Here is a 112,040-nt window from a genome sequence, read left to right as displayed (position 1 = left end):
CGCTCGGCCAAGCCCCGGCCGCTGGCGCAACGGTATCATGCTCGACACCTTCGGGCTTGGCGACGCCCTGCGCGCGAAGCGGCTCACGGCGTGGCGCGACGAGCGTCGCCTTTCACACGATATCCTCTCGGCACCGCGCGACCCTCTACCCCCGCTCGGTGCCCTGCTGGATGCCGCCGGGTTCGGCCTGCGGGCTTTGGCATCAGGACACGGCCTTGCCGAGGCCATGACCGCCGATATCGAGTGGAACGGACAGCCGCTGACGCCTGCGCTATGGGAGAGGCCATGATACCTCTTCCCGCGAGCCTGAAATCCAGCTGGCAGATGGCGGCCCTGTCGCGCGAGGTGACGGCGAAGCCTCTGGCCCGGACCGTGTCGGGGGTGCCGCTGGTCCTGTTCAGAACCGCCGGAGGAGTCAGTGTCCTGATCGACCGCTGCCCCCATCGCAACTATCCGCTGTCGGAGGGGCGGCTGGTCGAGGGGGCGTTGCAATGCCCCTATCACGGCTGGCGGTTCGCGGGCGACGGAGCCTGCGTCGAGGTGCCGGGATGCGCTCTGACCGACGGTGAGTCGCAGCGGCTGGCGGCCACGCCGGTGGTGGTCATGGAGCAACATGGCGCGGTGCTGGTTCGGCTGGATGGCGACGCCACCGCGCCCCTGCCCGACCTGACCGACTGGGGTGCGGAGGGACACGATCACTTCTGGTGGTCGCAGGGGGTGTGGCGCGGACGGGCGCTGGATGCCCTGGAAAATGTGCTGGACCCCTTCCACACCAACTTCATCCACGACGGCATCATCCGGCGCAGCACGCGGCGGGTGCCGGTCAGGCTCAGCGTCGCCTCGGGCGAGGACTGGATCGAGTCCATCATTGAACAGCCCCAGCCGGACCTGGGCTGGATGTCGCGCCTGCTGGAGCCACCGCGCGATCGCAGCCGCACCCGCCTTCACGGCCCCACGACCGTCCAGGCGCGCTGGGAGGGTCCCAAGGGCCTGACTCTTTGCGTCACCGTCTTCTTTACCCCGGTCACCGAGACCAGCCTGATGCCCTTCGCCTGTTTCACGACGCCCAAGGGGCGCGGGCCAGGCTGGTTGAAGGAGCGGGCCATCCGCCTGTTTCTCGATCCCGTCGTGCGTCAGGACCGGCATGCCCTGGCCCGGCAACTGGACAATATCGAGCGGTTCGGCGCGCCGCGTTTCCAGCAAGGCCCCGGCGACCTGCTGGGCGCGCGCGTCGCACGATTGTTCAACGGCGAGCGGATCGAGCCCGGTTATGAGGGGCCGTTCGACCACCAGCTCTGAAATGTCACCGGTCTGTCATTAAGCAGTTGATTGCACACGGCCTCTCGACAGGCTCGTTTTCGCTTGGCAACGTGAACGGGCATGGGGCGTGTTGCGGGCATACAGCCAGCTGTCAAAGCTGACCCGGGCCCCGCCGCCACAGGCCAGGGGTTCGACGCCGCGCATCAGACGGTGGCCAACGACCGCTCGCTGCAGTTCAGCATGGAGCCGCGCGAAATACCGCCGCCCCCCGACCCGCCGCCCGACTGGCTGCGTGGCCTCTTCGAGTTTCTGGATGCTCTGGGTCCGCTGTTTCAAATCATCTTCTGGATCCTGATCGGCCTGGTCGTGGCCGGGATCGGCTGGTTCATCGTCCGCGAGCTGACGCGTATCCGCGCACCCGAGAAGCGCGGCAAGACCACCAAGCCCGTGCCGGAGCCCTGGCGACCCGAAGCGGCTGTCGCCCTGGCCCTTCTGTCCGACGCGGATGCTCTGGCTGCGCAGGGCCAGTATGCCGAGGCCGTGCACCTGCTGCTCCTCCGCAGCATCAACGACATCGAAGGTCGTCTGCCCAATGCGGTGCGCCCGGCCCTGACCTCGCGCGACATCGCCCGACTGGAGCGGTTGCCGGATGCGGCGCGTCCGACCTTCCTGAAGATCGCGCGGGCGGTGGAGACCAGTCTGTTCGGCGGCGGTGCCATCGACCGAGCGACATGGGACGACTGCCGCGCCGCCTATGAGGCCTTCGCCTTTCCGGAGACCTGGGCCCGATGACCGACGCTGTCGCCAGTTCAGCTGAGGCCGGTGCCGTGAACGAGGCGGGGGCCAGCCACAGCCCGTTCCGACCCGTCGTCGTCATCGCTTTGATACTGGCGGCGGTCTTTGCTCTGTCCGCCATGGCGGCGCTGGACGCCTTCTCACCCGAACTGAGCAGCGGCAATGACGGGCGGGAGCATGCCCTGTCGAAATCCGCCGTGGGTTATGCCGGGGTTGTCAGGCTGATGCGCGAAACGGGACGTCCCGTGCTGCTGAGCCGCGGGGCCTTGGGAGCCATCAGCGATGAGAACCTGCTGGTCCTGACCCCAGCCGTCGGTCAGGAAACCGACATGCTGGACGAGTTGCGCTGGTCCTCCCAGGCGACACTGCTGATCCTGCCGAAATGGCAAACGATTGGGCAACCGTTCAGGAAGGGCTGGGTCGAGCAGATGGGTCAGCTGACAGCCGGAGAGGCGCTGTCGGTTCTGCCCGACGACTTGCGGCCCGATCTGGCCATGGCATCGCGCTCGTCCAACCAGCCCGTAGTCTTGCTGGGTCCCGATGACGAGCCGATCGGCCCGCCCGTGACGATCCAGGGCCTGCGTACGCTCTCCGGTCCTGGCTGGTCGCCGCTGGTGACCGTGAGAGGCGGCGGCGCGGTCGTGCTGATGCATGACGATACCGGGGTCATGGTCGTGTCCGATCCCGACCTGCTGAACACGCTCGGCATGGACAAGCCTGCCAAGGCGCAGACGGCTCTAGGCCTCATCGACGCCGTCGCCATTCCCGATCAGGCGGTGGTCTTCGACCTGACCCTGCATGGCTTCGGGCGGCCGCGCAGTATTCTGCGCCTGTTGCTGGAGCCGCCGTTGCTGGGCTTCACCCTGTGTCTGCTGTTCGCCGCGGGGCTGGTCTTCTGGCAGGCGGCCAACCGGTTCGCGCCGCATCGCAAGGGCGATCGCGCCGTGGCCCTGGGCAAGAAAGCGCTGGCCGACAATACCGCCGCCCTGGTGCGACTGGCCCGGCGCGAACGCAGCATGGCCCGCCCCTATGCCGATCTGGTGCGCCGGCAGGCGGCCAAGGCGGTGGCGGCGCCGCCCAACCTGTCGCGCGATGGCCTGACACAGTTGCTGGATCGGCTGGCCCGGCGTCAGGGCGTGCAGACGGATTTCGAGACCCTGTCCACCGAGGCGGATCAGGCTCGCAACGCCGGGGACCTGATGGTTGTCGTGCGCAAACTGTTGAACTGGAAATCGGAGATGACCCGTGGACGTGGCTGAAGTCGGGGCGATCGCCGCCCGTATCCGCAGCGAGGTCGCCAAGGCTGTGATCGGCCAGACCGACACCGTCGACCTGATGCTGACCGCCCTGTTCAGCGGGGGGCACATCCTGCTGGAAGGACCGCCTGGCACGGCCAAGACCCTGCTGGCCCAGAGCTTCGCGCGTACCCTGTCGCTGGAGTTCGGGCGCATCCAGTTCACGCCGGACCTGATGCCGGGCGACATCCTGGGGTCCAATCTGTTCAACTTCCAGACCTCGACCTTCAGCCTGACGCGCGGGCCGGTCTTCTGCGACCTGCTGCTGGCCGACGAGATCAACCGTACCCCGCCCAAGACCCAGGCGGCGCTTCTGGAAGCCATGCAGGAGCGCTCGGTCACCATCGATGGTGAGACCCATGCGCTGAGCGACCGTTTCACCGTGATCGCCACCCAGAACCCGATCGAACAGCAGGGCGTCTATCCCCTGCCCGAGGCGCAGCTGGACCGGTTTCTTTTCAAACAGACGCTGGACTATCTGTCGCGCGAGGACGAGCTGAAGGTGGTCAAGGCCCACGGCTCGCAGGCCGGCATGCCTGACCCGGAAGGGCTGGGCGTCACCCCCATCGCTGATCAGGCCACCGTCGCGGCGGCCGTCGAGACCGTGTCGCGCGTGCGGCTCAGCGACGAGATCGCAGCCTATGTCGTCGATCTGATCCGATCGACGCGCGAGAATGCCGACCTGCAGACGGGGGCGTCGCCGCGGGCGGGTTCCATGCTGGCGGTGGCGGCGCGGGCGCGGGCAGTTCTGGACGGACGCGACTATGTCATCCCGGACGACGTCAAGGGTCTGGCCCTGCCGGCCCTGCGGCACAAGGTGGTGCTGTCCGCCGCCGCCGAGATCGAGGGCCGTCGCGTCGATCAGGTGGTCGCCAATCTGATCGATCAGGTCCCCGCCCCGCGATGATCTATCCGACCCGGCTCAGCATCCTGGCGGCCCTGGCGGGAGCGCCCATCGCGCTGCTGCTCGGCCTGGTGCAGCCGGGCCTGTGGCTGGTCGCGCCGGCTTGGCTGATGGGTCTGGGCCTGCTGATGCTGATCGATGCTCTGTTCGCAGCGGCCCCGCGCAGTGTCGGCATTGCCTTCGAGCCACCGGGATATCTGGCCGTCGCCGCGCCCGCGACCGCTCTGCTGCGCGCGGATTTCAGCCGGGGCGGCACGCGCAGACGTCTCGAGATCGCGCTGGATGCCGAGGCACGCACGGGTCTGGACAGCGCCATAGGGCGGACCGACCCGGCCCGGCGCGATGCCGTCCTGTTCGACATGACACCCGTGCGGCGCGGACTGGCCGTCTTCACCCAGGCGACCCTGCGCTGGCAGGGACCGCTGGGCCTGATCTGGCGACAGACGCGGCGGCCGCTGAACGAGGCCGTGCCCATCGGGGCCGACGTGCGACGCATAGAGGACGAGGCCGTGCGCTTCGTCTCGCGCGACGCCCTGCACGGGGCCAAGGCCCAGATCGACATCGGCGAAGGGGCCGAATTCCACGCCCTGCGCGACTTCCACTCCGGCATGGACCGGCGCACCATCGACTGGAAACAGTCGGCCCGGCACCATCACCTGCTGGCCAAGGAGTTCCGGGTCGAGCGCAATCACCAGATCATCATGGCCCTGGACTGCGGGCGGGTGATGAGCGAGCCGGTCGGCGGCGCGCCGCGCATCGACCGGGCCATCCACGGAGCCCTGATTCTGGCCTATGCCTGCCTGCGCGAGGGCGACCGGGCGGGACTGTTCGCCTTTGCCGAGCGGCCGAAGCTGACCACCGGCGCGGTCGCCAGCGTCGCCTCCTTCCCCCTGCTGGTACGCCAGGCCGCGACCATCGACTATGGGACCGCCGAGACCAACTATGCCTTGGGTCTGACCACCCTGTCGGCCAGTCTGAAGCGCCGGTCGATGGTCGTGGTCTTCACCGAATTCGCCGACATCACCGCTGCCGAACTGATGATCGAGACGGTGTCGCGCCTGATCAAACGGCATCTCGTCCTCTTCGTCGTGATGCGTGATGAGGAGCTGGAAACCCTGGTCTCGACCGTCCCCGAAACGCCGGAGGACGTGGCCCGCGCCGTCGTCGCCGCCAGCCTGCTGCAGGAGCGCGATCTCGTGCTGGCCCGTCTGCGTCGCCTGGGCGCCCATATCGTCGAGGCCGAGGCGCAGCACGTCGGCCCGGCCATCCTGAACGCCTATCTGGACCTCAAACGGCGAGACCTGCTGTGAGCGAGCTTCTACTCAAGAGCCAGCGGTTCCGCACCGAGCGCGAGCGCGACTGGCGACAGCTTGAAGCGCTCGTCACCAAGGCCGAGAAGCGCTCGGCCAGCGCCCTGAGCAATGCCGAAATCCTGGCCATGCCGGTGCTGTACCGTTCGACCCTGTCGGCCCTGTCGGTGGCGCGCGAGACCTCGCTTGACCAAGGGTTGATCGGCTACCTCGAGAACCTGTCGGCGCGGGCCTATTTCTTCGTCTACGGGGCGCGGTCGACACCGCTGGAGCAGCTGACGGCCTTCTTCTCGCGCGACTGGCCCAAAGGCGTTCAGTCGATCTGGCTGGAGACCTTGGTGGCCCTGTTCGTGACGGCGCTGGGGGCAGTGGTCGCCTATGTGCTGGTCGGGGCCGACAGCGACTGGTTCTTCACCTTCGTCGACCCTGGCCTGGCCCAGGGCCGCGATCCGACGGCGACGCAGGCGGCATTGCGCGCCACGCTTTATGACGGCGCGGATGCGGACGGTCTGTCGTTCTTTGCCACCTATCTGTTTACCCACAATGCCGAGGTCGCACTGCTGGCATTTGCGCTCGGCTTTGCCTTCGGGGTGCCGACCATCGTGGTCCTGCTCAGCAACGGAGCCATGCTGGGCGCCATGATCCACGTCTTCGTATCCAAGGGGCTGGGCTATGAGTTCGGGGGCTGGCTGCTGATCCACGGCGTGACCGAACTGTTCGCTATCGTATTGGCGGGGGCGGCAGGCCTGCGCATCGGCTGGGCCGTCGCCTTTCCCGGGCGTCAGAGCCGGCTGGAAGCCATGTCCGGGGCCGGCAAGGCGGCGGGTGCGGTCATGATGGGAGTGGTCATCATGCTGATGCTGGCGGGCGTGCTGGAAGGCTTCGGTCGCCAACTGATCACCAGCGACACCGTGCGCTATGCCATCGCGGCCGGCACCGCGATCCTGTGGGGCCTCTATTTCTACGCACCCCGCCCTGATCGGCTTCTGGCGGGGATCGGCCGATGACGATGGCCGCGCCCACGCCCGCCGAGCGCAAGCGGATGCGCGTTCTGGTCACGCCCGAAGGGGTGCCGCTGAACTTGGAACTGGCCACGGTGGGCCAGCGCTTCGGGGCGCTGGCGCTGGACCTGCTGATCATCGTCGGCAGCGTCGTCGCCGTCACCATCGCCCTGGCCATCGTGTTCGCACAGACGCGGGGCGGTTCTGCCGAGATCATCGGCATCGTCTGGCTGCTGGGCATGTTCCTGCTGCGCAATGCCTATTTCCTGGGCTTCGAAATGTCGGCCCGGGCGGCGACGCCGGGCAAGCGTGTCATGGGTCTGCGGGTCGCGGCGCGAAACGGCGGACGGCTGACGTTCGAGGCGATCTTCACCCGCAACGCGCTGCGAGAACTCGAGCTCTTCCTGCCGCTCAGCCTGATGATCGCCGGACCCATTATGGCACTGCAGAGCGACATGGGCGGGTGGATCTATCTGCTGGCCACGATCTGGTGCCTGGTCTTCGTGCTGCTGCCCTTCTTCAACGCCGACAAGCTGCGGGCCGGAGACATGGTGGCTGGAACCTGGGTGCTGCGCGCACCCCGCCAGAAGCTGATGCGCGACATGGCCGATGCGGGGGCCCGGCATCAGGCGGACCACAGCTTCACGCCGGCCCAGCTGGATGCCTATGGCGTCAAGGAGTTGCACGTTCTGGAAGAGGTGCTGCGCACCGGCGATCGAACCACCATTCGGGCCGTTGCCGACCGGATCGCGCGCAAGATCGTCTATGACCGGCGCGACGCCACCGACATCGAGTTTCTGCGCGCCTATTACCACGCGGTGCGCGGCCGAATGGAGCAGGAGCTGCTGATGGGTCGCCGTAGGAAGGACAAGTTCGACCGTTCCGTCTGACATTATCGCGGGACGGAATATGCGTGTGAAAGCACGCCTGATCGGTTTTCTGCACGATTATTGCTTTTGGGGATTGTGCAGCGCAGTGCGTCATGCCTACTGTGTGACACAACAGGGTTGTCACCGTGTCTCACACCATCCGCATCGCTGACCGCAAGAGCACCGCCAAGGCGGTAGCGCTGTCGCATGCGCATGAGGCCCAGACGGCCCTGACAACCCTTATTCTCGCTGTATCGATCGTCCTGCTCTTCGGAGCGGTGTGGATGCACGCAACCTGACTTAAGCCAAACTCAGGATCGCCCGCAGCCACCCGCTCCCGAAAGGAAGCGGGTTTTTTGTTGCGCGCGGTCCGGACACCTCCGGAATCAGCCCCGCTCATGACGCAAGATTTTACCTCAGACAGCCGACCCCCGAACGCGAGAAGTCGCGCGGTCACGGCGGGTCCCAGCCGGGCCGCAGCCCGCAGCTATCTGCGCGCGGCGGGAATGCAGGATGCCGACTTCGACAAGCCGATGATCGCCATCGTCAACACCTGGTCGTCGGTCACGCCCTGCAACATGCATCTGGACCGGCTGGCCAAGGATGTGCGCGCAGGCATCATCGCGGCGGGCGGCTATCCGGTCGACTTCAACACCATCGTCGTGACCGACGGCATCTCGATGGGCACCCCCGGCATGAAAGCGTCGCTGATCTCCAGAGAGGTCATCGCCGACAGTATCGAACTGGCCGTCGAAGGCCATCAACTGGACGGCGTCGTCTGCATCGTTGGCTGCGACAAGACCATTCCGGCCGCAGCCATGGCCCTGGCGCGGATGGATATCCCAGGCCTGGTCTATTACGGCGGCACCATCCTGCCGGGCCGGATGGGCGGCACCGACATCTCGATCCAGCAGGTGTTCGAGGCCATCGGAGCCCATGGCGCAGGCACGATCGACGACGATCAGCTGAAGACGGTTGAGACCGCGGCCTGTCCCGGCGCGGGGGCTTGCGGGGGTCAGTTCACCGCCAACACCATGGCCATGGCCCTGTCGGTCATGGGCCTGTCGCCCATGGGGGCCAATGATGTGCCCGCCGTCGATCCGGCCAAGGGTGCTGAGGGGATGCGTTGCGGCCGCCTGATCGTCGAGCGCGTCTTCGCCGGAGACACAGCGCGCAAATATATCACCCGCGCCAGCTTGAAGAATGCCGCCATCGCGGTCTCGGCTTCGGGCGGATCGACCAATGCGGTCATGCACCTGACCGCCATCGCCGCCGAGGCGGGGATCGATTTCGGCATTGAAGATTGCCACCAGGCCTGCGCTGAGGCCCCGGTCATCTGCGACCTGAAGCCGGGCGGTCGCTTCCTGGCCTCGCACCTGTACGCGGCGGGCGGCACGCGCCTGGTCACCCAGCGGATGGCCACCGCCGGCAAGATCGTGAACACCCCCACCGTCAGCGGCCGCAGTCTGTTCGCCGAAGCGGCCGAGGCCGAGGAAGCGCCCGGCCAGCAGGTCGTCACGACCTTCAGCGCCCCGGTCATGACGCGCGGCAGCTATGCCGTCATCTATGGCGACATCGCCCCCGAAGGTGCGGTCATCAAGCTGACCGGCCACAAGGTCGACCGGTTCGAAGGTCCCGCCTGCGTCTTCAACAGCGAGGAAGACGCCTTCAATGCGGTCCAAGACGGTGCGGTCGGCGAGGGCGACGTCATCGTCATCCGCTACGAAGGCCCGCGCGGCGGTCCCGGCATGCGCGAGATGCTGCAGGTCACGGCGGCGCTGAAGGGTCGGGGCATCCACGACGTCGCCCTGATCACCGACGGACGCTTTTCCGGGGCCAGCTACGGCTTCGTGGCCGGCCATGTGTCGCCCGAAGCGGCTGTCGGTGGCCCCATCGCCCTGATCCGCGATGGCGACCGTATCGCCATCGACGTCAGCAATCGCCGGATCGACATCGACGCCGATCTGGTGGCGCGCCGGGCGGACTTCGCGCACCCGCCGCTGCGCCCGGCGCGCGGTGTCTTCGCCAAGTACCGCGCCTCCGTGGCCTCCGCCGCCCAGGGTGCCGTCACCGTTCCCAACCCTCCGCCCGCGCAAGTCCGGGCCGACATCAAGACGCATGAGGACGCCTGACATGGCCATCACGATCTACACAGATGACGACATTCGCCCCGGGGCCATCGCAGGCCAGCGCATCGCCATCATCGGCTATGGCTCGCAGGGTCGCGCCCATGCCCTGAACCTGAGGGACAGCGACCACGATGTCGTCGCGGGCGTCCGTCATGGCGGCAAGGGCTGGAGGAACGCCACCGCTGACGGCATTCCCACCGCCGAACCCGCCGAGGCTGTCCGGGGCGCGGACATCATCGCCATCCTGACGCCCGACATGGCCCAGGCCGAGGTCTATCGCGAGGTCATCGAGCCCAACGCCAAACAGGGCGCGGCCATCCTGTTCGCCCACGGCTTTTCGATCATCTATGGCCGGATCACGCCGCGCGAGGACATGGACGTCATCCTGGTCGCGCCCAAGGGGCCGGGCGATCTGGTCCGCCGCGAATATCAGCGCGGACGCGGCGTCCCCAGCCTGTTCGCCATCGAAAAGGACGCGACCGGCAAGGCCCGTGATCGCGCCATGGGCTACGCAAAAGGCAATGGCGGCGCGACCGGCGGCCTGCTGGAAACCACCTTCCGCGAGGAGACCGAGACCGATCTGTTCGGCGAACAGGCGGTCCTGTGCGGCGGTGCCAAGGAACTGGTCATGAGCGGGTTCAACACCCTGGTCGAGGCCGGCTACCAGCCCGAGATCGCCTATTTCGAATGCATGCACGAGCTGAAGCTGATCGTGGACCTGTTCTACGAAGGCGGCATCACCAAGATGAACGAGTTCATCTCCGAGACGGCCAAATGGGGTTCGGTCAAGTCCGGCCCGCGCGTCATCACCGACGAGACCCGCGCCCGCATGAAGACGGTGCTGGACGAGATTCAGTCGGGTCAGTTCGCCCGCGAATGGATCGCCGAAAACGACGCCGGCAAGCCCCGCTACGACGCCTGGGTCAAGGCCGATGGCGAGCAAGCCATCGAGATCACTGGGGCCAAGCTGCGCGAGCGGATGGCCTGGCTGCACATGCCCAAATCCGAGGCGGCCTGAGACCATGACCGCTGCTGCCGCCATGACCGTCGCCCCCGACGCCGCCGCCCCGCGCAGCGGTGCCCGCCTGCTGATCTCCACCCTGGAGCGGCTGGGGGTGGAGGTCGTGTTCGGCTATCCGGGCGGCGCGATCATGCCGGTCTATGACGCCCTGACCGGTTCATCCCTGCGCCACATCCTGGTGCGGCACGAACAGGCCGCCGCCTTTGCCGCCGATGCCTATGCGCGGCGCAGCGGACGGGTCGGGGTCTGTCTGGCGACCTCCGGCCCCGGTGCGACCAATCTGATCACCGGCATCGCCAATGCCATGATGGATTCCATCCCGGTCGTCTGCATCACCGGCAATGTGCCCCAGGGCGTCATGGGCACCGATGCGTTTCAGGAGATCGACATCCTGGGCGTCACCCTGCCGATCGTGAAACACTCCATCCTGGTGCGCGACCCTGCCGATGTGCCCGCCGCCATCGAAGAGGCCTTCCAAATCGCCGCCTCGGGCCGCCCCGGTCCCGTTCTGGTCGATCTGCCCAAGGATGTGCAGGTCGGGACGACGACCCAGGACTTCGGCTTCCCATATCCCAATACGGTCGCCACGACGGATCACGACGCCATCGCCCGCGCCGCCGAGGCGATCCGTCAGGCCGAACGGCCGCTGATCTACGTCGGCGGCGGGGTCAAGATCGGGCGGGCCGTCGAGGAGCTGCGCGCCTTTGCCGAGGCTACGGGCATTCCGTCCGTCTCGACACTGAACGCCCTGGGCACCATCCCGACCGATGCACCCGGAGCCCTGGGCATGCTGGGCATGCACGGCACGCGCGGAGCCAATGAGGCGGTGCAGGAAGCCGATCTGCTGATCGTCTTCGGCGCACGGTTCGACGATCGCGCCACCGGCAAGCTGGCCGAGTTCGCGCCGCATGCGCGCGTCGTTCACTTCGACATCGACGCTTCCGAGATCGGCAAGCTGCGCCGGACCGAGGTCGCCGTCGCGGGTGAACTGCCCGCCGGGATCGCCGCCCTGACGGACCATCTGGCGACGACCCCGCTAAAGATCGACCCGTGGATGATGCGCTGCACGGCGCGGGCCGCGCGCACGGCCTTCCGCTACGATGCGCCGGGCGACGGCGTCTATGCCCCTGCCCTGCTGAAGGCCATTTCCGAGGCGGCCGGTGACGACTTCGTCGCCGCCTGCGACGTCGGCCAGCATCAGATGTGGGCCGCCCAACACTGTCGCTTTGCCAGGCCCGAGGCGCATCTGACGTCGGGCGGTCTGGGGGCCATGGGCTTCGGCCTGCCCGCAGGTATCGGAGCCAAGCTGGCCGATCCGGACGCGACCGTCGTCGTGCTCGCCGGCGACGGCGGCTTCATGATGAACATCCAGGAGCTGGCCACGCTGCGCCGCTACGGCATCCCGGTGAAAGTCCTGCTGCTGGACAACAGCTCGCTGGGCCTGGTCCGCCAGTGGCAGGAGCTGTTCTTCGAGCAGAACTATTCCGAGGTCGACCTGTCCGACAATCCGGACTTCGTGAAGGTCGCCGAAGCCTTTGGCGTCGAGGCTTTCCGAATTAGCCGGCGCGAGGAGGTTCAGGCCGGGATCGCCCGCCTGCTGGCCGCCGACGGCCCCTGCCTCGCGCATGTGATCATCGACCCCCGGGAGAATGTGTGGCCGCTGGTCCCGCCCGGAAAGAACAACGCCGAAATGATGGAAGGCGCCTGACATGACCGCTGATACCCTGCACCTGCATATCGACCGCGCCGACGGCTCGCTCCAGCGCCTGATCGGCCTGGTGGAGCGTCGCGGCTTTCACATCGACGGCTTGTCGCTGAGCGAGGACGGATCGGGGCGCCGGGTCGAGATGGCCGTGCGCGGCCGCGACGCTGCCCGCTGCACCCAGACCCTGGGTCGTCAGATCGACAAACTGTTTGGCGTCACCCGCATGCCCGTTCCCTCTCATTCAGCAGCCTTCGTACCAGAGAGGGTCGTATGAGCCGGATCGCCAAAGCCGTCGCCGCCGATCCGAACCGGGTCATCGTCTTCGACACCACGCTGCGAGACGGGGAACAGGCCCCCGGCTTTTCCATGTCGCCCGACGACAAGGTGCGCATGGCCCATATGCTGGCGGACCTGCGCGTCGATGTCATCGAGGCCGGCTTCGCCGCCGCCTCGCCCGGCGACGAAGAAGGCGTGCGCCGCGTCGTCGGCGAGGTCGGGCGTGATGCGGAAGGGCCGGTCTTCTGCTCACTGGCGCGCGCCAGTGAGGCCGACATCGATGCCGCCTGGCGAGGGCTGCGCGCGACGGAGGAGCGCCGCGTGCACATCTTCCTGGGCTCGAGCCCGATCCACCGCGCCGCCAAGCTGAAGATGACGACGGAGCAGGTTCTGGAGACCGCCGATCGGGCCGTCCGCTATGCCCGCACCCGCTTCGACGACGTGGAGTTCAGCCCTGAGGACGCGATCCGCACCGAGCCGGAGTTCCTGGCGGAAATCTGCGAAGTCGCTGCGGCCGCCGGGGCAACGACCCTGAACATCCCCGACACTGTCGGCTATGCGACGCCGACCGAAATCGGCGACCTGTTCCGCACCCTGATCGCCAGGGTCCGGGTGAGGTTCCCGCAGGTCGTCTTCTCGGCCCACTGCCATGACGACCTGGGCCTGGCCGTCGCCAACACCCTGTCCGCCGTCGAAGCAGGCGCGCGTCAGGTCGAGGGGGCGATCAACGGCATCGGCGAGCGGGCCGGCAATGCCTCGGTCGAGGAGATCATCATGGCCATCCGCACCCGCGCGGACCGCTATGGCCTGCACACCACCGCCGACAGCACCCAGCTGGTTCGGGCCAGCCGGATGCTGAGCGAGATCACCCACACCCCGACGCCACGCAACAAGGCCATCGTCGGCATGAACGCCTTCGCTCACGAGGCCGGCATCCACCAGCACGGCATGATGGCCGACGCCCGCACCTATGAGATCATGCGGCCCCAGGACGTCGGGTTTGACGGCACTAGCTTCGTGCTGGGCAAGCATTCTGGCCGCCATGCCGTGGCCAAGCGGGCAGCGGCCCTGGGCCATTCGGTCGAGGGGCAGCACCTGCTGGATGCCTTCGCCGGCTTCAAGCATCGCGCGGACCAGATCGGCGAGATCGACGACCGCGAACTGCTGGCCATCATCGAGGCGACCCGCCCGTTCGCCAATGGGGAGCGCACCCATGTCGCGGCCTAGCACCCTGTTCGACAAGGTCTGGGACCGGCACGTCGTCGCCGCCGAGACCGAGGACACCCCGGCGGTCCTGTATGTCGATCTGCATCTGGTCCACGAAGTTACCAGCCCCCAGGCCTTTGCCGAGATCGAGAGCCGGGGTCTGAAAGTGCGCCGCCCGGACCGGACCTTTGCGACCCTGGACCATTCGACCCCGACCCTGCCTGCGGGCCCAGATGGCGAGCGGCCGTATGATACGCCGGCGTCCAAGGCCCAGGTCCAGACACTGGAGGCCAACTGTGCGCGACATGGCGTATCGCTGGCCGGATGGGACAGCGCCGATCGCGGCGTCGTCCATGTCATGGGGCCGGAGCTGGGCCTGACCCAGCCGGGGATGACGGTCGTCTGTGGCGACAGCCATACGGCGACCCATGGCGCTTTCGGCACCCTGGCGTTCGGCATCGGGACGTCCGAGGTCGGCCATGTGCTGGCGACCCAGTGCCTGTTGCAGCGCAAGGCCAAGGCCATGCGGGTGACGGTCCACGGGCGGCTGCAGCCGGGCGTGTCGGGCAAGGACGTGGCCCTGGCCATCATCGCGCGTCTGGGTTTTGGCGGGGGTACAGGCTTCGTCATCGAATATGCGGGCGAGGCCATCCGTTCGCTGGACATGGAAGGCCGCATGACCGTCTGCAACATGTCCATCGAGGCGGGCGCGCGGGCCGGGATGATCGCGCCGGACGCCACCACCGTGGCCTGGCTGCAGGGTCGTAAACATGTGCCGCAGGGCGAGGCCTTCGGGCGGGCCGCAGCCGACTGGCTGACGTTGAAGTCGGATGTCGATGCGGTGTTCGATGCAGAGGTCCGGATCGACGGAAGCGCGATCCGGCCCATGGCGACCTGGGGCACGACGCCCGATGCGGGTTCGCCCATCGGCGAGGTCGTGCCCGTGCCGCACGACGCCTCGGGCGAGAAGGCCCTGGCCTATATGGGCTTCGCGGCCGGAGCGGCGACGACTGCCTATCCGGTCGATGTGGTCTTTATCGGCAGTTGTACCAACGGCCGTCTGCCCGATCTCCGCGCCGCCGCCGATGTACTACGTGGGCGCAAGGTCAAGCCGGGTCTGCGGGTTCTGGTCGTGCCGGGATCGGAGGCTGTGCGGCGCGAGGCGGAGGCGGAAGGGCTGGACCGGGTCTTCATCGACGCCGGGGCCGAATGGCGCATTCCGGGCTGCTCCATGTGCCTGGCCATGAACGGCGACAGGGTGGCACCGGGCCAGCTGGCCGTGTCCACCTCCAACCGCAACTTCGAAGGCCGCCAGGGGCCGGGGGCCCGCACCATCCTGGCCAGCCCGGCAACGGCGGCGGCGACGGCCATCATGGGCGTGCTGACCGACCCTCGCGTGTTCATGAAGGAGGGTGCCTCCCTCAAGCAGGCGAGCGCCGCGCGCGAGACGATAGGGGTCGAAAATGCCTGAGCCTCTGAAAACCCTGACGTCCAAGGCCGTGGTCCTGTCGCAGTCGAATATCGACACCGACCAGATCATTCCCGGACGGTTTCTCAGCACCACAACCCGCGAGGGTCTGGGGGCCCAGGCCTTCTATGACTGGCGCTACGAGGCCGATGGCACACCAAAGCCCGAGGCCGTGCTGAACCGCATCGATCCGACCGAGCATCGCATCCTTCTGGCGGGCCGGAACTTCGCCTGTGGCTCGTCGCGCGAGCATGCGCCCTGGGCCCTGTTGGACTACGGCTTTCGGGCCGTGGTCTCGACCGAGATCGCCGACATCTTCACCTCCAATGCCCTGAAGAACGGCCTGCTGCCCATCGTCGTGGACCAGGCGACCTGGGACGATCTGGCCGCCCATGCAGAGCAGCCGATCACCATCGACCTCGACGCCTCCACGATCCGGCGCGGCCATGCACAGCCTGTTACCTTCGAGGTGGAAAGGTTCGCCCGACGCTGCCTGCTGAACGGGGTCGACACCCTGGGCTGGCTGCAATCCCAACTGCCCGCCATCGAAGCCTTTGAACACCGAACGGAAACCGTCTTATGACCCACGCCAAATCCTTCGATATCGTCGTGCTGCCCGGAGACGGCGTGGGCCCGGAAGTCACGGCCGCCGCCACCGATGTGCTGCGGGTCATCGGCGACTTCTATGGTCACAGCTTCCGCTTTCATGAGCATCTGATCGGCGGCGCGGCCATCGACGCCACGGGCGATCCTCTGCCGCCAGAAACCGTCGAGGCCTGCAAGGCGTCCGACGCCGTCCTGCTGGGCGCGGTCGGCGGGCCGCAATGGGATGGCGGCCAGCGTCGGCCCGAAGAGGGCCTGCTGGGTCTGCGCAAGGCCCTGGGTCTGTTCGCCAACCTGCGGCCCTTGCAGGTCTCGCCCGTGCTTGCCTATCGCTCGCCGCTGAAAAAGGAGATCGTCGAGGGCGTGGACCTGATCGTGTTCCGCGAACTGACCGGCGGCATCTATTTCGGGGAGAAGACCCGCACCGCCGATCGCGCCACGGACCTGTGCGAATATACGGTGCCCGAGATCGAGCGCGTCGCCCGCGCCGCCTTCCAGACCGCCCAGCAGCGGCGCGGCAAAGTTACCTCGGTCGACAAAGCCAATGTCATGGAAACCAGCCGTCTGTGGCGCGAGGTCGTGACCCGCATCCATGCCGAGGAGTTTCCGCGTGTCGAGCTGGAACATGCCCTGGTCGATTCCATGGCCATGCATCTGATCCGCAAGCCGCGCGAATACGACGTCATCCTGACCGAGAACATGTTCGGGGACATCCTGTCGGACGAGATTTCGGTGCTGGGCGGGTCGATCGGCCTGTTGCCGTCGGCGTCACTGGGATCGGGGGGGCCAGGCATGTTCGAGCCGATCCATGGCTCGGCACCGGACATCGCCGGTCAGGACAAGGCCAATCCGGTCGGGACCATCCTGTCGGCCGCCCTGCTGCTGCGCCATAGCCTGGGGCTGGACGACGAGGCCAGCTCAATCGAGGCCGCCGTCGCCGCCGTCGTCTCGGCCGGTGCCGTCACCGCCGACCTGGGCGGGACGCTAGGCACGCGCGCGGCGGGCGAGGCGGTGATCGACGGCATCCGCGCCATCCACTGGGCCGCCGCCCATCGCGTCCAGATGCACTGGGCGTGAGCTTGAGGCTTGACGGATGGGCCGTTTGTCCGTCAGCCTGCCTTTGAACCTGACGAGTGATCGCTGTGATCCAGACTGTCGCCCTTTCCGTTTCGCCGATGACCGCACCTCGCGGCGGCGCGGACGTGCGCGGCATTTCGACCGGTATGACCATGACCACCACGCCCACGGCGGGGACAGGTTAGCGCGCACCGGATTTCAGGAACGCACAAACCCAACCCCGCCCGGACCCCCGGGCGGGGTTTTTCATGTCCCCCTCCCCTATTCACCGCCTCATCCGAAAGACCCCGCCATGTCAGACCTCGCCGTGCTCGAAAGACCCAAGCCCGAAAGCCTGCCCGGTGCCGCCACATCGCCCCAGATCGTCGTCATGAAGTTCGGCAGCTCGGTGCTCGTCTCGCCCGCCGATGCGCCCAAGGTCGCCTCCGACATCTACGCCGAGGTCCGCAGAGGTAGGCGCGTGGTCGCGGTGGTCTCGGCCTTTGCCGGAGAGACGGACCGTCTTCTGGCCGAAGCCCGTGCCTTGGGTCTGGTGCACGACAACTCCATTCTGCCGTCCTATGTCGTGCAGGGCGAGGAGCGATCCGCCGCCCTGGTGGCCCTGGCCTGCGACCGCGTAGGCTTGGGAGCCCAGACCCTGACCGTGCGCGAACTCGGTCTGGTGGCGCAAGGTGACAGCGAACACGCCCGGCCGATCCGTTTCGATCCCGCCCCCCTGCGACGCGCGCTGGAGCAGCACGAGGTCGTCGTCGTGCCGGGCTATGGGGCCCTGTCGCCCGAGGGCAAGGTCGTCCTGCTGGGTCGCGGAGGCTCGGACCTGTCGGCCCTGTTTCTGGCCGCCGAGCTGGGCCTGTCCAGCGTGCAACTGGTGAAAGATGTCGACGGACTCTACGACCGCGATCCCAACACCAACATCGACGCGCGCCGGTACGACTATGCCGGCTGGGCCGAGGCCAAGGCGCTGGGCGGCGGTCTGGTGCAGCCGGACGCCCTCGACCTGGCCCAGGCGCGCAACCTCAACGTCGAGGTTCGCAATTATCTGGACGGCCATCGCACGGTCATCGGGGCGCGCAGCGTTCCGCCTCGCGTTGCGCTGCCGCACCGCCCCCTGCGCGTCGCCGTCGCGGGCTGTGGCGTCGTGGGGGGTGGCACCCTGGCCCGGCTGCTGGAGGATCCGCGCATCGATGTCGTCGGTGTGCTGGTGCGCAACCCGGCCAAGCCGCGCGACGTGCCCGGAGCCTCGCCGCGCCAGATCCGCCCGCTGTTGGTCTCCGAACCCGCCGCCTTGATGGCGCGAGATCCCGATATCGTGCTGGAAGCCCTGTCGGAGGCGGACGCGGGCCACGCCGTGATCCGCGCCGCTCTGGAGCGCGGCATCGACGTCGCCAGCGCCAACAAACAGGCCGTCAGCCGCGATCCCGCCAGCCTCCTGGCCCTGGCTGAGCAGAATGGCGCGCGGCTGCTGTGGTCCGCCTCCATCGGCGGTGGCGTACCCATGGTGGAGACTCTGAGAGCCGCCCGCACCAAGGCACCGATCGCCGCCTTCGAGGCAATTCTGAACGGCACCGTCAACTTCATGCTGGAACGCATCGGTGACGGCGCGTCGTTCGACGCAGCCCTGTCCGAGGCCCGTGCGGCTGGCTTTGCCGAAGAGGATCCTTCGGCCGACCTGGAAGGACTGGACGCCGCGGCCAAGGTCCGTCTTCTCGCTTTCGAAGCCTTTGGACGCATGCCGGATCAGGAGGACATTCCCCGTGACGTCCTGAGCGCCGACCGGTCCGCCGCGGCCGGTGCACGTCAGCTCTGTCGCTGTCGGCTGGAAGAGGGCAAGCTGATCGCCGAGGTGCGGCTGGTCGCCGGTCCGATGGACGCGCTGTTCGCCACGCTGAAGGGAGAGGGCAACGCTTTGAAGGTTATTCGCAAGGACGGATCGGTCGTGCGCTGCAAGGGACGCGGGGCCGGACGATGGGCTACGGCCGAAAGCCTGCTGGCCGATCTGTCGGAGCTGGCAGGCCATCGCGCCGGTGAGCGCATCACCGGACACGCCTGACCCATGGCGGTGTTCACGCCCGTCGAGCCGGCAGACGCCGAGCCCTTCATTCGACGCTTCGGCGCGGGCAGGCTTCGCGAGCTGACGCCGATCGCCGAGGGAATCCAGAATACCAATTATCGCGTCGAGACCGATGAGGGGCGTTTTGTCCTGACCCTTTTCGAGGCCCGGACGCAGGTGGCGACCCTGCCCTTCTGCCTGGACCTGACCGATCATCTGGCGACCAGGGGTTTGCCCACGGCGCGCACATTGCGGGATGCGGACGGTAGGAACCTTGGCGAGCTGAACGACCGTCCCGCCGCCCTTCTGCAATGGCTGGAAGGGGGCTGGCAACGCGACCCTTCACTTGCGGACCACACCTGCGCGGGTGCGATGCTGGCCCGCCTCCACCTCGCGACGAATGCTTTCAACGCTGAGCGACCTAATCCCGTCGGACCGGCAGCGCGGCGGACACTGTTCGACGCCTGCGCGCTGCGAGCCACGGGCGCTGACCGCGCCATTCTCGACCGCTGCGCGCCCTGGGTCGAGGCCGACCCGGGCCGCGACCTGCCTCGGAGACCGATCCATGCCGACTATTTCCCGGACAACGTCCTGTTCAAGGGCGACGCCATCAGCGGAGTGATCGACTTCTACTACGCCTGCACCGACGCGCCGGCCTATGACCTGGCCATCGCCCTGTCGGCCTGGGGGTTCGATGCGGAGGGCGCGGCCCTGCCTGCGGCGCTTGAGGCCTTTCAGGCGGGATATGAGAGCCTGCGTCCGCTCGACGCCGCCGAGCGCGCGGCCCTGCCCGCCTTGGGTGCCGTCGCCGCGACGCGCTTCACCCTGACCCGGCTTTACGACCAAGTGTACCACGACCCGTCGGCGCTGGTAGCGCCCAAGGATCCCGCTCCCTTTGTGCGACGACTGGACTGGTGGACGCGGATGCCAGCCGCGGCCTAGATCCCCGAGCCTTCGCCTTCAACCGATGGCGGGGTCAGCAGCAGGAAAGCCCGGATCCAGGCGGTCATGATCGCCCGGTCGTTCGGCTGCTTCAGGGTCTCCAGCGCCTGGACCACTAGTGCTTCGGAAATAAGATGCCCGCGCCGGGTCTCGATCAGGGCGGCGGTGTACTCGGGCTGAAACTCCGGGTGACACTGGAAGCTGACGGCGTCGTCCCAGGCCAGGCCAGCAAAGGGGGTAAAGTCCGAGGTGGCGATGATGCGGGCATCCGGCGGTGGGGCGACCACCTGATCCTGATGCGAGACTGGGATCGCGACCGATGCGGCCCGCGGATGCATCCAGTCTTCAGTCGCCGTGACCTGATAACGATGCAGGCCGATGCCCCAGCCCTTGTCCGACTTCTCGACCCGACCGCCGAAAGCCTGGGCCATGATCTGGTGCCCGAAACAGATGCCGACCAGGCGGGTCTGTCCCCTGGCCGCTCTCAGCCAGTCGGTCAGCGGCGGTATCCAGGGTAGGTCGTCATAGACCCCCGCCGCCGAGCCGGTGACGATCGCGCCGGCGAAGGCCGACGGATCTTCTGGCAAATGCCCGGCCTGCACGTCGAACCGAGTCGTGGCCACGCCCTCACCCAGCAGGGCCCGGAAGCGGGCCGCATAGTCGTCGAAATCGTCCTTCAGCGCTTCTGGCGGGTGGCCGGTTTCGAGAATGGCGATACGGGTCATGGCGGCTCCGGCTGGCCCATCGATATGGGCGATCGCACAAGACGCGCCAAGCCCGATGCGCTAAGCCCCGCTTATGTCCGAGTCCGACCCCGTCGTTCTGATCAACGTCTATCGCTGCCAGCCGGACAAGCTGGACGCCCTGATGGAGCACCTGACCTCTCTCGTGCGGGCCCAGCGCGATCTTGAAGGCTATATCTCCGCGACCCTGCATCGCGGCCTGGGCGGCAAGGTCGCGGCGGTGCATTCGCTGTGGCGCTCTCGCGAAGACTGGAAGGCCATGTCGCGCCACCCCTCCATCGTCATCCGCATGGAACCCATCATGGCCATCGCGACCTTCGAGCCGCACCTCTACGAGCCCGGCGAAGTGATCGACTAAATCCGATCAGTCAGGCATCCAGATTTCGGCCCTCGCTCCCGTCTCGCCCAGGGTATCGACGACCCAGCCGCAGATTTCGCTAGCGGCCGCCTCGGCCCCGCCGGGCGGGTTGAGCACCACCATGGCACAGCCGTTCATCTTCATGGGATTGGTCAGGGGCCGCAGGCGCGCCTCGGCCACCAGCACGCGCCGCGCCCCGCCCTGATCCAGCCGACGCAGGAAGCCGTCGAAGGTCTCCAGGTCCTTGAGCGGGGTCCAGATCGCCACCGTCGCCCGCGCGTCGGCCCGCACGATGGCAGCTCCCGTATCTGCCGCCCGGTGATAGTCGTCGGGCTTCTCGAACGGCGGATCGATAAGGACCAGCGGGCCGGGCGTGCGCTTCGCCTCCGCCACCACCTGATCGAAACCGTCGCCACCGCGGGCCTCGGTCGCCCCGAACGGCGCGAGCGCCTCGGTCAGCATCTCCAGAACCGGCGGGTTCAGCTCATAGCCGATATAGCGGTCCTGCGGTCCCAGATGCCGCGCCATCAGCAGGGGCGAGCCGGGATAGAAGGTCACGCCGCCGTCCGGATTCATCGCGGCGACCTCGGCGGCCAGGGCCTCGATCAGCGGCGGACGCCCCTCGGTCGCCATCAGGCGCGCGATGCCGGCCTCGGCCTCGCGTGACCGCGCCGCATCGCCGGTCAGGTCATACAGGCCCGCGCCCGCATGGGTGTCCATGACCGTGACCGGCCCCGACGCCTGGCGCCGTTCCAGCAGCCACAGCACCAGGGCGTGCTTGACCAGATCCGCGAAATTCCCGGCGTGAAAGCTGTGGCGATAGTTCATCCGCCCTCGTCCGCCGCGCCGCACCTGACGTCAAGAGGAACCGGCGAGCCTGAGCGGACGTTGGCCGTATCCGACAGGGACACCACCATGCCATCTGCCAAGACCGAGCTGACCGAAAAACAGCGCACCCCGCCCGCCGCCGTCGCCAGGGAGGCCGACAAGGGGCTGAAGCTGCGCGAGGAACATGGACGCGGCGGCACCGACGTGGGCCGCAGGCGCGCCAACCAGCTGAAGAACCGCGAGGCCGTCAGCGTCCGCGACATCAAGTCGATGTACAGCTATTTCGCCCGGCACAACGTCGACAAGCGGGGCAAGAACTGGGCCGACAAGGACAAGCCCTCGGCCGGCTATATCGCCTGGCTGCTGTGGGGCGGCGATGCGGGTCGCAAATGGGTCGATGGCCTGCATGACCGCCTGGACAAGGCCGACTGATGGCCGACGGTTCGACAGGCTTCGTCGCGGCGGTCGAGGTTCCCAAGGGCCTGACCTGGTGCAGCGACGACCATGCGGGCCTGACCCGCGTCCGCTCGGGAAAGGGGTTCTCCTACCGCGACAAGGCCGGCAAGGTCATCAGGGATAAGGCGGTGCTGGACCGCATCCGCATGCTGGCCATCCCGCCGGCCTGGACCGACGTCTGGATCTGCCCCCAGGCGACCGGTCACATCCAGGCGACGGGCCGCGACGCCAAGGGTCGCAAGCAGTACCGCTATCACAACGACTGGAGCAGCCACGCCTCCCAGACCAAGTTCGAACGCCTGCCCGCCTTCGCCCGCGCCCTGCCCCGGCTGCGCGAGCGGGTCGAGACGGATCTGAACAGGCGCGGCGTGTCGCGCGCCAAGGTGCTGGCCACGGCGGTGCGCCTGCTGGAAATCACCCTGATCCGCGTCGGCAATGCCCAATATGCCAAGGCCAACCGCTCCTACGGCCTGACCACGCTGAACAAGCGCCATCTGGAGGTGGACGGCACCCGACTGACATTCGCCTTCAAGGGCAAGAGCGGGGTCGAGCATGCGGTGCGGGTTCAGGATCGGCGACTGGCGACTGTGGTCCGCTCTCTGCGCGAACTGCCTGGCCAGCAGCTGTTCAAATATCGAGATGCCGACGGCAACCTGTGTCCCATCACCTCGGACGATGTGAACGCCTATATTCGCGAGGCCATGGGCGAGGACTTCTCCGCCAAGGACTTCCGCACCTGGGCCGGGACCGTCTCGGCCGCACGGGCCCTGCGCGACACGGAAGCCCCGACCTCGCCCACCGACGCCAAACGCAAGATCACGGTATGCGTGAAGGCGGTCGCGGGTCTGCTCGGCAACACCCCGACCGTCTGCCGCAGCTCCTATGTGCATCCGCAGGTGTTCGAACTGTTCGAAGCGGGCAAGCTGATGGACGTCCTGCCCGGGTCGGAGACCAAGGGGTTCGAGCCCGCACTGATGAAGCTGCTGAAGGCCTAGGCCGTCGTCCAGTAACGGCGACTGTCCACGCTGGCGGGTCGGTCCGCCGCCGCGTCGAGGGCCAGGATCATGGCGCGGAACTCATTGGCCTCATCGTCGCCGCGCAGCAGACGCAGCGACTTGATGATCCGTGTGATCCGCAGATGGTTGTGATCGTGCGGGACCAGCCAGTGCGTATTGTGGCTGTAGAAGGCGCTCATCCGGTCCGTCGCGGCGGCCAGGGCGACCTGGCACATGCCACAGGCCTGCACCTCCTCGACGTCCACCGCGCTCAGCACCGGCGCGCGGCGGTTGGCCCCGGACGGCTCGGCCAGCGGGAACAGCCACTGAATGAAGTCGTGCGTCCGTTCGATCGTCCGGTCGTCCATGGCCACCACATCGAAGACCGTGCGAGCGGCCCCATCGGTGCCCGCCCCCTTCAGAAAATCGACGATGGCGGCCATGCCTGTCGCGGACGGCGGGGCGTCAGGCCCTGGACCAGTCCAGGACCACCTTGCCCGACTGACCGGCCTTCATGACCTCGAAGCCCTTTTCGAAATCCTGGAACGGCATCTGGTGGGTGATCAGCGGCTGCAGATCCAGACCGGCCTTCAGCAGGCCCAGCATCTTGCGCCAGGTGGTGAACATCTCGCGGCCGTATACACCCTTGATGGTCAGGGCCTTCAGGATGATCGCGCCCCAGTCCGTCTCCATCGGCTTGGACGGAATGCCGAGGAGCGCCAGCCCGCCGCCCATGATCAGGGTGTCGACGCACTGTTTGAAGGCGATGGGCGAACCCGACATCTCCAGCGCGACGTCAAAGCCGACCTTAAGGCCCAGCTCATGCATGACGTCGTGCAGGTCTTCCTTGGTCGTGTTGACCGTCCGCACGCCCGGCGCGACCTTCTGGGCCAGTTCCAGGCGGAAGTCGTTGATGTCGGTCAGGACGACGGTCCGCGCCCCGGCGTGGCGCGCGACGGCGGCGGCCATCATGCCGATGGGCCCGGCCCCCGTGACCAGAACATCCTCGCCCAGCAGGTCGAACTGCTGTGCCGTATGCACGGCATTGCCGAAGGGGTCGAGGATCGAGCCGATCTCGTAAGGAACGTCGTCGGGCAGTTCGATCACGTTGAAGGCCGGGGCCACGACATATTCGGCGAAACAACCCTGACGGTTGACGCCGATGCCACGGGTGTCGGGATCCAGGTGGAAATGTCCGGCGCGGGCGGCTTCCGAATTCAGGTCGATCACGTGGCCCTCGGCCGAGACGCGCTGACCGACCTTCAGCCGACGATCAACATCCTTGCCGATCGCCACGATCTCGCCGGCGAACTCATGGCCGGTGATCATCGGGACCGGCACATTCTTCTGGGACCACTCGTCCCAGTTCCAGATGTGGATGTCGGTGCCACAGACAGCGGTCTTGTGGACCTTGATCAGCACGTCCTCATCGCCCGCAGCGGGGATCAGGGCCTCGATCAGCTCCAGCCCGACTTCAGGGCGGGTCTTGGCCAGGGCCTTCATTGTGTCGGTCATGCGTCTCGCTCCCATCGGTTCCGGCGCGCGGCCGGTCGTTTGCGGATGGCATAGCGCACTGCGGCCAGACCTCAAGCGTGACCTTGGGGTGAGCCGATGAACCGACACCGTCCCGAGGGATTTATCCCCCATGCACAGACTCTCCACGCGCCGCCTCATGCTCTTCCCCAGCGCCGTGTGTGCCGCACTGCTGCTGGCGGCCTGTGGAAGCGACACGGAGACTGCGCCCACGGAGCCGGAAGGACCGGCTGCTGAAGGCCCTGCGCTCGCCATTCCCGCGGCCCCGGACGAACCGTACGGCGGCGAATCCACGCCGCCGACGCCTGAGCCCTTGGCGATCACCCTGCCGCTGACCCCAGGAGTTTACGTGATGTCCGGCGAAAGCTGCGCGCGACCCTCGAATGCGGGTTTCCGTGTCTTCGACGGTCGGGGCATTAGCGGCTCCGCTACGCGCAACTGTCGGGCCACGGTGCGTGCGTCGTCGGGCGACGTCCATCAGGTAGATCAATCCTGCATCGACACCTATAGCGGCCAGCGGACGACGACGGTGCAGACGCTGACTATCCCTGACGCGCGCAGTTTCACCCAGACCGAGGACGGCGAAGCCGCAAGCTTCCGCCTATGTCCGGCCGGTGAGACACCGGGCTATCTGAAGGATCTCGTCAGCCCTTGATCACGCCCAGTTCCCGACCCGCCTGGATGAATGCCGCAACGACCTGATCGATCTGTTCGAAGGTATGCGCCGCCGACATCTGGGTACGGATGCGGGCCTGGCCACGCGGCACCACCGGGAACGAGAAGCCAATCACATAGACGCCCAGTTCCAGCAGACGGGCCGCCATGTCCTGGGCCAGCTTGGCGTCGCCCAGCATGACCGGGATGATCGGATGCTCGCCCGGTTGCAGCGTGAAACCGGCTTCCGTCATCGCGGCGCGATAGCGGGCGGCATTGGCCGTCAGTTGCTTACGCAGGGCGTCGCCCTCTTCGCCTGCGGCTATGCGGATGGCCTCCAGCGAGGACCCGCAGACGGCGGGGCTGAGGGCATTGGAAAACAGATAGGGCCGCGCCCGCTGTTTCAGCAGGGCCACGACGTTCGACTTGGCGCAGATAAAGCCGCCCATGGCCCCACCCAAGGCCTTACCGAAGGTGCCGGTGAGGAAGTCGACCTCGACCCCGTGATAGGCATAGGAGCCGCGACCCTGCGGACCCAGGAAGCCCGTGGCGTGGCAGTCGTCGACCATGATCAGGGCGTCATACGTGTCGGCCAGCGCCCGGATGTCCTTCAACTTCGCGATATAGCCGTCCATCGAGAAGGCGCCGTCGGTGGCGATGATGATGTTTCGCGCGCCGTCGGCCCGGGCCTGTTTGAGCTGGACCTCCAGATCGTCCATGTCGGAGGTGGCGAAGCGATAGCGTTTGGCCTTGCACAGCCGCACACCGTCGATGATCGAGGCGTGGTTCAGCGCGTCCGAGACGATCGCATCCTCGGCCCCGAACAGCGGCTCGAAGATGCCGCCATTGGCATCGAAGGCGGCGGCGAACAGGATGGTGTCCTCAAAGCCGAGGTAGTCGGCGATGGCCCGCTCCAGCTCCTTATGGATTTCCAGGGTGCCGCAGATGAAGCGGACCGAGGCCGTTCCCGCCCCCCATTTTTCCTGGGCCTTGATACCGGCCTGGGTGACGCGCTCGTCGCCGGCCAGACCCAGATAGTTGTTGGCGCAGAAGTTCAGGACATCGCGTCCCCCGACCTTGATCACCGGCCCCTGGCGTGAGGCGATGACGCGCTCGGGCTTGGTCAGCCCCTGCGCTTCGATATCGGCAAGCTCTGCGGAAACGCGGTCGTAAAAGGCGGCATTGGTCGTGTTGCTCATGCCGCTGTCGCTAGACGTTTTCGCGCGCGGTTTAAACCCTGCGGCTGTCCGCCCAGCGGATCAGGGCGGCGCGCGGCCAGGCGACGATCCAGGAGCGGGCGGTGTATTCGCCCTTTTCGATCAGGGCGGCGCGGGTCGGCGAACTGGTCGCGGCCCGCTGGGTGTGAATGTCACCCGGTCCCTGGTGCAGCAGAAAGGCCCCGTGCTTCAGCGGATTGACCCGCAGATAGGCCAGCCGCGGGCTGATCTGCTCCAGCGGCGGGTCGTAGAACCAGGACGAGCCCAGCATACCCGCCATCTGCGGTCGGCGCTTGCAGATTTCGGCGGCCGTCGCCCAGGCGCGATCCCAGCCCGCCTCGTTGAAGTCGGACAGTTCGCGGCTTTCGGTATGGACCTCCAGCCAAGGCTTCCAGCTCTGGGCGGCGACGTACGAAGGGATAACCGACCAGCCCCAGCCCTCGCGGGCGTGACGCAGCACCTGCCCCGGGCCCAGGGGCGAGGACAGGTCGATCATCTGGGTGCGCGCGCCCGGTACCGACAGCACAAGCGAAATCCGCACATCCTTGGCCCAGAAGTCGCGGTCATACGGATCGGCGGCAGCAGTCAGGAAATCGGCCAGTCTGCCGATCCATTCCGGATAGAGCTCCAGCGACGCCTCCGGCAGGTCGGCGGCGGCGATCCGGCCCGGCATCTCCAGCGCCCAGTGTGCGATCAGAGCGCGGCGGTGGTCGTCGGTCAGGGCAGGACCAAAGGCGGCGGCCAGCGCCTCCTCCGCCCGATGCCCCGGCTGGTCGAAATCCCAATGCGGCGCGCTGTCGGTCGCGGCCTCTGCGGTGCCGGGCGCGACGGTGGCGATCCGGGCGCGATCCTCGGCCGCGACTTTGTTCAGCACGGCCTCGAAGGCGGCGATCCAGGCGGGGCTCAGGCTGTTCATGCCTGGACCCTAGCGCACGCGGGTTTGCCGACGGTTAAGGGACAGCCAGCGTCGTCGGCATGATCCACCAATCGGGCTGCTCGCTCGCCAGTTGGCGGGCCGCGGCCTCCGCCGCTTCGCGCGTATCGAACAGGGCGAAGACCGTGGCCCCCGATCCCGACATCCGCGTCAACCGGGCTTCCGGCAGGGCAGCCACGGCCTGCAGCGCCGCACCGATCACGGGCTGAAGCGTGATGGCCGGAGCCTCCAGATCGTTTCGCTGCTCGGCCAGCCAGTCGATCACACCAGTGGCGCTCCAGTCTCCGGGCGGCGCGGGTCGTGACTCCAGCGGACGCGGTGCCGCGTCGTAGGTGCGATAGACCGCGCCCGTCGGCGAGGGCACGCCGGGATTGACCAACAGGGCAGGCAGCGGCGGCAGCTTCGGCTCGAACGTCAGCACCTCGCCCCGGCCCTCGGCCCAGGCCGAGCGCGCATGCAGACACATCGGTCCGTCGGCACCGACGACCTTGGCGATGTCGCCCAGGGCCGCATCGTCGATGTCCAGCCCCAGCAGGTCGCGCGCCAGCTTCAGCGCCGCCCCCGCATCCGACGAACCGCCACCCAGCCCGGCCGCGATCGGCAGGCGCTTGTCCAGATGAACCTGCACCGGCGGCTCGCCCGTGCCTGTCGCCTCGCCCAAGGCCCGGAGCGCGCGCAGGATCAGGTTGTCGGGATCAACGGTCAGGGCTGATCCGAACGGGCCCCCAACCGTCAACGACAGTCGGTCCGCAGGCGCGACCGAGATGCCGTCGCCGACATCGGCAAAGGCGACCAGGCTGGTCAGCGGGTGATAGCCCTCTCCGTCTACCGGCCCGACGTGCAGGAACAGGTTGATCTTGGCGGGCGCGATCGCCGTCACCGGCGTCACAACGTCAGCTGCCACCGACGACGACCGTCTGCGCAGGCGTGGAAGCGGGGCCGGTGGTCGGGTTCGCGGCTGACAGACCCTCGACCAGCTTGCGCTCGACTTCGGCCCGGCGTTCGGCATCGGGGTCCAGCGTCAAAACGCGCGTCCATTGCCATTGGGCCTCGCGCTGGCGGCCGACCTGCCAATAGGCGTCGCCCAGATGATCGTTGATCTCGGCGTTGCCGGGCTCTTTCTCGACCGCTTCCTGCAGGGTCGCGACCGCGGTCTCGTACTGGCCCTGGCGATACTGGGCCCAACCGAGCGAGTCCTGGATGTTGCCGTCCTCGGGTGCCGCGGCATGGGCGCGGGCCAACAGGGCCGCCCCTTCGTCTACCCGGCGGCCGGTATCAACCCACATATAGCCGAGGAAGTTCAGGATGGTGGCATTGTCGGGCGCGCCTTCGAGCGCGGCCAGAAGCTCGGTCTCCGCCTCATCGTGGCGGCCCAGACGTTCCAGCGCCGCCCCGCGCTGAAAACGAACGATGGGATGCTGGTCCGCCGTATTGATTGCCGGCCGGTTCAGGACGCCCAGCGCCTCTTCCGTAAAGCCCATGCCCAGCAACTGGCCCGACAGCGCCAGCGCCATTCGCGGCTGGCTTGGCGCGGCGGCATCGGCCCGGCGGAAGGCGGCCAGGGCTTCCTCCGGCATTTCGTCGCGCACGAAGCTCTCGCCGATCCCGTATTGCGCCTCGGCATAGATCAGCGGATCGGCGGGCGTCACCGCTGCAAAGGCCTCACGGGCCGGCAGTTCGCGTTCGGCCTTGGCCAGTGCCTCGCCCAGTTCATAAGCGGTCAGATTGTCCGGGCGCAGGCTTTGCGCCAGCCTCAGATAGATGATGGCCAGCTCGCTCGCCTCCGCCTGCCTGGCCCCGCCCGCGATGAAGTTCAGGGCGTCGGCCGCCAGATCGTTCAGACTGGCCAGCTCCGGTGCCCGGCCTCGCCCCGACGCGCGGGCATGGGCCGCCACGATGGCGGGGTCGGCCGGTCCGGCGGCCAGGGCCGCGTCATAGACGACGACGGCCTCGGCCTTGCGGCGGCGACGCTCCAGAAAGCCGCCATAGGCCTCGGCCGCGAACCGCGTGCCGACCGGCGTTTCCGATAGCGCCTTGTACTCCACTTCCGCCGCATCGAACTGGCGACGACGTTCCAGCAACTGCGCGCGATTCAGCCGCAGGATGAAGGCCGACGGATCCTGAGGTGCGACCACGACAGGGGCCAGGGCCGTCAGCCAGTCGCCCGCCCCCGCCGCGACGATCGGCGTCAGGAAGCGCACGCCCACACCGAAGAAGTCGGTGAATCCGCCCTGCTGGATGATGGCCTGCGCCCGTCTTGCATCGCCGCGCTGCAGCGACTGGACCACATCGGTGAACCGACCGGCCTCGGCCAGTTGCGGGGTCTGGCTGACCAGCGGGGTCAGGCGGGCCACCTCGTCCAGATCGCCCGCGAACAGGCCTTCGCGAAAGGCCTCATCAGCCAGGACAGGCTGCTCAGGGACGAGGGACTGCGCCTGGGCCAGCAGGGCCGCGCCGGTTGTGCGGTCGCCCCGGAAACTGGCCAGGCGACCCGTCAGATACAGCCCATAGGCCGACTGTCCGTCCGCCGTCGTTGGCACCGGCGACCATTCCGCGGGAATGGCGGGAGCGGTCGGGGTGTCGTCCCTGTCGATGGGTGGAGCCTCGACCACGATGGCGGGCGGCAGGACGGCGGGCTGGCCTTGCGTCGGCACTCCGGCACCGGGCGCCTCGGTCACCGGCGCGTCCTGGGCCACGACGGATGACGCCATCGTCAAGGCCACCAGGGCGCAACCGGTCGAGAGCAGGCGAAGAGAAGTCGAGATCATGGCCCGACCCTTCCCGGCTTATGCGGCAATGGCAAGGCCTCGAACCCTGCCCGTGTCACATATTCGGATAGTTCGGCCCGCCGCCGCCCTCCGGCGTCGTCCAGACGATGTTCTGGGAGGGGTCCTTGATGTCGCAGGTTTTGCAGTGGACGCAGTTCTGGGCGTTGATGACGAAGCGGGGATCGGCCTTGGCCGCCTCGTCGCCATAGACGACCTCGTAGACGCCCGCCGGGCAGTACAGCCGTGCAGGCTCGCCGTATTTGGGCAGGTTCACCCGGATCGGCACCGACGGGTCCAGCAGCTTCAGATGCGCGGGCTGTTCCTCGGCATGGTTGGTGTTGGAGATGAAGACACTCGACAGCTTGTCGAACGACAGCCTTCCGTCCGGCTTGGGATATGCGATCGGCTTGTGCTTCGAAGCCAGTTCGGTCGAGGCGGCGTCGGTCTTCTTGTGCTTCATCGTCCAGGGCATGTTCAGGCCGAAGGACGACAGCCACATCTCGGCCACGCCGAAGGCACCGCCCAGGGTGGTGCCGAACTTCGTCAGATAAGGCTTGGCGTTCCGGACCGCCTTCAGCTCCTTGTGGACCCAGCTCTTCTCATAGGCGGCCTGATACTCGACCAGGTGATCGCCCGCGCGCCCGGCCTGCACGGCGTCATAGGCGGCGTCCGCGGCCATCATGCCGGACTTCATCGCATTGTGGCTGCCCTTGATGCGCGGCACGTTCACGAAACCGGCGGAACAGCCGATCAGGGCACCGCCCGGGAATGACAATTTGGGCACCGACTGGAAGCCGCCCTCTGTGATCGCCCGCGCGCCGTAGGATATGCGGGTGCCGCCCTCCAGATGCTCGGCGATGGCCGGGTGATGCTTGAATCGCTGGAACTCGTCGAACGGCGACAGAAACGGGTTCTTGTAGTTCAGGTGCACCACATAGCCGATGGCCACGTAGCGGTCGCCGAAATGGTACATGAAGCTGCCGCCGCCGGTGAACTCGTCCAGCGGCCAGCCGGTGGTGTGCTGGGCCAGGCCCGGCTGGTGCTTCTCGGCCGGCACCTGCCACAGCTCTTTCAGGCCAATGCCGAACTTCTGGGGCTCGGCGGTGTCGCACAGGTTGTGGCGGGCCATGATGGTCTTAGCCAGAGAGCCGCGCACGCCCTCGGCGATGAAGACATATTTGCCATGCAGTTCGATGCCCGGCTGGAAGTCGTCGGTCGGTTTGCCCTCGCGATCGATGCCGAAGACGCCCGCGACGACGCCCTTCACCCGGCCCGACGGCTCGTCCCAGACCACGTGGCTGGCGGCCATGCCGGGATAGACCTCGACACCCAGGGCTTCGGCCTGCTCGCCCAGCCAGCGCGACACATTGCCCAGCGAAGCGATGTAGCAGCCGTCATTGTGCATCATCGGAGGCAACAGCATCATCGGCAGCGACGCCTGACCTGCCGGGCCCAGCACCATGAAGCGGTCCTCGGTGACCGGCGTCTCCAGCGGCGCGCCGCGTGCCTTCCAGTCGGGGAACAGTTCGTTCAGCGCCTTCGGGTCAATGACCGCGCCCGACAGGATGTGGCCGCCGATCTCGGCCGACTTCTCCAGAACGGCGACGGTGATTTCCTTGCCGTCCTTTTCCGCCCGCTGCTTCAGGCGGATAGCGGCGGACAGCCCGGCGGGGCCACCGCCGACGATGACAACGTCATACTCCATGACCTCGCGCTCGACGCCGGCCAGGGCCTCGTTGGCGGGCAGTTTGTCGATGATCGCGTCTTGCCAAGCGTTGGTGGCACCGCCTTCGATCACGTCTTCGGCCATGGGATTTCCTCGCGGTCGGTATGGTCTTGTCGTTTTCCGCTTATCGGAAGGTGACGCAAGGGTGGTCAAGGACTATCGCTAGGACCGAGCCCATGACACCCGCCGCCCTGGACATTGCCGCCACCGAAAGTCTGCTCGCCTTCTGGCGCGATGCAGGCGTGGACGCCTGCTATGAGGATGCGCCGGTCGACCGCACCCATGTGGAACTGCCGCCTGCCCGCAAGGCGGTGCTGAAGGCTACCGCGGCCGTCGTGGCCGCCCCCGACAGTGCCGAATGCGCCCAGCAGGCCCGGGCCCTGGCCGCCGAGGCCATGACGCTGGACGCCCTGGTCGCGGTCGCCGCCAGTTTCGACGGCTGTGGCCTGAAACGTCAGGGGGCCCGCCAGGCCGTGGTCGGTTCCGGGCCGAATGACGCCGACCTGCTTGTCATCGGCAATGCGCCGGGCGAGGCGGAGGACAGCTCGGGCGAGGTCTTCGCCGGGCGGGCGGGCCGGATGTTCGACCGCATGCTGATCGAATCGGGACTGGCCGAGCGGACGTGGAAGATGAACAGCGTCTTCTGGCGGCCGCCCGGCGACCGCGCCCCGGCACCGGAAGAGCAGGCCGCCTGCCTGCCGTTCCTAGAGCGGGCACTGGAAATCCTGAAGCCGCGCGCCGTTCTGCTGCTGGGGGCGGCCCCGGCCAAGGCCGTGCTGGGGGCAGGCGGCAATGTCATGGGTCTGCGCGGCACCTGGCAGGGCTGGCGGCTGCACGAGGGGGCAGTATCGGCTCCCACCCTGGTCACTCTGAGCCCGGCCTTTTTGCTGAAACAGCCCCAGGCCAAGGCACTGGCCTGGGCCGACATGCTGGCGCTGGCGGCGCGTCTGGACACAGCGGAGTGAACCGCTCGCCCGTCAGGCGACTCAAATCCGCCCGATTCTCGTAACAAGTTGACATCAGGCGTGAGGGCGAGTGTCCTCAGGCCCGACGACCGAACGAATAGCGTGCGCCCACCCCGGATCGAGACGGGTCGGGGATGCCGCTCCCAGGGGGGCCGCCTGTGCCAGTATCTTTGCGACGCGCTTTTCTTGCGCCGACGTTCGCCATTGCGCTTTTAGGCCTGACGGGGCTAGCGCATGCCCATGCCACCGGAGTGCCCTATGCCGCCGCCATTACCGTGTCGGTCGAGGGCGAGGGCGAAACCCGCCGTCCCTCCGCGCTCAGCGCCGCCGACCGCCTCAGCTACACAACCGCCTTCGATGCCCTGCGCCGCGGCGACATCAATCTGGCTCGCGCCTCGGCGCGCCAGGCCCAGGACCGCGTCCTGCTGGGCCAGGTCGAGTTCGAAAGCCTGTTCCACCGCGACCACGTGGCCACCTATGACGAGCTGGCGGCCTGGCTGGAAAGCTATTCGGACCTTTCGATGGCGGACCGGGTCTATAATCTGGCGATGCAGCGTCGCCCGGACGGTGCGCCCGAGCCGCGTCGCCCGGCCAGCGCGATGCGCACCTGGACCAGCCTGATCGCCGCTGGCGGCAACCGCGAGGCCGATCCCGCCCGCGCCGCCCGCGTCGCCCTGAACCGCGACGACCTGCAAGGGGCGGTGTCGCTGGGCAATCAGATCGGCGACTGGTGGACGGTCGGCCTGGCCCAGTATCGGCTGGGCGACTATGGCCCCGCCATCGAGGCGTTCGAGCGCGTCTATGACGACCCGACCGAGGATGCCTGGGTCCGCGCCGGGGCCGCCTTTTGGGCCGCCAAGTCGGCGGGCATGGCCGGTCGCCAGAACCGCATCCAGCCCAATCTGCGCAGAGCCGCCCAGTGGCCCGCCACCTTCTATGGCCAGATCGCCCTGCGCCAGTTGGGCGAGGAACCGGCCATCGAAAACATGGGCCCGGTCCCCTACTCCGCCGTCGCCAATGTGCGTCAGACTTCTTGGGCCGGGGACGACACCTCCGACATCGACAATGCCGAGATGGAGGCCTTCCTGCGGGAGGACGCCCAGGCGCGGCGCACCCTGGCCTGGCTGGAGGTCGGGCGGGGCTCCGAGGCGCGCGAGGAATTGCGCACCGGCCTGCGCGGCGCGATCACCGAGCGGGGCCGCAGGCTGTGGGGTGCCCTGGGCCGGATGATGGGTCCGCGTCTGGGTGGCCGCGACGACGAGGCCCGCCGCATCAATGCCGACCGTTTCCCCCAGCCGGTGATCGAACCCGCCGGTGGCTTCACCATCGAACGCTCGCTGGTCTATGCGATCGCGCGCAAGGAAACCGACTTCAACCCCCGCGCCAGATCAGCCGTCGGAGCCTACGGCCTGATGCAGGTCATGCCGGCGACGGCGGCGGAACTGTCGGGCGACCGGGGCCTGATCAGCAGCCCGGACCGCCTGTTCGACCCCAATCTAAATGCCCAGCTGGGTCAGGCCTATGTGAACAAGGTGCTGGCCATGCCGGCGATCAACGGCGACCTGCTGCGCGCCACGGCCTCCTACAATGCCGGGCCCGGGCCGATGGTGGCGGCGGTCCGCAAGCTGGGGCCCAATGCCGATCCCCTGCTGCTGATCGAGACGATCGACGTGCCCCAGGCCCGTGAATATGTCGAAAAGGTCGTGGCCGCCTACTGGATCTATCAGCGGATGAACGGGCGGCCGCTAAACACTCTGGATGCCGTGGCCTCGGGCGCGTCCCTGGTGCCGCTCAGCCTGGACTATGTGGCCCCGCCACCGATGCCGGCCCAGCCGGTCGACTATGCCCAGGCCCAGGTGCCTGCGGGCAGCCAGTAAGCCGGTTCTAGATCACGCTCGCCAGCAGAAGCGCCGGCAGGCAGCAGGCCACCACGATCAGCAGCCCATAGACCATCAGGCTGGGGCGACGGGCGGCGGGCTGAGGCACGGGGACGGTCATGATGACACCTGAACGCGGAAGCGTTGCGAAGGTGCCAGCCTAGCGTGACCCTCTTAAGGCGGGGTTTGTCGGTGGGGTTAATGCTTAGCTTGGGGCCAATGGTAGATTGGGAAGGCGAATGGGCATGGCTGCCGCCAAAGTTGTATTTGCGGCTAAGACTCACGACTCCTATCGCCCCATCGCGGACGTTACCGAAAAGCCGCTTTCAGTCCCAAGGTTTCGAGGAAAAGGCCTGAATGACCTCCGCCGATCGTCTGCGCAGTTCGGCCCAGACGGGATCATGATCGATCAGATCGGAAATGTTGGAGCGGTCATACTGGTCCAGAAAACTGCCTGCACCGTCCAACGTAGCGGTAAGGGCTGCAACAGCGTCCCGTTGGCGAGAAGTCGTAGGCAAATGCTTGGCATTCATCATCTCGCAGAAGCGATCGGCGTCGATGAGTAACTCCTCAGGGAGGAGATACTCATCCTCGCTGGCGTGAACGATCCATCGCTCCTGCGCATCCTTCGACGCAAGGTCTTCCAGTAGGGCGAGGGGCGGCTCAGACATGATGGGAGCGTAGTCTAGGTCCTCACAAGGTCAACGTCCGCTTTCCCCCATCTCAGACATAAACCGATCCCGCTTGCTGGCGTGGCCGCCGCTATCATCCCACCTCCGCCGCGCCCATCCGGCTCCATTCCAGAAAGTCCGGCTGAGCCAGCAGGGTCTCGCAGTACTCGGCCGCCGTCCCGTCATCCCCATGCGCCGCCAGGTCGATCTGGTAGTGCCGAAACCGCGTCGCCACCGGGGTGAAGAAGGCGTCGGGGATGGACCATTCGCCGAACAGGTATGGCCCGCCCTGGCCGAAGCGGGCGCGCATGGTGCGGAAGATCTCGACCAGGCGGCGCACGTCGGCGGCGACCGCTTCGCTGGTCGGGGTCGGGGCCCGGTCGGGGCCGACCATGGTGTGGATCACGCCCGCCGCGTCCGGCCCCATGCCGCATTCGCTGCGCAGGGCCATGAAGGATGAATGCATCTCGCACGCCACCGACCGCGCCAGCCAGCGGGCGTGGGCGTCCGCGGGCCATAGCTTGGCGTCCGGATACCGCTCGGCGCACCAGACGCTGATGGCCATGGAATCCCAGATCGTCTCGCCATCCACGACCAGCAACGGCACCTTGCCCGACGGCGACACCCGGTCCAGTTCCTCGCGATAGCCGGGGCCATACAGCGGCACCTCGCGCAGCGTGAACTCGGCCCCACACCGCTTCAGCACCAGCCAGGGCCGCAGCGACCAGGTGGAGAAGGCGATGTTTCCGACAATCAGTTCCATGGTTCGCTCCTCGATTCCTTGACAGGCTTGCTGCCGACAGCCTTTAGACGCCCCCATGATCACGCGCTATTCCCGCCCCGCCGCCGTCGCCATCTGGTCGCAGGAGACCAAATACCGGATCTGGTTCGAGATCGAGGCGCATGCGGCGACCAAGATGGCCCAGCTGGGCACCATCCCAGCCAGCGCGGCAGAGGCCATCTGGGCCAAGGGCAAGGACGTCACCTTCGACGCCGACCGCATCGACGAGATCGAGCGCACCACAAAGCATGACGTCATCGCCTTCCTGACCCATGTGGCCGAGATCGTGGGCGAAGAGGCCCGCTTCCTGCACCAGGGCATGACCTCGTCCGACGTGCTGGACACCTGTTTCGCTGTGCAGCTGGCGCGATCGTCGGACCTGCTGATCGAGGGCGTCGAGCGGGTTCTGGCCGCGCTGGAGACACGGGCCAAGGAGCACAAGTTCACGCCCTGCGTCGGTCGCAGCCACGGCATCCATGCCGAGCCGGTGACCTTCGGACTGAAACTGGCCGGCTATCACGCCGAGTTCCAGCGGGCCAAACGCCGCCTGCTGACGGCGAAAGAAGAGATCGCCACCTGCGCCATCTCCGGCGCGGTCGGCACCTTTGCCAATGTCGATCCGGCGGTGGAGCAATATGTGGCCGATCAGATGGGTCTGGCGGTGGAGCCCGTCTCGACCCAGGTCATCCCGCGCGATCGCCATGCCGCCTTCTTTGCGGCCCTGGGCGTCGTGGCCAGCTCGGTCGAGCGGCTGGCCATCGAGATCCGCCATCTGCAGCGCACCGAGGTCCTGGAGGCCGAGGAGTTCTTCGACAAGGGCCAGAAGGGCTCGTCGGCCATGCCGCACAAGCGCAACCCCATCCTGACCGAGAACCTGACCGGCCTGGCCCGTCTGGTCCGTTCGGCCGTGACGCCCGCGATGGAGAACGTCGCCCTTTGGCACGAGCGGGACATCAGCCACTCCTCGGTCGAGCGCGGTATCGGGCCGGACGCGACCATCCACCTGGACTTCGCCCTGCACCGCCTGGCCAGTGTGGTCGAGCGGCTGAACGTCTATCCCGAGAACATGCAGAAGAACCTCGACCTGCTGGGCGGGCTGGTTCACTCCCAGCGCGTCATGCTGGCCCTGACCCAGGCGGGTGTCAGCCGCGAGGACGCCTATGCCGCCGTACAGGAGAACGCCATGAAGGTCTGGCGCGGCGAGGGCCGGTTCCTGGACTTCCTGAAGGCCGACGCCCGCGTGACCCTGCCGACAGAACAGCTGGAGGCCCTGTTCGACGTCGGCTACCACACCAAACACGTCGACACCGTCTTCAATCGGGTCTTCGGCGCGGGCTGATGGGCAGTCCGCCGATTCGCCTCAATCCGAACCTGGATGTCGCGGCGGCGGCCGAAGCCTATCGCCGCGACGGCTGGGTGCAGGTCGCAGATGTGTTCGAGGCCGAGACGGCGGAGTATCTGGCAAAGATGTTGGAGACCGGCATCGACTGGGATCTGGCCTTTCAGGGCGACGATGGCCGGCCCGCTGTCCTGACCCGCCAGCAGGTCGTGGCCCAGGGTGATGCCGCGCTTCAACAGCAGCTGCGCGGAATGATGACGCGCGCGGGTACGGGATACGGCTTTCTGTACCTGACCTATCCCCTGATCACGGCCTATCTGACCCGGCGCGATCCGGGCCATCCGGTGCACGCCATCACAGAGTTTCTGAACGACGCCTTCGTGCAGTTGGGCATCGCGATCACAAAACGGGCCGGCATCGTCAAGGCGGACGGCCAGCTGACCCGCTACCGGCCCGGCGACTTCATCGGCCTGCACAACGATGTGGGGTCCGAGGCCAGCGACCGGCTGGTGGCCTATACACTGGGCCTGACCCGCCACTGGCGGGCCGACTGGGGCGGGCAGTTGCTGTTCCACGATGCGGCGGGTGATGTGATCCGGGGCCACGCCCCGCGCTGGAACACCCTGACGCTTTTTTCGGTGCCGCAGTATCATTCGGTCGCGCCGGTCGCGGCATATGCGCAAGCGCCGCGCCTGTCCGTCGTCGGCTGGTTGAGAAATGCCGGGCGCTGAGGCGTCCGCTCGCAAGCGCGCCTTCGATCCCGTCGTCGATGCGAACACCCGCCTGCTCATCCTGGGCAGCCTGCCGGGCGAAGCATCGCTGAAGGCCGGTCAGTATTACGCGCATCCACAGAATGGCTTCTGGCGGTTGATCGGCGGCATCATCGAGCAGCCGGATCTGGCGACCCAGCCTTACGCAGACCGGCTCGCCATCCTGAAAGCGCATGGCGTCGGCCTGTGGGACGTGATCGCCGAGGCCGAGCGGATCGGCAGTCTGGACATCGCAATCCGACTGCCGCGCCATGCCGATCTGAAGGGCCTGATCGCGGCCCTGCCCCGGCTCGAAGCCATCGCCTTCAATGGCGGCAAGGCGGCCCGCGAGGGCGCGCGGGTGCTGGGACCGGAGACCGGAAGCCCCATCCGACTGACCCTGCCATCGTCCAGCCCGGCCATGGCACGTCCTCTGGCGTGGAAGACGGAACGCTGGGCCATTCTCAGCCCCTTCGTCCGCCCGCCGGACGCCGCACGCGATCACATGTCGCACCCGAAAACGTGATCGATCGCGCATCCTTTTGATCGCTCGTTCGTCTCTCTGCCCGACGCCGTCATTCGAGCGGCGGATCAGGAGAGAACGCCGATGAATACCCGTATGATCGCCATGACCGTCGCCTCGGTTGCCGTAATGGGCCTGGCCGCCTGCAACAATGCCGAAACCACCGAGCCCGCCACCGACGCCATGTCGGCCGAAGGCGCGATGGCGCCCGCCACAGACGCTGCTGCACCCGCCGCCGCCACCGGCACCATCGTTGCCACCGCCCAGGGCAACAGCGACTTCAGCACCCTGGTCAGCGCTGTCCAGTCCGCCGAACTGGTCGACACCCTGAACGGTGCCGGCCCCTTCACCGTGTTCGCCCCGACCAACGCCGCTTTCGAGAAGGTTCCGGCCGCCACGCGTGAGACCCTGATGTCGCCGGCAGGCAAGGCCGATCTGACCAAGATCCTGACCTATCACGTCGTTCCCGGTAACGTGACGGCCGCTGCTCTGACGGAGCAGATCACGGCCGGTGGCGGTTCCGCCACCCTGACCACCGTTGAAGGCGGCACCCTGACGGCCCGCGCCGGTGCTGACGGCTCCGTCACCCTGACCGACGAGAAGGGCGGCACCGCCCGCGTCGTCCAGACGGATGTGGCCGCGACCAACGGTGTGATCCACGCCATCGATACGGTCGTGATGCCGAACTAAGTCCTCCCCGGACAGCAGAAAGGGCCGCCCCGGAAACGGAGCGGCCCTTTTTCATGTCTGCGATGTCGGCCTATTCGCCGCTGCGGATCTGCTCACGGGCGACAGACGACAGTTCGTCCATCTTGCGACGCACTTCGCCCTCGGTGACGGCGATGCCCGACCCTTCCAGGTCCTGGGCGATTTTGCGGAAGACGTCCTCCTCGCCCGGCTGGTCGAAGTCGGCCTTGACCACGGCACTGGCATATTGCTCGGCGCTGTCGGCGCTCAGGCCCATCTTTTCGGCGGCCCACAGACCCAACAGCTTGTTGCGACGGGCGACGGCCTTGAACTCCTGTTCGGCGTCCAGAGCATATTTGGCCTCAAAGCCTTTTTCGCGGTCGTCGAAGGTCGTCATGGGGGTCGTCAGGCTCCGGCAGGCGATCCTCAGAACTCGGACCGCATTCGAGGTGGTCTATAGCCGCCCCGCTTGCGAACGCAACCGGAACCGGTTTCACCGCAGCGGAAGCCGGCGAGGCGTGTCGTCGCGGACCCGTTTGTGTCGGGACCGGGGTTCCGCTAAAGGTGCGCGCGACAAATCCCCGCCCGCCGATTCCGGATCGCGCCGCTCAGACGATGGTTCTGGCCGCGCGATTTTCGTTTTGAGGCAGGCCCCGACGGACCCGGTGAATGAACGTCAAGCGCAAGAAGATCTACGAGGGCAAGGCCAAGATCCTTTACGAAGGACCCGAGCCCGGCACGCTGATCCAGTATTTCAAGGACGACGCCACCGCCTTCAACGGCGAGAAGAAGGCCCAGCTGGAGGGCAAGGGCGTCATCAACAACCGCATCAGCGAGTTCGTGATGAGCCGCCTGAACGGCATCGGCGTCACCAACCACTTCATCAAGCGACTGAACCTGCGCGAGCAGCTGATCCGCGAGGTCGAGATCATTCCGCTGGAGGTCGTCTGCCGCAACGTCGTGGCCGGCTCGATGAGCAAGCGGCTGGGCATCGACGAGGGAACGCCCCTGCCCCGCTCGATCATTGAATTCTATCTCAAGAAGGACGAGCTCAACGACCCGATGGTCACCGAAGAGCACATCACCGCCTTCAACTGGGCCTCGACGCAGGAACTGGACGACATCCTGGCCATGACGGTGCGGGTCAACGACTATCTGTCGGGCATGTTCGGGGCCGTCGGCATCACCCTGGTGGACTTCAAGATCGAGTTCGGCCGCATCTGGGAGAACGACTTCGCGCGCGTCATCCTGGCCGACGAGATCAGCCCCGACAGCTGCCGCCTGTGGGACACCACCACCGGTGAAAAACTGGACAAGGACCGCTTCCGCCGCGACCTGGGCGGCGTGATCGAAAGCTATACCGAGGTGGCGCGCCGCCTGGGGATCATGAAAGACATGCCGACCGTGATTCAGGGGGGACTGCACTGATGGCCAAGATCAAGGCTCACATCTTCCTCAAGCCCGGCGTGCTGGATGTTCAGGGCAAGGCCGTCGAAGGGGCCCTGCACGGCCTGGGCTGGACCGGCGTCTCTGGCGCCCGCGTCGGCAAGCTGATCGAGTTCGACCTGGACGGCGTCGAGGACCCCGCCGCCGAGGCGAAAAAGATGTGCGAGCAGTTGCTCGCCAACACCGTCATCGAAAGCTACCGCATCGAGGTGGCGTGAAGCGCGGCCTGAAACTGCTGGTCGCGCTCTTCGTCCTGGCCGGATGCCTGATCTTCGCAGGTGCTCTGGCGGGGGGGCTGATGGACGACCGCGCCTTTACTCAGGCGGCAAAAGACGCGGCACACTGAGGGCGTTGGTGCGTTAGGGTCGTTCCGAACACTTTCGCGAGGCCCTCATGACCTTCACCCTGACTTCGAAAGACATCACCGACGGCGGCGTCCTGCCCGACGCCCAGGTGCAGGCCAGGGGCAATACCTCGCCGCATCTGGCCTGGTCCGGTGCGCCAGAGGGCACCAAGTCCTATGCCGTCACCGTCTATGATCCGGACGCCCCGACCGGCTCGGGCTTCTGGCACTGGACGGTGGCCAACATCCCGGCGGATGTGACCGAGCTGGACACCGGTGCGGGTTCGCCGGGCGGTCGTTTGCCGATGCGTGCAATCCAGGGGCGCACCGACTTCGGTCAGGCCGGATTCGGCGGGGCCGCCCCGCCTCCCGGCCACGGCCCGCACCGCTACATCTTTACTGTCTTCGCAGTGGACACAGACTCGCTGGATGTGACTGCCGATGACTCCGGAGCCGTCTTCGGCTTCAACCTGCATTTCCACACCCTAGCCAAGGCGTCGATCACGGCGACCTACGAGAACAAGGGCTGACACCTGACAGGGGCTACGAAGCCTGCTAAACGCCCGCGCCATGAGCGCAGCCGTCATCGTCTTCCCCGGGTCCAACTGTGATCGCGACTGCAAGGTCGCAATCGAACGCTCCACGGGCGAGCGGGTCGAGATGGTCTGGCATCAGGACACGGAACTGCCCAAGGGGCTGGATCTGATCGTGCTGCCAGGCGGCTTTTCTTACGGTGACTATCTGCGCTGTGGGGCTATGGCGGCGCAATCGCCGGTGATGCAGGCGGTGAAGAAGGCGGCGGACGATGGTGTCGCTGTTCTGGGCATCTGCAACGGCTTTCAGATCCTGTGCGAGGCTGGGATGCTGCCGGGCGCCCTGCTGCGTAACAGCGGCCTGAAGTACGTCTGCAAGCCGATAAGCCTGACCGTGGCCAATGGCCAGACGCGCTTCACCGCGAGGTATCAGGGTCAGCGCGAGGTCGTCATGACCCAGGGCAACGGCGACGGGAACTACTTCGCCGAGCCGGAAACTCTGGCCCGCATCGAGGGCGAGGGCCAGGTTGTTTTCCGTTATGTCGACAACCCCAACGGCTCGATGGCCGATATCGCCGGCCTGCAGAACGCGCGGGGCAATGTGCTGGGCATGATGCCCCACCCGGACCGCGCCTTCGAGGAAGAGTTGGGTTCCGCCGATGGCGCGACCCTGTTCCGCAGCATCATGGATGCGGCTTAGGCCGGATCAGTCCGTAGCGCCGTCGGCATTGCTGCCGGCCGGACCGCGCACGCTGTCATAATCTTTGTCATCGGCCTCGGTGACCGCGTCCTCATCGTCGCGCGATTGCACGTCGCCGGGATCGCGCTGGGCCGCCAGTTCGCGCGCACCAACGCCCAGTCCCTGTTCACGGCCACGGGTGGCGGAGACTTCGTCGGTTTCGAATACGGGTTTCTCGTCGGCCATGGTGGTTCTCCTGTTCGGTGACCTAACCGTTCGCAATGGCCGGGGTTCCGACGCCCAATGAACCTTTGCCGTGCCCGAGCGTATTGGCGGCACGTCGATACGCCGCCGGAGCCCGCGCATGTCCATCCTTCGCCCCAGTTCGTCCCAGATGACGCGCCGCCTGATCGTGCTGGCGACGGTCATCTTCGCCATCGCCATCTCCCAGATCCAGATGTTCATGGGCTGGGGCCAGACGGCGGCCGAGTTTGCGGCGGACAGCGATACGACCCTGAAGGTCGCGGGCTATGCCTTCGCCATCTGGGGCGTGATCTATGCCGGGCTGCTGGTCTATGCGATCCGTCAGGCCCTGCCCAATACGGGCGAAAGCGAGATGATCAATCGTTTCGGCTGGCCCTCGATCCTGGCGTTTCTGGGCATCGGCTGGTGGATCGTCGCGGCGGCCTTCGACTGGGAAGTGGCCACCATCGTGTTGATCTTCGGCGCGCTAATCGTGCTGCTGATCCCCATGCTGACGGGCGCGCCCGCCATCCGCGCCCTCTCGCGGGCCGACCGCGATCGCTGGATGACCGTCTGGCCGCTCAGCCTTCTGGCCGGCTGGCTGACGGTGGCGGCGCCCGTCAATCTGATCACCGTGGCGACAGGCAATGGCGACCTGCCAACGATGCTGTCGCCGACGGTCTGGGCCATCCTGGCCATCGCCATCGTCGTGGCCGTGGCCCTGCTGGTGACGTGGCGCATACGAACCGTGGCCTATTCGCTGCCCATCGCCTGGGGCCTGCTTGGTGCCTTCGTGGCCGAGCAGGAACGCAACATGCCGCTGGCCATGATCGCCCTGGCGGCGGGCGTCGTGGTGCTGATCGGGGCGGTGCTGCTGGCCTTCCGGCTGAAGTCTGGCGTCGAGCGGGCCGTTTAGCCTAACGCGGCTGACAGCGAGGGCGACACCCGCTATGACGCCCGCCCATGAGCGCACCTGAAAAGACCCCCGCCCCGTCGATGGCCGATCTGGCCGCCGAATACGGCCTGGCCCCGAATGAGTATCAGGTCGTGCTCGACAGGCTGGGGCGCGAACCTAACCAGGTCGAACTGGGCGTGTTCTCGGTCATGTGGTCCGAGCACTGCTCCTACAAATCCTCGAAGACGCACCTGGGCAAATTCCCGACCACCGGTGAACGCGTCATCTGCGGCCCGGGCGAGAATGCGGGTGTCATCGACATCGACGACGGCGACGCCTGCATCTTCAAGATGGAGAGCCACAACCACCCCAGTTTCATCGAGCCCTATCAGGGCGCGGCGACGGGCGTGGGCGGCATCATGCGCGACGTCTTCACCATGGGCGCGCGTCCCGTGGCCCTGCTGAACGCTTTGCGCTTCGGCGATCCGTCGCATGAGAAGACCAAGCGGCTGGTCAAGGGGGTCGTCAGCGGCATCGGTGGCTACGGCAACTGCGTCGGCGTGCCGACCGTGGCGGGCGAGACCAACTTCCACAGCGGCTACAACGGCAACATCCTCGTCAATGCCATGTGCGTCGGCCTCGCCAAGGCGGATGCCCTGTTCTATTCGGCCGCGCCTGCGCCGGGTCTGTCAGTGGTCTATTTCGGCTCCAAAACCGGCCGGGACGGCATCCACGGGGCGACCATGTCCTCGGCCGAGTTCGACGACGAGTCGGATTCGAAACGCCCGACGGTCCAGGTCGGCGATCCCTTTGCCGAGAAGCTGCTGATCGAGGCGACGCTGGAACTGATGGCCTCGGGTGCTGTCGCAGCGATCCAAGACATGGGTGCCGCTGGCCTGACCTCGTCCTCAGTCGAAATGGCGGGCAAGGGCGGCGTCGGCATCGAACTGAACATGGATGCGGTCCCCCAACGCGAAGAAGGCATGACCGCCTATGAGATGATGCTGTCGGAAAGCCAGGAGCGGATGCTGGCCGTTCTGAAGCCAGGTCGCGAGGACGACGGCTATCGCATCTTCAAAAAATGGGGCCTGGATGCCGCCGTCATCGGCCAGACCACCGATACGGGCCGTCTGGTCCTGAAACATCATGGCGAGACGGTCTGTGACGTGCCCCTGGCTCCGCTGTTCGACGATGCGCCACTCTATGACCGTCCCTGGGTTCAGCCGGACCTGCAGCCGCGCCTGACGCCGGCCCAAGTCCCTGCGCCTGACAGCTGGGTCGATGCGGTGCTGTCGGTCGTGACGTGCCCGGACATGGCCTCCAAGCGCTGGATCTGGGAGCAGTACGACCGCCACGTCATGGCCGACACCCTGCACGATTCCGCCACAGCGGCCGATGCGGGCGTGGTGCGCGTGCATGGCACGGACAAGGGTCTGGCCGTCACATCCGACTGCACGCCGCGCTATGTCCAGGCCGATCCCTATGAAGGCGGCAAACAGGCCGTTGCCGAGGCCTGGCGCAACCTGACGGCCGTGGGTGCCCGGCCCATTGCCATCACCGACAATCTGAACTTCGGCAATCCGCAGCGGCCGGAAATCATGGGCCAGATCGTCCGTGCCATCGACGGTATGGCCGAGGCCTGCCGCGTGCTCGACTTCCCGGTCGTGAGCGGGAACGTGTCGCTCTATAACGAGACCAATGGCGTGGCCATTCCGCCGACCCCGACGGTCGGGGCCGTGGGTCTGCTGACCAACTACGACATCGTCACCGGCTTCGGCACCATGGCCGAAGGCGATGTGCTGGTGCTGATCGGCGAGACGCATGGAGAGCTGGGCTCGTCGATCTATCTGCGCGAGGTGCTGGGTCGCGAAGACGGCGCGCCGCCGCCGGTCGATCTGGCGCTGGAACGCAAGACCGGCGACTTCGTGCGCGGCCTGATCGAGGCCGGAGACCTGACCTGTGTCCACGACCTGTCGGACGGCGGTCTGATCGGCGCGGCGGCGGACATTGCCCTGGCCAGCGACTGCGGCGTGGAGCTGGACGCTTCCAGCCACGACCACGCCCACTTCCTGCTGTTTGGCGAGGACCAGGCCCGCTATCTGGTCGCCGTTACCGACCCGGTCGCCCTGATCGCCGGGGCCCAGGAAGCCGGATTGCACGCCTCCGTCGTCGGCCGCGCGCGCGGCACCGACTTCGCCTCCACCGGCAAGGGCGGCGACCTGTTCCGCCTGCCGCTGGCGCATCTTCGTGAAATGCACGAAGGCTGGATGCCGAACTGGATTGAGGGTTGATCATGCGCCTCCACACCATCTCCGCCCTGTCCATGGCCGCCTTGGCCCTAGCGGCCTGCGAGGGCGGCGGCGACCCGGTCCAGCAGGCCCTGCGCGACGCCTCCTCGGAGCGTCAGGCGGCGACCGTCGTCGATGGCGAAGTGTCCGGTCCCGCCCCGGTCGATCATGCGGCCATGGGCCACGGCTCTGCTGCGACACCCGGCAACCAGGCCTTCGCCGCTTCGGAAACCGAGATGCACCGTCTAATGGCCGAGGCGTCGGGCGAGACGGTAGATGAAGCCTATATCGCCAAGATGATCGCCCACCACGAAGGGGCCGTCGACATGGCCCAGGTGGCCCTGCGCGAAAGCCAGGATCCCGAGATCCGTCGCATGGCCCTGGCCGTGATCGACGCCCAGACGCGCGAGATCGCGGAAATGAAGGCGTGGCGTCCCGCCGAGTGACGACCGTCACATTTCCGGGCTAGGAGCAGACCTTCAGCCTGGAGTGCTCCGATGCGTTCGATCGATTCCCTGTCCCGCCGTGGCCTTTTGCTCGGCCTCGGTGCCGGCGGCGCCCTGGCCAGTGGCGGTGCCCTGGCCCAGGAAAACACCCGCCGCATGGCCGGGCCGGTATTCGCCGAATATCCCTTCCAGCTGGGCGTCGCCTCGGGCGATCCGTTGCCGGACGGGTTCGTGATCTGGACCCGCCTGGCCCCCCGCCCGCTGGAGATCGGCCACGGCATGCCCAGCCAGCCCATGCTGGTGAACTGGGAGGTCGCCTCCGACCGCGGCTTCAACACCGTGGTCCGCAGCGGCGAGGCGGTGGCCCGCCCCGAACTGGCACATTCTGTCCATGTCGAGGTCGGGGGGCTGGAGCCCGGTCGCGACTATTTCTATCGCTTCTCGGCCGGGCGCGAACGCTCGCCCTCGGGCCGGGCGAAGACGTCCCCGGCGACGGGTGCCCAAGTTGCCCAGGCCCGCTTCGGCATCGTCGGCTGTCAGGCCTATGAGCAGGGCTTCTATACCGCCCATCGCAAGATCGCCGACGAGAACCTGGATTTCGTCTTCTGCTACGGCGACTACATCTACGAGGGGCGCGGCAACCGCACCTACACCGGCTCTGGCGGCACCATGGACAATCCGCGCCAGCATCTGGGCGGGGAGATCTATTCGCTGGACGACTACCGACGCCGCTACGCCCAGTACAAGATGGACAGCGACCTGCAGGCCAGCCACGCCGCCACCTCGTGGTTCTGCACCTGGGACGACCACGAGATCGACAACAACTGGACAGACGCTCTGGATCAGGACGGCACCCCGCCTGAAGTGTTCCTGCTGCGCCGTCAGGCGGCAGCCCAGGCCTATTACGAAAACATGCCTCTAAGGCGTTCGTCCTTCCCGACGGGCGCGACGATCCAGCTTTACCGCCACGCAACCTGGGGCAATCTGCTGGATCTGAATTTCCTCGACACCCGCCAGTTCAGGACCGCCATTCCCTGCGACGGCACCTGGGCCTCGACCTGCGACGCGGTGCGCGACCCGGCGGCCCAGGTCATGGGCGAGGCGCAGGAGCAGTGGCTGTATCGCAACCTGGACCGCACCCGGGCGCACTGGAAGGTCCTGGCTCAGCAGGTCATGGTCATGGATCTGGACCGCAAGGAAGGGCCCGAGACCGGCTACAACCTGGACACCTGGGCTGGCTATGCCATCCCGCGTCAGCGGCTGCTGGATCGCCTGCGCGAGCGTCGCATCGGAAACACCGTCATCCTGACCGGCGACGAGCATCAGAACTACGCCGGTGAGCTGTACCGCGACAGCCGCAATCCGGAGGGGGCTCCCATCGCCTCGGAGTTCGTCACCACCTCGATCAGTTCTTCCGGCGACGGCCAGGACCAGCGCGCCGACGGCCGCCGCTATTTGGCCGACAACCCCTTCCTGAAGTTCAACAACGCCCAGCGCGGCTATGTCGTCTGCGACATCACCCCGGAGCGCTGGCAGACCGAGTTCAAGGTGCTGGACAAGGTGTCGGACAAGACCGGCACCCTGACCACGCGCGCCAAGTTCGCGGTGGCCAGCGGCGATGCACGGGTTGTGGCGGCCTGACGCTTACGCGACGAGCGGCACGGCCTGGCTCAATCGACCACCGACCCGGATCGGCTCGATGCGCGTCGCCAGGCCAGTCTTGTCGTCGGTCTCGACATAGACGCCGCAGATGGTCGCCGGGCCGTGTGCCGGCGTATAGCGGCCACCGGAGATGCGGGTCGTGAAGCGCCGCAGGGGCTCTTCCTTCTCGTTGCCGATGACGCTGTCATAGTCGCAGCAACCGCCGGCGTCGGTCTGATAGGCCGTGCCACCGGGCAGGATCTGGGCATCAGCGGTGGGCACATGGGTGTGGGTACCGACCACCAGGCTGGCGCGGCCATCGCAGAAGTGACCCATGGCCATCTTTTCGCTGGTCGCCTCGCAATGCATGTCCACGATGATGGCGTCGGCGGCCATGCCCAGCGGACAGGCGGCCAGTTCCTTTTCGACCGCGCTGAACGGGCAGTCCATCGGGTCCATGTGGATGCGGCCCAGCACATTCATGACCAGGACCGTCTTGCCGGAGTGGGTCTCGAACAGATTGGCCCCGGCTCCCGGTGCATCCATCAGCCTGGGATAGTTGGCCGGACGGATCAGGCGCGGCTCACGCACGATATAGGTCAGGGCCTCGCGCTGGTCCCAGCTGTGGTTGCCGAGCGTCAGGCAGTCGGCCCCGGCCATGAACAGCTCGCGCGCCGTGTTTTCGGTGATGCCGAAACCGCCCGCCGCGTTCTCGGCATTGACCACCACGAAGTCGAGTTTCAGGTCGCGCTTCAACCCCGGCAGATGATCGCTCAGACCATCCCGCCCGGACTTGCCGACCACATCACCAAAGAACGCCAGACGCATTGAGCTCAAACCTTTCGCGCCGGGGTATAGCCGACCTCGGTCAGAACGCCATGCAGCCGAATGTCATGCGGCTCCAGCTCCAGCATGCCGACCTGTTGTCCGGCATAGGCCAGACCTATGCGGATCGCGTCGGGCAGCGCGGCAAACGTCCGGTCATAGTGGCCGCCGCCCTGCCCCAACCGACCGCCCCAGGTGTCGAAAGCCAGAAGCGGTGTCAGGATCAGATCAGGCACCACGGTCTCAGCCAGCGGAAACGGCGCGGGCACGCCTGCAGCGTCAAGGTCCAGCGGATCGCCGGGCGACCAGCGGCGGAAGATCATGGGCGCGTCCATCGCGATCACTACGGGCAGGCACAGGACTCGACCTTCGGCGCCCAGCACCCGCGCAATCGGCTCCGCCCCCAACTCCGATCCTATCGCGCAGTACAAGGCAATCGTGTCGGCTGGCGGCAACTGCATGACATGGTGCGACACGCGATCCGCAGCCGTGGCGTCCAGCCCCGCCAACCGCTTGCGCTCGGCCCGCATCGCCGATCGAAGCTCGCGCTTGTCTGTCATGGTAGGACACTCAACCGCGCGGATCACGCGCAGGAGCCGTAACGCGGAGATCATCCGCGCTCAAGCAGCTAGGCTCCGCGAGCCGCGACGTTAGCGCACAAACACGCGCTCAAGCAGCGGGCGACCGCGTCGCGAGCGTTAGCGCACTAAAAAGAAGAAGGGTGGCGGCGCCGTAAGAGCCGTGAAGGACGGTTTAAATCCTCTCGAGCCTGGGTAGCCAGGTGGGCTCCGTGTGCTCAACCCCACGAGGTCAAACAGGGACAGATCCCTTCGAGTGAATTAAGGCCGCGAGGATATGTTGCCTTCGACGAGAGCCACAGCATGACCCGCCGTGAAGCAAGATAGTCCCTCGCGCCGTCTTTCGCCAGAGGGCGTCGAAGCGTCTTCAGTTCGTCGCGCCGGAGCATTATCGATGGCGCAACACGGAGATGCGTCATGAGCCTGCTGAACGCCCTGATGGGCAATGCCAATACCGTCGACCCCAGGAGCATCGCGGGCGAGATGGCCAATATCCTGATCCCCGGCGAGCGGATCGAACATGCCTACAAACTGGTGCGCGACCTGATCGTCTTCACCGACAAGCGGCTGCTCTTCGTCGACAAACAGGGGATGACCGGCAAGAAGACGACCTTCCAGTCCCTGCCCTATTCGAAGATCACCCATTTCAGCGTCGAAACGGCGGGTACGCTGGATATGGAGGCCGAAATGAAGATCGGCGTCTCGGGCGGCGCATTGTTCGGCAAAACCTTCGGGCGCGGCGTCGACATCACCGAGGTGCAGCGTGTGCTGGCGACCTACGTACTAGTCTGATCGGCCTCAAAGCCCCTGAACAATCTTTTCCAGCCGCGCGGCGACGGCGTTCAGGGCTTCGGCCACACCGTCATGGCTGGGCGCACCCGGCACCTCGACCACCGGCAGGCCCTGGCGAGCCTCGTGCAGTTCGTCGGCCAGCATCAGCCCAGCCATGAGGAACAGGCGGATGTCGCCGACATGACCGACCTCGCCCGCCACCTGACGCACATGGGTATCGAAAAGGCTGGCCAGCATCTGGACCCGCTGTTCCTGACCATCGGCGCAACCGACGGCGTAGGGGCGGCCATTGACCTCTACGGTGACGGTCGCCATCAGCGCCCCTCCCATTCGGCCAGGGCCTCGTCGGCCAGCACGTCGCGGATCGCCTCGGCGGCGCGGTCCAGAACCTCCGCCGCGTCACGACCAGCGGCCTCCAGTTCATAGATGCGGGCGCGGTCGGTTTCGCTGGACGGCGTGGGCGCAAACAGGTCGTCGTCGGGCACACGGCTGGTACCCGCCGCGCGACCCTTCAGGTCCATCAGACGGCGCTCCAGCAGTGCCAAAGCGCGATCGACACGGTCTTTTGCGGCCGAGGCAGCATCCATTCGGGTCATATCCTCCAGAATCCGTATAGAACCCGCCCGCGCGCCGGGGTAAAGCGGCGCGCCTCCCTTTTTCCGCCTTCCGACGAAAGGTCCCGCCGTGACCGACGCCAAGATCACATCCAAAAACGTTCCCGAAAAGCCGTCCCTGAACAAGATGGCCGACGCCATCCGGGTGCTGTCGATGGATGCGGTGGAAAAGGCCAAGAGCGGCCACCCCGGCATGCCAATGGGCATGGCCGACGTCGCGACCGTGCTGTTCTCGAAGTTTCTGAAGTTCGATGCCTCGCGTCCCGACTGGGCCGACCGCGACCGCTTCATCCTGTCGGCGGGCCACGGCTCGATGCTGATCTACTCGCTGCTGCACCTGACCGGCTACAAGGCCGCGACGCGCGAGGAGCTGTCCAACTTCCGCCAGTGGGGATCCAAGACCGCCGGCCACCCCGAGTTCGGCCACATGCCGGGCGTCGAGGTCACAACCGGTCCCTTGGGCCAAGGGCTGGCCACCTCCGTCGGCTTCGCCATGGCCGAGCGGCATCTGGCGGCCAAGTATGGCGACGATCTGGTCGATCACCGCACCTGGGTCATCGCGGGTGACGGCTGCCTGATGGAGGGGGTATCCCAGGAGGCCATCGCCCTGGCCGGTCGCTATCGGCTGAACAGGCTGACGGTGCTGTGGGACGACAACGAGATCACCATCGACGGCAAGGTGTCCCTGTCGGACACCACCGACCAGAAAGCGCGCTTCAAGGCGGCGGGCTGGGCGGTCAAGGCGATCGACGGCCACGACACCAAGGCCATCAAGTCCGCCCTGCAATGGGCGACGCGTCAGGACAAGCCTACCCTGATCGCCTGCAAGACCCAGATCGGTCGCGGCGCCGCCACCATGGCCGGCAGCCACAAGACCCACGGCGCGGCTCTGGGTGCCGCCGAGATCGCGGCCACGCGGCTCGGCCTGGCTTGGGAGCACGAGCCGTTCGACCTGCCCGAAGCCGTCGACAAGGCCTGGAAGAAGGTCGGCCGTCGCGGGGCCAAGGAGCGCAAGGCCTGGGAGTCTCGCCTGGCCGCATCGTCACAAGCTGCGGACTTCACCCGCGCCATGGAGGGTGACCTGCCCGCCGGGGCCTTCGACAAGCTTCAGGCGAAGATCGCCGAACTGGTCGAGACCAAGCCGGCTCAAGCCACGCGCCAGTCGTCGGGTGCTGCGCTGGATGAATTATTCGCCGCCATCCCCGAACTTATCGGCGGCTCGGCTGACCTGACCGGCTCCAACAACACCTTTGTCAAGGACACGCCAATCTTCGACGCGCCGTCCTATGAAGGGCGCTACGTCAACTGGGGCATCCGCGAGTTCGGCATGGCTGCGGCCATGAACGGCCTGGCCCTGCACGGCGGAGTCATCCCTTACGGCGGCACCTTCATGGTGTTTTCGGACTACAGCCGCCCGGCCATCCGCCTGGGTGCCCTCATGGGCGTGCGGGCGATCCACGTCCTGACCCATGACAGCATCGGCCTGGGCGAGGACGGCCCGACGCACCAGCCGGTCGAACATCTGGCCGCCCTGCGCGCTATCCCCAACCTGCTCGTCTTCCGCCCCGCCGATACGGTCGAGGCCATGGAGTGCTGGCAGATCGCGCTGCAGACCAAGGACCGGCCATCGGCCTTGGCCCTGTCGCGCCAGAAGACACCTGCGGTCCGCACCGTCGCGGCGTCCGAGAACCTGTCAGCCAGGGGGGCTTATGAGCTGCGGGCCGCCAATGGCGAGGCCAGGGTCACCCTGTTCGCCACCGGCACCGAGGTTCCGCTGGCTCTGGCCGCCGCCGACCGGCTGGAGGCCAACAACACCCCGACGCGCGTCGTCTCCGTCCCCTGTTTCGGACTGTTCGAGCAACAGGACGCCGCCTACCAGGCCTCGATCATCGGTCGCGGCACGGTGCGCGTCGCCGTCGAGGCCGCGATCAAACAGGGCTGGGAACGGTTCATCGGCGAGGACGGTGCCTTCGTCGGCATGACCGGCTTCGGAGCATCGGCCCCTGCGGAAGTCCTGTACGACAAGTTCGGCATCACCACCGAGGCCGTGGTCGCCGCAGCCAAGGCGCGCCTCTAGATGTCCCGCATCGGGGCGATCAGCCTGCTCGTCCACGACTATGACGAGGCGATCGCCTTCTATGTCGGCAAGCTGGGGTTCGAGCTCAGCGAAGACAGCGACATGGGCGGCGGCAAACGCTGGGTGCGCGTGACTCCGAAAGGGGGCGAGACCTCGTTGCTGCTCGTCCGCGCCACGACCGACGCCCAGACGGCGCAGGTCGGCAATCAGGCGGGCGGCCGGGTCTGGCTGTTCCTGGAGACCGACGACCTGATGCGCGACCATGCCGCCTGGCTGGCGGCGGGTGTCGCCTTCCGCGAGACCCCGCGTCACGAACCCTATGGCAAGGTGGTGGTCTTCGAAGACCTTTACGGCAATGCCTGGGACCTGATCGAACCTGCGACCGGAGACTGACCCATGAAACTCGGCACCCCCCTGTCCGACACCGCCGTCCGCGTCATGCTCCTGGGCGCTGGCGAACTGGGCAAGGAGGTCGCGATCGAGCTTCAGCGGCTGGGGGTCGAGGTGATCGCCGTCGATCGCTATCCCAACGCTCCGGCCATGCAGGTCGCGCACCGCAGCCACGTCATTCCCATGACGGATCCGCAGGTCCTGAACGGCGTCATCCTGGCCGAGGCCCCGCACTTCATCGTGCCCGAGATCGAGGCCATCGCCACCGACGTTCTGGCCCAGATCGAGGCGGCAGGTCTGGCCACCGTCATCCCGACGGCGCGCGCGACCCAGCTGACCATGAACCGCGAGGGGATCCGCCGGCTGGCTGCCGAGGAGCTGGGCCTGCCGACCAGCCCTTATGCCTTCCCCACCTCCGCCGCCGAACTGGCCGAGGCCGCCCACCGGATCGGGCTGCCGGTCTTCGTCAAGCCGGTGATGTCGTCCTCCGGCAAGGGCCAGTCGATGATCGAGGCCTTGGAGGACGCCGGCAACGCCTGGGCTTATGCCCAGTCGGGCGGCCGGGTCGAGACCGCCACCGTCATCGTCGAGGGCCGCATCGACTTCGACTATGAGATCACCCTGCTGACCGTACGGTCACGGGCCGCCGACGGCAGCATCCGTACCGACTTCTGCGCCCCCATCGGGCATCGCCAGGAGAAAGGCGACTATGTCGAAAGCTGGCAGCCGCAGGCCATGACCCCCGCCGCCCTCGCCTCGGCCCAGGATATCGCGAGCAAGATCACCGATGCCCTAGGCGGCCTCGGCGTCTTCGGGGTGGAGCTGTTCGTCAAGGGCGACCAGGTCTGGTTCTCGGAGGTCTCGCCCCGCCCGCACGACACGGGTCTGGTGACCCTGGCCACCCAGGTCCAGTCCGAGTTCGCCCTGCACGCCCGCGCCATCCTGGGCCTGCCCGTCGATGTCACCCTGCGCGAGCCGGGGGCCAGCGCGGTCATCTATGGCGGCATGGACGCCCCAGGTATCGCCTTCGAGGGTGTGGCCGAGGCCCTGTCCGTCCCCACCGCCGACCTGCGCCTTTTCGGCAAGCCTGAAAGCTATGAGCGGCGCCGCATGGGCGTGGCGACGGCGCGCGGCGAGACGGTCGAACAGGCCCGCGAGCGCGCGCGTGAAGCTTCAGGAAAGGTCAGACCCGTCCGAGACTGACCCGGCAACCGCCTGTGGCGACGCATTTGCCGCGGCCTGAGCGATAGCCGCCTGGATCGCCGCCATCCCCGCTTCCAGCGTCGGATCGCGTCCCGCACGCCGCGCCGCCCAGTCGTCTGGCACTTCGATGTCCGGGGTGACGCCCACGCCTTCCAGATTGCGCCCTTCCGGCGTGGTCATCACGATCGTGCCGACGCGTAGCAGGCCTCCATCCGGCAGTTCGATGGGTCGCGTTCCGGTCACCGCCCCGCGCGATCGCAGGCCGACGATGGTCGCCCTGCCCTTTTCCTGCGCCACGCCGGACAGCAGTTCCGCCGCACTGCCCGTGCCCGGTCCGATCAGCATGACCACTGGCCCCAGATAGGGCTGCGACGCCGCCTGGATGTTGTAGCGCGTGTCGATGAAGCGCCCCTTGACCACGGTGTAATCCTGCCGCTCCGCGAACAGCCAGCCCATCACCTGTCCGGCGATGGTCAGTATCCCTCCACCGTTGGTGCGCAGGTCGATGATCAGCCCCGCCGGCGGATTGTCGGCGAAGGTCTCCATCTCGTCGTAGAACTGGTTGTACCGGGTCGCGTCGAAGTCGTCGAAGCGGATGTAGGCGATGTTTCCATCCTTGCGCTCGGCCACGAACCGGGGCCGCACCGGCATGGTCACGCCTGGAAGATCCACGCTGTGGCGCTCACCCGCATCGTCCAGAAACACCAGGGTGTCGGTGCGCCCCACCACCGGCGGCACGGCCAGCAGGACGGACAGCCCGCTTACGGTCTCAATCCGCCAGCCCGGCGTGACCCCCGCCGCCTCAGCCGCCGATCCCGGCACGACCGTGGCCACGAACCGGTCGTCGCCGCGCGGCGTGACGGTAAAGCCATAGCCTGTCGTCTGGCCGGTTCGTTGAAGCTCATAATAGCGTTCCCGCTCCAGCGGGCTGAGGGTGACGGTATGGTCGTCGTCCAGCAGGTCCAGCAGTTCGGTCAGCTCGACATGCAGGCCGTCCGATGTGGGCTGGGCCACCGCCTCTGCCCGTCGCGCCTGGGCCTCCGCCACAAACGGCACCCCGCCGAAGTCCGGCTTGTAGAAAAGCTTCTCGGTGTATCGGACCACTGCGTCATAGACCTTGGCGTTCAGCGCCGCCCGCTCCGCAGAGCGATCCGCCGGCTGGGCGATCCCTTGCGGCTCGTACGTCCGCGCATAGGGAATGGAGGCACAGGCCCCCAGCGACAGCGCCGCCAGGACAACGAGGAGCGGGCGCGCGACAGACGACACAGTGAGCATGTCTGGCACGCTACAGGGCGCCAGCCTCAAGTGTCGAGATAGCCCGGTTATCCCTTCCGCCCGCTGCGCCGGATCAACCTGTGCCGTAACAGTCGCTGGCAGTGTGTGAAGTCACAACTGGCCCCGCAGGGGTTGAAACCGGACGCTCAGGGTTCCATTGAAGCCGCCGATCACGAATTCTTTCAAAGGAAGCCCGCCCATGACCGTTCGCGTCGCCATCAACGGCTTTGGCCGCATCGGCCGTCTCGTCCTGCGCTCGATCGTCGAGCATGGCCGTCGCGATATCGAGGTGGTGGCGATCAACGACCTGGGGCCCGTGGCCACCAATGCCCACCTGCTGAAATACGACAGCGTGCACGGCCGTTTCCCCGGCGCCATTACCTCGGGCGAGGACTGGATCGACGTGGGCCTGGGCAAGATCAAGGTGACGGCCGAGCGCGATCCGGCCAACCTGCCGCACAAAGACCTGAACGTTGACATCGCCTTCGAATGCACGGGTATCTTCACCGCCCGTGACAAGGCCGAGGCGCATTTGAAGGCGGGGGCCAAGCGCGTCCTGATCTCGGCTCCCGGCGACAATGCCGACAAGACCATCGTCTACAAGGTCAACCACGACACCCTGACCGCCGACGACATCGTCGTGTCGAACGGCTCGTGCACCACCAACGCCCTGGCCCCCGTCGCCAAGGTGCTGAACGACCTGTTCGGCATCGAGCGCGGCTATATGACCACGATCCACAGCTATACCGGCGACCAGCCGACGCTGGATACGATGCACAAGGATCTGTATCGCGCCCGCGCCGCCGCCCTGTCGATGATCCCGACCTCGACCGGTGCCGCCAAGGCCCTGGGCCTGGTCCTGCCGGAACTGAAGGGCAAGCTGGACGGCTCGTCCATCCGCGTCCCGACCCCGAACGTTTCGGTCGTGGACCTGAAGGTCGTCGCCGGCCGCGAGGTCACGGTGGAAGAGATCAACTCAGCACTTCAGGCCGCCGCCGACGGTCCGATGAAGGGCGTCCTGTTCACCACCGACGAGGCCCTGGTCTCCAGCGACCTGAACCACATCGCCGCCTCCTCGACCGCCGCCCTGCCTCAGACCCAGGTCGTCGACGGCAAGCTGGCGCGCGTGCTGAGCTGGTACGACAACGAATGGGGCTTCGCCACACGGATGGCAGACACGGCGCTGGTGATGGCGAGGTTCATCTAACTTCTGCTCCCTCTCCCAGCGGGAGAGGGCTTGAGCGCACGGCGGCATCGCCGTCGTCCTTGTGCGAAAGGGTGAGGGGTTACGGTGCCATGCTCACCTACCACCTGAACCCCTCATCCGACGGGGCTCCGCCCCGCCACCTTCTCCCCTCGGGAGAAGGCAGACAGGAGCGAACCATGACCTTCCGTACCCTCGACGACGCCCCCTCCCTCGCCGGCAAGGCCGCCCTTGTCCGCGTGGATTTCAACGTCCCGATGGAGGACGGCAAGGTCACCGACGACACCCGCCTGCGTGTTGCCCTGCCGACGATCCAGAAGCTGCGCGATGCGGGAGCCAAGGTCGCCCTGCTGGCCCACTTCGACCGGCCCAAGGGCAAGGTCGTGCCGTCCATGAGCCTGCAGCCCGTGGTCGATGATCTGGAAGCCCTGATCGGTGCCCCCGTCCGCTTCGCCGACGACTGCGTGGGCGACGAAGCCAAGGCCGCCATCGCCGACCTGGATGCGGGCGGCGTGATCCTGCTGGAAAACGTCCGCTTCCATGCGGGTGAGGAGACCAACGATCCGGCCTTCGCCCAGCAACTGGCCGACCTTGGCGACCTCTACGTCAACGACGCCTTCTCCGCCGCCCACCGTGCCCATGCCTCGACCGAAGGCCTGGCCCGGCTGCTGCCCGCCTATGCCGGCGAGTCCATGCGCCGCGAGCTGGAGGCGCTCGATGCGGCGCTGGGCAATCCCACCAAACCCGTCATCGGCATCGTCGGCGGGGCCAAGGTCTCCACCAAGTTGGACCTGCTCAAGAACCTGGTCGGACAGCTGGACAAGCTGGCCATCGGCGGCGGCATGGCCAACACCTTCCTCTATGCCCAGGGCTTCGACATCGGCGGTTCGCTGGCCGAAAAGGACATGGAAGCCACCGCCCGCGAGATCATGCAGGAGGCGGCGGATCGTGGCTGCGAGCTGCTGCTTCCCATCGACCTGATCGTGGCTACCGAGGTGAAGCCGGGTGCCGACTACCGCACCGTCAAGGCCGGCGAGACCCTGTCCGCTGACGACAAGATCCTGGACGCCGGTCCCGCCTCCGTCGCCCGACTGAACGCCGCCATCGACGGCTGCAAGACACTGATCTGGAACGGTCCGCTGGGCGTGTTCGAGGTGCCCCCGTTCGACACCGCCACCGTCGCGGTCGCGCGCCACGTGGCGGCCCGCGCCAAGGCCGGATCGCTGGTCGCCGTCGGCGGCGGCGGCGACACCGTCTCGGCCCTGAACCATGCGGGTGTCAGCGACGACATGACCTTCGTCTCCACCGCCGGCGGGGCCTTCTTGGAATGGATGGAGGGCAAGCCCCTACCAGGCGTCCTGGCGCTCAGAGGCTGAGGCCGATCCTGTAACATTGCGTGACTTCGCCGCGCGACGCGGCTAAACCAGCGTCAAAATCAAAAAGGGCTTCAGGAGACACCCATGGCGCGCATCACGCTGCGACAACTGCTCGATCACGCGGCAGAGGAAGGCTACGGCCTGCCCGCCTACAACATCAACAACATGGAACAGGGCCTGGCCATCATGGAGGCGGCCGAGGCGGTCAACGCCCCGGTCATCATTCAGGCCAGCCGCGGCGCGCGGAACTATGCCAATGACATCGTCCTCGCCAAACTGATCGACGCCCTGGCCGAGCTGTATCCGCACATTCCGGTCTGCATGCACCAGGATCACGGCAACGGCCCCGCGACCTGCGCCACCGCTATCCAGTACGGCTTCACCTCTGTGATGATGGACGGCTCGCTGGAAGAGGACGCCAAGACCCCCGCCTCCTACGAATACAACGTCGACGTCACACGCCGCGTGGTCCAGATGGCCCACTCCTGCGGTGTCTCGGTCGAGGGCGAGCTGGGCGTTCTGGGTTCGCTGGAAACCGGCATGGGCGAGGCCGAGGACGGCCATGGCTTCGAGGGCAAGCTGGATCATTCCCAGTTGCTGACCGATCCGGACCAGGCCGTCGACTTCGTGCGCGAGACCCAGGTCGACGCCCTGGCCATCGCCATGGGTACCAGCCACGGAGCCTACAAGTTCACGCGCCAGCCGGACGGCGACGTCCTGGCCATGAATGTGATCGAGGAAATCCACCGCCGCCTGCCTGACACCCACCTGGTGATGCATGGCTCGTCCAGCGTGCCGCAGGACCTGCAGGACATTATCAACCAGTACGGCGGCCAGATGCCCCAGACCTGGGGCGTGCCGGTCGAGGAGATCCAGCGCGGCATCAAGCACGGCGTGCGCAAGATCAACATCGACACTGACAACCGCATGGCCATGACCGGCGCGATCCGGAAAATCCTGGCCGAGAAGCCGGGCGAGTTCGACCCGCGCGCCTATCTGAAGCCCGCCAAGGAGGCGATGCGCAAACTCTGCCAGGAGCGTTTCGTCCAGTTCGGCTGCGAGGGTCAGGCGTCCAAGATCAAGCCGCTGTCCACCGCCCAGATGGCCCAGCGCTACGCCAGGGGCGAACTGAACCCACATTTCGGCTCGGCCAAGTCCAAGGCCGCCTGATCGCCTGAATGCGTGCGGCGGCCTACCAGCCGCCGTATCGGCTTCCGATCGAAAAACGCAGCCGGTCTGCCTCGACGCGGGCATAACGCAAGGCATCCTCGGCCTCTCGCGCCCGTCGTCTTGCATCCCTGATCTCGCCGCGCACTTCCTCGATCCGGTCGCGGATGCGCTGGCGCTGCTCGTCGGTCAGACCTTCTTCGTCCAGTTCCCGGCGTTTCGCCTCCAGCTTGTCCTCGCGGTCATCGATGCGTGAAATGGCCGAGCTCAGGTCGCTCTCCGCCGACGACACCGCCTGCTCCACGGCATAGACCCGCCGCCCGTCCTCGAACGCCGGAATGAACTCTTCCTCGGCATAAGCCGGGCAGACTCCGGCATAGCTGCGGCCCTGTCGTCCCGCCTGAAAGCCGCCACTGGGCGTGCAGTAACTGCGCAGGCCATCCTCGCGCGCCGACATATAGACCTCGGTTTCCGGCACCACGCCATACTTCGCACAGGCCTCGGCATGATCGGCCAGCCGCGTTTGCGCCAACCCCTCCAGTCCGTCCTTGTAGCCTCGCTCGCCCCACGCTCCGGCCAGGCACTGGTCCTCGCTCATTGTAGCGCAACTGCTCAGAGCCAGCGCGGCCGCACCAGCCATCGCGCTGAGAACCATAGTCCTGATTACCATCGTCATCTTCGAGACCCCCGAGACTGCAATCATGCCGCACAGCCTGGCGGTCTCCAAGAGCGTCATTGGCTCCGTCAGGTCGCGTCATGCTAGACCGTTTGAACGCCTGCGGGCGATGGAGTCCTGCGTGTCCGAAGAACCTCTAATGGCCGATGATGTTCTGGATGACGCCGAACCGGATGCCGCTGCGCAACCCGTTCTGGAGGCCCGGATCGATCTGAAGGGCGTGCGTCTCGACAAGGCATTAGCCGTCACCTTCCCCACCCTGTCACGCGCCCGGCTCCAGACGCTGTTGGCGGAGGGGGCGGTCACTTGTGACGGCCAGGTCGTGTCCAATGGCTCGGCCAAGGCCCTGCCCGGTCTCTATGCCGTCACGCCTCCTCCGATCGTCTCAGCCACGCCCCTGCCGCAGGCGATATCGCTGACCGTCCTGTTCGAGGACGCCGACCTGATCGTGATCGACAAGCCCGCGGGCATGGCGGCCCATCCGGCCCCTGGCACCCCGGACGGCACTCTGGTCAATGCCCTGCTGGCCCATTGCGGCGACAGCCTGTCGGGCATTGGCGGCGTGGCCCGCCCCGGCATCGTCCACCGGCTGGACAAGGACACCTCCGGCGTCATGGTCGCCGCCAAGACCGATCGCGCCCACGTCGGCCTCTCTGCCCTGTTCGCCACCCACGATATCGAGCGGACCTACATCGCCCTGACCCGCGGCATGCCGATGCCGCGCGAGGGAAGGATTCAAACCCTGATTGGTCGCTCTCATGGTGACCGGAAAAAAATGGCTGTTCTAAAGTCAGGCGGCCGCGAAGCCATCACAGACTACGCCGTTGAAAAAATCTTCGGAGAGCAACTCGTTTTGCGCGGAAAAGGCCTACGTCAGACCGGGCCGTTCTTGGCCGCCCGCGTGGCCTGCGCGCTGCATACCGGTCGCACTCATCAAATCCGCGTCCACATGGCCTCCAAGGGCTGCCCCATCCTCGGCGACGCCACCTATGGCTCCGGCAGTCCCGCCACACCGGTACGCGCCGCCATCGCCGCTTCCGGCCTGACCCGCCAGGCCCTGCACGCCGCCGTTCTGGGCTTTGTGCATCCGGTTACCGGCGAAGCCCTGCGCTTCGAAACTGCCCCTCCCGCCGACATGCTGGCGCTGGAAGCGCAGCTCTCTGCACTCTGACCCATAGTCCGTCTTGATAAAGGACGGACATCCTGCTATACAGCACCTCGTTCGATGCCGTGGCATCGGGGCAACGGTCACGCTTTTGTGTGACGATCCGCCACTGACAAATGCGGAAACCCGACACTACTTCATCGGTTGAGGGGTGAGGCGATGGTGCACATTGGGTGGCCGTCTCCGTAGAGCCCGCTCGTTTTACGGTCGGAGGGACCATATGGCTGTCGCCAGATCACTAACGGTAATGTCGCCCGAACAGGGGCTGTCGCGTTACCTCACCGAAATCCGCAAGTTTCCGATGCTGGCCAAGGACGAAGAGTTCATGCTGGCCAAGCGCTGGGAAGAGCATCAGGACCCCGAGGCCGCGCACCGACTGGTCACCTCGCACCTGCGCCTTGTGGCCAAGATTGCCATGGGGTATCGCGGCTACGGCCTGCCGATCGGCGAGGTGATCTCCGAGGGCAACGTCGGCCTGATGCAGGCCGTCAAGAAGTTCGATCCCGATAAGGGTTTCCGCCTGGCCACCTACGCCATGTGGTGGATCCGCGCCTCGATCCAGGAATACATCCTGCGCAGCTGGTCGCTCGTGAAGATGGGCACCACGGCGGCGCAGAAGAAGCTGTTCTTCAACCTGCGCAAGGCCAAGAGCCAGATCTCGGCCTTCGAGGAAGGCGACCTGCATCCCGAACACCTGTCGGCCATTGCCACCAAGCTGGGCGTGTCTGAGCAGGACGTCACCGACATGAACCGTCGCCTCGGCGGCGACTCCTCACTTAACGCGCCGATCCGCTCGGACGGCGAAAGCGAGTGGCAGGACTGGCTGGCCGACGACACCCAGGTTTCGCAAGAGACCGCGCTGGCCGAGAGCGAGGAGAAGTCCTTGCGCATGGGCCTGCTTGAGGAAGCCATGCAAGAGCTGACGGACCGCGAGAAACACATCCTCACGGAGCGTCGCCTCAAGGACGATCCGGTCACTCTGGAAGAACTGGCAGGTCAATATGGCGTGTCGCGCGAACGCGTGCGTCAGATCGAGGTCCGCGCGTTCGAAAAGCTGCAGAAGGCCATGCGCGCCGCGGCCGAAGACCGCAATCTGGTCGACGCCTGAGCCGATCAGAAGCTTACAAGACAAAAAGGCCGGCTGATCCGTAAGCCAGCCTTTCTGCTGGGCTCCAGATGGACCAGGGCCAGCAGCCCACCGATCGGGGCCGCCAGCGTCGCCTTGGTCGGCGGACCTGACGCCAGACTGACTTCCAGCGCGCCGACGGCCAGCTGCAGCGGTTGGTCAGCCGTCTTCATGGCCACCTCTTTCAACGTTGCAGCCTGCTGTTTCACCGCGCGCGTGGCCTGCATCGGGTCGCTGTCGAACTGGTTCAGAGCTGCGGCCAGAATACGCATCGCCTGATCCTTGGCCTCGGCCAAGGCCGCAGGTCCTCGCGCTGCCGCATCGCTCTTGCGCTTGCCCGGCCCCTTGTATTCGCCAGAGTTAAAGCGCCTGCGATCCGGCCCGACATAGGCGATGCCTTCGACCCAACCACGCGGCTTGACCGCGACATTTTCGATCCGCTTGTACAGATCGGCGCTGGCAAACGGCTTGCGCAGGAACTCGTGCACACCGGCATCGCGGGCCCCGATGATCGTCTGCGCCGTCGCCTCGCCCGTGATCATGATAATCGGCGACTGCCGGCACGCCATGTGCGAGCGGCGAATAGCCTTGGTCAGCGCCTCGCCGTTCAGCCCATCGCCGCTGCGCTCGGTGAAGATCAGGCCCGGCTCCAGGGCCTCGGCCATGCGCATGGCGGAACCATTTTCGGCCTCAACCACGACTTCTCGTGCGCCCAGGCCCTTCATGATGTCCATCAGCATGCGGGCCGCATGACCGTTGGGATCGACGATCAGCACCCGTTTGATGACGGGTTCCAGCTTGGCCAGAAATCGACGATCGACAGCGAACACGAACAGAGTCTCCCACGCGGGCTGAAAGCCTAGCCTCCGCCGGTTAAGACCCGTTGAAGATCACCCTTGGAACGGATCGCGCATCATGATGGTGTCGTCCCGCTCCGGGCTGGTCGACAGCAGGGCGACCGGCGCCCCGATCAGTTCCTCGATGCGACGCACATATTTGATCGCATTGGCGTTAAGATCCTTGAAACTCCGCGCCCCCGCCGTCGTGTCGCTCCAGCCTTCCAGTTCTTCGAAAACAGGCTCGGCCGCTGCCTGCGCCCTCAGACTGCTCGGCAGATAGTCCAGCACCTCGCCATCGATCCGGTAACCGACGCAGATCTTCAGCGTCTCCAGCCCGTCCAGCACATCAAGCTTAGTGAGTGCGATCCCGTCGATGCCGTTGATCGCCACCGACTGGCGCACCAGCACCGCATCAAACCAGCCGCACCGCCGCGCCCGCCCGGTGTTGACCCCGACTTCGCGCCCGACGGTGGCCAGATGCTCGCCCACCGCATCGTTCAGCTCGCAGGCGAACGGCCCCTCGCCGACGCGCGTCGTATAGGCCTTCACGATCCCCAGCACATAGCCGACCCCGCGAGGCCCTATACCCGATCCGGCCGCCGCCTGCCCCGCCACCGTGTTCGATGAGGTGACATAGGGATAGGTGCCGTGGTCCACGTCCAGGAACGCGCCCTGCGCCCCTTCGAACAGCACCCGCTGGCCGTCGCGCTTGGCCTGATCCAGAACCCGCCAGGCCGGCTTCACGAACGGCAGGATCTTTGGCGCGATCTCCAGCAGCTGGCTCAACAGCGCCTCCGGATCGATCGGCTCCAGCCCCAGGCCCGCCCGCAGCGGATCGTGATGCGACCGCAACCGCTCGATCTTGACCTTCAGGTCGTCTTCATTGGCCAGGTCGCACACGCGGATGGCCCGGCGTCCGACCTTGTCCTCATAGGCCGGGCCGATGCCCCGTCCCGTTGTGCCGATCTTGGCTCCCGGCGCGCTCGCCGCCGCCTCGCGCGCGACGTCCAGCGCCGGATGAATCGGCAGGATCAGGCAGGCATTGTCGGCAATCGTCAGGATATCCGGCGTGATCGCCACGCCCTGGGCCGTGATCTTGTCGATCTCGCCGACCAGGTGCCAAGGGTCGACCACCACGCCATTGCCGATGATCGACGGCTTTCCCTGCACCACGCCGCTGGGCAGCAGGGCCAGCTTATAGACCTTGCCGTCCACGACCAGCGTATGGCCCGCATTGTGACCGCCCTGGAACCGCACGACCATATCGGCTCGGTTGGACAGCCAGTCCACGATCTTGCCCTTGCCCTCGTCGCCCCACTGGGCCCCGACCACTGCGACATTTGCCAAGAGAGTTCTCCGCCGACCGACAACCCGGAACGCGGGCGCAGCCTATAGCGGGGGAATCGAGGGATGTCGTCCCGTGCGCGGATTATTCCGCCAGCGCCGCCTCGAACGCCCAGTCCAGCCACGGCGTCAGGGCCTCGACATCCGCCGTCTCGACCGTGCACCCGCACCAGATGCGAAGGCCCGCAGGCGCGTTGCGATGGCTCTCAACATCGAAGGCAGCGCCTTCGGCCTCCAGCAGCGCCTTGATCCGCAGCACCAGCGCATGCCGCTCCGACGCTTCCATCGCCACGACGCGCTCGTCCACGATCTTCAGACATACCGACGTCGTCGATCGCGTCGCAGGATTTTCCGCCAGATAGTCGACCCAGGCCGTCTTGTGTACCCACGCATCCAGCGCCGCCGCATTCGCCTCGGTCCGCGCGATCAGCGTCTTCAGCCCGCCAATCGACAGCCCCCATTCCACCGCATCGATCCAGTCTTCCAGTGTCCAGACCGAGAAGGTGTTGATCATCGACCCCGACGCCAGCGTCCGGTCGAAGCCTTTGCTGTCCCGCAACCTCAGCACCTTGGGTACGGCCCGCGGTGGCGCATAGCGATCCAGACGCTCCACCGCTCTGGGGGACATCGCCGCCACCCCCAGCCCGGCCTCACCGCCCAGCGCCTTCTGAAAACTGAAGGTCACCACATCCAGCTTGCTCCAGGGCAGAGCCATCGCGAACGCCGCCGACGTCGCGTCACAGATCACCAGACCCTCGCGGTCGTCCGCGATCCAGTCCGAATTCGGGGCCTTCACCCCTGCCGTCGTCCCGTTCCACGGAAAGACCAGATCCTTGGCCGGATCGATCCCCGACACATCCGGCCACTGCCCCCATGGAGCCTCGATCACCTCGGGCTCCAGCTTCAGGTGATCGCGGATATCGGTCGCCCAGACCTGACCGAAGTTCTCGAACGCCAGAACCTGCACCGGGCGCTCGCCCAGCATGGACCACAGCGCCGCCTCGACCGCGCCCGTGTCCGATCCCGGCAGATAGACCAGCACCCAGTCGTCCGGCACCTGCAACAACTCGCGCGTCAGCGTCAGTCCATGCGCGAACCGCGCCACAACCTCCGGCGCGCGGATGCCCCGTCCCAGCAGATCATGGTTCAATGCCTGGCTGGACCAGCCCGGCCGTTTGGCCGTCGGCCCTGCGGAAAACCACGGCCTTTCCGGTTTCACATTCGGCTTGCCGGACATCAATCGCGCCACGGCTTGTACGGACCCTTGTCCCGCATCCCCTGCGCCAGATTGGTCAGGGCCGGATCCTCAGTCTCGGGCAGCATGATCATCAGCCGGGCCAGCAGATCGCCGCGCCGGCCGTCTGCAAACGCCCCCCGCCCCTTCAGCCGCAACACCTTGCCTGAGTTGGACCCCTTGGGAATGGTCATGCTGACCGTCCCCTCTGGCGTCCGCACCGGAATTTTGCCGCCCAGCACTGCGTCATACAGCGTCACAGGCAGGTCCATGGTCAGGTCCGCGCCCTCGCGTGTGAACACGGGATGCTTGGCGATCTTCAGCTCGATCAGGGCATCGCCCGCGACGCCGCCTCGACCCGGCGCACCCTGGCCCTTTAGCCGGATCGTCTGTCCATCCGACGCGCCCTTGGGGATGGCCACATCCAGCGTGCGTCCATCCGAGAACTGGATGCGCCGGGTATTGCCGCTGATCGCGTCCTCCAGACTGATTTCCAGCGTGGCTCGCACATCCTGGCCCCGGGGCGCATAGCCGCTGCCGGCCCCGCCGCGCCCGCGACCGGCCCCCCCGCCAAACATGCCGCCAAAGATCTCGTCCAGATCGATATTCTCGAACCCGGCCTGCGCCCCGCCGCCCTGGCCGAAGGGATTGCCGCCCCCGCGGCCGCCCGCGCCGCCGAACCCACCGCCCCGGAACTGCTCGCGGCCGTCGGCATCGATCTCGCCCCGGTCGTACTTAGCGCGCTTCTCGGCGTCTCCGACCAGGTCAAAGGCTGCCGTGATACGCTTGAACCGCTCGTCCGCCGCCTTGTTGCCGGGGTTCTTGTCCGGATGCAGTTCCTTGGCCAGCTTGCGGAACGCCTTCTTGATCTCATCGGCGCTCGCCGTCCGGGAAACACCCAGTTCCTTGTAGGGATCACCCGCCACGCGCTCACTGCTCCATCAGATCGACCGTCCCCTGTCAGTTAGGCCATTCCTGTTGCAGCGCAAAGGGACGGGCACCGAATCTAGCGCAACGGCGTACGCGCCTCGTCGCCCCAGCCATAACCTTCGCCCCATTGAGACACAGTCAGCGTGGCATCCGCACCGACCCCGCCCGGAAAGTCCGTGGCCAGATCGCTTGCCGCATAGGTCCAGCCCTCGCCCTTCACGACGACCTCGCGCCTCACAGTTTCAGCCTGCAGCACTCGCACCCGAAACCGCAGCGGATCGGGCCCCGCCGCCTCGCCGTCCCAGCGATCACCATCGATCCGCGAGCGCGTTTGCCAGCGGACCTGCCGTCCTCCAGCATCCGGCAGCGCCGCCAGATGCACCGGCCGCCACGGCCGCTCATGCAGGCCGGTCAGCGTCTGCGTCACCTCGCTGACACCCGCGCCCCCCGCCGGTCCTCCCAGCGGCCCGGCCCGCCAGATGATCGGCAGGCCCCGCTCTCCCCGCGGCAAGGCGATCCGCGCCAGAGCGTCGTCCAGCACCACACAGACGGAACCCACCAGCGCGCCGGCCTGCATCGGGCCCTCGGTCCCCTGCTGCCCCCGCAACAGCCCCGTCAGCCTCCAGACGCCATCTCCCACCGGCGTCGCCGCGCGATGCTGCACGATCTCCCAGCCCGCCTCCGTTTCGACTGCCACGGCGTTGCTTCCGGCCAGGACCGCGCCAGCGGACCGGCTCTCCGGGTCTCGCCCCTCCAGACGCACGACCACGTCATTAACCGTGTCCCAGCGCCACGGCTGCCCTGGTGCCAGGGCCTCGACCAGCACGCCTACCGTCGCCGACGACCGCACCTCGCCCCGCGGCGTCAGCGCGTCTGCGCTCATACCCGCAAACACCTGCATCGGTTGCCAGGGGTCTGCCGCCACCACGGCCAGCGCCCGTCCGTCATCCTCTGCACCCGGCAAAGGCGGTAGCTCCAGCACCCTCAGAAACGGTGCCCCGACCACCGAACCCGGCTCGCCCGGCATCGGCGTTGCATCGTCCTCGCCCGCCGCTACATCGACGACAGGCTCCAGCACCACCGAAGGTGTCTCGTCCTGATCCAGGCGCACGACGCGCCAGACCCCGGCCAGCCCCTCGACCTCGACCCGGTCACCCGGCTCCAACGTCAGCATTTGCAGTGGCCCCAGCGCGACCGTCAGCGATCGCCCCTCCGCGCTGGCCAGCACCCGCTCCGCCGCCGCACGTGCCGTTGCCCCACTGCATACCGCCGGTAGATCCAGATCGACACCGCCGGCCTCACCGCCGGAGCGCACAACCACCGCCCCGGTCTGATAGTCCGCATTGCCGTCGATGAACCGCACCCGCGCCACTCCCGGTCGTGCCTCCAGCCGCCGATCCGCCCGCACACTGACCCCTTCATCCGGCAAAGCCATCGCCTCTTCCGCCAGCGTCAGATCGACCGCGCCTTCACCCAACACCGCGACCTTCCCGCCCCGCTCCGCCGCGACCAGCCCCAGCCCGGCCAGCAACGGTTCCAGCGCATCGCGTGTCCGCATCGGCCGATCGATCACATAGCCCTGCACCTCGCACGCCACTGGCGCGATGTCGAACGCATCTTCGCTCAGCCCACCCCGCTTCAGGATCGCCGCGATCAGGTCCCGCGTCTCCCCCGACAGCCGTCCGTTCAGCCAGTGCCCCGTCCGCCACGCTCCTGCGTCGACCCAGACATCCGACCGCCCCGGAAACGCCGGATAAGGCCGCGCATCCCAGCACCAGGCATCCGCCCCCTCCAGCATCCGCCCCGAATAAAGGCTCGCCGCCGAATTATTCTCAGGGTCCGCATAATGCGCCAGCACCGCCTCCAGCGCCCGGCGCTGCATCCGGTCGTCCCGCGCCCCGTTCGATCCCGGCGGCAGGGCCGTCTCCGAACTCTTGGGGTCCTGAAACAGGTTCGGCGCATTCGCCCCGCGATCCACCGCCGCACAGCCGAACTCCGTCAGGCGGATGGGTTTCATCCCCGGCACCCAGGCCGTCGGCGTCGGACTGCGTACGCCGCCGGGCCGATCATGATGCGCGTTCGACCACCAGCCCTTCAGGTCCTTGGGCCGAAAGACCCAATCCTCTCCATGCGCCGTGTCGGCAATCGGCGTCCGCACCTGTGCCGCCCGATCCGTGTCCGAGGCATAGTACCAGTCGAACCCCTCTCCGCCCGCCACCTGCGCGGCCAGATAGTCGGCGTCGTCTGGACCTCCCCAGGTCGCCGCGTCCACCCCGCCGTCGTCTTCGCGCCAGTCGCCCAGCGGCGGATACCAGTCGATGCCGACGTAATCGATGCTGACATCGGCCCACAGCGGATCAAGATGAAACCGCACCTCCCCACCCGTCTGCCGCCCGAAATACTCCGACCAATCCGCCGCATAGCTGATCGCCACATCCGGGCCCACGATCGACCGGCACTCCGCCGCCAGCGTCCTGAACTGCGCCACCGCCGGAAAGCCGCCGCCCGCATCCCGTGTCCAGGTCAGCCCTCGCATCTCCGACCCGATCAGCAGCCCGTCGGCCCCCGTCTCTGCCACCAGCCCCGCATAGTGCAGTGCCATCTGACGCAGGCCCCAGCCGCCCGCCGTCCCGAACACCGCTGCCACATCCGCCGCCGCATTCGCTCCGTCACGCCCGCTCACCCGCCCGCGCCACGGATAACCTTCGCAGTCCATGAAGACGAAGGGGTACAGCGTCACCTCCAGCCCGCGCGCCTTCAGCGCCACCACCGCCTGCCGCACGCTCTCGTCCGACGGCGTCCCGCCGTAAGCAGGACTGCTGGAACCGGGTGCACGGCTGATCAAATGCGCGCTCCCGCGATCCAGCCCCGCCACCGACCATCCCGTCGGCACCGTCGTCTTGTCCCGCTGCTCCACCCCCGGCTTCACGACACAGTGGCTGGCGCGCACATCCGTCCCGAACCACCCCACCACCAGGCTGACCCGCTTCAGGTTCGGCACCTGCGCCATCAGCTGGTCGATCGATACCAGCAGGTCCGCCCGCCCCTCGCCATTGTGCAGGTTCTCCGGCGTCGACCGCGTCAGGCCGTCGCGCCGCATCACCACATCGGTCGCCAGCACGAACTCTCCCGCACCCGGGATCAGGCACACCCCCTCCAGCCGGTCCTCCAGCCGGGGTTCCGGCCCCCGTGCGCGCCGAAACACCTCGAAACTCAGCTGCGGCACCCGATTGCCGAACGGCCCCAGCGCCAGATCCTCGAACACCACATAGGCACAGCCGCGATATGCGGGGGCGTCTCCCTCCACCGCCTCGATCAGCGGGTCCGGCATCTGCTCCGCCTCGCCCCGATGGACCCGCATCGTCACGCCCGACATATCCATCGGCTGGCCGTCGGCCCAGACGCGCCCGACCCCGTCGATCTCACCCTCGCACAGCGCCACCGCAAAGCTCAGCGCATAGTCGTATTCGACCGTCCGCGGTCCGCCCTTGCCCGCCGAGCGCGTCGTGCGCCCCTCCTGGAACCGCGCGGCCCAGATTACCTGACCGGTCACCCGTGCCCGCCCGAAGACGCAGGCCATCGGCGCGCCCTCCGCCGTTCCCTGCACCCTCAGGGTTTCGAGCCTCGGCCCCTTCTGCCGCGCCGGCTCCAGGCTGGCGATCGCTCGCTGGTCGATGGCCCGCCCCAGGGTCGAGCCGATGAAGGCCCCGATTGGTCCCCCGACCGACTGCCCCACGCTGGTCAGGATCACCTGCGCCATTCAGCCCGCTCCGTGATTGTCATAGGCCGCCTCCGGCCAGGTGAACGCCGCCGCCAGCCGCTCTCGCCACCAGCGCCCCAGCCAGCTCTCGACCACCGCCCGTCCCCAATAGGCGTGGATGAACCGCGGCTCCGCCCCATCCACCGCACTCAGAATCCCGCAGTGCTTCACCGCACACCCCGGGGCCATCCGGAACAGCAGCACATCCCCCGGCCTGGCCCGCGCAACCGGTATCTCCACCAGCCACCGCCGCGCCGCCTCCAGCAGCGTCTCCTCGCCCCCGACCTCGGCCCAGTCCGCCCGGTACGCCGGCACCGCTGCCGGCTCGCGGCCCATCACCTCGCGCCAGACCCCCCGCACCAACCCCAGACAATCCGCCCCGATCTCCTTCACGCTCGCCTGGTGCCGATACGGCGTCCCCAGCCAGGCGCGCGCAGCCTCCACGATCTCTTGGCCCCTCACCGCCGGCTCCCCCCATCGTTGCGCCCGCCCTCCACCGGCACCGCCGTCAGGAAATCGTCGCCCGGCACATCCGGAAAGCCCTGAAAGTTCACCCCATTGCCGAACACGCCCACGCAGGTCGCGAACCGCTTGTCGCAACCCCGGCCCGGAAAGGCCGATACATCGACCCGGCATCGCCCGTCGCCCAGCACTGCATCGCACTCGCGCCCATAGGTTCGTCCCACCACCCGCTCCAGCGCCGCTGTCGGCCCGGCCAACTCGGCCACAAACCCTCCCCCTTCGCGGCGGATCGACGCCAGCGTCCCGACCCACAGCCGTACCCTCAGATCCGGCCGGGCCCAGTCCACGCGCCACAGCTCCACAGCCGCCCGGTCGAACAGTCCCGCCTCCACGTCCGCGTCGCTGATCGCGTCATCGTCCAGCCCGCCCGCCACCGAGGCCGCGCCCGCCCCCAGCCCAACCGCGCTCTCTGCCGCCCCGGCGGTCCAGCCGCTGTCCGCCCGGCACATCACCCCATCAACCTCCAGATCGCGGTCATGATCCGTGAACCCCAGCCTGACGCCATTGGCCCGCGTCAGCACCCAGGCGTGACACAGCCCCGCCGCCCCGCTCTCGATGCGGTCGGCCAATTCACTCGGTATGTGTCTCATGGGCTTGCCCTCAAACCCGCACTTCAATCAGCGGCACCGCCGCCATCCGCCCGGCCTCGAAACTCTCCAGCGTGACCTCGATCCGGTCCGCATCAAACCGCACCGGCACGTCGAACTCGAACCCCGCCGTCACAGCCGCCCCGACCGCCGGCGCAACCGCCAGCGTCACCTCGCCCGTCGCCGCGTCGACCGTGAACTCGCCGGCATCCAGCTCCACACCCGCCACCGCCACCCGCACCGTCCCCGCCACCGGCTTGCGCACCCGCCGCTCCAGCGCGCCCTCGCCCTCGCCGTAGCGTTTGATCAGATCGAACCGTGTCCGCACCCCGTCCCCAGTCCCAAGCGCCTGATCTCCGGCCTCAACTACCGCCCCCGGCGCGCACGACTTGAAGTCCGCAAAGTCCCGGAACCGGAAACCGTACAATCGCCCCCGCCGCGCCTCGAAGAACCCTGTCAGCGCCGCCATGTCGTCCAGTGATCTCAGGTTCGCCCCGATCAGATACCGCCTGCGCCCCTGCGCCCACGGCGTCGAACGCCGCTCATGGCCCGACGCCAATGTCACGACCTCGGTGCGCCGCTCCACCCCGCCCGTCGACCCGAAGGCCAGACGCGCCGGCAGCCTTACGTCATGAAAACTCATGGAAGTATCCGTCTGTGGTTGTCGCCTGCCCGCGTTTCCGCCAAAGCTGTCGCGACAGACCGTAAGGTCGGCCGGGGGGCATCTGTGCGGGGCGAGATTCTTCAGTTTGACGAGGCCTCGGGCGAAGGCCTGATCAGCGGCGAAGACGGCCAGCGCTATCGCCTGTCTTTCCGTGACCTGCTTCGCCCCACCCCGCTGTTCGCGGGCCAGTCGGTCGACTTCCTGCCCCGCGACGGCATCGCAACGGACGTGGTCGTGCTGCAATCGACGCCGTCGTCCTTGGCCTACACTTCATCGCGCGCGGACCGCCAGGGGCGGGCCGATCTCAGTCCGTGGGGCTATTTCACCAAATGTCTGCGCCTCTATGTCGATGGAAATGGCCGGGCGCGTCGTTCGGAATACTGGTGGTTCACCCTGTTCTACTGGATCTTCCTGCTGATCCCTCTGGTCCCCGCCACTGTCCTGCTGGGCATCGGTGACAACACCTACAATGACGATATGATCGCCTTCGGGGGCCTGTTCATCATCCTGACCGGTATCGTCTGGTTGGGTCTCTTCCTGCCCAACGTCTGCGTCATGATCCGCCGCTTCCACGATGTCGGCCTGACCGGCTGGCTCGTCCTCTTGGGCGTCATTCCCTACATCGGCGGCCTGATCACCTTCATCATCACCCTGTTGCCGTCCCAGAATTACCGGAACGTCCACGGGCCTGTCCCCGGCGGCCACAGCCGCGAAACCGCCGAAATCTTCGGCTGACTTTTTACAAGAAGGACCACACTCATGCGCGGCGAAGTCATCAGCGTTGACAGTTTCTCGGGCGATGGCCTGATCACCGACGAAGACGGTGGTCGCTACACCTTTGCCGCTTCCAGCACCCGTGCCGCCCTGCGCATCGGGGACAAGGTCGACTTCGTCGGCACCGACGGCGTCGCCACCGACATCATCGCCCTGTCCAGCCAGCCTTCAGCGGCAGCCGCCGGTGGTCTGGGTTACGCCCAGCCGCGGACCGGCACCGGGGCCTACGACTTCGCCTGGGCCATGTTCCAGTTCGAGGGCCGCCTGCGCCGCTCCCACTTCTGGATCAGCTGGGGCATCCTGTTCGTCGCCGGTTTCGTGCTGGGCCTCATCCCGATCATCGGCAGCATCATCGGCATCGCCCTGATCTATCCGCAGATTGCGGTGCAGGTGAAACGCCTGCACGACATGGGCCGCTCCGGCTGGTGGGTCGTCGCTCCCTTTGTCGCCAATATCGCCCTGCTGGTCGTCTTCTTCATCACGATGTTCGGCAACTTTGCCATGAACGCTCAGGCGCTTGAGAATGAAGACCCCGCAGCCATGATGGCAATGTTCGGCTCCATGGGCGGCATCGTGCTACTGTTCTTCGTGATCAACCTGGGCTGGCTGCTCTGGATCGGCATCGTCGACAGCAAGCCCGGCCGCAACAAATACGGCCCCAATCCCAAGAACCCGGTCGACGACACCGCCAACACCTTCGCCTGACCCACGCTCATACGGCGAGCCGCCGCGCGGCTCGCGATAGCGCACCAAGAATGCGCTCAGGCCGGCTCCCGACGCGCGGGAGCCGAAAGCGCCAACGTCAAAGCCGTCGCGCCCCCAGCGCGACGGCCCTGGCCAGCATCTGGGCGATCTGCGCCTCGGACCTCAACAGCCCCTGCGCTCCGCCATCGACCTGCACATTGACGGTCACGCCACCACCCCTTGCTGGCTCGATCGTCCCCGCACCCGCAGGTCGAAATACCTCCGGGCCCCGCTCCCCGACCAGATAGGCCCCGCCGCCCAGGACTGTGCCGCCATCGGCGCGAGCGCCACCGAACACCGCCCCGACCGCCTGGGCGATGGCCTCGCCCAGTCCGCCGCCGCGCCCACCACCCGCTGCCGCATTCACCGCCGCCAGTACAGACCTGGCCAGCTCGGCCAGGGTGATCTCCCCGTCCGCCGCAGCCCGCGCCAGCGACCGCGTCAGACTATCCCCCGCCCGCCCGAACGCGTCCTCGATGGAGGCCGCCGCCCGCTCCGCCGGCTCCCTCAGCGCCTCCAGCGCCGCCTGCGCCTCCGCCGCCTTGCGCGGCACCGCGTCCAGGCCATCGGGTTCGAACACGTCACTCATCCGGCCACCGCTCCGCCATCTGTTCCAATACCCCACGCCCCATCGGCGACACCGCCTCCGGCCGCGCCGTCAGCATGCGCCACTCCTTCAGCGACAGCCGCCAGAACGCTTGCGGCCCCACGCCAAACCCCGCCGCCATCCGCATCATCTCCGGCCACGGCGTCTGATCCTCCCCCCTCGGGGGAGGGGGACCATCCGAAGGATGGGGGAGGGGGCTGCCAGCCATCGCACTCATGCCACCGCCGCAAACGCCCGCGCCACGGCCTCCGCCGCCTCGCGCGGATCGACCGCCGCATCGGCTAGCCCCTCGGCCAGATTCCGCTCACCCCCGCCGCGCAACAGCGCCGCCAGCACCACCAGCAGATCCCCCGCCGACAGCGCCCGCATCCGCTCGGCCAGCGCCGCCAGCCCACTCACCTGCAAACCCGTCTCGATCTCCGCCAGCGCCCCCAGCGTCAGGCACAGTCGGCGCACCTCGCCCGCCAGCACCACCGACACCTCGCCGCGCACGCCGTTTACCGCGCTCACAGGCTGGAGAACCCGATCTCGCCCGCGCTGGCCAGGCTGATCGCGAACGTCGCCTCACCCTCGTGCTCGCCCGCATACTCCAGCGCCGAGACCAGGAACGGCCCCTCCAGCTGGCCGAAATCCGGCACGATCAGCCGCCATCGCTTCGCCTCCTGCGCAAAGAAGGCCTCGCGGATCAGGGCGTCGGAGGCCGCATCGCGGAATATCCCCTGCCCCGCCACCGCCGCCGACTTGACCCCGGCCCCGCCCAGCAGCTCGCGCCACCGCCCGGCGCTGTCGCCATCGGTAGCATCCACCGTGCGCGCATTCAGACTGATGGTTCTCGCCCTCAACCCCGCCACCGTGGTGAACACCCCCGGTGCCCCCTCGATCTTCAGCAATATGTCCTTGCCGCGTTGTGCGCTCATGGTTCCACCTCCTCCGTCACGGCCCGCACCCGCAGCACCGCATAGGTCCTCGCCCCATCCGCCGCCGGAAACACATCCGCGAACACGACGCCCAGGCTGACCGCCCGCACCCCGTCCGCCTCGACCCGCGCATCCGTCAGCCTGAACCGCACCGCCGCCAGTACCGCCTTGGCCTCCTCGGTCCCGCGAAAGCGCGACACGACCGTCAGCGTCAGCCGATGCTCCACGCCCCCGCCATCCGCCCCCACCGGCCGGCTCTCGCACCGTCCGATCAGCAGATGCGGCAACTCCGCTTCATGCGGCACCGCATCCCAGATCCTCGCCGGATCCCCCAGCAGCGCCCGCACCGCGACATCCTCCGACAGATGCGCGATCAGCGCCTTTTGCAGCGCCAGCTCATGTGCGCTCATCGGCTGCGCTCCAGCATCAGGATCGCCCGGCCACCCACCGTCTCGGTCGCCTGGATGCGCCAGTCGGCTCCGCCGAACCTCAGCACCCGCCCGGCGATCAGCCGCGGGTCCGACCGCGTCTCTGCCGTGACCACCTCGACCACGCGCACCCCGCCCGGCTCGCTCTTCTCGCGCCGCCGCCTTGCCCCCAGCTTCAGCCACGCCGACCTCACCGGCTCATAGCTGACCGCCACCCCGCCATACGGCGTGCGGGATTCCACAGCCTCGAACAGTCCGGCCAAAATCTTCATATCCGCACCACCCGATACGGTGCGATCCAGGCTTCGACCGGCGCGACCGCTATCTCCACCTCGCCCCGCTCATAGGCGCGCAGCGCCAGCATCAGGATCGCCAGCCGCAACGGCGCCGGGCTGGTCGAGGTCAGGCTCAGCCCCACCTCCCCCTCCACCCGCGCCCGCGCCGCCTCGATCAATGTGCCGATCAGCCCGTCCTCCGCCTCGTGCTCGACGCGCAGGAACAGCTTCGCCTCCGTCAGGCTGACGGGTGCTGTCATGGGGAATCTCCGGTGTCTGGGGGTGTCAGCGCTCCCTCTCCCAGCGGGAGAGGGCTTGAGCACACGACCGCTTGCGGTCGTTCTTGTGCGAAAGGGTGAGGGGTTACGGTTTGCAAACGGCCACCACCGGTCGCCCTCACCCGACCGCGCCAACACGACGGCTATCGCCGCCGTGCGCGATCTCCCTCTCCCCTCGGGAGAGGGTTTGGTTCACCTACGTCGCGCTGAACTTCAGCACCTTGATCGCGTCGAAGTTCTGCACCCCGCCGCCGACCCGCTTGGTCGTGTAGAACAGCACATAGGGCTTGGCCGAATAGGGATCGCGCAACACCCGCACCCCCGCCCGATCCACGATCAGATACCCCCGCTGGAAGTCGCCGAACGCGATCGACAGACTGTTCGCCGCGATATCCGGCATCGTCTCGATCTCGGTCACCGCATAGCCCAGCAGCGACGCCGTTTCCCCGACCCGCGACGGCGGCGTCCAGATGTAGTTGCCGTCCACATCCTTGAACTTGCGCACCGTCGAGACCGTGCGCCGGTTCATCACGAACCGCCCGTTCGGCCGATACTGGGCCTTGGGCGCATAGATCAGGTCAATCAGCTTGTCGGTCGGATTGCTCGACGCCGTCGTCGCCGTAAAGGCACCCGCCGCGCCGGAAGCCACATAGCCGATCTGGCCCCAGGTCTGGCTCGCATCGGCCACGGTCGTATAGCTCAGGAAGCCCTTGGGCTTGTTGATCCCGTCACCGTTGACGAAGGCCTGGGTTTCCTGCGCCGCGAACGCATCCTCGACCTCTGCGGCCAGCCATTCGTCCAGGTCGATCATGGCGTCGTCCAGCAGGGACTGAGTCGCCGCCGGACTGGCGTACAGATCGGCCGACGGGAACTCCAGCAGGGCCAGCGTCGCCGGGTCCGTCTCGGGCCGGCCCGCCGTCTCGGCCACCCATCCGGCCACCACGCCGGCCGTCGACACCGGCTTTCTGAACACGCCCGAGCCCACGGTACGCACCGTCGAAATCTCGCGCATCGGCGAGCCCGCCATCAAGCGCCGCTCGATCGCCCGCTCCGTCTCCGGCGGCACCACATACCCCGCCGAGTTCGACGCCGACGACAACCCCGCCTTCAGCTCCAGCCCGAACGCCTGCCCCGTCTTCAGATACCCGTCGAAGGCGGCCTTCGCCTCCAATCCTCCCCCACCGGGGGAGGGGGACCGCGAAGCGGTGGAGGGGGCCATCCCCAGCTCCGGCCTGCGCGCCTCGCTCACAACTCGATCCAGCCGCGCCTGGGCCGCGCCCACTGCCGCATCGATCCGCGCCACCTTCTCCTCCAGCAGCACATCGGCCGACGCCTTCTTCTCGATCTCGTCCAGCCGGGCATCGTTCGCCCCTTTGAACGCCTCGAACGCCGCCATCATTTCGTGCAGCACGGCGCGAGCCTCGGGCGTGCCCGAGACGGTCTTGGTCTCTTTCATGGTCTCTCCGGTTTTCAGGAACCGCGGTTTGCGGTTAGGGTCCGGGCATGGATACGCTTGCCCGGAAAATCATCGACGCGATCCAAAACTCGCTGGTCGGCGATCTTGTGATGAAGCTGATCTGGCCGTTCGGCTACTTGTGGGTGACACTCACTGAAGAGATCGCATTTCCGGATGGCGGCAGCCCATTGCTTGGACCTTATGCAGTCCTGTTATTGGCAAGTATTTTTCTCATCTGGATACTCGGCACGATCGCCAAGACAGCTAATCATCGACCGACGGTCAGCCATCTCAGCGACAGGGTCACCCGTCCACCTGAGAACGGCTTTGAGACGTGGTCTCAGCCACCCGCGAACGGGCTTCACCCTCCTGAGTTGATGCGCCGAATCGTCGAGACGATTGGCGGAACCAGATATCTAAAGGATCAACAATTCGGCTGGCTTTCGCTGGCGTTCGTGATTGCCGCGATTTTGCTGGCGGCCAGCATAGGCCTGTTTCCGGCATTCTGGGCCAATGCACACCCACTGTTCTCATCGGCCACCATGCGGCTCTTCACAGTTCAGGCCTGCCTTCTCGTTCTGCTCGTGTTCCAGATTCGTCAGTGGGCTACAGAACAGAAACTTCGTCTCGCCGCTCAGGACCAGCCGTCCGTCTCCACCGCAATGTCGCCAGTCTGATGCGGCCAGGACACGAGGGACCTCTCATGCGCATCGCCATCCTCGTCTTCGCCTTGGCTATCACAGCCACCAGCGCCTCAGCCCAGACCCCGCCGCCTGCCCCCGCGCCAGCCTCCGCTTCCAACCCCGCCTACGCTCCCGATGTCGCCTCGATGGACGCCATTGTCGCCGCCCTCTACGCCAGCATTTCGGGCGACGCTGGCGTGGCCCGCGACTGGGACCGGTTCCGCCACCTGTTCCATCCCTCCGCCCGGCTGATGCCCACCGGTACGGACGCCCAAGGTCAAAGCAACCTGCGCCCCCTGACGCCTCAGGACTATGTCGATCGCGCCGGGCCCAGCCTGGTCCGCGACGGCTTTCATGAGCAGGAGATCGCGCGCCGCACTGACCGCTACGGCCGCATCGCCCACCTGTTCTCCACCTATGAGGCCCGGCGCGCCGCGACCGACGCCCGACCCTTCATGCGCGGCATCAATTCCATCCAGTTGTTCGACGACGGCACGCGCTGGTGGATCGTCAGCGTCTACTGGCAGGCCGAGACCCCCGACCTGCCCCTGCCCGCCGACTATCTGCCGGAAACGGAGTGAGCGATGGCCACCCCCCGCGCCGCCACCGTCAACATTCCCCTGACGCGTCTCGAACGGGCCGTCATGGCCGCCCTGGCGCATGACCTGCGGCACACCATCCCGGACCTCGCCGCCCAGTTTGCGGCGGCCAAAACCAGCCAGCGTCGCAACATGGCCTTCGGCGCCTATACCGGCCTGACGCTGGACCGCCCGCGCCCCGCCACCACGGCCGACGGTCCCTTCGGCACGGTCCACGTCATGATCGACGGATTACAGGACGCCGTCGCCTTCCAGGTCTTGATGCGCCACGGCACCGTGGCCGCGCTTCAGGCCGACAGCTATGGCCAGGACACACGCGCCATCAACTTCGACACCGTAGGCTTTGAACAGGTCTTCACCCTGGACGCCCAGGGCCGCTCCATCCCGTTCGAGCCCCGCCCCTCCAGCGACGAAGATCGTCCGATCCGCCGTAGCGCACCCCCGGCTCCGCGTCACACCCAGCGCCCTAATCAACAGGCGACGCCGATGCGGCCGGCCCCGCAGCCGGCACCTCGGCCCCAAACCGACAAGCCTCAACCCGCGCCGCCGGAACGCGACCGCGCCTTCACCTTTGGTCCGAACGGGGCGGTCTCCACCCCGCCGCCTATCCCGCCCGGCACCGGCTTCGGCAGCCGCAACGCCGACCTGCCCGACATCGCCAGTCTGGACGACAAGACCCTGCGCATCGGCCTTTGGGCCGCCATCGCCGTCGTCGCCTTCGTGATCGTCACCGTCTTCCAGATCGGCTGGATCTTCGTGCTGGTCCCCGGCGTCTGGCTGGCCCAGATGATCCGCCGCCCCGCCGTCCTGTCCGCCATCCGCAAGGCGCTCGTCGCCTGGCAGGCCTCGGCCCGCACGGCCGCCGCGTCGAGCGACTGAACGCGTCAGCTGCGATCAGCGGGGGGTCAGCATGCCCCGCCGCCCTGCGGCGATGAACGCTCCGACCAGCATGGACGCCGCCGCCACGGCGATGACCAGCAGCGGATCCATGGCCGACAGCCATCCCAGATGCACCGCCACGCCCCAGATCAGCAGGATCGGCAAAAGCAGCGACATGGCAAACGCCGAGCTTTCCCACGACAGCTGACGCCACAGTTCGTCGTACAGTCTCCACTGCTGGACCCCGATCACCCCGATCGTCAGCAACGACAGCCCGACCGCCGCGAGCACCACAACGTCCGGCACGGCCCCACCCGGTCCCGATCCGACCAGCGCCAGCAGCATGACGCCCAGCGCGATGGCCGACACCGAACTGCCCACCAGCATCTTGCGCATCTCGACCAGTTCCTCCCGGTCCGCGACGTTCAGCACCCTGGCACCCATGCCCGGCATCAGGGCCCCGCCCAGGGTGAACAGGCCGGTCACCAGATAGACGATGCCAACACCGCCGACCGCCACCTGCTCGACCCTCCAGCCCGGCTCGAACCCCAGCCACAGAAAGGCGGCCATGGCCCCTCCCCCGCCCAGCGCCCCCAGAACGAAGGCCAGCAACGTCTTGCGGATCTTGGCTTGATCAAGGGTGGTCACAGCGTCTCCTCCGGTGTCCAGTCGTCGATGAACAGGCTCGGCACGGGCACCTCGAACAGCACCGCCATGCGCAGGGCCAACGGCAGGCTGGGGTCGTACTTGTCCGTCTCGACCGCATTGATCGTCTGACGCGAGACACCCAGGCGGCGGGCCAGCTCACCCTGGCTCCACCCCTTCGCCTCCCGCATCTCCCGCACCAGATTGCGCACGCGATCCTCAACCTGCCTGTAAAGAGCTCTTTACAGGCAGGAGCCAAGGTGTCAAGAGCTCTTTACAGCCTCTACACGACTGTTTGCGACCCCAGCACACCGAACCGCGCGCCCGGCAGCATCGGAAACGTCACCAGCGACACCTCCCACAGCTCCACCGCGACCAGCACCCGCAACCGACCGTCTCGTCGCGCCTTGTGACTGCAAAAACCGATCGACAGCCCGTCCAGCGCCCCGGCCCGGCTCAGCGCGGCCGCGAAGCGCGCCTCGGCGGACCAGTCCATGACCCGCCCCTCGACATACAGTCCGCGCTCGTCCTCCTCGATCCGGTCCCAGACCCCGACCACCGACCGCGCCTCATGCTGATGCAGCATCCGCACGCCCTGCACGCCAGTCTTCGCCAGACTGTCCGCGAACGCGCCCCTGACCACCACATCCCCGTTCAGGTCGGCCACGTTCCACAACGAGGCATAGCCGCGAATGCGCAGCCCCTCCTCGGCGATCACTTCCATCGACGTCCCTCAAGCCGGTTCTCGATCCGCTCCACCGCCGCCCGCGTCGCCGTGCTCTGTTCCTCCAGCCGCGCCAGCCGCTCGGCGACCAGCCGCTGCTCCCCAACCCGTTCCTCCAGCGTTGCGATCCGCGCCGCCGCCCCTCCGGCCCAGACCAGTCCCCCGATGGTCTGCAACACCAGCGCGATCAGCAGGGCTGTGGGCACACGCCGGATTTGATGCTCACTCATTCACCCACTCCCGCCATCTGCCGCCGCTCTGCATCCGTCAGGAAATCCGCCGCCGACAGCCGCGCCCACAGCGCGTCCCGCTCGGGCTGCAGTGCAGGCACGCCTTCCATATCCGGCTCGATCCTGACACCTGCGAACCGTCCACCCAGCCACCCCGTCAGCGCTCCGGCCGTCTTCCGCACCAGCGGCACCACCGTCCCGCGCCAGAAGGCGGCATTGGCCTCGCGATAGTTGGCATAGGTCGCATCGCCCGGAATCCCCAGCAGCTGCGGCGGCACCTCGAACGCCAGGGCGATCTCGCGCGCCGCCGCATGCTTGCCGGCGATGAAGTCCATGTCCGCCGGCGTCCAGCTCATGGGCTTCCAATCCAGCCCGCCCTCCAGGATCATCGGCCGTCCGGCATTGGCCGTGCCCGCATGGCTTTCGCCCACCTGCGCCCGCAGGGCCTCGAACTGCTCGCCGGTCAGCCGCTCGCCATCCTTGGCCCCGTAAACCAGCGCCCCTGATGGCCGCGCCGCATTGTCCAGCAGCGCCTTGTTCCAGGCCCCGCTGGCATTGTGCACATCGATCGCGAACGCCGCCGCCTCCAGCGGCGAAAACCCGTAGTGATCGTCCGTCGGGTGAAACAGTTTCAGGTGCATCACCGGCATCCAGCCATCCGCCTGACGCCCAATCCGCACCGACCGCCCGTCCACGGAATACTCATATCCCTCCGGCCAGCCCGCCCGACCCGGCACCACCTTCATCCGGTCCGGCCTCAAAGCCCACAGTTCATCCGGCGCACCGTCCTCGTCCGCCTCCCCCGTCGCTTCCACATAGGCATTGCCCGCCGTCTGCAACGCGCCATACAGCCCCTCAAGCCACTCCGCCCCCGACTGCTCCGGGTTCGGCCTGGCCAGCAACCGCGCCAGCGGGTGATCGGTCGTCCGCACCCCGTCCGCGAACACCGCCAGCGGCACCGATGCGCCCGCCTCCGCGATCATCCGCACACAGCGATAAGCCACGGCATTCTTGCCGAACCCCTCGCTTGCCAGATGCGCGTAATCCCGCGGCGTCCACCGCGCCCGACCGCCATTCGAGAACGCGATCAGCGGCCCGCTCCGGCTCTCCTTGGTTTCGGGCACGGACATGCGCCGCCGACCCGCCAGGGGCCGTCGCCAGTCGAACATCATGAACTCCTTGGTCTCTCACCGCCCTTTGACGGGCAGCCGGAAAATCAGATCACAGCCACCGCACGCTCGGTCCCGCCTTGGGGGCCGGCATCAACTGCGTCACGCCCCAGACCAGGGCGTCGGCCCGGTCCGGGCTGTGGCGATGCCCCGTCGATCCCTCGCTGGTCGAGCCCAACGCCATCAGCTCTTCCTCCAGCGCCGGAAACGCACCGCAGTGGACGACCCGCCCCTGTTCATACAGCGCCGCCACCGGCTCGGCCCGCGCGACCTTGCCCCGGCTGGCATGCACCAGCCTGATCGGCACCGGGCAATCGGCATGAGCCAGAACACCCCTCACCATCTCGCCCCCCTGATTGCTCTCGGCGACGACGGCGTCCGCGCCAAATGTCCGCACCGCCTCCACCACCACCCGGGCCCAGCCCTGTGGGCTGTGGCCGCGCACAGAGCGATCGGCCAGCACATAGGCGACCCGGTCCTTGCGCCCGACCACCACGATCCCGCAGGCATCGCCGCCCGCCGTCACCGGCGGATCGACCGCCACCACGATCCGGTCCAGTTTCGCGGGCCTTGAACCCCGCGCACGCACCAGATCCTCGGCCCGGAACAGCGCGCCTTCGCTCTCGACGATCAGCCCCTCGATCTCCTGCGCCTCCAGCCGCGTCCCGGCGTACAACGCTTTCAGATGCGTCAGAAACCGCGGGGACAGATTGGCCGCGTTGGCCGCCGTCGGTGCCCGATCCATCATCACCCCCTCCTGCGCCAGCAACCGCCTCAGCGCCGGCATCGGCCGCGGTGTCGTCGTCACCACCAGTCGGGGATCGTCGCCCAGTCGCAGGCCCATCCTCAGCGTATCCAGCACCGCCTCCGGTTTGCGCCAGGCACAGAATTCATCGGCCCAGGCATGATGGAACTGCGGTCCGCGCAGACTGTCGGGATCCTCGGCCGAAAACGCATAGGCCACGCTTCCGCTCTCGGGCCAGACCAGCCGCTTGCGGCCCCCTTCCCATCGCGGGCGGTTCTTCGGCCCCGCGACGGCCTTCAATCCCGACGGCCCTTCCACCATCACCTCGCGCACATCGTGCAGGGTCGCGCCCACCAGGGCGAACCGCAGGTTTTCGGTCTGGGCCAGCCAGCTGATCCAGTTGGCCCCGGCAAACGTCTTGCCCGACCCTCGTCCGCCCATCAGCACCCATGTCCGCCAGTCCGCTTGAGGCCACGCCTGATGATCGTTCAGGTCAAACCGGGTCTGGCTCAGCTCGTGCAGCTGGTCCGCGCTCAGCTGGGCGATGGCCATTCTTGCGCTCGAAGGCGTCATGAACGCGAGCGATCCGGGCCTCCAGTTCGCCTCTGAGACGCTGCAGGGTCTCGGGGCTGTCGTCTCGCTCATCTTCGGCCATGTCTTCCTCTGCTGCCTTGTCCAGTTTTAGCCCGCTGGCCTTCAGCGCGCGGCTCAGCTTTGCGGCGCGGATCATCTCGTCGGGCAGACACATCATCGCCACCAGGGGCATGGCCTTGGCCATCATGGAGATGGCGCGGATCTGGTGCCCCACGGCGATGCCGTCCTTGGGGTCCAGCGTCTTGTTCGTGATGGCGTCCAGCGCCCTGTCGCACGCGGCCATCAGCCGTTCCCGGCCCGCATCGACCCATGCGGCCGCGGCCGCCACCCTGTCCTGATTTCCCGTCATGCCCAGACTCTACCGGACCAGCGTCCTCAGCCAGGCAGATCGCCTCTACTTTCCGTCAGGCGACTGATCGCAGACGCCTTTCGGCCGCCAATCCGACGAACGATCCACGAACTCTAGGCAGCAGCGCCCGCGAGGCGACCCGGCCCGCCACGGTCCACCGCTCGTCGCTCCAGCCGCGCCGACATCACCCGGATCAACTCCGCCAGCTGGATCGGCTTGCCACAGTGGTCATCCATGCCGGCCTCGCGGCAGCGCTCCACCTGTTCGGGCTGCACATTGGCCGTCAGGGCGATGATCGGCGTCCGTGCCACCGGCCCGTCCAGCGCCCGGATCGCCCGCGTCGCATCCAGCCCGTCCAGAACCGGCATGTGCACATCCATCAGGATCAGGTCATAGCCGCCCAGACGCGCCGCCTCGACCGCCTCGACCCCGTCGGCCACGGCATGGACCTCGACGCCCATACTGCCCAGGATGGCGGTGACCAGCTCACGATTCGCCGGCGCATCGTCGGCGACCAGGATCTTCAATCCCGACGACGGATTGTCGATGACCGGGGTTTGCACCCGCCGCTCCGCCCGCCGCTCTCCGGCCACCAGAGGCACCTCGAACCAGAAGGTCGAGCCCTCGTTCGTGCAGCTGTCGGCACCGATCTCCCCGCCCATCATCTCGATCAGGCGACGACTGATCGACAGTCCCAGACCCGTGCCGCCATAGACCCGCGTGGTTGAGTTATCGGCCTGTGTGAACCGCTCGAACATCGAGGCGATCTTGTCCTGCGACACGCCGATGCCGGTATCCGTTACCGCCACCCGCAACCGCTCGCCCGTCCAGCCGACTTGCACGCTCACACTGCCCTTGGCCGTGAACTTCACCGCATTGGCCAGGAAGTTCAGCGTCACCTGACGCAGCCGCCCCTCATCCCCGATCATGGTCTCCGGCATGGCCGGATCGACGACAACTTCAAGCGCCAGGCCCTTGGCCTCGCACTGGGCTTCCACGATCGATGCTGCACTCCGCGCCATCGCCTCGGCCGAGAACGCCAGCGGTTCCAGTGTCACCGCCCCGGCTTCCAGTTTGGAGTAATCCAGAATGTCGTTGATGACGCCCAGCAGGGCATCGCTGGCCGTCGCGATCCGGTCGACATAGCGCCGCTCGGTCTCCGGCAAAGCCTCGCTGCTCAACAGCAGGCCCGAAAAGCCCACCACACTGGTCAGCGGCGTCCGCAGCTCGTGGCTCATATTGGCCAGGAACTCGGACTTGGCCCGCGCGCCCTCCTCGGCCCGGTCACGCGCGGCGATCAGCGCATCTTCCAGGGCCTTGGTGTCGCTGATGTCGCGGACCACATCGTGGAACTCGATCGGCCGACCCTGATCGTCGCGGATCAGCTTCGGATGAGCCTCCAGCCATACCAACACGCCGCCCTTTGACAGCCCGCGATAGGGGATACGCGGAGACGGCGCATCGGGTGCGGCTTCCACATAGTCTGCAAAAGCCTTCATCACCGGCGCGACATCGTCCGGATGCATAACCCTGGCGCAAGGTTCTCCGACCAACTCTTCCGCCGAGTAGCCCAGCACACCCTCGATCGACGGCGACACATATCGGAAGCGGCCATCTATGCCGTAGGTCGCGATGATGTCGGTGGCATTGTCGGCCAGCAGCCGATACCGCGCCTCGCTGGCCTTGATCGTCTCATGGGCCCGGACCGCCTCGGTCACATCCTGGAACACGCCAAACAGCGATACCGTCTGCCCATGCGGGTCGACCTGGGGCCGGCACTGGGACACCACGATCCGCTCCTGGCCGTCTGCCCTGATCAGTCGCAGGCGGAACTCGTCGGGCTGGCCACTGGCGATGGCCTTGGCACACCACTCCCTGACGGCCTCACGATCATCCGGATGATAACAGGCCACGGCGTCGTCGAGCGCCGGATCAAATGTCTCCGGATCGAGGCCATGAATGCGGTACACCTGCGGCGACCAGCGCACATGTCCCGTGGCCACATCCAGCCGCCAGCTGCCGATGCCCGCCATGTCCTCGGCCAGTTTCAGCGTCTCGACCAGCTCCTGCTGCGCCCGTTCGGCCCGCACCGTTTCGGTCACGTCCTGCGCCACCCCAAACAAGGCAACGATCCGCCCGTGCTCGTCGCGCTCCACCCGGGCCGTGGAACGACTGACGCGCTCCTCGCCGTCCACGATCAGCCTCAACCGGGTGTCATAGCCCTCGCCTGTCGTCATCGCCCGCTGGATCAGACGCTGTCCTTCATCGCGATCGGCCGGGTGATACAGCGGCTCCATCGCAGCCAGGCTGGGTACAAAACTGCCGGGCTCTGTTCCGTGGATGCGGTAGACCTGGTCGGACCACTCCAGACCCTTGTCGATCAGGTCATATCGCCAGTGCCCCAGCCCCGCGAGGGCCTCCGACATTTCCAGCATCGCCGTCTGTTCGGCGGCCTTGCGGAGCGTACAGGCCGTGTCCAGCTCATGGCCGACCAGGCCGGCCAACTTGCGCAGTATGTCGATCTGTTGCGGCGTGGGTGCGGGGTGCGGCTCAGGGCTCATGACGCCGATCGCCCCGACCGGCTCACCCGCCGCATTCACGACCGTGACGCCGACATAGGATCGCAGGAATGGCTCGCCCGTGACCATGGGATGGTTTCGGACACGCTCATCCGCCAGACCGTCCTCGACGATGAACAGGCCTTCGGGGCCCATGCTCATCAACAGGTCCGTGATCGTCTGATGGCGCGGCAGCCTCAGATCCTTCTCACCCACGTTGACGCGAAACAGGGTCTGGTCGCCATCGACGACCGACACCATCGCATAGGGCATGCCGAAGATCGCGCTGGCCAGGCCTGTCAATCGATCGAGCGGTCGATCAAGGTTCAGCGGCTCGGCTGTCTGTCTACGGAGCGTGGCACGCGAACTTGGCATGTTCGCATCCTGACACCGAAACGACGAAGTATTGGTTAGCGCCGCGACGCTACGCCACGCTCCTCATTCCATTCCATCGCCTCATAGGCCAGGGCGTCCTCCGGCTCGTCCAGCTCCAGCTCGCTGATCGTCTGGTTCCGCACCGAAACGCCTGCCGCATGCACCGTCTCGCGACTGCCCGAGACCAGGTGATGCCAGTCCGCCAGCCCCCGCCCCTCGTGGATGCGCCGGTATCCGCAAGACCTGGGCATCCACTTCAGCGCCCCGACATTGCCGGGTGTCAGCTGGATACAGTCCGGCACCTGCGCCTTGCGGTTCGCATAGTCGGTGCAGGTGCAGCTGCCGGAATCGAACAGCTTGCAGTGGACCTTGGTCGGAAACACCTCGCCGGTGTCTTCGTCCTCGAACCTAATCAGGCAGCACAGCCCGCAACCGTCGCACAGGCTCTCCCACTCGGCGGGCGTCATCTCGGCCAGGGTCTTGGTCTGCCAGAAGGGCGTCATACGCGCCGCTATAGGCTCTGGGTCAGGTCCGCACCAAGGCTTTCTTGACCCGGTCTACCAGAGTGTCCGGCAGGAACGGTTTGACCACATAACCGATACAGCCCCGCTCACGCGCGGCGGCCACCGTCGACATTTCCCTGTCCGCGGTCATCATGACGACCGGCACCTTCACATACAGCCGCCGCATATGGTCCAGCAGGTCCAGGCCGCTCATGTTAGGCATGTGGATGTCCAGCAGCACGAGGTCGAACCGCACCCGCTTCAGCAGGTCCAGCGCCGCCGCGCCAGACGCGACGGGTGCAACGGAGTAGCCCGCACCGGTCAGAATCCGATCCGCCACATCGCGGATCATGGCGTCATCCTCGACGATCAGTATCGAACCAGGCATGCCGCCCTCTCCTCACTCAACTCAAGCGACACGACGATGATCCGGCTCATCTGGTGGTCTGTCGGCGACATACGAACCTAAAGCGGCACCGTATGCAGGGCGCGATCCTGATCGGCGAAAAAGTCTTCGCCACAGGCTTCGGTCGGGATTTCGAACCAGAAGGTCGATCCCTGCCCCGGCGAACTCTGTACCCCCACCGATCCGTCCATCGCCTCGATCAGGCGTCTTGAAATCGCAAGGCCCAGTCCGGTTCCACCATACTGTCGCGTAGTCGATGTGTCGGCCTGGCTGAAGCGCTGGAACAACCGGGCGCTCTGCTCGCTGGTCAGGCCGATGCCGGTGTCCTTGACCTCCACCCGCAGCCGCCCGGCGTCGAAGCGCATATCCAGCCGAATGCTGCCGGCTTCGGTGAACTTCACGGCATTCGACAGGAAGTTCAGCAGGATCCGCTTCAGCCTGCCTTCGTCGGCCATAACGCTTTGCGGAACGGCATCATCGACGCAGATCTGGATATTCAGACCCTTGGTGTCAGCCTGCGGCGTCACGATCGCCGCAGCATCAATCGCCAGTTCGCGCGGCTGCATGGGCGCAGGCTCCAGGACGACGCCGCCGGCCTCAAGCCTCGAATAGTCCAGAATGTCATTGATGACCGCCAGCAGCGCCTGGCTGGACATGGCGATTCTGTCCGCGAACAGCCGCTCCGTTTCTCCCAGCGCCTCGGTCTGCTGCAGCAGGCCCGAATAGCCGATCACGCTGGTCAGCGGTGTCCTCAGCTCATGGCTCATATTGGCCAGGAACTCCGACTTGGCTTCGGCTGCCGCTTCCGCCGCCTCCTTGGCGCGGGTAAGAGCATCTTCCAGCGCCTTGGCCGCGCTGACGTCGCGAACCGTATCCTGGATTTCGACCGGTTCTCCTTGCGCATTCCACACCGCAGTCGGATGGGCTTCCAGCCAGATCCAGTCTCCAGTCTTGCTCAGACCGCGATACCGTATGTGCGGCGAGGGGGCACCGGGACCAGCCGCAAGATAGGCCCGGTAGGCCAGCCTCAGCGCCTCCTGGTCGTCTGGATGAATGATATCCCACGTTTTGGTGCCCACCAGTTCCTGCGGCATCCACCCCAGCACGCCCTGCAGCGCAGGCGACAGATAGGTGAAGGTGCCATCCAGCTCGAAGATGGCGATGATGTCGCTGGTGTGCTCGGCCAGGGCACGGAACCTCTGCTCGCTGGCCGCAACCTCGAGGTGCCTGCGCTCGCTGTCTGTGACGTCCTGAAAGATGCCGAACAAGGCCGTGATCTGCCCCGCCTCATTCCTCTGCACCTGACCCTGTGTACGGACCCTGCGTTCGTCGCCATCCGAGCGGATCAGCCTTAGCGTCAGAGGCTTCGCCTCCCCGGACTCCAGGGCACGCGCCACCCAGTCCCGGATCAGGGACCGGTCATCCGGGTGATAAAAGTCCACCGCATCGGCATAGGCCGGATCGAAACTTCCCGGCTCCACGCCGTGGATGCGATAGACCTGCTCGGACCAGGTCACGCGCGGACCGTCCGCCACATCCAGCCGCCAGCTGCCCAGCTCGGCGACGCTCTCGGCCAGGCTCAGCACGGCGATCCGCGCCTCGTCCTCACGCCGCTCGCGCGCCCGTTCGGCCAGGACCGATGCGACCGGCAAGGTCGTGAACACCAATACGGCCAGGAAAAGCTGCTGGACCATTGCGCGCTGATCCAGCCCACCATCCACCAGCGCCAGCGGTCCCGTTCCGGCGACCACCGCAGCCAGCGATGCTGCCGCCGAGACAAGCAGCGCGACCGATGCCGAACCCGGTCCGCAACGGAATGCGATCAGGATCAGGACCGGCGGCACCAGGAACAGCAACGGAAACCGGGTCTGGAGAAAGACAACCGCCAGCGTCGCCGCAAGCGTTGCGGCCATCAGGGCGCGCCGTCCCGTCGTGGCCTGGCTTTCGCGCCAGCTCGCGCGTGACGTCGCCAGCAGCAGCGGCGGCGTAATCATCAGAATGCCCAGGGCATCAGCGACGAACCACCGGCCGATATTGGTCACCAGGGGTTCGGCATGCCAGATCGCCAGCGTCGCCGCCGCGATGATGGACGACGCCAGAGGGGCCACGCCTCCTGCCAGCCAGCCGAAGCGGAACAGTGTCTTCGGTCGGCCCAGATCGATCGGGCGGCCTGATCGCGTCATCAGCAGCGTGGCCAGGGCGATCTCGGCCCCGTTGGCCAGGGCCAGTCCGGCAGCGATCGCAGGGCTGTCACCCATGACCTGGTTGATCAGAAAGCCCCCGATCACAGCGCCACAGATCAGACCGGCCCTGTCGGAGCGCGGCCGCATCAGGACCAGAGCCAGCAAGGCACCATTGGCAGGCCAGATCGATGCGACCCGCCCCGCCTCGCGGGCGAATGTCAGGCTGAAAAAGGCCAGGCTGGCAAAGAGGGCCGCCCCGATCAGCAGGGTGGCAACAACCCTTGCCGAGCGCCCGATCGGGGCTGGATGAAATGCGGCACTCACCAATCGCGCGTCCTGTGGAACCCTACGGTGCGACGGTCTGACGAAAGACTGGTTAACATCGCCACACACCCGCTTGCGACCATCCGTCGGACCGACGTTCGCCAGAGGCTTCCAAGGCTCGGGTCGCCACGCTAGGAAGTCTGACGAGGGTGTTTCGGGGGACTTGCGTGATCATCGGTATTGACCTGGGCACGACCAACTGTGCGGTCGGCATCTGGCGCGACGGCAAGGCGGAACTGATCCCCAACAGTCTGGGTCACGTCCTGACACCCTCGGCGGTCAGCATCGACGACAAGACCGGCGAGGTCATCGTCGGCCTGGCCGCGCGCGAACGGCAGTCGACCCATCCCGACCTGACGACGACGGCTTTCAAGCGCTACATGGGCTCGTCCCGCGTCACCAAACTGGGCCAGAAGAGCTTCACCGCCGAGGAGTTGTCCTCCCTGGTCCTGGCCCGCTTGAAGGCCGATGCCGAGGCGCATCTGGGCGAGCCGGTGACCGAGGCGGTCATCACCGTCCCGGCCTATTTCAACGACAAGCAGCGCAAGGCCACCCGCCGCGCCGGCGAACTCGCGGGCCTGAAGGTCGAGCGACTGCTGAACGAACCCACGGCCGCCGCCCTGGCCTATGGTATTCATGAACTGGGCAATGAGAGCCGCTTTCTGGTCTTCGACCTGGGCGGCGGCACCTTCGACGTCTCCGTGCTGGAAATCTTCGAGGGCGTCATCGAGGTCCGGGCCTCGACCGGCGATAACCGCCTGGGGGGCGAGGACTTCAACGAGGTCCTGATCGAGGAGTTCAAGCGCGTCGTCGGCAAGGCGGTGTCCGACAAGGATCGCACCGACTCCACGCTGCGCGAACGCATCCGGGTCGCGGCCGAGCGCGCCCGCCGGGCCCTGACGGAGAATGCCTCGGCCACCATGTCCGTGGTCTGGAAGGACCAGACCCTCAGCCACAAGATCGACACCGAGGATTTCGAGACCCTGTGCCAGGGTCTGCTGACCCGGCTGCGCGATCCGGTCCTGCGGTCCCTGCGCGACGCGGGCCTGCGGGCCGACCAGCTGAACGAGATCATTCTGGTCGGCGGCTCCACCCGCATGCCGGTGGTGCGCAAGGCCATCACTCGTATGTTCGGTCGCTTTCCCGCCAATGCCGTCAATCCGGACGAGGCCGTAGCCATCGGTGCCGCCGTGCAGGCCGGGCTCAAAGCTCGCGACGTGGCGCTGAAGGAGGTCGTCATGACCGACGTCAGCCCCTACAGCCTGGGTGTCGGGGCCGGAGAATACACGCCTGACGGTCGCTATATCGGAGTCACCTTATCCCCGATCATCGAGCGCAACACCATCATCCCGGCCAGCCGGGTGCAGTATTACTCAAACTCGGCCGCCAATCAGCGGGTGGTCGAGATCCCGGTCTACCAGGGCGAATCCCGCAATCTGGCCGACAACATCCTGCTGGGCCAGCTGAAGGTGCCGATCCCGCCTGGCCCGGCCAACAGCATCCAGATCGAGATCCGTTTCACCTACGACATCAACGGTCTGCTCGAGGTCGATGTCCACATTCCCAAGACCGGCGAACGGCGAGAACTGGTCGTCGCCGACGAGGCGGTGATGGCCGACGCCGAGTTCGAGGCTCGCCGCGCCGCCCTGGCCAAGCTGAAGCAGCACCCGCGCGACGCCGACGCCAACAAGGCCGTCATGGCCCGGGCCGAGCGCTGCTATGAGGATTCCCTGGGCGAGGACCGGGCCTTCATCAACGGTCACATCGGCCACTTCCAGGCGGTTCTGGACGGTCAGGATCCCCGTGCCATCGAACACGCCCGCACCGAACTGACCCAGATCCTCGACCGCTTCGAGGGCGAGACGTGGCTGTAGGCGGCTCCATCTGGACGACCCTCGGCATCGCGCCGACCAACGAGGTCGATGATATCCGGCGAGCCTATGCGCGGCGGCTGAAACAGGTCCATCCCGAGGACGATCCGGAGGGGTTTCAGGCGCTGCGGGCGGCCTATGAGCAGGCATCCAACATGGCCCGGCGGGGCTGGGCTGCCCCGGTCGTCGGGCCATCGGAACCCGCCGACGACGACGAGTATAACGATGATGACGGCTTCATGGAGCATGGCGGTCACGTCTGGTCGGCCCGGCCCGAGAACCGCCAGTGGTCAGAGGACGCTCCCGGCGGCGACTGGTCCGCACCGCAGGAGCGGGCGTGGGAACAGCCGGAAGCGGTCGCACCCGATCCCATGGCCCATCTGGCCGACGACATCCGTCAGGAACTGGAAGGCGAGCAGGCACGGGGTCGGGCCCATGCCGCGCTGTGCGATGCTCTTGTCGATCAGGTGCAGTCTCCGACCGCCACCTTCGACGATCGCATGAGTGCGCTCATGGCCGTGTTCCGCTCGCCCGCCATGGCCGCGCTCGACGTCCACAGCCGCACGGAACACTGGCTGGCCCATCTGATCGCGGGCGGCCCGCCTTCGGTCGAGATCCTGATCGAGCCGGCCGTTCAGTTCTTCGGCTGGAACGACGCCCGCATCGGCGTCGATCTCAGCCATGCGCAGCCCGTCTTGATGCGGCTGCGGGCCATCCATGCGGCGCGTCACATCGTGCGTCCCGGCAATCCCGGTCACGCGGCCTTCGAAACCCTTCGCGCCAGACAGACGCCCCTGCGCCGGCTCAGCGACCTGTTCAAGCCGGGCCTGGATCGCGAGGTCCGACGGCTTCTGGAACGGATCGACTACGAAATCCCGGCCCTCGCGAACCAGCTGTCACAGCCGGCCGCCGAACGCTGGCGCAGGCGCCTGGAGCGCCCCGGCCTGACCAATCTGGTCCGCCTCGTTCTGCTGATCATTGCACCGCCGGTTCTGGGTGGCTTCACCATTCTGTCGGGCGAATTCGGCGTGCCCAACTGGTTTCTTTTCGGTGCCGCCTGGCTGATGTGGGCCTGTATCGCCGGCCTGATCGGCCTCGCCTGGGTCTGGGGCATAGGCTGGCCCTCGCGTCGCTGGGTCATGGGCTATCCGTGGGAGCAGCCCCTGTGGAAGCGGATGGGCTGGGCCCCGGCTGCCCTTCTGCTGCCCCCGATCGGTGCCGCGCTGCCGGCCCATCCTCTGGCTGCGCTGGGTCTGTTGACCGTCGGTCTTGGCCTGGCGGCCTGGGCCCGCATCACGGTCAGCCACATGGCGCAGTCGGGCGAAACCATCAACATCTGGAGCCTGGGCGGGCTGTCACCGGTCATGGCCCTGTGCGCCTTCCAGCTGGACGTGCGCTGGCCGGGTGCCGGCATGCTGCTGACCGGCGCCATCGCCGGCGGCCTGCCTCTGGCGCTGGGCGTAAAGGCCTTTCCCGACGAATGGTCCCAGATGCCGGATCAGCGACGACGTCTGGTCAGCCTGGGCCTGGGCCTTGCGGCAGTTGGCGCGACCGGGGCCATCGCCACAGCCCCTTTGTCTGGCCAGTTCATGATCGGGCTCACGGCGGTAGTCATCGTCGCCCTGGCCGACCGCGCCCTGTCCTGGGGCCGCGACAGCCGGTCCCTCTACGGACGTCGCCTCTGGGTCGCCTTTGGATGGCTCGGCGCGTTCGCCTTCTTCTGGCTGGTCCCCAGTGGTGAGTATGAGGATCAGCTGGCCGTGGCGCTGGGCCTTTGGCTCTGTTCGGCCGCCCTGCTCACCGCGCTCGATCCCTTCCTGCCTGCGGGTCGCGCCCGGCAACCTAAAAAGAAGAAGGCCGGGCAGTTCGCCTGACGAAATGCACCTGATCTCCGGGTCCTGACGCGGCGCTTGCGCCCGCCGGCGGGCTTTCGCTGGCGAAAGCGCCCCGCCCTGTCTATACCGCCCGCCTCATGGCCGCCCGTCCCCCTCTCGTCGCCCTCAAGTCCGTCCGTCTGCAGGACGGTCAGCGCCCCCTGTTCGAGGGCGTCGATCTGGCCGTGGAGCCACGCAGCCGTGCCGCCCTGGTCGGTCGCAACGGGGCCGGCAAGTCGACCCTGATGAAGATGGTCATGGGCCTGATCGAAGCCGATGAGGGCGACCGCTCCGTCCAGGCGGGCGTCCGCTTCGCCTATGTGCCGCAAGAGCCTGACATTCAGGGTGACACCCTGCTGGACTACGCGTCCTCCGACGGGGCCGAGCGTTGGACGGCCGAGAGCTGGCTGACCACCTTCGGCCTGAACCCAGAGAAATCCACTCAGGGCCTGTCGGGCGGCGAAACCCGCCGCGCCGCCCTGGCCAAGGCCTTTGCCGAAGAGCCCGACCTGCTGCTGCTGGACGAGCCGACCAACCACCTGGACATCCTGGCCATCGAACTGCTGGAGGAGGAGCTGATCTCCGCCCGGTTCGCCATCCTGGTGGTCAGCCACGACCGCGCCTTCCTGAACCGCGTCACCAATGTCGTGCACTGGCTGGAGGGCCGCCGCGTCCGCACCCTGAACAAGGGCTTTGCCGCCTTCGACGAATGGTCCACCAAGGTCCAGGAGGAAGAGGCCCAGTCCCTTCAGCGCCTGACCAAGACCATCGAGCGCGAGACCGAAACCTTCTACCGCTCCATTACCGCCCGCCGCACCCGCAACGAGGGCCGAGCCCGCTCGCTGGAGCTCTTGCGCGCCGACCGCGCCGAGCGGATGAAGGACGCACCGCGCGAGCTGAACCTGGGCGTCGATTCCGGCACCACCTCCGGCAAGCTGGTGGCCGAGCTGAAGGGGGTCTCCAAGACCTTCGGCGACCGTCCGGTCATCAAGCCCTTCACCACCCGCGTCATCCGCGGCGACCGCCTGGCCATCGTCGGACCCAATGGCGCGGGCAAGACCACCCTGGTCAAGATCCTGCTGGGCGAACTCGCTCCGGATACCGGCACCGTGCGGCTGGGTGCCAATCTGGAGCCGGTCTATCTGGATCAGTCGCGCGAGGGGCTGAAGTCGGACATGACCCTGTGGGATGCCCTGACCCCGCTGGGCGGAGACTCCATCCTGGTGCGCGGCCATTCCAAGCATGTCGCCGCCTATGCCAAGGACTTCCTGTTCCAGGAGGGCCAGCTGCGCCAGCCGATCTCGACCCTGTCGGGCGGCGAACGTAATCGGCTGCTCTTGGCTCGCGCCCTGGCCAAGCCCGCCAACATGCTGGTCCTCGACGAGCCGACCAACGATCTGGACATGGACACGCTCGACAAGCTGGAAGAGCTGCTCGAGAGCTATGACGGCACCCTCCTGCTGGTCAGCCACGACCGCGACTTCGTCGACCGCCTGGCCACCTCGACCATCGCCATGAACGGCCGCGGCGACATCGTCGAAACTCCCGGCGGCTGGACCGACTTCATCCGCCAGAACCCCGGCTTCCTGAAGCCCGGTGCCAATCCCCGCCCTCAGGACAAGGCCGCCGCGGAACGCGCCGCCGCCTCCCCCGCTCCGGCCAGCCTCGCCGCTGCCCCGGCAAAGAAACCCGGCAAGTTGTCGTTCAAGGATGCTCACCGCCTCAAGGAGCTTGAGGGCCTGCTGGTCTCTCTCCCCCAAGATATCGAACGCCACGACGCCACCCTGGCCGATCCCGACCTCTACACCCGCGATCGCAAGGCCTTCGACCGCGCCACCGCCAATGCCGACCGCGCCCGCGCCCTGCTGGCCGCCGCCGAGGAGGAGTGGCTGGAACTGGAGGCGAAGAAAGAAGCGCTGGCGGGCTGACCGGTCGCATGGCGGTCCCGGCGGCAAGGACTAGGTTCACACCATGACCCTGACCCGCCACACCCTGCCCCTCAGCCCTGCCGAACTGAAGGCGGCACGACGCGTCAATGCCGTCATGGCCGTGACCCCGCGGCTGAAGATCAGCGGCTGGCGGCTGGCCGTCGGCACACGACTGAATGCGCTGGCCAGCCAGGCCTCGGGGCGGCTCTCGGCCGCGCGACTGGGCCGCAAGGGCATCGCCGTCTCCAGCCTGACCCTTCAGACCCCGGATGGACCTGTAGCCCTGCGGATTCTGGAACCCGCCGAACGGCCACGCGGAATCGTGGTGGACCTGCACGGCGGCGGCTGGGTGGTCGGCAGTGCAGCCCTGAACGACCGGCTGACGGCCCATTTCGTCCATGCCGGCTTTGTCGTGGTCTCGGTCGATTATCGCCTGCTGACCCAGGGGCTGGAGGACAGCCTGGCCGACGCCGTCGCCGATTGTACCCAGGCTATCCGCTGGGCCCGCAGCGAGGGGCAAGCACGCTTCGGGTCCGAGACGGTGCTGGTGATCGGCGAATCCGCCGGGGCGCATCTGGGGGCTCTGGCCATGCTCAAGCTGCGCGATGAAGGGGAACGGGACCTGCCGCCCTGCGCCTTTGTCCAGGGCGTGTTCGACCTGTCGGGAACGCCCAGCGTGCGGGCCGCGACCCCGCGGACGCTGCTTTTTGACGGCCCCAACCTGCAGCGCGACCTCGCCCGCCTGGCCCCCGACCGCGACGAGGCGGGCCTGCGCTCGCCCGACCTTTCGCCGCTCTATGCCGACCTGAACGGCATGCCTGCCGCCCTGTTCGTCATGGGCGAGGAAGATCCGCTCAAGGACGACAGCCGCCTGATGGCCGAGGCGTGGTCCGGACATGCTCCCACCACCCTGCTGGACGTGCCGACCGCGCCGCACGGCTTCCAGCATTTCGCCTCGACCACAGCCCGTGCCGCCCAGAGCTTCATCCTGCGCTGGCTGGATGCCCGGATGCAAAGCGAACCGGTTTCTGTGGACAACGCAAACCGCTGATCCGTCAGCGGGAATTCCGTCCGTCCACGGATATGCACAGGGTTACCCACCGGGGCCGGGGCGGTTCCGCACAGCCAGCCGAATTCGGGCGCTTGCCGTCTAACGGATTTGGCGCGAACGTCAACAGGCCGAGGGACACGGCGGCGCGGAAAACCGGGGAGACCCGGTATTCAAGCGGACCGGCCCGGCTCTCTGACCCAGGCGACCGGACCTCTTCGGAGGCGAGGACACGAAGGGCAGGATCAAGGCTCCTGAACGACGACGGCTTCGGCCGAGACGTTCACGGAGAACCGGATCGGGATCGACGGACGACGGGCGGCTTCGGCCAACCGGAATGCCAGAGACCAGGAGCGCGACAGGATACAGCCGACCTTCCTCAGGGCTTGCTCTGACGAAGCCGAAGCCAGGGTCCGAAACCTCAACGGCCAAGTCCAACCCGGACTTGGCGAGGGGACGAAGCAAACCGGTCCGCCGGGGAGCCTCGTCCCCTCGCTCAATTCTGGGCCCTATGGTCGCGACGCGGTCGCTCACGACTTGAGGGCAAGGGTGTGGCTACCGCTCGCCGCGCGGCGGCTCGCTGCTTGAGCCACCATTGTCCTCTCCCTCCCCTTCTGGGGAGGGTGGTCCCGCAGGGACCGGGTGGGGACGGTTAAGGCGACACATCCGCATCTCCCTTCCCTTACCCGCACCGCCGCCCTAAACCCGAGCCATGGCCTCCAGCGGCGACTCCTTCCTCAGCCCCCACCGTCGCGCCCTGCTGATCGGCGCGGGTGCAGCGGCGATCACGGCCACCGTCACCGCCTGCGACCGCACTCAGGCCCCAATCGACGAGGACGGTCGGGTCCGCTTGCGCTTCGCCACCGATGGCCCAGCCCAGGCGACGCACGGCGGCTTCTATCAGGCACTGGCATCGGGGGCCTACGAGAAGCGCGGTCTGACGGTTCAGATCATTCAGGGCGAGCCCGGCGGTGACGTGCCCCAGCGGCTGGCCAACACCTCGGTCGAGCTGGGTCTGGCGTCATCCAGCTTCCTGCCCATGAATCTGGTCGCCCAGGGTGCGCCGGTAAAAGCGGTCGCGGCCTTCTTCCAGAAAGACCCCCAGGTGCTGATCGCCCGGCCCGAACCGGCGGTCGAGGGCATCGCCGGACTGGTCGGTCGGCCGCTCTATTTGTCCGACAACGCGCGGGACACCGTCTGGCTGTGGCTGCGGGCCACCTATGGCTTTACCGACGATCAGTTGCAGCGGCTGGAGGGCGGCGATCTGGCCCCCTTCCTGGCCGACCGTGAGGCCGTTCTGCAAGGCGAGCTGACCCGCGACGTCGCAGCCGTGCAGAGCGCCGCCCGGTTCGAGCCGCGCGTGCTGATGCTGGCCGACGAGGGCTACCCGTCCTACGGCGCGATGGTCCTGTCGACCGACGCCTTCGCCCGCGACAATGCCGAGGCGCTGCGGGGCTTCATCGCCGCCTCGGTTGAGGGCTGGCGCGACTATATCCAGGGCGACGGCCGCGCCGCCGACACCCTGATCCGCCAGACCAACCCCGACATGACCCAAGCCGATCTGGATCAGGCCCGCGCGGCTCTGCGAAGCAACAGCGTGGTCAGCGGCGGCGACGCGGCCCTGTATGGTTTGGGGGCCATGACGCCCGAGCGATGGCAGGCGTTTTTTGAGGTGATGTCCCAGGCGGGTCTCTATCCCGGGGACGTGGATTGGCGCCGCGCCTTCACGACCGACTATCTGCCGGGGCGTGGATAACCCCGGCTTGCGGAACCGTTTACATAACAACGTACATTAGGAGCGAGTTAAGGGGCCTCCGGTAAAGGTCGAGGTTGAGCGATCCCTCGCGCGGAGCCTGTTCCCTTGCGCCGACCCGACCTGACCAACCCTTTGACTGCGACCGTCAGCGCACTGACCTTGGCCGGAACGCTCTGTCTGGCCGGTCAGGCCATGGCCCAGGACGCTGCTGCCCCGCGCTATATGAACTGGAACGGTCGTGGACCGGCCGTCATGCCGCAGGGTGTTCAGACGGCCTCGAACGAGACGACCACCCCGCGCCGCGCCAATACCCCCATCCCACACGGCGGCTTCGCGCGCGCCGCACCCCCTGCCGCCGCCCAGGCTGCCCCCGCCCGCCGAACCCTGACCCCTGCCAGCGCCTGGATCACGCCCGGCGCGTCCTACGGCATGGCCAGTGCCGTGGCTCCCTCCCGAGCCGCTGCATCGGCGGCAGTCGAGACGCGCGAGGTGGTGCCCACGCCCGCCCCCACCCCGACACGCATCCCGGTCGAGGCGCCCGTCGACCTGCCGCCGCCGCCGCGCGCACCCACCTACTCCCCCAATGTGGCCCCCCAGCCGCAGGCCCAGTTCCAGGCCCAGCGCCAGGACGATCGTCAGTTCCTGCCGGAATACCTCGCCGGTCAGGGCGGGGCCCAGCCCGCGCCGTCACAGGCCGTCTATGCCGACAGCCCGCGTCCGGCTTCGACCGCTGCCCCAACCTATGCCGAGCCGCAACCGGCCCCATCCGAGGCGGCCGACCCAATGGCCCCGCGCCGCGACGCCCCGATCTTCCGTCTGCAACGTCCGGCACCCGTCGCGCCTGCCCCGATCCCCGGCCCCTCGGCGGAGGCGGCCCCGTCCGCGCCGCAGGGCGACGCCGCACCCGCGCCACGCCAGATGGCCGCCGTCACCGCCAACCCATCCGATCACCCGGAAATGCAGCCCTCGCGCCGCTATTCCGTCCATCGCCAGAACGGCCAGCAGCCCGACGCCGTCGCCCTGCCCCAGCCGACCTATGTGGATGCCCTGGCCGTGACCCTGACCGACATGCCTGCGGGCCGCGACCTGGCCGAACCGGCCCCCGGTCCGAACCTCTACCGTGACAATCAGGGCCGCGTCCGCGCCGCGCCCGCCGCCTCCGACGGGGACCATCAGTGACGACCACCGCGGCCCCCTCTCGCCTGCCCCAGCTGATCGACCTCGCCCAGGACAAGTCCAGCGAGAACCGCCGCGCCCTGCTGCGCGAGCTGACCGACCACTTCTTCGGCACCACGCCCCGCACCGACACCGAAGACGCGCTGTACGGCCAGATCCTGACCCAGCTGGCCAGCGACATGGAAACCGCCGTCCGTGCCGAGTTGGCCGCCCGGTTCGCCAATGCCCTGGACGCCCCGCACGGCCTGGTGCGCAATCTGGCCCACGATGTGTCCGAGGTTGCGGGCGTCGTCCTGGCCAAGTCCAAGGTGCTGACAGACAGCGATCTGGTCGAGGTCGTCAACCGCCGCACCCAGGCCCATATGCGGGCCGTCTCGCAGCGCGAAACGGTGTCCGAGGTCGTCTCCGACGCCATCATCGACAAGGGCGACGACATTACCCTGGGCACCCTGCTGCGCAACGACGGGGCCCGCCTGTCGCGCCAGGGGTCCGAGGCGGTAGTCGAGCGGGCCAAGGCCAACCCCGATCTGCATGAGGCGACGGTCCAGCGCGCCAGCCTGGAACCCGACCTGCTGAACGAGATGTATTTCGTGGTCGAGGCGCGTCTGCGTCAGCAAATCCTGGAAAAGAACGCCCGCCTGGACCCCGCCCTGCTGGAAAGCGCCCTGTCCGCCGGGCGTGCTCGCGTCGCGGCCGAGGACGGCATCCTGCCCGCCGACTATTCCGAGAGCCTGGCCTATGTCGAGGAACTGCGCGCCGCCGGCCAGCTGACGCCCCAGATGCTGGCGCGCTTCCTGCGCTCCGGCTCCAAGACATCGTTCCTGATCGCGCTGGCCCAGCTGGCGGACATCGACTTCCACACGGCCAGCAAGATCGTCGAACGGCGCGAGCTGGATGCCCTGGCCGTCGTCTGCAAGGGCGCGGACCTGGATCGGGCCCTGTTCCTGACCTATGCCGTGGTCCTGCTGAACGACGACGGCGACGCCATGGGCAAGGCCCAGTCCTATGCCCGGATGTATGGCGAACTGACCAGGGAAGCCGCCATGCGCACCCTGCGCTTCTGGCGCATGCGCCGGACGGCCCAGGCGGCGTAAGGGGCGCTCCTAACGGCTCAAGACCGCTCCCAGAATACCGATCATACCAACCAGGACGCCACTGAACCCGGCCGAAATCTGAACCGCGATCATCAGGACCAGGCCCTTTCCGATGCCGCCGAGGCGTGTCCGGAACCATCGTCCCGGCCCCATGCGCACGAAGGCGATAACGCCCAGCGCCATGATCACCAACGATACGATGAAAGCCACGGGGCTGGTGCCATAGCCCCACCACGCCAAAGGCATCATCGGCACGGTCCAGGCGCATAGCCAGCCGAAGGCTGCCCGAAAGCCCCTGCGCCAGCCCAGGTTGTCCTTGTCCCACCACCGCAGCAGAGGCGTGGCGGCCAAGGCGAAGAACAGGGACGCCAAGGGGACCATCACCAGGGTCATCCAGCCGTCGGCATCGGCAATGAAGGCATCCCGCGACTTGCCGGATTGTTCAATCGCGGGGCCCAGCACCTCGGGCGGATAGCCTTCCAGCAGGTAACCGGCCCCGCCCTGTAGGAACAGGATCAGCATCAGTATGGCGTTCAGCGCCAGATACAGCCGCAAGGGCCGGGCATAGAGACCCCCACCCTCGGCCCCGCCTTCCATCCACGCCTTCAGCACTGTCGCCGGACGCAGCAGCAGGTCCCTGACCGTCACCAGCTCGCGCCCGCCCATGCCCAGCACGTCTTCGGCCAGATCGCTGCCGGGTTTACTTGTCTCGGTCATGATCGTCCCCCTGCCGCCAGTGATAGCCTGATTGGCGACGAAGCCAACCCGGTTCGTGTCTCCACCCTCGCCGGGCGGAGAAGGCAAGCCAAAGGCCGGATCAGCGCGACGTCGGCCGGGTCCTGGTCAACCACCGGGTCGCAGCCTGCAGAACAGCCTCTTCATTCCCCCTCACCTGTTGATCGGGCACCACCCCGACCTCCTCGGCGACAGCTCCACCGGGCGTGCGAAAATCAGCGAAAGCCAGGCGAAGGACATAGCCGTCAGGCATGGGGAACATGCGCGAGGCCAGCATGGCACCCGCCGTCGTCGATCCAAACAGGCGTGCGCGGCGGGTTTCTTTCATGATCGCCGCCATGGCCTCGGAAGCACTGCCTGTGCGAAAGCGCCCTGCGTTGTGCCGGCCAATGCCAGGCATCCCATGATGGCAGCGATCATGTTTCGCATCGAAATCTCCCCCGAGAGCCCGAATGATCCACATAACGCCGTCATGGCGCAAGATCGCAAACTTGGTGCGCGCGCGTCGGGCCCAGACGCCAGAACGCCCGCCACCGTGGCCGGTGACGGGCGTCTCGATCTCAGTCAGTCAGCCGCTAACTACTTCTTGGCGCGGGTGGCGCGGGCGGGTTTGCGGCCGCCCTGGCCCAGGCCCATCTGCTTGGCCAGGTCCGAACGGGCCTTGGCATAGTTGGGGGCGACCATGGGGTAGTCCTTGGGCAGGTTCCACTTGGCGCGGTATTCTTCGGGGCTGATGTTGTACTTGGTGCGCAGGTGGCGCTTCAGCGACTTGAACTTGCGGCCGTCTTCCAGGCAGATCAGATAGTCGGGCGTGATCGACTTTCGCACCGAGACGGCGGGTTCCTTGACCTCGGGCTCGACTTCGACGACGCCGGTCGAGATCTGCGACAGGGCGGCGTGGATGCTGGAAATCAGTCCGGGCACTTCCGCCACCTGGACGTTGTTGTTGCCGACATAGGCCGACACGATGTCCGCCGTCATTTCCAGAAGTTGTGCGTTTTCTTCCATGGTCTTTGGCCCCAGATGTTGTCGTCAGATATTCTGACAGAATCGACAGATCAAAACGATCGTCGTTGCCGCCGCTATTAGGTTTCTTTGCCGCATCACGCAATGCTGTAATGAGAGGGCTGCGTACCGGCACCCAAAGCACAGCGTTCAGTCTTGCTGACCGCTCGACTGATCAGCGACCGAAGTTGTCGGCCAGGGCCATCATGGCGGCGCGTTCGGACGGCGAGTATTCGTTCTGCATCTCGTCCTCACCGTCTCGGATGGCCCGCAAGAGAGCCGGCGTCAGCGCCGATGACAGGGACCAGTTCCAGTAACGCAGCACCGTCTGGGCCCGATCGACGGCCAGCATGTCATAGGTGACCTGAACCCGTTCCCAGGCCGGAGCGACGTCGCCGTTCGCCGTCACTTCCGGACGCTTCATCGATCGCCACAGCCCTGCCAGATCGCCCTTCGTCAGCCCTGTCGCCTTGCACAGAATGGCCAGAGGCTCACCTCCGACATCGCCCAGGATCTTGGCCCCGGTCAGAGGCTTGACGCCCGAAAGATAGGAAATCTCGGCGGCGATCTCTCGGTTCAGCCCGATTTCGGCGGCGGCGGCGACGGCCTGTTCCAGCCCACCATAGGGACTGCGTTCGATGGCCGCGCGGTTGCGCTGGCGACGCTCGATGAACTGCAGGGCCTTGCGCGAGACGGGGTCTTGCCAGCCCTCGTCGGCGGCGATGGCGAAGATGTCTTCGGACACCTCCTGCATGACCTCGCGCGAGACAGCGAACCTTTGCAGGATGGTGCGGCGATCCTCCGGCCCGCACCACCAGAACATCACATAGGCCGCCGAGGGTCGCAGCTCCGGCCGTCGCAGCAGGTGTTCGCACAGATCGACATTATGCCGGCTCAGGCTGACGACACCCTCGATGGCGGCCTGACCCAACTTGGCGTTCCGGTTCTTCAGCACCGCCGCGATGACGTCGGCCTCGCCAAAGCTCATGACCGTCTCGGTCACGACCTCGCTGATCCCGCGCCGCTCGGCCATGATCAGCCGGTGCTCGCGATCCGTGTCGCGCGCGCAGGCGGCCAGATCGGCATCGGTCAGGGAGGCGCAGTGTTCGATCAGCAGACCCGCGATATCCGGCTCGTCCCTCAGCAGCATCCGCGCCAGGGCGTTGGGAATTTCCGACAGCACGGCCAGACGCTGAGCCACACGCCGCCGATCTTCCGAGGTCGCCAGGCTGAGCATCTCGACCAGCAGATCGCCGACCACCGCCCGCTCGAACGCATTGATCCGGCTGGCCGGCAGCGACACGACATCGGCCAGCCGCTTCAGCAACGCGTGGCGCGCGCGGAACTGCGCCTGCGCATTCGGCTCGTCGTCGGAAATGTGGGCCGGTTCGGACATGAAGCCCGAGTCTAGGCCGGACGCGGTTAACCGGGAATGGATGCCTCGGCGGCGCATTGCCGATCGTAGAACGGCAAGAGTTCCGACCAGCGGATATCCAGACGCAGTTCGGCCCGCGCCGTCTCGACGGCCTCTGCGCTCTCGACGCTGCTACGGTCGAAAACGCCATCGCGGCAGGGACGGTGGGTGCCGTAAATCTGCAGACCGGTGCGCGCCATGCTGACGCGGTCGGCCATGGCGGTATAGTTGAACGCGCTCAGTTCGCCACGCTGGTAGGCGGCCCGGACGTCCGGCAGCCAGCGCTCGCGCAGGGCCGTGCCGCCGTCCTCGTCAGGCGCATGCTGAACGATCAGCCAGACAGCCTCCTGAAATTGAGGAGCCCAGGTCGGCCAGCCATGACGGTCCAGGATTGCTTTCACGCGAGGCAGATTGTCGGTATCGACCTCTGTCCAGATGGTCTGACATTGCTCCGGCGTCGCAGCCGCCCCGTAGCGGGCATGACAGTCGAGATTCAGCAAGGCGTCCTGCCGCACACCCTGGTCCGCCGCGCGGCGCAATTCCAGCTCCTGAACCAGACAGTCCCGATCCTCAAGGGTGCACGCCAGGGCATGCGCAGCCCGCAGGTTGGTCAGAGGCGAGGTCGGCGAAGCCGCGTCCTGCCCCGTCACCAGAGCGAGCGCCAGCAATGCCGGGGCCAGCAAGCTACAGGCCCTCAAACAGCGCTGTACTCAGATAGCGTTCCGCGAAGCTGGGGATGATGGCCACGATGGTCTTGCCGGCGTTTTCATCCAGGGCGGCCAGACGGAAGGCGGCCAGGACGGCGGCACCCGAGCTGATGCCGACGGGAATGCCTTCGACGCGAGCGACCTTCCTGGCCATGTCGAAGGCGTCGTCGTTGGAGACCTGTTCCACGCCGTCGATGATCGAGCGATCGACGATGGAGGGCACGAAGCCCGCGCCGATGCCCTGGATCTTGTGCGGGCCCGGCTCGCCGCCCGACAGGACGGGGCTGGCCGTGGGCTCGACCGCGATCATGCGCAGCGACGGCTTCTTGGCCTTCAGGGCCTGACCCACGCCGGTGATGGTCCCGCCGGTGCCGACGCCTGCGATGATGATGTCCACGGCACCGTTGGTGTCGTTCCAGATCTCCTCGGCGGTCGAGACCTTGTGGATGGCGGGGTTGGCGGCGTTATCGAACTGGGCCGGGCTGACGGCACCGGGAGTGCGCTCCAGCAGCTCCTGAGCCATGGCGATGGCACCCTTCATGCCCTTTTCAGCGGGGGTCAGCACCAGTTCGGCCCCCAGCAGGGCCAGCATCTTGCGCCGCTCGATCGACATGCTCTCGGGCATGGTCAGGATCAGCTTGTAGCCCTTGGCGGCGGCGACGAAGGCCAGGGCAATACCGGTATTGCCCGATGTCGGCTCGATCAGGACGCCGCCGGGCTTCAGCCGCCCGGACTGTTCCAGCGCCTCGATCATGGCCACACCGATCCGGTCCTTGACCGAGGACACGGGATTGAAGAACTCCAGCTTGGCCAGAACGGTGGCTTTTGGCTGATACTCCGCCGACAGGCGCGGCAGGCCTACGATAGGGGTATCGCCAATGGTGTCCAGGATCGAGTCATAGACCTTGCCCCGCCCGGCTTTCAGGTGGCGGCTGGCGTCATAGGCGGCGTCGGTCATGGCGGGGTTCCGGTCGGTCGGGGAGGACAACACCTTAACAGATAAGGCTTGCGGTCAGATCGCAAGGGGCCAGCACCGATTTCGACGACATGGGCCGAAATCTTCGGCGCGGTAAGGACCATTCCCGGCTAAGGCTGCGCCATGTCGTCCGCACCTCCCACGCCAACCCGGATTTCAGCCCTGCCTGCCGCCCTGCCCTATCTGGCCCTGCTGGGCGGGATGGTGTCGCTGGCGGTCGGCACGTCGTTTGCGAAACAGCTGTTCCCGGTGGTGGGCGCGGAGGGCACTTCGGCGCTCCGGGTCGGGTTGTCGGCGCTGGTACTCGTGGCGATCTGGCGACCGTGGCGGTTCGGGCTGAACCGGGCCGATGCGAAGCGGGTGTCACTCTACGGCCTGGTTCTTGGGCTGATGAACCTGTGCTTCTACATGTCGCTCCGGACCATTCCATTGGGCCTGGCCATCGCCATCGAGTTCGCCGGCCCGCTGACGTTGGCGCTGATCCATGCGCGCAAGGCCATCCACTTCGTCTGGATCGCGTGCGCCGTCGCGGGCCTGGGCCTGCTGCTGCCGATCCGGGGCGGGCTTGGAGCGCTGGACCCGGTCGGCGTGGCGTTCGCGGCGGCAGCGGGCCTGTTCTGGGCGCTGTACATCGTCTTTGGAAAGCGGCTGTCGCATATGCATGCGGGCCAGTCGGTGGCCCTGGGCATGAGCACGGCGGCGGTCGTCATCCTGCCGTTCGGGGTGGCCAGCGCGGGCACGGCACTGCTGGCTCCGTCCGTCCTGCTGATCGGCCTGGGAGTCGCCCTGGTGTCCAGCGCCCTGCCCTATTCGCTGGAGATGATCGCGCTGCGCCACATCCCCAAACGCACCTTCGGCGTCCTGCTGTCGGGCGAACCCGCCATAGGCGCCGTGGCGGGGCTGTTCCTGCTGCACGAACAGCTCAGCGGCCTGCAGTGGCTGGCCATCGGCCTGATTGTGGTGGCCTCGGTGGGGGCGATCCTGACGACGGGTCAGGATACGGCAAAGCCTGTGGATGTCTCACTGCCAAATCCCGGCTGAACCAGCCGACTTCACCCCTCATTAACCACGATGGCGCATCCGTGGAGGATGCGCTCACTCACCGCCGCCGTCGAAGCGATCGACCCGCTGGTCGTGACCGGCAAGGTCGCGGGCGTGAACGGGCTGCTGATCGAGTCCCGGGGCGGGCTGTCGCGGCTGTCGGTCGGGGCGCGGGCGGAGATTCAGCGCGGGCGCGGTCTCAATCCCCTGCCGGCCGAGGTCGTGGGGTTTCGCGACGCCAAGGCCCTGCTGATGCCGTTCGGACCGGTGGAGGGCGTGGCGCCCGGGGCCGACATCCGCATTATCGACACGGCGGCCAGCGTGCGGCCGACCACCGCCTGGCTGGGCCGGATCATCGATGCCTTCGGCCAGCCGATCGACGGCAAAGGCCCCCTGCCTCAGGGACCGGCCGCCTATCCCCTGCGCACGCCGCCGCCGCCGGCCCATTCGCGCGGCCGCGTGGGCGAGCGGCTGGACCTGGGCGTGCGGTCCATGGACGTCTTCACCACCACCTGCCGGGGTCAGCGTCTGGGCATCTTCGCCGGCTCGGGCGTCGGCAAGTCGGTGCTGCTGTCCATGCTGGCCAAGGAGGCGACGTGCGATGTCGTCGTCGTCGGCCTGATTGGCGAACGGGGCCGGGAGGTGCGCGAGTTCGTCGAGGAGACCCTGGGCGAAGAGGGCCTGCGCCGCGCCGTCGTGGTGGTGGCGACATCGGACGAACCGGCGCTGAAGCGGCGTCAGTCGGCCTATATGACCATGGCGATCAGCGAATATTTCCGGGATCAGGACCTGGAGGTGCTGTGCCTGATGGACAGTGTCACCCGCTTTGCGATGGCTCAGCGCGAGATCGGTCTGGCCGCGGGCGAGCCGCCGACGACCAAGGGCTATACCCCCACCGTCTTCACCGAACTGCCCAAGCTGCTGGAGCGGGCCGGGCCGGGGCCGGTGCGGGCCGACGGCACGACGGCGGGGCCGATCACCGCCCTGTTCACCGTGCTGGTGGACGGCGGGGACCATGACGAGCCGATCGCCGATGCCGTGCGCGGTATCTTGGACGGTCACATCGTGATGGACCGCAAGATCGCAGAGCGCGGGCGTTTTCCCGCCATCGATGTGCTGAAATCCGTCAGCCGCACCCTGCCTGCCTGCCAGACCCCGCCCGAGCGCGAGTTGAACAAGCGCGCGCGCCAGTGCCTGAGCGCCTATGCCAATATGGAAGAGCTGATCAAGATCGGGGCCTACCGGACCGGGGCCGATCCCATCGTGGACCGCGCCATCGCGCTTAATCCTGCGCTGGAAGCCTTTCTGGGACAGGACAAGGATGATCACACGCCTTTGGCCGAATCCTTCAACCGGTTGGAAAGCATTCTGAACCAAGGTCTGATCCAGTGACCCTGGCTGTTGGGACGAGAGAGTACGCATGACCACCTGGGCGCAATCGCTGATCCGCATTTCCAACTATGAGGTCGAGACGCTGCAGAAGCGTCTGGCCGAGATCAGCGACCGCAAGGCGCAGACGGAACTGCGCCTGGCCATGCTGGAGGCCGAGGCCGAGGGCGAGCAGGACCGCGCGCGTCAGGATGTCGACGCCGCCATGATGCTGCGCGCCTACCTGAACGGCTGGAAGCAAAAGAAGGCCGCCGTCCAGGCCGACGTCGCCGCCATCGAAGCCGAGGAAGAAGGCGCGCGCGACGCCCTGACCAGCGCCTTCGAGGAGCTGAAGAAGTTCGAACACGTCGCCGAAACCACCCGCCTGAACGCCCTCCTCGCCGCCGGCAAGCGCGAGACGGCGGCGTTCGACGAGATGGGGCTGCGGCGGCGCGCGGTCTGAAACCGTGAAGCCCAGCCGACGCGACCTGCTGGCCGCGCCGCTGCTGGCTGTTCCCGCACTTTCCGCCTGCGACCGCTTCGCCTCTGCCGCGCCCGCGCAGGGTCCCGAGGCCTTGCCGCTGAAGGACATCCTGCCCTGCCCGTTCGGGGCGACGGGCATGACCTGGCAGCTGGATCAGGCGGACTGGATCGCCCAGACGCTGAAACACTGCTCCCAGCTGACGCCGGAGTGGGAACAGAAGATGGAGCGGACCCTGGGGCCCGGCTTCACCTATGATTTCGAGCCGTCGGACCGCGTCGTCGGCTTCGCTCGCGACAACGGCCTGCGCGTCCACGGCCATACGGTCATCTGGTACTCGCAAGGAGCCGAGGTGTTCGACGATGCCACCCTGCCACGTGATCGGTTCGCCGCCGAATACGACCGCTACATCTCCACCTTCGTGGGTCGCTACAAGGGTCAGATGGCGGGCTGGGACGTGGTCAACGAGCCGGTGGCCGAGGACGGCGAGGGCCTGCGCGACTGCCACTGGAGCCGGGCGCTGGGCATGGACGGCTATATGGTCCGGGCCTTCGAACAGGCGAAGGCGGCCGACCCTGACGCGGTCCTGTTCCTGAACGAATACAATCTGGAGAACATTCCGAAGAAGGGGGCGACCTTCCTCAAGCTGGTCGAGCGACTGCTGAAACTGGGCGCGCCCATCGGCGGCATCGGCACGCAGTCGCATCTGGATATCGAAATCCCAGCGGGTCAGATCACGACCTTCATGCGCGATGCCGCGTCTCTTGGCCTGCCCATCCATGTGTCGGAGCTGGATTTTCCGATGCAGCGCGAGGGGAGGATGCCCGATCTGCGAAGCGTTGCCGACAAGCGGGCGCAGCAGGTGGCACGTGTGGGCGAACTGGCAGAGGCGTTCATGGCGTTGCCGGAGCGGCAGCGCTACGCCTTCACGACCTGGGGCCTGCGCGACATCGACAGCTGGCTGGTCCGCGAGGGCAAGAGCAGCGACAGCCCCCTGCTGCTGGACGCCGAGGGACGAGCTAATCCGGCGTATCAGGCGGTGGTGGCGGCGGTGGGCTGACCCGTTCCTTCCCCACCGGGGGAGGGGGACCATCCGCAGGATGGCGGAGGGGGGCAAGTCACAAGCGCCGGTGTCTGGGGCTAGCCCCCTCCACCATGATTCGCGCGGTCCCCCTCCCCCTCCCGCTTCGCTCAGGGGGAGGAATGCGCCAGCAGCTTCTTGGCCGCCTTCAGCACCCGCTCGGCCGGCAGGTCGTTCATGTGCTGGATGGCCTGGTTCAGGCGCGGGTCGATCTTGCGGTATTCCTCGACCGAGCGGGGACCGCGCACGGCGATCCCGCTCCAGGGACCGCGCTCGGCCTCGTCAGACGGGCCAAAGGCGGCCACCACCGGCGCGCCCGCCGCGGTCGCCAGATGCGTCCACAGCGAATCCGGGCCCAGATACAGCGCTGCGCGCCCCAGCAGGGCCACGGCCTGCAAGGGTGTCAGACGCCCGACCAGTTCGGTGGCCCGCCCCCGGCTGACAGCCAGGCGAATGGTGTGAGCGTCGTCGCGGTCCTTTTCGTCGCCCAGGATCAGCAGCCGTCCGCCCGCCAGGGGACCGTCATCGGCGATCAGGGCGGCGGCGACCTTGGCATAGCGTTCGGCGGGCCAGTGACGCCCCATCCAGTCCGTGCCGGGGGCCACGGCGATGATGGGGCCGGATGCAGGGGGGATCAGGGCGTCCACGGTCGCCTGCGTCGCCTCCGACACGAACAGGCGCGGCGCAGGGATATCGTCCAGATGCAGTACCCGGGCCGCCAGCTCGACGGCATGCACCCCCGCCTCGCCTGCGCCCCGCACGGCCCGCTTCTGACGCTTCAGCTTGCCGGAAATAGTCGAGCCGCGCATGTCGACCACCAGCCCCCAGCGGGTGTCGCGCACCTGGTTCCACAGGCCCAGCCAGTCCAGTCGTGTTTCCTTGTCCAGCACGATCAGGCGGCGCAGGCGAGGCGTGTCAGCGAACAGCGGCGCGCTGGTCCTGGACCCCACGATGGTGAAGTCCGCCGTCGGCATCGCCTCGACCAGATAGGCCAGCACGCCCGACGACAGGACGGCATCTTCCGGACTGGCCTCGGCGATGTACAGAATGGGAAAACGGCCCGACATGACTGGACCGTATACGGATTCTCGTCTGCGGATCAGGGGTCAAGCAACTGTCCCCAGCTATGGTCGGCGCGGGCGAGCGCCCCTATCTAGACCCCATGACGCAGATCGCCCACCTCGACAGCCGCGCCTTGATCCGGGTGTCGGGTCCGGATGCCCGCCCCTTCCTGCACAATCTGCTGACCCAGGACGTGGAGACGCTGGCCGACGGAACCGTGCGCTACGGTGCGCTGCTGTCGCCGCCGGGGCGGTTACTGTTCGACCTGTTTCTGTGGGGAGAGGCGGACGGCGTGGTGCTGGATGTGGCGGCGGACCGGCGCGAGGCGTTGATCCAGCGGCTGTTGATGTACCGCTTGCGCTCCGATGTGCAGATCGCGACGCTGGACGAGGCGGTATTCG

117 protein-coding genes (2 of these 117 only partly in view) are annotated in these 112,040 nt (G+C 67.1%); 64 read left to right on the top strand and 53 right to left on the bottom strand.

Translation table 11 applies throughout. The features are described from left to right. The 19 genes from ACE3TH_RS04475 to ACE3TH_RS04385 all read left to right on the top strand — a co-directional run. On the top strand, positions 1-289 hold the 3' portion of the coding sequence (locus ACE3TH_RS04475) for an ATP-dependent carboxylate-amine ligase (protein WP_374597744.1). It extends 884 nt beyond the left edge of the window; 289 of the gene's 1,173 nt are visible here — the last part of the coding sequence; its start codon lies beyond the left edge, outside the window; it ends in the stop codon at positions 287-289. Beyond that, positions 286-1,299, top strand: a complete 1,014-nt coding sequence (locus ACE3TH_RS04470; protein ID WP_374597742.1) for a Rieske 2Fe-2S domain-containing protein — start codon at positions 286-288, stop codon at positions 1,297-1,299. The genes ACE3TH_RS04475 and ACE3TH_RS04470 overlap by 4 nt, the downstream gene beginning before the upstream one ends. 81 nt (positions 1,300-1,380) lie before the next feature. After that, the gene (locus ACE3TH_RS04465; protein ID WP_374597740.1) at positions 1,381-2,052 is read left to right on the top strand and encodes a DUF4129 domain-containing protein; all 672 of its coding nucleotides are present in this window, start codon (positions 1,381-1,383) and stop codon (positions 2,050-2,052) included. Next, positions 2,049-3,314 carry a DUF4350 domain-containing protein gene (locus tag ACE3TH_RS04460; protein ID WP_374597738.1) on the top strand — a complete coding sequence of 422 codons (1,266 nt, stop codon included), beginning with the start codon at positions 2,049-2,051 and terminating at the stop codon, positions 3,312-3,314. Before ACE3TH_RS04465 ends, ACE3TH_RS04460 begins: the two co-directional genes overlap by 4 nt. Next, positions 3,301-4,257, top strand: a complete 957-nt coding sequence (locus ACE3TH_RS04455; RefSeq protein WP_374597736.1) for an AAA family ATPase — start codon at positions 3,301-3,303, stop codon at positions 4,255-4,257. Before ACE3TH_RS04460 ends, ACE3TH_RS04455 begins: the two co-directional genes overlap by 14 nt. Continuing rightward, the gene (locus ACE3TH_RS04450; protein ID WP_374597734.1) at positions 4,254-5,564 is read left to right on the top strand and encodes a DUF58 domain-containing protein; all 1,311 of its coding nucleotides are present in this window, start codon (positions 4,254-4,256) and stop codon (positions 5,562-5,564) included. Before ACE3TH_RS04455 ends, ACE3TH_RS04450 begins: the two co-directional genes overlap by 4 nt. After that, on the top strand, positions 5,561-6,571 hold the full coding sequence (locus tag ACE3TH_RS04445) for a stage II sporulation protein M (RefSeq protein ID WP_374597732.1): 1,011 nt from the start codon (positions 5,561-5,563) through the stop codon (positions 6,569-6,571). The genes ACE3TH_RS04450 and ACE3TH_RS04445 overlap by 4 nt, the downstream gene beginning before the upstream one ends. Continuing rightward, entirely contained in the window at positions 6,568-7,455 is an 888-nt protein-coding gene (locus tag ACE3TH_RS04440) for an RDD family protein (RefSeq protein ID WP_374597730.1), read from the top strand. The genes ACE3TH_RS04445 and ACE3TH_RS04440 overlap by 4 nt, the downstream gene beginning before the upstream one ends. Before the next feature lie 125 nt (positions 7,456-7,580). Then, entirely contained in the window at positions 7,581-7,733 is a 153-nt protein-coding gene (locus ACE3TH_RS04435; protein WP_374597728.1) for a hypothetical protein, read from the top strand. Between the two features lie 99 nt (positions 7,734-7,832). Further along, positions 7,833-9,566, top strand: a complete 1,734-nt coding sequence (locus ACE3TH_RS04430; RefSeq protein WP_374597726.1) for a dihydroxy-acid dehydratase — start codon at positions 7,833-7,835, stop codon at positions 9,564-9,566. A gap of 1 nt (position 9,567) precedes the next feature. Then, positions 9,568-10,581 carry a ketol-acid reductoisomerase gene (gene ilvC / locus ACE3TH_RS04425; protein WP_374597724.1) on the top strand — a complete coding sequence of 338 codons (1,014 nt, stop codon included), beginning with the start codon at positions 9,568-9,570 and terminating at the stop codon, positions 10,579-10,581. Positions 10,582-10,585: 4 nt separating this feature from the next. After that, positions 10,586-12,292, top strand: coding sequence for an acetolactate synthase 2 catalytic subunit (ilvG, locus tag ACE3TH_RS04420; protein ID WP_374597722.1), 1,707 nt, complete (start codon positions 10,586-10,588; stop codon positions 12,290-12,292). 1 nt (position 12,293) lies between these two features. Beyond that, positions 12,294-12,563 carry an ACT domain-containing protein gene (locus tag ACE3TH_RS04415; RefSeq protein WP_373257880.1) on the top strand — a complete coding sequence of 90 codons (270 nt, stop codon included), beginning with the start codon at positions 12,294-12,296 and terminating at the stop codon, positions 12,561-12,563. After that, the gene (locus ACE3TH_RS04410; protein WP_374597720.1) at positions 12,560-13,792 is read left to right on the top strand and encodes a 2-isopropylmalate synthase; all 1,233 of its coding nucleotides are present in this window, start codon (positions 12,560-12,562) and stop codon (positions 13,790-13,792) included. Before ACE3TH_RS04415 ends, ACE3TH_RS04410 begins: the two co-directional genes overlap by 4 nt. Then, complete coding sequence (leuC, locus tag ACE3TH_RS04405) at positions 13,779-15,242, top strand: 3-isopropylmalate dehydratase large subunit (RefSeq protein ID WP_374597718.1); 1,464 nt, start codon at positions 13,779-13,781, stop codon at positions 15,240-15,242. The genes ACE3TH_RS04410 and leuC overlap by 14 nt, the downstream gene beginning before the upstream one ends. Beyond that, positions 15,235-15,822, top strand: a complete 588-nt coding sequence (leuD, locus tag ACE3TH_RS04400; protein WP_374597716.1) for a 3-isopropylmalate dehydratase small subunit — start codon at positions 15,235-15,237, stop codon at positions 15,820-15,822. The genes leuC and leuD overlap by 8 nt, the downstream gene beginning before the upstream one ends. Continuing rightward, positions 15,819-16,919 (top strand): 3-isopropylmalate dehydrogenase, encoded by a 1,101-nt coding sequence (gene leuB, locus ACE3TH_RS04395; RefSeq protein WP_374597714.1) that lies wholly within the window; start codon positions 15,819-15,821, stop codon positions 16,917-16,919. The genes leuD and leuB overlap by 4 nt, the downstream gene beginning before the upstream one ends. Positions 16,920-17,211: 292 nt before the next feature. Then, a complete protein-coding gene (locus ACE3TH_RS04390) occupies positions 17,212-18,969 on the top strand; it encodes a homoserine dehydrogenase (protein WP_374597712.1) in 1,758 nt (585 codons plus the stop codon). A gap of 3 nt (positions 18,970-18,972) precedes the next feature. Further along, entirely contained in the window at positions 18,973-19,911 is a 939-nt protein-coding gene (locus tag ACE3TH_RS04385; RefSeq protein ID WP_374597710.1) for a homoserine kinase, read from the top strand. On the opposite strand, the gene ACE3TH_RS04380 is transcribed toward ACE3TH_RS04385, so the two are convergent. Then, on the bottom strand, positions 19,908-20,636 hold the full coding sequence (locus ACE3TH_RS04380; protein ID WP_374597708.1) for a type 1 glutamine amidotransferase: 729 nt from the start codon (positions 20,634-20,636) through the stop codon (positions 19,908-19,910). The two genes, ACE3TH_RS04385 and ACE3TH_RS04380, sit on opposite strands and share 4 nt — an antisense overlap. Positions 20,637-20,709: 73 nt before the next feature. Here ACE3TH_RS04380 and ACE3TH_RS04375 point away from each other — a divergent pair, with 73 nt between their 5' ends. Further along, positions 20,710-21,012, top strand: coding sequence for an antibiotic biosynthesis monooxygenase family protein (locus ACE3TH_RS04375; RefSeq protein WP_374597706.1), 303 nt, complete (start codon positions 20,710-20,712; stop codon positions 21,010-21,012). 6 nt (positions 21,013-21,018) lie between these two features. Here ACE3TH_RS04375 and rlmJ read toward each other — a convergent pair whose 3' ends face one another. Beyond that, on the bottom strand, positions 21,019-21,840 hold the full coding sequence (gene rlmJ, locus ACE3TH_RS04370; RefSeq protein WP_374597704.1) for a 23S rRNA (adenine(2030)-N(6))-methyltransferase RlmJ: 822 nt from the start codon (positions 21,838-21,840) through the stop codon (positions 21,019-21,021). Between the two features lie 87 nt (positions 21,841-21,927). On the opposite strand from rlmJ, the gene ACE3TH_RS04365 reads away from it, so the two are divergent. Together ACE3TH_RS04365 and ACE3TH_RS04360 are read left to right on the top strand one after the other, a co-directional pair. Further along, positions 21,928-22,272, top strand: coding sequence for a hypothetical protein (locus ACE3TH_RS04365; RefSeq protein ID WP_374597702.1), 345 nt, complete (start codon positions 21,928-21,930; stop codon positions 22,270-22,272). Continuing rightward, positions 22,272-23,291, top strand: a complete 1,020-nt coding sequence (locus ACE3TH_RS04360) for a DNA topoisomerase IB (protein ID WP_374597700.1) — start codon at positions 22,272-22,274, stop codon at positions 23,289-23,291. Before ACE3TH_RS04365 ends, ACE3TH_RS04360 begins: the two co-directional genes overlap by 1 nt. Here the strand turns inward: ACE3TH_RS04360 and ACE3TH_RS04355 are convergent. Beyond that, the gene (locus ACE3TH_RS04355) at positions 23,288-23,734 is read right to left on the bottom strand and encodes an opioid growth factor receptor-related protein (RefSeq protein ID WP_374597698.1); all 447 of its coding nucleotides are present in this window, start codon (positions 23,732-23,734) and stop codon (positions 23,288-23,290) included. The two genes, ACE3TH_RS04360 and ACE3TH_RS04355, sit on opposite strands and share 4 nt — an antisense overlap. Before the next feature lie 22 nt (positions 23,735-23,756). Continuing rightward, the gene (tdh, locus tag ACE3TH_RS04350) at positions 23,757-24,794 is read right to left on the bottom strand and encodes an L-threonine 3-dehydrogenase (protein WP_374597949.1); all 1,038 of its coding nucleotides are present in this window, start codon (positions 24,792-24,794) and stop codon (positions 23,757-23,759) included. Positions 24,795-24,936: 142 nt separating this feature from the next. On the opposite strand from tdh, the gene ACE3TH_RS04345 reads away from it, so the two are divergent. Continuing rightward, a complete protein-coding gene (locus tag ACE3TH_RS04345; protein ID WP_374597696.1) occupies positions 24,937-25,479 on the top strand; it encodes a hypothetical protein in 543 nt (180 codons plus the stop codon). Here the strand turns inward: ACE3TH_RS04345 and ACE3TH_RS04340 are convergent. The 5 genes from ACE3TH_RS04340 to ACE3TH_RS04320 are packed head-to-tail and all read right to left on the bottom strand — an operon-like array spanning position 25,469 to position 32,102. Beyond that, on the bottom strand, positions 25,469-26,677 hold the full coding sequence (locus ACE3TH_RS04340; protein WP_374597694.1) for a glycine C-acetyltransferase: 1,209 nt from the start codon (positions 26,675-26,677) through the stop codon (positions 25,469-25,471). The two genes, ACE3TH_RS04345 and ACE3TH_RS04340, sit on opposite strands and share 11 nt — an antisense overlap. A gap of 31 nt (positions 26,678-26,708) precedes the next feature. Continuing rightward, positions 26,709-27,611 (bottom strand): hypothetical protein, encoded by a 903-nt coding sequence (locus ACE3TH_RS04335; protein WP_374597692.1) that lies wholly within the window; start codon positions 27,609-27,611, stop codon positions 26,709-26,711. 34 nt (positions 27,612-27,645) lie between these two features. Then, entirely contained in the window at positions 27,646-28,533 is an 888-nt protein-coding gene (locus ACE3TH_RS04330; RefSeq protein ID WP_374597690.1) for a 4-(cytidine 5'-diphospho)-2-C-methyl-D-erythritol kinase, read from the bottom strand. Next, a complete protein-coding gene (locus ACE3TH_RS04325; protein WP_374597688.1) occupies positions 28,523-30,397 on the bottom strand; it encodes a tetratricopeptide repeat protein in 1,875 nt (624 codons plus the stop codon). The genes ACE3TH_RS04330 and ACE3TH_RS04325 overlap by 11 nt, the downstream gene beginning before the upstream one ends. A 55-nt stretch (positions 30,398-30,452) precedes the next feature. Continuing rightward, positions 30,453-32,102, bottom strand: a complete 1,650-nt coding sequence (locus tag ACE3TH_RS04320) for an electron transfer flavoprotein-ubiquinone oxidoreductase (protein WP_374597947.1) — start codon at positions 32,100-32,102, stop codon at positions 30,453-30,455. 197 nt (positions 32,103-32,299) lie between these two features. On the opposite strand from ACE3TH_RS04320, the gene ACE3TH_RS04315 reads away from it, so the two are divergent. Both ACE3TH_RS04315 and ACE3TH_RS04310 read left to right on the top strand, forming a co-directional pair. Then, positions 32,300-33,088: a uracil-DNA glycosylase family protein gene (locus ACE3TH_RS04315; protein WP_374597686.1), complete on the top strand. Its 789-nt coding sequence runs from the start codon at positions 32,300-32,302 to the stop codon at positions 33,086-33,088. A 251-nt stretch (positions 33,089-33,339) separates the two neighbouring features. Further along, positions 33,340-34,965, top strand: coding sequence for a lytic transglycosylase domain-containing protein (locus ACE3TH_RS04310; protein ID WP_374597684.1), 1,626 nt, complete (start codon positions 33,340-33,342; stop codon positions 34,963-34,965). 326 nt (positions 34,966-35,291) lie between these two features. Here the strand turns inward: ACE3TH_RS04310 and ACE3TH_RS04305 are convergent, their stop codons facing one another. Continuing rightward, complete coding sequence (locus ACE3TH_RS04305; protein WP_374597682.1) at positions 35,292-35,636, bottom strand: hypothetical protein; 345 nt, start codon at positions 35,634-35,636, stop codon at positions 35,292-35,294. Positions 35,637-35,730: 94 nt separating this feature from the next. Next, entirely contained in the window at positions 35,731-36,399 is a 669-nt protein-coding gene (locus tag ACE3TH_RS04300) for a glutathione S-transferase (RefSeq protein WP_374597680.1), read from the bottom strand. 55 nt (positions 36,400-36,454) lie between these two features. Here ACE3TH_RS04300 and purB point away from each other — a divergent pair, with 55 nt between their 5' ends. From purB to ACE3TH_RS04280, 4 genes are all read left to right on the top strand, one after another. Continuing rightward, entirely contained in the window at positions 36,455-37,756 is a 1,302-nt protein-coding gene (purB, locus tag ACE3TH_RS04295) for an adenylosuccinate lyase (RefSeq protein ID WP_374597678.1), read from the top strand. After that, positions 37,756-38,487 carry a 2OG-Fe(II) oxygenase family protein gene (locus tag ACE3TH_RS04290; protein WP_374597676.1) on the top strand — a complete coding sequence of 244 codons (732 nt, stop codon included), beginning with the start codon at positions 37,756-37,758 and terminating at the stop codon, positions 38,485-38,487. Before purB ends, ACE3TH_RS04290 begins: the two co-directional genes overlap by 1 nt. Beyond that, entirely contained in the window at positions 38,474-39,031 is a 558-nt protein-coding gene (locus tag ACE3TH_RS04285) for a DNA-deoxyinosine glycosylase (protein ID WP_374597674.1), read from the top strand. The genes ACE3TH_RS04290 and ACE3TH_RS04285 overlap by 14 nt, the downstream gene beginning before the upstream one ends. 81 nt (positions 39,032-39,112) lie before the next feature. Then, the gene (locus tag ACE3TH_RS04280) at positions 39,113-39,718 is read left to right on the top strand and encodes a fasciclin domain-containing protein (RefSeq protein ID WP_374597672.1); all 606 of its coding nucleotides are present in this window, start codon (positions 39,113-39,115) and stop codon (positions 39,716-39,718) included. A gap of 70 nt (positions 39,719-39,788) precedes the next feature. On the opposite strand, the gene ACE3TH_RS04275 is transcribed toward ACE3TH_RS04280, so the two are convergent. Beyond that, positions 39,789-40,112: a DUF1476 domain-containing protein gene (locus ACE3TH_RS04275; protein ID WP_374597670.1), complete on the bottom strand. Its 324-nt coding sequence runs from the start codon at positions 40,110-40,112 to the stop codon at positions 39,789-39,791. A 272-nt stretch (positions 40,113-40,384) separates the two neighbouring features. Here ACE3TH_RS04275 and purC point away from each other — a divergent pair, with 272 nt between their 5' ends. From purC to purQ, 5 genes are read left to right on the top strand one after another with little or no spacing between them, the layout of a single operon-like run. Continuing rightward, positions 40,385-41,143, top strand: coding sequence for a phosphoribosylaminoimidazolesuccinocarboxamide synthase (purC, locus tag ACE3TH_RS04270; RefSeq protein ID WP_292174982.1), 759 nt, complete (start codon positions 40,385-40,387; stop codon positions 41,141-41,143). Continuing rightward, positions 41,143-41,379 carry a phosphoribosylformylglycinamidine synthase subunit PurS gene (purS, locus tag ACE3TH_RS04265; protein WP_374597668.1) on the top strand — a complete coding sequence of 79 codons (237 nt, stop codon included), beginning with the start codon at positions 41,143-41,145 and terminating at the stop codon, positions 41,377-41,379. The genes purC and purS overlap by 1 nt, the downstream gene beginning before the upstream one ends. Further along, on the top strand, positions 41,376-41,507 hold the full coding sequence (locus ACE3TH_RS04260; RefSeq protein ID WP_374597666.1) for a hypothetical protein: 132 nt from the start codon (positions 41,376-41,378) through the stop codon (positions 41,505-41,507). The genes purS and ACE3TH_RS04260 overlap by 4 nt, the downstream gene beginning before the upstream one ends. Before the next feature lie 47 nt (positions 41,508-41,554). After that, positions 41,555-42,034 (top strand): YbhB/YbcL family Raf kinase inhibitor-like protein, encoded by a 480-nt coding sequence (locus ACE3TH_RS04255; RefSeq protein WP_374597664.1) that lies wholly within the window; start codon positions 41,555-41,557, stop codon positions 42,032-42,034. Positions 42,035-42,074: 40 nt separating this feature from the next. Then, positions 42,075-42,737: a phosphoribosylformylglycinamidine synthase subunit PurQ gene (purQ, locus tag ACE3TH_RS04250; RefSeq protein WP_374597662.1), complete on the top strand. Its 663-nt coding sequence runs from the start codon at positions 42,075-42,077 to the stop codon at positions 42,735-42,737. 6 nt (positions 42,738-42,743) lie between these two features. Here the strand turns inward: purQ and ACE3TH_RS04245 are convergent, their stop codons facing one another. Continuing rightward, positions 42,744-42,962 carry a hypothetical protein gene (locus tag ACE3TH_RS04245; protein ID WP_374597660.1) on the bottom strand — a complete coding sequence of 73 codons (219 nt, stop codon included), beginning with the start codon at positions 42,960-42,962 and terminating at the stop codon, positions 42,744-42,746. Positions 42,963-43,080: 118 nt separating this feature from the next. On the opposite strand from ACE3TH_RS04245, the gene ACE3TH_RS04240 reads away from it, so the two are divergent. From ACE3TH_RS04240 to ACE3TH_RS04225, 4 genes are read left to right on the top strand one after another with little or no spacing between them, the layout of a single operon-like run. Further along, a complete protein-coding gene (locus tag ACE3TH_RS04240; RefSeq protein WP_374597658.1) occupies positions 43,081-43,875 on the top strand; it encodes a hypothetical protein in 795 nt (264 codons plus the stop codon). Between the two features lie 47 nt (positions 43,876-43,922). Beyond that, positions 43,923-46,145, top strand: coding sequence for a phosphoribosylformylglycinamidine synthase subunit PurL (gene purL / locus ACE3TH_RS04235; protein ID WP_374597656.1), 2,223 nt, complete (start codon positions 43,923-43,925; stop codon positions 46,143-46,145). Positions 46,146-46,147: 2 nt separating this feature from the next. Then, complete coding sequence (locus ACE3TH_RS04230; RefSeq protein ID WP_374597654.1) at positions 46,148-46,588, top strand: DUF305 domain-containing protein; 441 nt, start codon at positions 46,148-46,150, stop codon at positions 46,586-46,588. 51 nt (positions 46,589-46,639) lie between these two features. Further along, a complete protein-coding gene (locus ACE3TH_RS04225) occupies positions 46,640-48,229 on the top strand; it encodes an alkaline phosphatase (protein WP_374597652.1) in 1,590 nt (529 codons plus the stop codon). A 3-nt stretch (positions 48,230-48,232) separates the two neighbouring features. On the opposite strand, the gene ACE3TH_RS04220 is transcribed toward ACE3TH_RS04225, so the two are convergent. Continuing rightward, positions 48,233-49,057: a YmdB family metallophosphoesterase gene (locus tag ACE3TH_RS04220; protein ID WP_374597650.1), complete on the bottom strand. Its 825-nt coding sequence runs from the start codon at positions 49,055-49,057 to the stop codon at positions 48,233-48,235. A gap of 5 nt (positions 49,058-49,062) precedes the next feature. After that, positions 49,063-49,614 carry a 5-formyltetrahydrofolate cyclo-ligase gene (locus ACE3TH_RS04215; RefSeq protein ID WP_374597648.1) on the bottom strand — a complete coding sequence of 184 codons (552 nt, stop codon included), beginning with the start codon at positions 49,612-49,614 and terminating at the stop codon, positions 49,063-49,065. A gap of 435 nt (positions 49,615-50,049) precedes the next feature. On the opposite strand from ACE3TH_RS04215, the gene ACE3TH_RS04210 reads away from it, so the two are divergent. After that, complete coding sequence (locus ACE3TH_RS04210; protein ID WP_374597646.1) at positions 50,050-50,424, top strand: PH domain-containing protein; 375 nt, start codon at positions 50,050-50,052, stop codon at positions 50,422-50,424. A gap of 6 nt (positions 50,425-50,430) precedes the next feature. Here the strand turns inward: ACE3TH_RS04210 and ACE3TH_RS04205 are convergent, their stop codons facing one another. Continuing rightward, a complete protein-coding gene (locus ACE3TH_RS04205; protein WP_296169676.1) occupies positions 50,431-50,739 on the bottom strand; it encodes a cell division protein ZapA in 309 nt (102 codons plus the stop codon). Beyond that, positions 50,739-51,011, bottom strand: a complete 273-nt coding sequence (locus tag ACE3TH_RS04200; RefSeq protein ID WP_374597644.1) for a hypothetical protein — start codon at positions 51,009-51,011, stop codon at positions 50,739-50,741. The genes ACE3TH_RS04205 and ACE3TH_RS04200 overlap by 1 nt, the downstream gene beginning before the upstream one ends. A 97-nt stretch (positions 51,012-51,108) precedes the next feature. Between ACE3TH_RS04200 and tkt the strand changes: the two genes are divergently transcribed. From tkt to purT, 3 genes are read left to right on the top strand one after another with little or no spacing between them, the layout of a single operon-like run. Continuing rightward, positions 51,109-53,115, top strand: a complete 2,007-nt coding sequence (gene tkt, locus ACE3TH_RS04195; protein ID WP_374597642.1) for a transketolase — start codon at positions 51,109-51,111, stop codon at positions 53,113-53,115. After that, on the top strand, positions 53,116-53,508 hold the full coding sequence (locus ACE3TH_RS04190; protein ID WP_374597640.1) for a VOC family protein: 393 nt from the start codon (positions 53,116-53,118) through the stop codon (positions 53,506-53,508). It begins immediately after the preceding gene. A 3-nt stretch (positions 53,509-53,511) separates the two neighbouring features. Further along, positions 53,512-54,708 carry a formate-dependent phosphoribosylglycinamide formyltransferase gene (gene purT, locus ACE3TH_RS04185; protein WP_374597638.1) on the top strand — a complete coding sequence of 399 codons (1,197 nt, stop codon included), beginning with the start codon at positions 53,512-53,514 and terminating at the stop codon, positions 54,706-54,708. On the opposite strand, the gene ACE3TH_RS04180 is transcribed toward purT, so the two are convergent. Continuing rightward, complete coding sequence (locus ACE3TH_RS04180; protein ID WP_374597636.1) at positions 54,679-55,974, bottom strand: S41 family peptidase; 1,296 nt, start codon at positions 55,972-55,974, stop codon at positions 54,679-54,681. The genes purT and ACE3TH_RS04180 overlap by 30 nt on opposite strands. Before the next feature lie 208 nt (positions 55,975-56,182). Here ACE3TH_RS04180 and gap point away from each other — a divergent pair, with 208 nt between their 5' ends. From gap to fba, 3 genes are all read left to right on the top strand, one after another. Next, positions 56,183-57,190, top strand: a complete 1,008-nt coding sequence (gene gap, locus ACE3TH_RS04175) for a type I glyceraldehyde-3-phosphate dehydrogenase (protein WP_374597634.1) — start codon at positions 56,183-56,185, stop codon at positions 57,188-57,190. Between the two features lie 176 nt (positions 57,191-57,366). Beyond that, a complete protein-coding gene (pgk, locus tag ACE3TH_RS04170; RefSeq protein WP_374597632.1) occupies positions 57,367-58,563 on the top strand; it encodes a phosphoglycerate kinase in 1,197 nt (398 codons plus the stop codon). Between the two features lie 84 nt (positions 58,564-58,647). Then, positions 58,648-59,733 (top strand): class II fructose-bisphosphate aldolase, encoded by a 1,086-nt coding sequence (gene fba, locus ACE3TH_RS04165; protein ID WP_374597630.1) that lies wholly within the window; start codon positions 58,648-58,650, stop codon positions 59,731-59,733. Positions 59,734-59,755: 22 nt separating this feature from the next. Here fba and ACE3TH_RS04160 read toward each other — a convergent pair whose 3' ends face one another. Continuing rightward, the gene (locus ACE3TH_RS04160) at positions 59,756-60,328 is read right to left on the bottom strand and encodes a DUF2799 domain-containing protein (RefSeq protein ID WP_374597628.1); all 573 of its coding nucleotides are present in this window, start codon (positions 60,326-60,328) and stop codon (positions 59,756-59,758) included. A 217-nt stretch (positions 60,329-60,545) separates the two neighbouring features. Here ACE3TH_RS04160 and ACE3TH_RS04155 point away from each other — a divergent pair, with 217 nt between their 5' ends. Next, positions 60,546-61,577, top strand: a complete 1,032-nt coding sequence (locus tag ACE3TH_RS04155; protein ID WP_374597945.1) for an RluA family pseudouridine synthase — start codon at positions 60,546-60,548, stop codon at positions 61,575-61,577. Between the two features lie 214 nt (positions 61,578-61,791). Next, positions 61,792-62,679 carry an RNA polymerase sigma factor RpoH gene (gene rpoH, locus ACE3TH_RS04150; RefSeq protein ID WP_374597626.1) on the top strand — a complete coding sequence of 296 codons (888 nt, stop codon included), beginning with the start codon at positions 61,792-61,794 and terminating at the stop codon, positions 62,677-62,679. A 5-nt stretch (positions 62,680-62,684) separates the two neighbouring features. Here rpoH and ACE3TH_RS04145 read toward each other — a convergent pair whose 3' ends face one another. The 8 genes from ACE3TH_RS04145 to ACE3TH_RS04110 all read right to left on the bottom strand — a co-directional run bounded on the left by ACE3TH_RS04145 (position 62,685) and on the right by ACE3TH_RS04110 (position 72,556). Then, positions 62,685-63,527 (bottom strand): response regulator, encoded by an 843-nt coding sequence (locus ACE3TH_RS04145; RefSeq protein WP_374597624.1) that lies wholly within the window; start codon positions 63,525-63,527, stop codon positions 62,685-62,687. A gap of 60 nt (positions 63,528-63,587) precedes the next feature. Further along, complete coding sequence (locus tag ACE3TH_RS04140; protein WP_296168872.1) at positions 63,588-64,883, bottom strand: adenylosuccinate synthase; 1,296 nt, start codon at positions 64,881-64,883, stop codon at positions 63,588-63,590. Between the two features lie 82 nt (positions 64,884-64,965). Next, entirely contained in the window at positions 64,966-66,117 is a 1,152-nt protein-coding gene (locus ACE3TH_RS04135; protein WP_374597622.1) for a phosphoserine transaminase, read from the bottom strand. Then, positions 66,117-67,040, bottom strand: coding sequence for a DnaJ C-terminal domain-containing protein (locus tag ACE3TH_RS04130; protein ID WP_374597620.1), 924 nt, complete (start codon positions 67,038-67,040; stop codon positions 66,117-66,119). The genes ACE3TH_RS04135 and ACE3TH_RS04130 overlap by 1 nt, the downstream gene beginning before the upstream one ends. A gap of 80 nt (positions 67,041-67,120) precedes the next feature. Beyond that, complete coding sequence (locus ACE3TH_RS04125; RefSeq protein WP_374597618.1) at positions 67,121-70,804, bottom strand: glycoside hydrolase/phage tail family protein; 3,684 nt, start codon at positions 70,802-70,804, stop codon at positions 67,121-67,123. Then, entirely contained in the window at positions 70,805-71,266 is a 462-nt protein-coding gene (locus ACE3TH_RS04120; RefSeq protein ID WP_374597616.1) for an NlpC/P60 family protein, read from the bottom strand. It abuts the gene before it with no gap. Continuing rightward, entirely contained in the window at positions 71,263-71,916 is a 654-nt protein-coding gene (locus ACE3TH_RS04115; protein WP_374597614.1) for a DUF2163 domain-containing protein, read from the bottom strand. Before ACE3TH_RS04115 ends, ACE3TH_RS04120 begins: the two co-directional genes overlap by 4 nt. A 10-nt stretch (positions 71,917-71,926) precedes the next feature. Then, positions 71,927-72,556: a TIGR02217 family protein gene (locus tag ACE3TH_RS04110; protein WP_374597612.1), complete on the bottom strand. Its 630-nt coding sequence runs from the start codon at positions 72,554-72,556 to the stop codon at positions 71,927-71,929. Between ACE3TH_RS04110 and ACE3TH_RS04105 the strand changes: the two genes are divergently transcribed. Both ACE3TH_RS04105 and ACE3TH_RS04100 read left to right on the top strand, forming a co-directional pair. Beyond that, positions 72,545-73,312, top strand: coding sequence for a DUF805 domain-containing protein (locus ACE3TH_RS04105; protein ID WP_374597611.1), 768 nt, complete (start codon positions 72,545-72,547; stop codon positions 73,310-73,312). The two genes, ACE3TH_RS04110 and ACE3TH_RS04105, sit on opposite strands and share 12 nt — an antisense overlap. A gap of 24 nt (positions 73,313-73,336) precedes the next feature. Further along, a complete protein-coding gene (locus ACE3TH_RS04100; RefSeq protein WP_374597609.1) occupies positions 73,337-74,056 on the top strand; it encodes a DUF805 domain-containing protein in 720 nt (239 codons plus the stop codon). 97 nt (positions 74,057-74,153) lie between these two features. Here the strand turns inward: ACE3TH_RS04100 and ACE3TH_RS04095 are convergent, their stop codons facing one another. The 8 genes from ACE3TH_RS04095 to ACE3TH_RS04060 form a co-directional block, all read right to left on the bottom strand. Continuing rightward, a complete protein-coding gene (locus ACE3TH_RS04095) occupies positions 74,154-74,684 on the bottom strand; it encodes a phage tail tape measure protein (RefSeq protein WP_374597607.1) in 531 nt (176 codons plus the stop codon). Beyond that, complete coding sequence (locus tag ACE3TH_RS04090; RefSeq protein WP_374597605.1) at positions 74,677-74,823, bottom strand: phage tail assembly chaperone; 147 nt, start codon at positions 74,821-74,823, stop codon at positions 74,677-74,679. Before ACE3TH_RS04090 ends, ACE3TH_RS04095 begins: the two co-directional genes overlap by 8 nt. Positions 74,824-74,915: 92 nt before the next feature. After that, positions 74,916-75,212: a GTA-gp10 family protein gene (locus ACE3TH_RS04085; RefSeq protein ID WP_374597603.1), complete on the bottom strand. Its 297-nt coding sequence runs from the start codon at positions 75,210-75,212 to the stop codon at positions 74,916-74,918. Then, positions 75,209-75,619, bottom strand: a complete 411-nt coding sequence (locus ACE3TH_RS04080) for a phage major tail protein, TP901-1 family (protein WP_374597601.1) — start codon at positions 75,617-75,619, stop codon at positions 75,209-75,211. The genes ACE3TH_RS04085 and ACE3TH_RS04080 overlap by 4 nt, the downstream gene beginning before the upstream one ends. Next, complete coding sequence (locus ACE3TH_RS04075) at positions 75,616-76,029, bottom strand: DUF3168 domain-containing protein (protein ID WP_374597599.1); 414 nt, start codon at positions 76,027-76,029, stop codon at positions 75,616-75,618. Before ACE3TH_RS04075 ends, ACE3TH_RS04080 begins: the two co-directional genes overlap by 4 nt. After that, positions 76,026-76,319: a phage head-tail adapter protein gene (locus ACE3TH_RS04070; protein WP_374597597.1), complete on the bottom strand. Its 294-nt coding sequence runs from the start codon at positions 76,317-76,319 to the stop codon at positions 76,026-76,028. Before ACE3TH_RS04070 ends, ACE3TH_RS04075 begins: the two co-directional genes overlap by 4 nt. Continuing rightward, positions 76,316-76,582 (bottom strand): head-tail connector protein, encoded by a 267-nt coding sequence (locus ACE3TH_RS04065; protein WP_374597595.1) that lies wholly within the window; start codon positions 76,580-76,582, stop codon positions 76,316-76,318. Before ACE3TH_RS04065 ends, ACE3TH_RS04070 begins: the two co-directional genes overlap by 4 nt. A gap of 214 nt (positions 76,583-76,796) precedes the next feature. Beyond that, positions 76,797-78,056, bottom strand: a complete 1,260-nt coding sequence (locus tag ACE3TH_RS04060; RefSeq protein WP_374597593.1) for a phage major capsid protein — start codon at positions 78,054-78,056, stop codon at positions 76,797-76,799. Positions 78,057-78,103: 47 nt separating this feature from the next. Between ACE3TH_RS04060 and ACE3TH_RS04055 the strand changes: the two genes are divergently transcribed. Genes ACE3TH_RS04055 through ACE3TH_RS04045 form a run of 3 tightly spaced genes read left to right on the top strand, consistent with a single transcriptional unit; the run spans position 78,104 to position 80,217 of the window. Next, positions 78,104-78,733 carry a hypothetical protein gene (locus ACE3TH_RS04055; protein WP_374597591.1) on the top strand — a complete coding sequence of 210 codons (630 nt, stop codon included), beginning with the start codon at positions 78,104-78,106 and terminating at the stop codon, positions 78,731-78,733. Between the two features lie 26 nt (positions 78,734-78,759). Beyond that, the gene (locus ACE3TH_RS04050; protein ID WP_374597589.1) at positions 78,760-79,320 is read left to right on the top strand and encodes a hypothetical protein; all 561 of its coding nucleotides are present in this window, start codon (positions 78,760-78,762) and stop codon (positions 79,318-79,320) included. 3 nt (positions 79,321-79,323) lie between these two features. Beyond that, positions 79,324-80,217: a hypothetical protein gene (locus ACE3TH_RS04045; protein WP_374597587.1), complete on the top strand. Its 894-nt coding sequence runs from the start codon at positions 79,324-79,326 to the stop codon at positions 80,215-80,217. Positions 80,218-80,232: 15 nt separating this feature from the next. Here ACE3TH_RS04045 and ACE3TH_RS04040 read toward each other — a convergent pair whose 3' ends face one another. The 11 genes from ACE3TH_RS04040 to ACE3TH_RS03990 form a co-directional block, all read right to left on the bottom strand. Further along, a complete protein-coding gene (locus ACE3TH_RS04040; protein ID WP_374597585.1) occupies positions 80,233-80,865 on the bottom strand; it encodes a hypothetical protein in 633 nt (210 codons plus the stop codon). Then, a complete protein-coding gene (locus tag ACE3TH_RS04035; RefSeq protein ID WP_292174546.1) occupies positions 80,862-81,074 on the bottom strand; it encodes a helix-turn-helix transcriptional regulator in 213 nt (70 codons plus the stop codon). Before ACE3TH_RS04035 ends, ACE3TH_RS04040 begins: the two co-directional genes overlap by 4 nt. Positions 81,075-81,145: 71 nt before the next feature. Further along, positions 81,146-81,586 carry an HK97 family phage prohead protease gene (locus ACE3TH_RS04030; RefSeq protein ID WP_374597583.1) on the bottom strand — a complete coding sequence of 147 codons (441 nt, stop codon included), beginning with the start codon at positions 81,584-81,586 and terminating at the stop codon, positions 81,146-81,148. Beyond that, positions 81,577-81,816: a hypothetical protein gene (locus ACE3TH_RS04025; protein ID WP_374597581.1), complete on the bottom strand. Its 240-nt coding sequence runs from the start codon at positions 81,814-81,816 to the stop codon at positions 81,577-81,579. The genes ACE3TH_RS04030 and ACE3TH_RS04025 overlap by 10 nt, the downstream gene beginning before the upstream one ends. After that, positions 81,813-82,988 (bottom strand): phage portal protein, encoded by a 1,176-nt coding sequence (locus ACE3TH_RS04020; protein ID WP_374597579.1) that lies wholly within the window; start codon positions 82,986-82,988, stop codon positions 81,813-81,815. The genes ACE3TH_RS04025 and ACE3TH_RS04020 overlap by 4 nt, the downstream gene beginning before the upstream one ends. Positions 82,989-83,037: 49 nt before the next feature. After that, positions 83,038-84,282 (bottom strand): DNA-packaging protein, encoded by a 1,245-nt coding sequence (locus tag ACE3TH_RS04015; protein ID WP_374597577.1) that lies wholly within the window; start codon positions 84,280-84,282, stop codon positions 83,038-83,040. Next, positions 84,224-84,673, bottom strand: coding sequence for a hypothetical protein (locus ACE3TH_RS04010; protein ID WP_374597575.1), 450 nt, complete (start codon positions 84,671-84,673; stop codon positions 84,224-84,226). The genes ACE3TH_RS04015 and ACE3TH_RS04010 overlap by 59 nt, the downstream gene beginning before the upstream one ends. A gap of 113 nt (positions 84,674-84,786) precedes the next feature. Further along, positions 84,787-87,606, bottom strand: coding sequence for a PAS domain-containing protein (locus ACE3TH_RS04005; RefSeq protein WP_374597573.1), 2,820 nt, complete (start codon positions 87,604-87,606; stop codon positions 84,787-84,789). A 35-nt stretch (positions 87,607-87,641) separates the two neighbouring features. After that, positions 87,642-88,109, bottom strand: coding sequence for a YcgN family cysteine cluster protein (locus ACE3TH_RS04000; RefSeq protein WP_374597571.1), 468 nt, complete (start codon positions 88,107-88,109; stop codon positions 87,642-87,644). Between the two features lie 22 nt (positions 88,110-88,131). After that, a complete protein-coding gene (locus ACE3TH_RS03995) occupies positions 88,132-88,497 on the bottom strand; it encodes a response regulator (RefSeq protein ID WP_374597569.1) in 366 nt (121 codons plus the stop codon). A gap of 77 nt (positions 88,498-88,574) precedes the next feature. Next, positions 88,575-91,022 carry an ATP-binding protein gene (locus tag ACE3TH_RS03990; RefSeq protein WP_374597567.1) on the bottom strand — a complete coding sequence of 816 codons (2,448 nt, stop codon included), beginning with the start codon at positions 91,020-91,022 and terminating at the stop codon, positions 88,575-88,577. Between the two features lie 167 nt (positions 91,023-91,189). Between ACE3TH_RS03990 and ACE3TH_RS03985 the strand changes: the two genes are divergently transcribed. The 7 genes from ACE3TH_RS03985 (at position 91,190) to ACE3TH_RS03955 (ending at position 101,769) form a co-directional block, all read left to right on the top strand. Next, a complete protein-coding gene (locus ACE3TH_RS03985; protein WP_374597565.1) occupies positions 91,190-92,896 on the top strand; it encodes an Hsp70 family protein in 1,707 nt (568 codons plus the stop codon). Continuing rightward, positions 92,887-94,767, top strand: a complete 1,881-nt coding sequence (locus tag ACE3TH_RS03980) for a hypothetical protein (protein WP_374597563.1) — start codon at positions 92,887-92,889, stop codon at positions 94,765-94,767. Before ACE3TH_RS03985 ends, ACE3TH_RS03980 begins: the two co-directional genes overlap by 10 nt. A 98-nt stretch (positions 94,768-94,865) precedes the next feature. Then, on the top strand, positions 94,866-96,695 hold the full coding sequence (locus ACE3TH_RS03975; RefSeq protein ID WP_374597561.1) for an ABC-F family ATP-binding cassette domain-containing protein: 1,830 nt from the start codon (positions 94,866-94,868) through the stop codon (positions 96,693-96,695). A 43-nt stretch (positions 96,696-96,738) separates the two neighbouring features. Next, entirely contained in the window at positions 96,739-97,746 is a 1,008-nt protein-coding gene (locus ACE3TH_RS03970) for an alpha/beta hydrolase (protein WP_374597559.1), read from the top strand. 709 nt (positions 97,747-98,455) lie between these two features. Beyond that, entirely contained in the window at positions 98,456-99,499 is a 1,044-nt protein-coding gene (locus ACE3TH_RS03965) for an ABC transporter substrate-binding protein (RefSeq protein WP_374597557.1), read from the top strand. 105 nt (positions 99,500-99,604) lie between these two features. After that, on the top strand, positions 99,605-100,678 hold the full coding sequence (locus ACE3TH_RS03960) for a hypothetical protein (RefSeq protein ID WP_374597555.1): 1,074 nt from the start codon (positions 99,605-99,607) through the stop codon (positions 100,676-100,678). Continuing rightward, positions 100,675-101,769, top strand: coding sequence for a DUF2336 domain-containing protein (locus ACE3TH_RS03955; RefSeq protein ID WP_374597553.1), 1,095 nt, complete (start codon positions 100,675-100,677; stop codon positions 101,767-101,769). The genes ACE3TH_RS03960 and ACE3TH_RS03955 overlap by 4 nt, the downstream gene beginning before the upstream one ends. Before the next feature lie 9 nt (positions 101,770-101,778). Here the strand turns inward: ACE3TH_RS03955 and ACE3TH_RS03950 are convergent, their stop codons facing one another. The 6 genes from ACE3TH_RS03950 to cysK form a co-directional block, all read right to left on the bottom strand. Then, positions 101,779-102,486 (bottom strand): hypothetical protein, encoded by a 708-nt coding sequence (locus tag ACE3TH_RS03950; protein ID WP_374597551.1) that lies wholly within the window; start codon positions 102,484-102,486, stop codon positions 101,779-101,781. Between the two features lie 100 nt (positions 102,487-102,586). Then, positions 102,587-102,904 (bottom strand): S41 family peptidase, encoded by a 318-nt coding sequence (locus ACE3TH_RS03945; RefSeq protein ID WP_374597943.1) that lies wholly within the window; start codon positions 102,902-102,904, stop codon positions 102,587-102,589. A 179-nt stretch (positions 102,905-103,083) separates the two neighbouring features. After that, complete coding sequence (locus ACE3TH_RS03940; protein WP_374597549.1) at positions 103,084-103,512, bottom strand: MucR family transcriptional regulator; 429 nt, start codon at positions 103,510-103,512, stop codon at positions 103,084-103,086. A 172-nt stretch (positions 103,513-103,684) separates the two neighbouring features. Next, positions 103,685-104,905 (bottom strand): DUF2336 domain-containing protein, encoded by a 1,221-nt coding sequence (locus ACE3TH_RS03935; protein ID WP_374597547.1) that lies wholly within the window; start codon positions 104,903-104,905, stop codon positions 103,685-103,687. 26 nt (positions 104,906-104,931) lie between these two features. Then, positions 104,932-105,606 carry a DUF6624 domain-containing protein gene (locus ACE3TH_RS03930; protein ID WP_374597545.1) on the bottom strand — a complete coding sequence of 225 codons (675 nt, stop codon included), beginning with the start codon at positions 105,604-105,606 and terminating at the stop codon, positions 104,932-104,934. A 1-nt stretch (position 105,607) separates the two neighbouring features. Then, complete coding sequence (gene cysK, locus ACE3TH_RS03925; RefSeq protein WP_374597543.1) at positions 105,608-106,588, bottom strand: cysteine synthase A; 981 nt, start codon at positions 106,586-106,588, stop codon at positions 105,608-105,610. Positions 106,589-106,729: 141 nt separating this feature from the next. Here cysK and ACE3TH_RS03920 point away from each other — a divergent pair, with 141 nt between their 5' ends. The 4 genes from ACE3TH_RS03920 to ACE3TH_RS03905 are packed head-to-tail and all read left to right on the top strand — an operon-like array spanning position 106,730 to position 110,556. After that, positions 106,730-107,647 (top strand): DMT family transporter, encoded by a 918-nt coding sequence (locus ACE3TH_RS03920; RefSeq protein WP_374597541.1) that lies wholly within the window; start codon positions 106,730-106,732, stop codon positions 107,645-107,647. Positions 107,648-107,695: 48 nt separating this feature from the next. Next, complete coding sequence (fliI, locus tag ACE3TH_RS03915) at positions 107,696-109,039, top strand: flagellar protein export ATPase FliI (protein WP_374597539.1); 1,344 nt, start codon at positions 107,696-107,698, stop codon at positions 109,037-109,039. Positions 109,040-109,067: 28 nt separating this feature from the next. Beyond that, a complete protein-coding gene (locus ACE3TH_RS03910) occupies positions 109,068-109,478 on the top strand; it encodes a flagellar FliJ family protein (RefSeq protein ID WP_374597537.1) in 411 nt (136 codons plus the stop codon). Positions 109,479-109,482: 4 nt separating this feature from the next. Beyond that, positions 109,483-110,556, top strand: a complete 1,074-nt coding sequence (locus tag ACE3TH_RS03905; protein ID WP_374597535.1) for an endo-1,4-beta-xylanase — start codon at positions 109,483-109,485, stop codon at positions 110,554-110,556. Between the two features lie 131 nt (positions 110,557-110,687). Here the strand turns inward: ACE3TH_RS03905 and ACE3TH_RS03900 are convergent, their stop codons facing one another. After that, positions 110,688-111,644: a glycosyltransferase family 9 protein gene (locus ACE3TH_RS03900; RefSeq protein ID WP_374597533.1), complete on the bottom strand. Its 957-nt coding sequence runs from the start codon at positions 111,642-111,644 to the stop codon at positions 110,688-110,690. A gap of 95 nt (positions 111,645-111,739) precedes the next feature. Between ACE3TH_RS03900 and ACE3TH_RS03895 the strand changes: the two genes are divergently transcribed. After that, positions 111,740-112,040, top strand: the 5' end (the start) of a protein-coding gene (locus ACE3TH_RS03895) for a folate-binding protein YgfZ (RefSeq protein WP_374597531.1). The gene runs 494 nt beyond the window's last position; 301 of the gene's 795 nt are visible here — the first part of the coding sequence; the start codon lies at positions 111,740-111,742; its stop codon lies beyond the right edge, outside the window.

The sequence above is a fragment of the Brevundimonas sp. genome (assembly GCF_041919755.1).
Taxonomy (GTDB): Bacteria; Pseudomonadota; Alphaproteobacteria; order Caulobacterales; family Caulobacteraceae; genus Brevundimonas.
This window is presented reverse-complemented; position numbering and strand designations above follow the sequence as displayed.

Coding starts and splice junctions, on each gene's coding strand:
- ACE3TH_RS04470 (WP_374597742.1), top strand. CDS start 286: ATGATACCTCTTCCCGCGAGCCTGAAATCCAGCTGGCAGATGGCGGCC.
- ACE3TH_RS04465 (WP_374597740.1), top strand. CDS start 1,381: ATGGGGCGTGTTGCGGGCATACAGCCAGCTGTCAAAGCTGACCCGGGC.
- ACE3TH_RS04460 (WP_374597738.1), top strand. CDS start 2,049: ATGACCGACGCTGTCGCCAGTTCAGCTGAGGCCGGTGCCGTGAACGAG.
- ACE3TH_RS04450 (WP_374597734.1), top strand. CDS start 4,254: ATGATCTATCCGACCCGGCTCAGCATCCTGGCGGCCCTGGCGGGAGCG.
- ACE3TH_RS04440 (WP_374597730.1), top strand. CDS start 6,568: ATGACGATGGCCGCGCCCACGCCCGCCGAGCGCAAGCGGATGCGCGTT.
- ACE3TH_RS04430 (WP_374597726.1), top strand. CDS start 7,833: ATGACGCAAGATTTTACCTCAGACAGCCGACCCCCGAACGCGAGAAGT.
- ilvC (WP_374597724.1), top strand. CDS start 9,568: ATGGCCATCACGATCTACACAGATGACGACATTCGCCCCGGGGCCATC.
- ilvG (WP_374597722.1), top strand. CDS start 10,586: ATGACCGCTGCTGCCGCCATGACCGTCGCCCCCGACGCCGCCGCCCCG.
- ACE3TH_RS04415 (WP_373257880.1), top strand. CDS start 12,294: ATGACCGCTGATACCCTGCACCTGCATATCGACCGCGCCGACGGCTCG.
- ACE3TH_RS04410 (WP_374597720.1), top strand. CDS start 12,560: ATGAGCCGGATCGCCAAAGCCGTCGCCGCCGATCCGAACCGGGTCATC.
- leuC (WP_374597718.1), top strand. CDS start 13,779: ATGTCGCGGCCTAGCACCCTGTTCGACAAGGTCTGGGACCGGCACGTC.
- leuD (WP_374597716.1), top strand. CDS start 15,235: ATGCCTGAGCCTCTGAAAACCCTGACGTCCAAGGCCGTGGTCCTGTCG.
- leuB (WP_374597714.1), top strand. CDS start 15,819: ATGACCCACGCCAAATCCTTCGATATCGTCGTGCTGCCCGGAGACGGC.
- ACE3TH_RS04390 (WP_374597712.1), top strand. CDS start 17,212: ATGTCAGACCTCGCCGTGCTCGAAAGACCCAAGCCCGAAAGCCTGCCC.
- ACE3TH_RS04385 (WP_374597710.1), top strand. CDS start 18,973: ATGGCGGTGTTCACGCCCGTCGAGCCGGCAGACGCCGAGCCCTTCATT.
- ACE3TH_RS04380 (WP_374597708.1), bottom strand. CDS start 20,636: ATGACCCGTATCGCCATTCTCGAAACCGGCCACCCGCCAGAAGCGCTG.
- ACE3TH_RS04375 (WP_374597706.1), top strand. CDS start 20,710: ATGTCCGAGTCCGACCCCGTCGTTCTGATCAACGTCTATCGCTGCCAG.
- rlmJ (WP_374597704.1), bottom strand. CDS start 21,840: ATGAACTATCGCCACAGCTTTCACGCCGGGAATTTCGCGGATCTGGTC.
- ACE3TH_RS04365 (WP_374597702.1), top strand. CDS start 21,928: ATGCCATCTGCCAAGACCGAGCTGACCGAAAAACAGCGCACCCCGCCC.
- ACE3TH_RS04360 (WP_374597700.1), top strand. CDS start 22,272: ATGGCCGACGGTTCGACAGGCTTCGTCGCGGCGGTCGAGGTTCCCAAG.
- ACE3TH_RS04355 (WP_374597698.1), bottom strand. CDS start 23,734: ATGGCCGCCATCGTCGATTTTCTGAAGGGGGCGGGCACCGATGGGGCC.
- tdh (WP_374597949.1), bottom strand. CDS start 24,794: ATGAAGGCCCTGGCCAAGACCCGCCCTGAAGTCGGGCTGGAGCTGATC.
- ACE3TH_RS04345 (WP_374597696.1), top strand. CDS start 24,937: ATGCACAGACTCTCCACGCGCCGCCTCATGCTCTTCCCCAGCGCCGTG.
- ACE3TH_RS04340 (WP_374597694.1), bottom strand. CDS start 26,677: ATGAGCAACACGACCAATGCCGCCTTTTACGACCGCGTTTCCGCAGAG.
- ACE3TH_RS04335 (WP_374597692.1), bottom strand. CDS start 27,611: ATGAACAGCCTGAGCCCCGCCTGGATCGCCGCCTTCGAGGCCGTGCTG.
- ACE3TH_RS04325 (WP_374597688.1), bottom strand. CDS start 30,397: ATGATCTCGACTTCTCTTCGCCTGCTCTCGACCGGTTGCGCCCTGGTG.
- ACE3TH_RS04320 (WP_374597947.1), bottom strand. CDS start 32,102: ATGGAGTATGACGTTGTCATCGTCGGCGGTGGCCCCGCCGGGCTGTCC.
- ACE3TH_RS04315 (WP_374597686.1), top strand. CDS start 32,300: ATGACACCCGCCGCCCTGGACATTGCCGCCACCGAAAGTCTGCTCGCC.
- ACE3TH_RS04305 (WP_374597682.1), bottom strand. CDS start 35,636: ATGTCTGAGCCGCCCCTCGCCCTACTGGAAGACCTTGCGTCGAAGGAT.
- ACE3TH_RS04300 (WP_374597680.1), bottom strand. CDS start 36,399: ATGGAACTGATTGTCGGAAACATCGCCTTCTCCACCTGGTCGCTGCGG.
- purB (WP_374597678.1), top strand. CDS start 36,455: ATGATCACGCGCTATTCCCGCCCCGCCGCCGTCGCCATCTGGTCGCAG.
- ACE3TH_RS04290 (WP_374597676.1), top strand. CDS start 37,756: ATGGGCAGTCCGCCGATTCGCCTCAATCCGAACCTGGATGTCGCGGCG.
- ACE3TH_RS04285 (WP_374597674.1), top strand. CDS start 38,474: ATGCCGGGCGCTGAGGCGTCCGCTCGCAAGCGCGCCTTCGATCCCGTC.
- ACE3TH_RS04280 (WP_374597672.1), top strand. CDS start 39,113: ATGAATACCCGTATGATCGCCATGACCGTCGCCTCGGTTGCCGTAATG.
- ACE3TH_RS04275 (WP_374597670.1), bottom strand. CDS start 40,112: ATGACGACCTTCGACGACCGCGAAAAAGGCTTTGAGGCCAAATATGCT.
- purC (WP_292174982.1), top strand. CDS start 40,385: ATGAACGTCAAGCGCAAGAAGATCTACGAGGGCAAGGCCAAGATCCTT.
- purS (WP_374597668.1), top strand. CDS start 41,143: ATGGCCAAGATCAAGGCTCACATCTTCCTCAAGCCCGGCGTGCTGGAT.
- ACE3TH_RS04255 (WP_374597664.1), top strand. CDS start 41,555: ATGACCTTCACCCTGACTTCGAAAGACATCACCGACGGCGGCGTCCTG.
- purQ (WP_374597662.1), top strand. CDS start 42,075: ATGAGCGCAGCCGTCATCGTCTTCCCCGGGTCCAACTGTGATCGCGAC.
- ACE3TH_RS04245 (WP_374597660.1), bottom strand. CDS start 42,962: ATGGCCGACGAGAAACCCGTATTCGAAACCGACGAAGTCTCCGCCACC.
- ACE3TH_RS04240 (WP_374597658.1), top strand. CDS start 43,081: ATGTCCATCCTTCGCCCCAGTTCGTCCCAGATGACGCGCCGCCTGATC.
- purL (WP_374597656.1), top strand. CDS start 43,923: ATGAGCGCACCTGAAAAGACCCCCGCCCCGTCGATGGCCGATCTGGCC.
- ACE3TH_RS04230 (WP_374597654.1), top strand. CDS start 46,148: ATGCGCCTCCACACCATCTCCGCCCTGTCCATGGCCGCCTTGGCCCTA.
- ACE3TH_RS04225 (WP_374597652.1), top strand. CDS start 46,640: ATGCGTTCGATCGATTCCCTGTCCCGCCGTGGCCTTTTGCTCGGCCTC.
- ACE3TH_RS04220 (WP_374597650.1), bottom strand. CDS start 49,057: ATGCGTCTGGCGTTCTTTGGTGATGTGGTCGGCAAGTCCGGGCGGGAT.
- ACE3TH_RS04215 (WP_374597648.1), bottom strand. CDS start 49,614: ATGACAGACAAGCGCGAGCTTCGATCGGCGATGCGGGCCGAGCGCAAG.
- ACE3TH_RS04210 (WP_374597646.1), top strand. CDS start 50,050: ATGAGCCTGCTGAACGCCCTGATGGGCAATGCCAATACCGTCGACCCC.
- ACE3TH_RS04205 (WP_296169676.1), bottom strand. CDS start 50,739: ATGGCGACCGTCACCGTAGAGGTCAATGGCCGCCCCTACGCCGTCGGT.
- ACE3TH_RS04200 (WP_374597644.1), bottom strand. CDS start 51,011: ATGGATGCTGCCTCGGCCGCAAAAGACCGTGTCGATCGCGCTTTGGCA.
- ACE3TH_RS04190 (WP_374597640.1), top strand. CDS start 53,116: ATGTCCCGCATCGGGGCGATCAGCCTGCTCGTCCACGACTATGACGAG.
- purT (WP_374597638.1), top strand. CDS start 53,512: ATGAAACTCGGCACCCCCCTGTCCGACACCGCCGTCCGCGTCATGCTC.
- gap (WP_374597634.1), top strand. CDS start 56,183: ATGACCGTTCGCGTCGCCATCAACGGCTTTGGCCGCATCGGCCGTCTC.
- pgk (WP_374597632.1), top strand. CDS start 57,367: ATGACCTTCCGTACCCTCGACGACGCCCCCTCCCTCGCCGGCAAGGCC.
- fba (WP_374597630.1), top strand. CDS start 58,648: ATGGCGCGCATCACGCTGCGACAACTGCTCGATCACGCGGCAGAGGAA.
- ACE3TH_RS04160 (WP_374597628.1), bottom strand. CDS start 60,328: ATGAGCGAGGACCAGTGCCTGGCCGGAGCGTGGGGCGAGCGAGGCTAC.
- ACE3TH_RS04155 (WP_374597945.1), top strand. CDS start 60,546: ATGGCCGATGATGTTCTGGATGACGCCGAACCGGATGCCGCTGCGCAA.
- rpoH (WP_374597626.1), top strand. CDS start 61,792: ATGGCTGTCGCCAGATCACTAACGGTAATGTCGCCCGAACAGGGGCTG.
- ACE3TH_RS04135 (WP_374597622.1), bottom strand. CDS start 66,117: ATGTCCGGCAAGCCGAATGTGAAACCGGAAAGGCCGTGGTTTTCCGCA.
- ACE3TH_RS04125 (WP_374597618.1), bottom strand. CDS start 70,804: ATGGCGCAGGTGATCCTGACCAGCGTGGGGCAGTCGGTCGGGGGACCA.
- ACE3TH_RS04115 (WP_374597614.1), bottom strand. CDS start 71,916: ATGAGACACATACCGAGTGAATTGGCCGACCGCATCGAGAGCGGGGCG.
- ACE3TH_RS04105 (WP_374597611.1), top strand. CDS start 72,545: ATGAAAACTCATGGAAGTATCCGTCTGTGGTTGTCGCCTGCCCGCGTT.
- ACE3TH_RS04110 (WP_374597612.1), bottom strand. CDS start 72,556: ATGAGTTTTCATGACGTAAGGCTGCCGGCGCGTCTGGCCTTCGGGTCG.
- ACE3TH_RS04100 (WP_374597609.1), top strand. CDS start 73,337: ATGCGCGGCGAAGTCATCAGCGTTGACAGTTTCTCGGGCGATGGCCTG.
- ACE3TH_RS04095 (WP_374597607.1), bottom strand. CDS start 74,684: ATGAGTGACGTGTTCGAACCCGATGGCCTGGACGCGGTGCCGCGCAAG.
- ACE3TH_RS04090 (WP_374597605.1), bottom strand. CDS start 74,823: ATGGCGGCGGGGTTTGGCGTGGGGCCGCAAGCGTTCTGGCGGCTGTCG.
- ACE3TH_RS04080 (WP_374597601.1), bottom strand. CDS start 75,619: ATGAGCGCACAACGCGGCAAGGACATATTGCTGAAGATCGAGGGGGCA.
- ACE3TH_RS04075 (WP_374597599.1), bottom strand. CDS start 76,029: ATGAGCGCACATGAGCTGGCGCTGCAAAAGGCGCTGATCGCGCATCTG.
- ACE3TH_RS04070 (WP_374597597.1), bottom strand. CDS start 76,319: ATGAAGATTTTGGCCGGACTGTTCGAGGCTGTGGAATCCCGCACGCCG.
- ACE3TH_RS04065 (WP_374597595.1), bottom strand. CDS start 76,582: ATGACAGCACCCGTCAGCCTGACGGAGGCGAAGCTGTTCCTGCGCGTC.
- ACE3TH_RS04060 (WP_374597593.1), bottom strand. CDS start 78,056: ATGAAAGAGACCAAGACCGTCTCGGGCACGCCCGAGGCTCGCGCCGTG.
- ACE3TH_RS04055 (WP_374597591.1), top strand. CDS start 78,104: ATGGATACGCTTGCCCGGAAAATCATCGACGCGATCCAAAACTCGCTG.
- ACE3TH_RS04050 (WP_374597589.1), top strand. CDS start 78,760: ATGCGCATCGCCATCCTCGTCTTCGCCTTGGCTATCACAGCCACCAGC.
- ACE3TH_RS04045 (WP_374597587.1), top strand. CDS start 79,324: ATGGCCACCCCCCGCGCCGCCACCGTCAACATTCCCCTGACGCGTCTC.
- ACE3TH_RS04030 (WP_374597583.1), bottom strand. CDS start 81,586: ATGGAAGTGATCGCCGAGGAGGGGCTGCGCATTCGCGGCTATGCCTCG.
- ACE3TH_RS04025 (WP_374597581.1), bottom strand. CDS start 81,816: ATGAGTGAGCATCAAATCCGGCGTGTGCCCACAGCCCTGCTGATCGCG.
- ACE3TH_RS04020 (WP_374597579.1), bottom strand. CDS start 82,988: ATGATGTTCGACTGGCGACGGCCCCTGGCGGGTCGGCGGCGCATGTCC.
- ACE3TH_RS04015 (WP_374597577.1), bottom strand. CDS start 84,282: ATGGCCATCGCCCAGCTGAGCGCGGACCAGCTGCACGAGCTGAGCCAG.
- ACE3TH_RS04010 (WP_374597575.1), bottom strand. CDS start 84,673: ATGACGGGAAATCAGGACAGGGTGGCGGCCGCGGCCGCATGGGTCGAT.
- ACE3TH_RS04005 (WP_374597573.1), bottom strand. CDS start 87,606: ATGCCAAGTTCGCGTGCCACGCTCCGTAGACAGACAGCCGAGCCGCTG.
- ACE3TH_RS04000 (WP_374597571.1), bottom strand. CDS start 88,109: ATGACGCCCTTCTGGCAGACCAAGACCCTGGCCGAGATGACGCCCGCC.
- ACE3TH_RS03995 (WP_374597569.1), bottom strand. CDS start 88,497: ATGCCTGGTTCGATACTGATCGTCGAGGATGACGCCATGATCCGCGAT.
- ACE3TH_RS03975 (WP_374597561.1), top strand. CDS start 94,866: ATGGCCGCCCGTCCCCCTCTCGTCGCCCTCAAGTCCGTCCGTCTGCAG.
- ACE3TH_RS03970 (WP_374597559.1), top strand. CDS start 96,739: ATGACCCTGACCCGCCACACCCTGCCCCTCAGCCCTGCCGAACTGAAG.
- ACE3TH_RS03965 (WP_374597557.1), top strand. CDS start 98,456: ATGGCCTCCAGCGGCGACTCCTTCCTCAGCCCCCACCGTCGCGCCCTG.
- ACE3TH_RS03950 (WP_374597551.1), bottom strand. CDS start 102,486: ATGACCGAGACAAGTAAACCCGGCAGCGATCTGGCCGAAGACGTGCTG.
- ACE3TH_RS03945 (WP_374597943.1), bottom strand. CDS start 102,904: ATGCCTGGCATTGGCCGGCACAACGCAGGGCGCTTTCGCACAGGCAGT.
- ACE3TH_RS03940 (WP_374597549.1), bottom strand. CDS start 103,512: ATGGAAGAAAACGCACAACTTCTGGAAATGACGGCGGACATCGTGTCG.
- ACE3TH_RS03935 (WP_374597547.1), bottom strand. CDS start 104,905: ATGTCCGAACCGGCCCACATTTCCGACGACGAGCCGAATGCGCAGGCG.
- cysK (WP_374597543.1), bottom strand. CDS start 106,588: ATGACCGACGCCGCCTATGACGCCAGCCGCCACCTGAAAGCCGGGCGG.
- ACE3TH_RS03920 (WP_374597541.1), top strand. CDS start 106,730: ATGTCGTCCGCACCTCCCACGCCAACCCGGATTTCAGCCCTGCCTGCC.
- fliI (WP_374597539.1), top strand. CDS start 107,696: ATGCGCTCACTCACCGCCGCCGTCGAAGCGATCGACCCGCTGGTCGTG.
- ACE3TH_RS03910 (WP_374597537.1), top strand. CDS start 109,068: ATGACCACCTGGGCGCAATCGCTGATCCGCATTTCCAACTATGAGGTC.
- ACE3TH_RS03900 (WP_374597533.1), bottom strand. CDS start 111,644: ATGTCGGGCCGTTTTCCCATTCTGTACATCGCCGAGGCCAGTCCGGAA.